At 72.8% G+C, this 115343-nt stretch carries 95 protein-coding genes and 2 pseudogenes (2 of these 97 running past the window's edge); 61 read left to right on the top strand and 36 right to left on the bottom strand.

Translation table 11 applies throughout. From position 1 onward, the window contains the following. The 4 genes in view from ACIG36_RS05940 to glgX are tightly spaced (at most 32 nt apart) and all read left to right on the top strand, a layout consistent with a single transcriptional unit that may run on beyond the window. Positions 1-1516, top strand: partial view of a GMC oxidoreductase gene (locus ACIG36_RS05940; RefSeq protein WP_399922634.1) — the 3' portion only. It extends 299 nt beyond the left edge of the window; the window shows 1516 of its 1815 coding nt (coding positions 300-1815); its start codon lies beyond the left edge, outside the window; its stop codon occupies positions 1514-1516. After that, on the top strand, positions 1517-2644 hold the full coding sequence (locus tag ACIG36_RS05935; protein WP_399922631.1) for a cupin domain-containing protein: 1128 nt from the start codon (positions 1517-1519) through the stop codon (positions 2642-2644). Positions 2645-2653: 9 nt separating this feature from the next. Beyond that, complete coding sequence (locus ACIG36_RS05930; RefSeq protein ID WP_399922628.1) at positions 2654-3907, top strand: hypothetical protein; 1254 nt, start codon at positions 2654-2656, stop codon at positions 3905-3907. Between the two features lie 32 nt (positions 3908-3939). Next, a complete protein-coding gene (gene glgX, locus ACIG36_RS05925; protein ID WP_399922625.1) occupies positions 3940-6012 on the top strand; it encodes a glycogen debranching protein GlgX in 2073 nt (690 codons plus the stop codon). Positions 6013-6043: 31 nt separating this feature from the next. Here the strand turns inward: glgX and ACIG36_RS05920 are convergent, their stop codons facing one another. Continuing rightward, positions 6044-7237, bottom strand: coding sequence for an FAD-dependent monooxygenase (locus tag ACIG36_RS05920; protein WP_399922623.1), 1194 nt, complete (start codon positions 7235-7237; stop codon positions 6044-6046). Further along, positions 7230-14426, bottom strand: a complete 7197-nt coding sequence (locus ACIG36_RS05915) for an amino acid adenylation domain-containing protein (RefSeq protein WP_399922620.1) — start codon at positions 14424-14426, stop codon at positions 7230-7232. The genes ACIG36_RS05920 and ACIG36_RS05915 overlap by 8 nt, the downstream gene beginning before the upstream one ends. 374 nt (positions 14427-14800) lie before the next feature. Here ACIG36_RS05915 and ACIG36_RS05910 point away from each other — a divergent pair, with 374 nt between their 5' ends. Continuing rightward, on the top strand, positions 14801-15616 hold the full coding sequence (locus tag ACIG36_RS05910) for a helix-turn-helix transcriptional regulator (RefSeq protein ID WP_399922618.1): 816 nt from the start codon (positions 14801-14803) through the stop codon (positions 15614-15616). Positions 15617-15753: 137 nt separating this feature from the next. Then, positions 15754-16473 carry a TSUP family transporter gene (locus ACIG36_RS05905; RefSeq protein ID WP_399922615.1) on the top strand — a complete coding sequence of 240 codons (720 nt, stop codon included), beginning with the start codon at positions 15754-15756 and terminating at the stop codon, positions 16471-16473. Between the two features lie 35 nt (positions 16474-16508). Here ACIG36_RS05905 and ACIG36_RS05900 read toward each other — a convergent pair whose 3' ends face one another. Together ACIG36_RS05900 and ACIG36_RS05895 are read right to left on the bottom strand one after the other, a co-directional pair. Further along, the gene (locus ACIG36_RS05900; RefSeq protein ID WP_399922612.1) at positions 16509-18476 is read right to left on the bottom strand and encodes an ATP-binding cassette domain-containing protein; all 1968 of its coding nucleotides are present in this window, start codon (positions 18474-18476) and stop codon (positions 16509-16511) included. A gap of 269 nt (positions 18477-18745) precedes the next feature. Next, positions 18746-19570 (bottom strand): AraC family transcriptional regulator, encoded by an 825-nt coding sequence (locus tag ACIG36_RS05895; RefSeq protein WP_399922610.1) that lies wholly within the window; start codon positions 19568-19570, stop codon positions 18746-18748. Between the two features lie 50 nt (positions 19571-19620). Between ACIG36_RS05895 and ACIG36_RS05890 the strand changes: the two genes are divergently transcribed. The 10 genes from ACIG36_RS05890 (at position 19621) to ACIG36_RS05845 (ending at position 31698) form a co-directional block, all read left to right on the top strand. Next, on the top strand, positions 19621-20052 hold the full coding sequence (locus ACIG36_RS05890; RefSeq protein WP_399922607.1) for a DUF2000 family protein: 432 nt from the start codon (positions 19621-19623) through the stop codon (positions 20050-20052). Between the two features lie 21 nt (positions 20053-20073). Further along, the gene (locus tag ACIG36_RS05885) at positions 20074-21099 is read left to right on the top strand and encodes a DMT family transporter (RefSeq protein WP_399922604.1); all 1026 of its coding nucleotides are present in this window, start codon (positions 20074-20076) and stop codon (positions 21097-21099) included. Between the two features lie 277 nt (positions 21100-21376). Next, entirely contained in the window at positions 21377-23182 is a 1806-nt protein-coding gene (locus ACIG36_RS05880; protein ID WP_399922601.1) for a BTAD domain-containing putative transcriptional regulator, read from the top strand. A gap of 64 nt (positions 23183-23246) precedes the next feature. After that, the gene (locus ACIG36_RS05875; RefSeq protein WP_399922598.1) at positions 23247-24629 is read left to right on the top strand and encodes a cation:proton antiporter; all 1383 of its coding nucleotides are present in this window, start codon (positions 23247-23249) and stop codon (positions 24627-24629) included. Between the two features lie 117 nt (positions 24630-24746). Continuing rightward, positions 24747-26537: a 2-isopropylmalate synthase gene (locus tag ACIG36_RS05870; RefSeq protein ID WP_399922595.1), complete on the top strand. Its 1791-nt coding sequence runs from the start codon at positions 24747-24749 to the stop codon at positions 26535-26537. A gap of 94 nt (positions 26538-26631) precedes the next feature. Continuing rightward, positions 26632-28206, top strand: coding sequence for an amino acid adenylation domain-containing protein (locus ACIG36_RS05865; RefSeq protein WP_399922592.1), 1575 nt, complete (start codon positions 26632-26634; stop codon positions 28204-28206). Between the two features lie 88 nt (positions 28207-28294). Continuing rightward, positions 28295-29248 carry a chlorinating enzyme gene (locus ACIG36_RS05860; protein ID WP_399922590.1) on the top strand — a complete coding sequence of 318 codons (954 nt, stop codon included), beginning with the start codon at positions 28295-28297 and terminating at the stop codon, positions 29246-29248. Positions 29249-29314: 66 nt separating this feature from the next. Then, a complete protein-coding gene (locus ACIG36_RS05855) occupies positions 29315-29542 on the top strand; it encodes a phosphopantetheine-binding protein (RefSeq protein WP_399922587.1) in 228 nt (75 codons plus the stop codon). 135 nt (positions 29543-29677) lie between these two features. Then, positions 29678-30931 (top strand): aminotransferase class I/II-fold pyridoxal phosphate-dependent enzyme, encoded by a 1254-nt coding sequence (locus ACIG36_RS05850; protein WP_399922584.1) that lies wholly within the window; start codon positions 29678-29680, stop codon positions 30929-30931. Then, positions 30928-31698, top strand: a complete 771-nt coding sequence (locus ACIG36_RS05845) for a thioesterase II family protein (RefSeq protein WP_399922582.1) — start codon at positions 30928-30930, stop codon at positions 31696-31698. Before ACIG36_RS05850 ends, ACIG36_RS05845 begins: the two co-directional genes overlap by 4 nt. A gap of 80 nt (positions 31699-31778) precedes the next feature. Here ACIG36_RS05845 and ACIG36_RS05840 read toward each other — a convergent pair whose 3' ends face one another. From ACIG36_RS05840 to leuC, 4 genes and pseudogenes are all read right to left on the bottom strand, one after another. After that, entirely contained in the window at positions 31779-32171 is a 393-nt protein-coding gene (locus ACIG36_RS05840) for a cupin domain-containing protein (RefSeq protein ID WP_399922579.1), read from the bottom strand. A 150-nt stretch (positions 32172-32321) separates the two neighbouring features. Further along, positions 32322-33356 (bottom strand): annotated as a pseudogene (locus ACIG36_RS05835) (3-isopropylmalate dehydrogenase); the annotation flags it as partial. A 15-nt stretch (positions 33357-33371) separates the two neighbouring features. After that, positions 33372-33953, bottom strand: a pseudogene (leuD, locus tag ACIG36_RS05830) (3-isopropylmalate dehydratase small subunit); the annotation flags it as partial. Positions 33954-33959: 6 nt separating this feature from the next. Then, the gene (leuC, locus tag ACIG36_RS05825; RefSeq protein ID WP_399922576.1) at positions 33960-35384 is read right to left on the bottom strand and encodes a 3-isopropylmalate dehydratase large subunit; all 1425 of its coding nucleotides are present in this window, start codon (positions 35382-35384) and stop codon (positions 33960-33962) included. Between the two features lie 262 nt (positions 35385-35646). Between leuC and ACIG36_RS05820 the strand changes: the two genes are divergently transcribed. The 3 genes from ACIG36_RS05820 to ACIG36_RS05810 are packed head-to-tail and all read left to right on the top strand — an operon-like array spanning position 35647 to position 36523. Then, on the top strand, positions 35647-35880 hold the full coding sequence (locus tag ACIG36_RS05820; RefSeq protein ID WP_399922573.1) for a hypothetical protein: 234 nt from the start codon (positions 35647-35649) through the stop codon (positions 35878-35880). A gap of 41 nt (positions 35881-35921) precedes the next feature. Then, positions 35922-36227, top strand: a complete 306-nt coding sequence (locus tag ACIG36_RS05815) for a DUF6247 family protein (protein WP_399923955.1) — start codon at positions 35922-35924, stop codon at positions 36225-36227. After that, entirely contained in the window at positions 36224-36523 is a 300-nt protein-coding gene (locus tag ACIG36_RS05810; protein WP_399922570.1) for a hypothetical protein, read from the top strand. The genes ACIG36_RS05815 and ACIG36_RS05810 overlap by 4 nt, the downstream gene beginning before the upstream one ends. A 45-nt stretch (positions 36524-36568) precedes the next feature. Here ACIG36_RS05810 and ACIG36_RS05805 read toward each other — a convergent pair whose 3' ends face one another. Further along, entirely contained in the window at positions 36569-37597 is a 1029-nt protein-coding gene (locus ACIG36_RS05805) for a hypothetical protein (RefSeq protein ID WP_399922567.1), read from the bottom strand. A 232-nt stretch (positions 37598-37829) separates the two neighbouring features. Here ACIG36_RS05805 and ACIG36_RS05800 point away from each other — a divergent pair, with 232 nt between their 5' ends. The 3 genes from ACIG36_RS05800 (at position 37830) to ACIG36_RS05790 (ending at position 41762) form a co-directional block, all read left to right on the top strand. Then, positions 37830-38879: an FUSC family protein gene (locus ACIG36_RS05800; RefSeq protein WP_399922564.1), complete on the top strand. Its 1050-nt coding sequence runs from the start codon at positions 37830-37832 to the stop codon at positions 38877-38879. Positions 38880-38953: 74 nt separating this feature from the next. Continuing rightward, positions 38954-40009: a hypothetical protein gene (locus ACIG36_RS05795; RefSeq protein ID WP_399922560.1), complete on the top strand. Its 1056-nt coding sequence runs from the start codon at positions 38954-38956 to the stop codon at positions 40007-40009. 571 nt (positions 40010-40580) lie between these two features. Then, on the top strand, positions 40581-41762 hold the full coding sequence (locus ACIG36_RS05790) for a serine hydrolase domain-containing protein (RefSeq protein WP_399922557.1): 1182 nt from the start codon (positions 40581-40583) through the stop codon (positions 41760-41762). 114 nt (positions 41763-41876) lie between these two features. Here ACIG36_RS05790 and ACIG36_RS05785 read toward each other — a convergent pair whose 3' ends face one another. Further along, entirely contained in the window at positions 41877-43211 is a 1335-nt protein-coding gene (locus ACIG36_RS05785) for a phosphatase PAP2 family protein (RefSeq protein ID WP_399923952.1), read from the bottom strand. Between the two features lie 562 nt (positions 43212-43773). Here ACIG36_RS05785 and ACIG36_RS05780 point away from each other — a divergent pair. The 10 genes from ACIG36_RS05780 to ACIG36_RS05735 all read left to right on the top strand — a co-directional run bounded on the left by ACIG36_RS05780 (position 43774) and on the right by ACIG36_RS05735 (position 54319). Then, complete coding sequence (locus ACIG36_RS05780) at positions 43774-44736, top strand: UDP-glucuronic acid decarboxylase family protein (protein WP_399922554.1); 963 nt, start codon at positions 43774-43776, stop codon at positions 44734-44736. A 76-nt stretch (positions 44737-44812) separates the two neighbouring features. Then, positions 44813-46468, top strand: a complete 1656-nt coding sequence (locus tag ACIG36_RS05775; RefSeq protein ID WP_399922551.1) for a carbamoyltransferase — start codon at positions 44813-44815, stop codon at positions 46466-46468. Then, the gene (locus tag ACIG36_RS05770; protein ID WP_399922548.1) at positions 46465-47538 is read left to right on the top strand and encodes a glycosyltransferase family 2 protein; all 1074 of its coding nucleotides are present in this window, start codon (positions 46465-46467) and stop codon (positions 47536-47538) included. The genes ACIG36_RS05775 and ACIG36_RS05770 overlap by 4 nt, the downstream gene beginning before the upstream one ends. Continuing rightward, complete coding sequence (locus ACIG36_RS05765; protein WP_399922546.1) at positions 47535-48095, top strand: D-glycero-alpha-D-manno-heptose-1,7-bisphosphate 7-phosphatase; 561 nt, start codon at positions 47535-47537, stop codon at positions 48093-48095. The genes ACIG36_RS05770 and ACIG36_RS05765 overlap by 4 nt, the downstream gene beginning before the upstream one ends. After that, positions 48092-49123, top strand: a complete 1032-nt coding sequence (locus ACIG36_RS05760; protein WP_399922543.1) for a glycosyltransferase family 9 protein — start codon at positions 48092-48094, stop codon at positions 49121-49123. Before ACIG36_RS05765 ends, ACIG36_RS05760 begins: the two co-directional genes overlap by 4 nt. Then, positions 49120-50082, top strand: a complete 963-nt coding sequence (locus ACIG36_RS05755; RefSeq protein ID WP_399922540.1) for a glycosyltransferase — start codon at positions 49120-49122, stop codon at positions 50080-50082. The genes ACIG36_RS05760 and ACIG36_RS05755 overlap by 4 nt, the downstream gene beginning before the upstream one ends. After that, a complete protein-coding gene (locus ACIG36_RS05750; RefSeq protein ID WP_399922537.1) occupies positions 50079-51299 on the top strand; it encodes a glycosyltransferase in 1221 nt (406 codons plus the stop codon). The genes ACIG36_RS05755 and ACIG36_RS05750 overlap by 4 nt, the downstream gene beginning before the upstream one ends. Then, positions 51296-51901: an SIS domain-containing protein gene (locus ACIG36_RS05745; RefSeq protein WP_399922535.1), complete on the top strand. Its 606-nt coding sequence runs from the start codon at positions 51296-51298 to the stop codon at positions 51899-51901. The genes ACIG36_RS05750 and ACIG36_RS05745 overlap by 4 nt, the downstream gene beginning before the upstream one ends. Next, entirely contained in the window at positions 51894-53327 is a 1434-nt protein-coding gene (gene rfaE2 / locus ACIG36_RS05740; protein WP_399922532.1) for a D-glycero-beta-D-manno-heptose 1-phosphate adenylyltransferase, read from the top strand. The genes ACIG36_RS05745 and rfaE2 overlap by 8 nt, the downstream gene beginning before the upstream one ends. Then, a complete protein-coding gene (locus ACIG36_RS05735) occupies positions 53324-54319 on the top strand; it encodes a glycosyltransferase family 9 protein (RefSeq protein ID WP_399922529.1) in 996 nt (331 codons plus the stop codon). The genes rfaE2 and ACIG36_RS05735 overlap by 4 nt, the downstream gene beginning before the upstream one ends. On the opposite strand, the gene ACIG36_RS05730 is transcribed toward ACIG36_RS05735, so the two are convergent. Together ACIG36_RS05730 and ACIG36_RS05725 are read right to left on the bottom strand one after the other, a co-directional pair. After that, positions 54301-55632 carry an MFS transporter gene (locus ACIG36_RS05730; protein ID WP_399923949.1) on the bottom strand — a complete coding sequence of 444 codons (1332 nt, stop codon included), beginning with the start codon at positions 55630-55632 and terminating at the stop codon, positions 54301-54303. The two genes, ACIG36_RS05735 and ACIG36_RS05730, sit on opposite strands and share 19 nt — an antisense overlap. A 376-nt stretch (positions 55633-56008) precedes the next feature. Beyond that, positions 56009-63628, bottom strand: a complete 7620-nt coding sequence (locus ACIG36_RS05725) for a LamG-like jellyroll fold domain-containing protein (protein WP_399922526.1) — start codon at positions 63626-63628, stop codon at positions 56009-56011. Positions 63629-63896: 268 nt separating this feature from the next. Between ACIG36_RS05725 and ACIG36_RS05720 the strand changes: the two genes are divergently transcribed. The 3 genes from ACIG36_RS05720 (at position 63897) to ACIG36_RS05710 (ending at position 65860) form a co-directional block, all read left to right on the top strand. After that, positions 63897-64454: a hypothetical protein gene (locus ACIG36_RS05720; protein WP_399922523.1), complete on the top strand. Its 558-nt coding sequence runs from the start codon at positions 63897-63899 to the stop codon at positions 64452-64454. Positions 64455-64488: 34 nt separating this feature from the next. Then, positions 64489-65001, top strand: coding sequence for a hypothetical protein (locus ACIG36_RS05715; RefSeq protein WP_399922521.1), 513 nt, complete (start codon positions 64489-64491; stop codon positions 64999-65001). A gap of 169 nt (positions 65002-65170) precedes the next feature. Next, positions 65171-65860 (top strand): HAD family hydrolase, encoded by a 690-nt coding sequence (locus ACIG36_RS05710; RefSeq protein WP_399923946.1) that lies wholly within the window; start codon positions 65171-65173, stop codon positions 65858-65860. A 58-nt stretch (positions 65861-65918) separates the two neighbouring features. Here ACIG36_RS05710 and ACIG36_RS05705 read toward each other — a convergent pair whose 3' ends face one another. Then, entirely contained in the window at positions 65919-66500 is a 582-nt protein-coding gene (locus ACIG36_RS05705) for a hemerythrin domain-containing protein (protein WP_399922518.1), read from the bottom strand. Positions 66501-66718: 218 nt separating this feature from the next. Between ACIG36_RS05705 and ACIG36_RS05700 the strand changes: the two genes are divergently transcribed. From ACIG36_RS05700 to ACIG36_RS05690, 3 genes are all read left to right on the top strand, one after another. Beyond that, entirely contained in the window at positions 66719-67684 is a 966-nt protein-coding gene (locus ACIG36_RS05700) for an SDR family NAD(P)-dependent oxidoreductase (RefSeq protein WP_399922515.1), read from the top strand. A gap of 134 nt (positions 67685-67818) precedes the next feature. After that, entirely contained in the window at positions 67819-69942 is a 2124-nt protein-coding gene (locus ACIG36_RS05695; protein WP_399922512.1) for a catalase, read from the top strand. Positions 69943-69955: 13 nt separating this feature from the next. Beyond that, complete coding sequence (locus ACIG36_RS05690) at positions 69956-70603, top strand: endonuclease (RefSeq protein WP_399922509.1); 648 nt, start codon at positions 69956-69958, stop codon at positions 70601-70603. A gap of 106 nt (positions 70604-70709) precedes the next feature. On the opposite strand, the gene ACIG36_RS05685 is transcribed toward ACIG36_RS05690, so the two are convergent. Beyond that, complete coding sequence (locus tag ACIG36_RS05685; protein ID WP_399922506.1) at positions 70710-70880, bottom strand: hydrophobic protein; 171 nt, start codon at positions 70878-70880, stop codon at positions 70710-70712. A gap of 118 nt (positions 70881-70998) precedes the next feature. Here ACIG36_RS05685 and gvpO point away from each other — a divergent pair, with 118 nt between their 5' ends. Genes gvpO through ACIG36_RS05660 form a run of 5 tightly spaced genes read left to right on the top strand, consistent with a single transcriptional unit; the run spans position 70999 to position 73018 of the window. Beyond that, complete coding sequence (gene gvpO, locus ACIG36_RS05680) at positions 70999-71316, top strand: gas vesicle protein GvpO (RefSeq protein WP_399922503.1); 318 nt, start codon at positions 70999-71001, stop codon at positions 71314-71316. 58 nt (positions 71317-71374) lie between these two features. After that, positions 71375-71785 (top strand): gas vesicle structural protein GvpA, encoded by a 411-nt coding sequence (locus ACIG36_RS05675; RefSeq protein WP_399922500.1) that lies wholly within the window; start codon positions 71375-71377, stop codon positions 71783-71785. Further along, positions 71782-72498 (top strand): GvpL/GvpF family gas vesicle protein, encoded by a 717-nt coding sequence (locus tag ACIG36_RS05670; protein ID WP_399922497.1) that lies wholly within the window; start codon positions 71782-71784, stop codon positions 72496-72498. The genes ACIG36_RS05675 and ACIG36_RS05670 overlap by 4 nt, the downstream gene beginning before the upstream one ends. Beyond that, the gene (locus ACIG36_RS05665) at positions 72495-72731 is read left to right on the top strand and encodes a gas vesicle protein GvpG (protein WP_399922494.1); all 237 of its coding nucleotides are present in this window, start codon (positions 72495-72497) and stop codon (positions 72729-72731) included. Before ACIG36_RS05670 ends, ACIG36_RS05665 begins: the two co-directional genes overlap by 4 nt. Next, positions 72728-73018 carry a gas vesicle protein gene (locus ACIG36_RS05660; RefSeq protein ID WP_399922491.1) on the top strand — a complete coding sequence of 97 codons (291 nt, stop codon included), beginning with the start codon at positions 72728-72730 and terminating at the stop codon, positions 73016-73018. Before ACIG36_RS05665 ends, ACIG36_RS05660 begins: the two co-directional genes overlap by 4 nt. Positions 73019-73124: 106 nt before the next feature. On the opposite strand, the gene ACIG36_RS05655 is transcribed toward ACIG36_RS05660, so the two are convergent. Then, positions 73125-73280 (bottom strand): DUF6131 family protein, encoded by a 156-nt coding sequence (locus ACIG36_RS05655; protein WP_399922488.1) that lies wholly within the window; start codon positions 73278-73280, stop codon positions 73125-73127. 92 nt (positions 73281-73372) lie between these two features. Beyond that, positions 73373-73903, bottom strand: coding sequence for a hypothetical protein (locus tag ACIG36_RS05650; protein WP_399922485.1), 531 nt, complete (start codon positions 73901-73903; stop codon positions 73373-73375). Between the two features lie 57 nt (positions 73904-73960). Here ACIG36_RS05650 and ACIG36_RS05645 point away from each other — a divergent pair, with 57 nt between their 5' ends. From ACIG36_RS05645 to ACIG36_RS05625, 5 genes are all read left to right on the top strand, one after another. Next, positions 73961-74665 carry a response regulator transcription factor gene (locus ACIG36_RS05645; protein WP_399922482.1) on the top strand — a complete coding sequence of 235 codons (705 nt, stop codon included), beginning with the start codon at positions 73961-73963 and terminating at the stop codon, positions 74663-74665. Further along, on the top strand, positions 74662-76065 hold the full coding sequence (locus ACIG36_RS05640) for a sensor histidine kinase (protein ID WP_399922479.1): 1404 nt from the start codon (positions 74662-74664) through the stop codon (positions 76063-76065). The genes ACIG36_RS05645 and ACIG36_RS05640 overlap by 4 nt, the downstream gene beginning before the upstream one ends. A 130-nt stretch (positions 76066-76195) precedes the next feature. Further along, entirely contained in the window at positions 76196-77653 is a 1458-nt protein-coding gene (locus ACIG36_RS05635; RefSeq protein ID WP_399922476.1) for a cellulose binding domain-containing protein, read from the top strand. A gap of 38 nt (positions 77654-77691) precedes the next feature. Further along, entirely contained in the window at positions 77692-78684 is a 993-nt protein-coding gene (locus ACIG36_RS05630; protein ID WP_399922473.1) for a lytic polysaccharide monooxygenase, read from the top strand. Positions 78685-78806: 122 nt separating this feature from the next. Then, a complete protein-coding gene (locus tag ACIG36_RS05625; RefSeq protein ID WP_399922470.1) occupies positions 78807-79325 on the top strand; it encodes an ATP-binding protein in 519 nt (172 codons plus the stop codon). Here ACIG36_RS05625 and ACIG36_RS05620 read toward each other — a convergent pair. The 9 genes from ACIG36_RS05620 to ACIG36_RS05580 all read right to left on the bottom strand — a co-directional run bounded on the left by ACIG36_RS05620 (position 79280) and on the right by ACIG36_RS05580 (position 91405). Beyond that, positions 79280-80665 carry a cytochrome P450 gene (locus ACIG36_RS05620; protein WP_399922467.1) on the bottom strand — a complete coding sequence of 462 codons (1386 nt, stop codon included), beginning with the start codon at positions 80663-80665 and terminating at the stop codon, positions 79280-79282. The two genes, ACIG36_RS05625 and ACIG36_RS05620, sit on opposite strands and share 46 nt — an antisense overlap. Before the next feature lie 41 nt (positions 80666-80706). Next, the gene (locus ACIG36_RS05615) at positions 80707-81732 is read right to left on the bottom strand and encodes a hypothetical protein (RefSeq protein ID WP_399922464.1); all 1026 of its coding nucleotides are present in this window, start codon (positions 81730-81732) and stop codon (positions 80707-80709) included. Between the two features lie 31 nt (positions 81733-81763). Then, a complete protein-coding gene (locus ACIG36_RS05610; RefSeq protein ID WP_399922461.1) occupies positions 81764-82843 on the bottom strand; it encodes a polyprenyl synthetase family protein in 1080 nt (359 codons plus the stop codon). Positions 82844-83054: 211 nt separating this feature from the next. Continuing rightward, entirely contained in the window at positions 83055-85787 is a 2733-nt protein-coding gene (locus tag ACIG36_RS05605; protein WP_399922457.1) for an ATP-binding protein, read from the bottom strand. A gap of 236 nt (positions 85788-86023) precedes the next feature. Beyond that, the gene (locus ACIG36_RS05600) at positions 86024-88207 is read right to left on the bottom strand and encodes a heavy metal translocating P-type ATPase (RefSeq protein ID WP_399922455.1); all 2184 of its coding nucleotides are present in this window, start codon (positions 88205-88207) and stop codon (positions 86024-86026) included. A 2-nt stretch (positions 88208-88209) separates the two neighbouring features. Beyond that, positions 88210-88527: a DUF1490 family protein gene (locus ACIG36_RS05595; protein WP_399922452.1), complete on the bottom strand. Its 318-nt coding sequence runs from the start codon at positions 88525-88527 to the stop codon at positions 88210-88212. A 47-nt stretch (positions 88528-88574) separates the two neighbouring features. Further along, positions 88575-89510 (bottom strand): metal ABC transporter permease, encoded by a 936-nt coding sequence (locus ACIG36_RS05590; RefSeq protein ID WP_399923943.1) that lies wholly within the window; start codon positions 89508-89510, stop codon positions 88575-88577. Positions 89511-89521: 11 nt separating this feature from the next. Next, positions 89522-90442: a metal ABC transporter ATP-binding protein gene (locus ACIG36_RS05585; RefSeq protein WP_399922450.1), complete on the bottom strand. Its 921-nt coding sequence runs from the start codon at positions 90440-90442 to the stop codon at positions 89522-89524. Between the two features lie 24 nt (positions 90443-90466). Next, the gene (locus ACIG36_RS05580; protein ID WP_399922447.1) at positions 90467-91405 is read right to left on the bottom strand and encodes a metal ABC transporter solute-binding protein, Zn/Mn family; all 939 of its coding nucleotides are present in this window, start codon (positions 91403-91405) and stop codon (positions 90467-90469) included. A 215-nt stretch (positions 91406-91620) separates the two neighbouring features. Here ACIG36_RS05580 and ACIG36_RS05575 point away from each other — a divergent pair, with 215 nt between their 5' ends. Continuing rightward, positions 91621-93183 carry an FAD-dependent oxidoreductase gene (locus ACIG36_RS05575; protein ID WP_399922444.1) on the top strand — a complete coding sequence of 521 codons (1563 nt, stop codon included), beginning with the start codon at positions 91621-91623 and terminating at the stop codon, positions 93181-93183. A 16-nt stretch (positions 93184-93199) separates the two neighbouring features. Here ACIG36_RS05575 and ACIG36_RS05570 read toward each other — a convergent pair whose 3' ends face one another. After that, positions 93200-94555, bottom strand: coding sequence for a diacylglycerol/lipid kinase family protein (locus ACIG36_RS05570; protein WP_399922442.1), 1356 nt, complete (start codon positions 94553-94555; stop codon positions 93200-93202). Between the two features lie 113 nt (positions 94556-94668). On the opposite strand from ACIG36_RS05570, the gene ACIG36_RS05565 reads away from it, so the two are divergent. Next, complete coding sequence (locus ACIG36_RS05565) at positions 94669-95544, top strand: universal stress protein (RefSeq protein ID WP_399922439.1); 876 nt, start codon at positions 94669-94671, stop codon at positions 95542-95544. Between the two features lie 82 nt (positions 95545-95626). Here the strand turns inward: ACIG36_RS05565 and ACIG36_RS05560 are convergent, their stop codons facing one another. Further along, positions 95627-97135 carry a M28 family metallopeptidase gene (locus ACIG36_RS05560; RefSeq protein ID WP_399922436.1) on the bottom strand — a complete coding sequence of 503 codons (1509 nt, stop codon included), beginning with the start codon at positions 97133-97135 and terminating at the stop codon, positions 95627-95629. Positions 97136-97369: 234 nt separating this feature from the next. Between ACIG36_RS05560 and ACIG36_RS05555 the strand changes: the two genes are divergently transcribed. The 3 genes from ACIG36_RS05555 to ACIG36_RS05545 all read left to right on the top strand — a co-directional run bounded on the left by ACIG36_RS05555 (position 97370) and on the right by ACIG36_RS05545 (position 100802). Beyond that, a complete protein-coding gene (locus ACIG36_RS05555; protein WP_399923940.1) occupies positions 97370-98017 on the top strand; it encodes a CBS domain-containing protein in 648 nt (215 codons plus the stop codon). Between the two features lie 124 nt (positions 98018-98141). Next, on the top strand, positions 98142-98993 hold the full coding sequence (locus ACIG36_RS05550) for a hypothetical protein (RefSeq protein ID WP_399922433.1): 852 nt from the start codon (positions 98142-98144) through the stop codon (positions 98991-98993). 141 nt (positions 98994-99134) lie between these two features. Continuing rightward, the gene (locus ACIG36_RS05545) at positions 99135-100802 is read left to right on the top strand and encodes a cytochrome bc complex cytochrome b subunit (RefSeq protein WP_399922430.1); all 1668 of its coding nucleotides are present in this window, start codon (positions 99135-99137) and stop codon (positions 100800-100802) included. Positions 100803-100814: 12 nt separating this feature from the next. Here the strand turns inward: ACIG36_RS05545 and ACIG36_RS05540 are convergent, their stop codons facing one another. The 4 genes from ACIG36_RS05540 to ACIG36_RS05525 all read right to left on the bottom strand — a co-directional run bounded on the left by ACIG36_RS05540 (position 100815) and on the right by ACIG36_RS05525 (position 105208). Then, positions 100815-101207, bottom strand: coding sequence for a cytochrome c oxidase subunit 4 (locus tag ACIG36_RS05540; protein WP_399922427.1), 393 nt, complete (start codon positions 101205-101207; stop codon positions 100815-100817). Continuing rightward, positions 101204-102946 (bottom strand): cytochrome c oxidase subunit I, encoded by a 1743-nt coding sequence (gene ctaD / locus ACIG36_RS05535; protein WP_399922424.1) that lies wholly within the window; start codon positions 102944-102946, stop codon positions 101204-101206. Before ctaD ends, ACIG36_RS05540 begins: the two co-directional genes overlap by 4 nt. A gap of 120 nt (positions 102947-103066) precedes the next feature. Beyond that, a complete protein-coding gene (locus ACIG36_RS05530) occupies positions 103067-104524 on the bottom strand; it encodes a bifunctional phosphatase PAP2/diacylglycerol kinase family protein (RefSeq protein ID WP_399922421.1) in 1458 nt (485 codons plus the stop codon). A 39-nt stretch (positions 104525-104563) separates the two neighbouring features. Then, entirely contained in the window at positions 104564-105208 is a 645-nt protein-coding gene (locus tag ACIG36_RS05525; protein ID WP_399922418.1) for a GAF and ANTAR domain-containing protein, read from the bottom strand. A gap of 64 nt (positions 105209-105272) precedes the next feature. On the opposite strand from ACIG36_RS05525, the gene ACIG36_RS05520 reads away from it, so the two are divergent. Further along, entirely contained in the window at positions 105273-106481 is a 1209-nt protein-coding gene (locus ACIG36_RS05520; protein WP_399922415.1) for a PAS domain-containing protein, read from the top strand. Here ACIG36_RS05520 and ACIG36_RS05515 read toward each other — a convergent pair. Together ACIG36_RS05515 and ACIG36_RS05510 are read right to left on the bottom strand one after the other, a co-directional pair. Then, a complete protein-coding gene (locus tag ACIG36_RS05515) occupies positions 106465-107241 on the bottom strand; it encodes a SigB/SigF/SigG family RNA polymerase sigma factor (RefSeq protein ID WP_399922412.1) in 777 nt (258 codons plus the stop codon). The genes ACIG36_RS05520 and ACIG36_RS05515 overlap by 17 nt on opposite strands. Positions 107242-107480: 239 nt before the next feature. Continuing rightward, a complete protein-coding gene (locus tag ACIG36_RS05510) occupies positions 107481-107900 on the bottom strand; it encodes a CBS domain-containing protein (RefSeq protein WP_399922409.1) in 420 nt (139 codons plus the stop codon). A gap of 250 nt (positions 107901-108150) precedes the next feature. On the opposite strand from ACIG36_RS05510, the gene ACIG36_RS05505 reads away from it, so the two are divergent. From ACIG36_RS05505 to ACIG36_RS05485, 5 genes are all read left to right on the top strand, one after another. Beyond that, positions 108151-108327, top strand: coding sequence for a CsbD family protein (locus ACIG36_RS05505; protein ID WP_399922406.1), 177 nt, complete (start codon positions 108151-108153; stop codon positions 108325-108327). Between the two features lie 89 nt (positions 108328-108416). Next, complete coding sequence (locus tag ACIG36_RS05500) at positions 108417-109277, top strand: hypothetical protein (RefSeq protein WP_399922403.1); 861 nt, start codon at positions 108417-108419, stop codon at positions 109275-109277. Between the two features lie 227 nt (positions 109278-109504). Then, the gene (locus ACIG36_RS05495; RefSeq protein ID WP_399922400.1) at positions 109505-110320 is read left to right on the top strand and encodes a GvpL/GvpF family gas vesicle protein; all 816 of its coding nucleotides are present in this window, start codon (positions 109505-109507) and stop codon (positions 110318-110320) included. Further along, entirely contained in the window at positions 110317-110517 is a 201-nt protein-coding gene (locus ACIG36_RS05490; protein WP_399922398.1) for a gas vesicle protein, read from the top strand. Before ACIG36_RS05495 ends, ACIG36_RS05490 begins: the two co-directional genes overlap by 4 nt. Beyond that, positions 110514-110780: a gas vesicle protein K gene (locus ACIG36_RS05485; RefSeq protein ID WP_399922395.1), complete on the top strand. Its 267-nt coding sequence runs from the start codon at positions 110514-110516 to the stop codon at positions 110778-110780. The genes ACIG36_RS05490 and ACIG36_RS05485 overlap by 4 nt, the downstream gene beginning before the upstream one ends. Before the next feature lie 19 nt (positions 110781-110799). On the opposite strand, the gene ACIG36_RS05480 is transcribed toward ACIG36_RS05485, so the two are convergent. After that, a complete protein-coding gene (locus ACIG36_RS05480) occupies positions 110800-111087 on the bottom strand; it encodes a DUF1876 domain-containing protein (RefSeq protein WP_399922392.1) in 288 nt (95 codons plus the stop codon). A gap of 167 nt (positions 111088-111254) precedes the next feature. Here ACIG36_RS05480 and ftsH point away from each other — a divergent pair, with 167 nt between their 5' ends. Both ftsH and ACIG36_RS05470 read left to right on the top strand, forming a co-directional pair. Further along, positions 111255-113192 carry an ATP-dependent zinc metalloprotease FtsH gene (gene ftsH / locus ACIG36_RS05475; protein WP_399922389.1) on the top strand — a complete coding sequence of 646 codons (1938 nt, stop codon included), beginning with the start codon at positions 111255-111257 and terminating at the stop codon, positions 113190-113192. Continuing rightward, complete coding sequence (locus ACIG36_RS05470; RefSeq protein WP_399922386.1) at positions 113189-114115, top strand: hypothetical protein; 927 nt, start codon at positions 113189-113191, stop codon at positions 114113-114115. Before ftsH ends, ACIG36_RS05470 begins: the two co-directional genes overlap by 4 nt. Here ACIG36_RS05470 and ACIG36_RS05465 read toward each other — a convergent pair. Further along, on the bottom strand, positions 114084-114566 hold the full coding sequence (locus ACIG36_RS05465) for a hypothetical protein (RefSeq protein ID WP_399922383.1): 483 nt from the start codon (positions 114564-114566) through the stop codon (positions 114084-114086). The genes ACIG36_RS05470 and ACIG36_RS05465 overlap by 32 nt on opposite strands. Then, on the bottom strand, positions 114566-115343 hold the 3' portion of the coding sequence (locus ACIG36_RS05460; RefSeq protein ID WP_399922380.1) for a caspase domain-containing protein. Its footprint extends 221 nt past the window's final position; only the last 778 of its 999 coding nucleotides appear in the window; the start codon falls outside the window, past its right edge — the gene reads right to left on this strand; the stop codon is at positions 114566-114568. Before ACIG36_RS05460 ends, ACIG36_RS05465 begins: the two co-directional genes overlap by 1 nt.

Here is a 115343-nt window from a genome sequence, read left to right as displayed (position 1 = left end):
CCGCGACAGCGACGGCGCCGACCGGGTGACCATCGAGGGCTACACCGCCCAGGTCGTCGGCGGCGGCACCCAGCTCTACGGCGGGGTCTCGCCCCGCTTCACCCCCGACGACCTGCGTCTGCGCAGCTTCAATGAGGGCCGTGGCGACCTGCGCGGCGATCCCGGTGGCGATGTCCTGCGCGAGGCGAGGGACTGGCCCGTCGACTACGCGGCCCTGGAGCCGTACTACACCCGGGCCGAGGAGCTCGTCGGGATCAACGGCACGTGGGAGGGCCAGGCGAAGACGCCTTCCGCCGACCGCTACCAGCCGCCCCTGGAACCGAACCCCATCAGCGCGTACGCGGCGGCCGGCATGGACGCCCTGGGCATGCGCCGCTACCGCACCCCGCTCGCGGTGATCACCCGCGATCACGCGCACAGCGGCCGTACCGTGCCCAAGGACACGGACAGCATCAAGACGGCCTTCGTCAATCGCTACGGTGACCCGCTGGGGCTCAAGTCGAACACCTGGGTGTCGCTGCTGGCCCCCCTGCGGTCCGCCGCGGGTAGGCAGGGCTTCGACCTGCGGGCCAACTGCACGGTGACCCACCTGGAGGCCGACGGTGCGAAGGTCACCAGGGTCCACTACCGTGACCCGGCGGGCCGGCCCCGGGTGCTGAGCGCGCGGATCGTCGTCGTGGCCTGCTCGGCGATCGAGTCGGTGCGGCTGCTGCAGCTGTCCGCGCAGCAGGACCCGGCCTTCGCACGCAGGATCAACGGCAACGGTCTGCTGGGGGCGTACTTCCTGACGCACTGCTTCGGCGGAGCCCAGTGCGTGGTGCCCACACGGGCCGACAAGTCGCGGACGCTGGACTCCGACTGGGCCACCGACCACTGCGCACGTCCCGAGTGGATCCGGGAGCAGGGCCTGTGGGCGGGCGGCGTCATCTACAACAACACCTCCGACGGCGCCCTGCCGATCTCGCTCGCCCGCACCTGGCACGCGATGGACATGGACAACATCTGGAAGGGCTACCTCTACGACACCTCGCTCGTCGGCGACGGTTTCGAGGACTACCTGGAGGCCGGCTTCGGCCGTCGCCTGTCCGTCGCCTTCATGGCCAACCAGGTGCCCCAGCGTGGCAACCGCATCGAGCTGCACCCCACCGTGAAGGACAAGTGGGGACGCCCGGTCGCGTACATCATCAAGACCTGGCACAGCCACGACCGGTCGCTCATGGACACCCTCGCCGAACAGTGCCGGCGCATCCTCGTCAGCGGCGGCGAGACGCGGGACGTCTCGGCCGGGTCGGTGGGCCACTCGGTGGTGCGGATCGCCAACCACGTCCTCGGCGGGGTCCGGTTCGGTACCGACCCGTCCGATTCCGTCCTCGACCCGGACTGCCGGGCCTGGAACTTCGACAACCTCTACGTCACCGACGGCTCGTTCATGCCGACGTCCGGCAGCGCCAATCCCACGCTGACCATCGAGGCGAACGCGTTCCGCGTCGGCGACGCGCTGCTGGGGAGGGTCTGAATGGACACCCGATTCGACGAGATCTTCACCCACGAGGAGAACGAGATCTTCCGGGTGGTGTTTTTCCCGGACCGCATCTACCACGCCCGCCACCTGAGCGCCACACGCTCCTCCCGCTACCGCTACTACGTCTCCGAGGTGCGCAACAGCGCCGACGGCACCGCCATCAAGGGCGACGTCTTCCTCGGGGGCACCCGGCTGTGCCCGGTGCTGCGCATCGAGTACGCGGGCATCCGGCTCGTGGAGCAGGCCCGGGAGGCCGGGCGGCGGCTCGGGCCGCGCGTCAAGGCATGGATCAAGCTGATCGGAGACGACCCGGCGCACGCGGCCGAAGCGGTGCTCACGCTGCACTGGGACTCGGCCATCGGCGCGTACGCCGCCGAGATCTGGGGCACCCTGGAGCCGTCCCCGGGCGCGGCTCACGACCACCGGGTGCTGCCCCTGATGGGCCGGGACGCGCCCATCACCCGGATCCCGCAGCTGTCACCACTGCTGGGCTCGGTCCGCAGGGTGCAGTTCGCCTTCTCTGAGGAGGGGGTGCTCCACCCGACCGGGCAGCGCTTCGAGCCGCGGTGGGACAACGACTACCTCCGCTCCCACCAGGAACCGCGCACCCAGGAGCCCAGCTCGCCGCAGAACACCGTCCAGGACCTCAACTACCAGCTGGACTTCCAGCGCGGCTACTTCATCCCGGACGCGGCCGACGTCCCGCCGGTCAACTACCGCAACGCCATGACCGACCCGGACAACCCCGAACGCTTCGACGCCAACGTCATCCGGATGCGCTGGCTCCTGCAGCGCGAACTCGGCAGCGAGCTGGTCTTCTTCCACGAGGTGACCATCCCGCCGGGCACCATCGAGGGCACCCACCGCCACATCGGTTCCGAGGAGCTCTACTACGTCGTCTCCGGCCGCGGCATCGCCTACATGGGCGACGGCGACGACCCCGCCACCGACTCCTACCCGCTCGTCGACCGCCAGGTCTTCGGCATCGGCACGGTCAAGTGCCGCGAACTGCCGGTCGAACCGGGCAGCGTCATCTACACCAAGAGCGGCGGGGTGCACGGCATCCGCAACCCCTACGACGAACCCCTGAAGTTCGTCGCCTTCCTCTACCACACCACGTGAGGCGTCCCGATGCCCAAGATCGTGCACAGCGACTCGGTCTTCCGCGTCGACCCGGGCAAGCCCCCGGACTACGACAGCGGCAATCCGCTGCTGAAGCTGCTCGGCCTCGTCGAACTCTCACGGCTCGCCGCCGAGCGCGAGCACTACGACGCCGTCTCCCTGCAGTACCTCTTCCCGCACCGGTGGCTGGAGCTGTACGGCCCGTCCGGCGGGGACGCCGGCCGGCTCGACCCCGAACGGCAGGACACCAAGACCGACTTCCAGAAGCAGAACGTGCGCGACTTCCGCCTCGACGACACCCGGGCCGTACGCGGCTGGGCCGAAGCGGGCCCCTGGCGGGGCCCCTTCCTGCAGCTGAGCTACCGCGGCGGCCCCGACTCCGCCCTGTGGCGGGCGGCGGGACGGCTCGGCGACGCCATCGGCTGCGTCGTCTCCGTACGCGGCGGGCCGCCGGTGACACTGCGGGTGCCCTACGACGAGGAGAGCGACTTCTACACGGTCGAACTGTGGGGCCGCGGCGGCGACGGGCTGCGCGAGACCCTCGGCGAGAAGGGCCGGGCCGCCCTGGACTCCGGTCTGCTCCAGCCCCGCCCGGACCTCGTCCGGGGCGGCGCCGACGACTTCGCCCGCGACCGGCTCACCGAACAGGACCTGCGCACGGTCTCCCCGGACCACGCCGTGCACCCCGTCCTGCCGCTGCACCTCGACGTGCGCTGGACGGCCGAGCCCGACGGCTCCGGCGCCGCGGAACCGGCCGGGGGCACGACGCGGCTCGGCTTCGAGATGCGCGTGCGCGGCTGGGACGCCTACCTGAGCGTGGGAGCGAGCCCCAACCCCCACGGCGGCGTCGGCTTCCTCGAATACCGCACACTCTTCAGCGACTACGGGCGCTGGGCCGGCAGCGGCGACCTCGCCCGCGCCCTGGAGCCGTACAACCTCGACGCCTTCGGCGCCAAGGGCCACCGCAGCGGGGACACCGAGCCCTTCCTCGCCGTGAACTACATGGACCTGCACGTCCTCGACCCGGCCTGCGGCATCGGCCTGCACCGGCACCGTGACAACCAGGAAGTGTTCCTGATGCTCGAGGGCGACGCGCTGATGGTCGTCGGCGACTGGGCCGACTCCGGCACCCGCACCCGCTCCTTCGAGATCCGGCGGCTGCCCGCCGGACACCTCGCCCTGCTCAAGGGCGGCAACCTGCACGGCCTGATGAACCCCGCCGACCAGCGCGCCTCCCTCTTCATGTTCGGCGGCTACGACTGACACCGGGCCGTCCCCCTACGACGGGAGCCGACATGACCGACATCCGGCCGGGTGACCCGTACCGCCTGGGCGCGGCCTGGGACGGGCACGGCACCAACTTCGCCGTCCACTCCTCGGCCGGCGCGTACGGCGGCGAGGTAACGCTGTGTCTGCTGGACGAGGACGGACACGAGCGACGACTGCCCCTGTTCACCGACTGCGACGTCTGGCACGGCTACGTGCCGGGCACCGGGCCCGGACAGCGCTACGGCTTCCGGGCCACGGGCCCCCACGCCCCCGAGCGCGGCCTGCTCTTCTCACCCGGCACCCTGCTCCTGGACCCCTACGCCAAGGTCCTGCGGCCGCTGGGCCCGCGCCGGGCCGCCTGCCTGGTCGCCGACACCGCCTTCGACTGGGGCGACGACCGCCCGCCGGACACCCACTGGTCGCGCACCGTGCTGTACGAGACCCACGTCAAGGGCATCACCGCCACCCACCCCGAGGTGCCGCCCGCACTGCGCGGCACGTACGCGGGCCTGGCCCACCCGGCCGTCACCGGCCACCTCACCGGCCTGGGCGTCACGGCCGTGGAACTGATGCCCGTCCACCACTTCCTCTCCGAGCAGTCGCTGCTCGACCGCGGACTGACCAACTACTGGGGCTACTCCACCATCGGCTTCTTTGCCCCGCACGCCGCCTACAGCGCCTCCGGCGACCGGGGCGAGCAGGTCACCGAGTTCAAACGGATGGTCGCCGCCCTGCACACCGCCGGACTCGAGGTCATCCTCGACGTCGTCTACAACCACAGCGCCGAGGGCGGTCCCGACGACCCCGCCCTGAGCCTGCGCGGCCTGGGCAACGAGGTCTACTACCGGCTGGACCCGGCCGACCCCTCCCGCTACGCCGACACCACCGGCACCCGCAACACCCTCGACGCCGGCCGCCCCGAGGTCATGCGGCTCGTTCTGGACTCCCTGCGGTACTGGGTGACCGAGATGCACGTCGACGGATTCCGCTTCGACCTGGCTGCCGCCCTCGCCCGCCGGTACGGCTCCGTGGACCGCCTCGCCGCCTTCTTCCAGCTGCTCTTCCAGGACCCGGTACTGCGCAGGACCAAGCTCATCGCCGAACCCTGGGACGTCGGCGCCCCCGACAGCTACCAGGCCGGGAACTTCCCGGCCGGCTGGGCCGAATGGAACGACCGCTGCCGCGACACCCTCCGCGACTTCTGGCGCGGCCGGCCCGCTGTCGCCGACCTGGCCCGCAGGATCACCGGCTCGGCCGACCTGTACGCGCCCGGCCGCCGCGGCCCCGACGCCTCCGTCAACTTCGTCACCTGCCACGACGGCAAGACCCTCACCGACCTCGTGACCTACGAGCGCAAGCACAACGACGCCAACGGCGAGAACAACCACGACGGCACGAACGACGACCACGCCGCCAACTACGGCGTCGAGGGCCCCTCCGACGACCCCGCACTCGTCGCCCTGCGTGACCGGCAGCGCCGCAACCTGCTCGCCACCCTCGCCCTGTCCCAGGGCGTCACCATGCTCTGCGGCGGCGACGAACTCGGCCGCACCCAGCTGGGCAACAACAACGCCTACTGCCAGGACAACGCCGTCAGCTGGTACGACTGGAGTTCCGCGCAGGCGCCGTTCGCCGACTTCGTCCGGCGGGCTCTCGCCCTCCAGCGCGACCACCCGGCGCTGCGCCGCCGCTCCTTCCTGACCGGCTCGGGCAGCCCCGCCGACATCGCCTGGTTCGACCGGGACGGCCACCCCATGACCGTCGAACGCTGGCAGGACCCCGGCACCCGCTTCCTCGGCTATCTGCTGTCGGGGAACCGCACCGACCCCCTCACACCCGAGGGCGCACCACAGCGCGACGACGACATCCTGGTCCTGCTCAACGCCGGACCCGACCCGGCCGGCTTCACCGCCCCCGGTCGCCCGGATGCCGTGTACCGCGTCGTCCTGGATACCGCATCGCAGGACGGCGCGCCCGCGGCCGGCGACACGATGAGGACGGGTGACCTCCGTACGGTGCCGGGACGAACGGTGGTGGTGGCGGTGGCACCGGTGGCGGCGCCGGAACCCGAGCGGGCCCCCGGCCTGCCGACACCGTGACCGGGCGTGACTCCGGGGCGCCCGCCGCCCCTCAGGACACCGCCACCGCCCGGTACTCGAGCACCGACAGGTTCTGCTTGTCGAAAACGGACCGCGGTGTGAAGCGGAAGTACAGCTCGCGCAGCCGGGACGGGAGGGGGCCGTCGAGTTGTTCGATGCGGCTGAGGCTGCGGGACGCCTGCACCATGCGGCGGGTGCGGGGGCGGCGGCGGGCCTCGTAGTCGCGTAGGGCGCGCGGCAGGTCGTGGGCGCCGGCCAGGCTCTCGGCGAGGGCCACGGCGTCCTCGATCGCCATCGCGGCGCCCTGGCCGAGCGCGGTCAGCATGGGGTGCGCCGCGTCGCCGAGGAGGGTGACCGGGCCGTAGCCCCAGCGCTCGAGGAACGGGCGGTCCTGGGCCGGCACGGTGACGACCGACTTCTCGGGGGTGGCCTCGATCACCGCCCGCACCTCGTCGGCCCAGCCGTCGAAGGCACGCAGGATCCCCTCCTTGCCGCCCCGCCAGTTCCGGGCGGCGGACGGCGCCATGTTCAGGGTGCCCCACCAGTAGGCGCGCCCCTGGCCGATGTCGGCGAGCCCGAAGCGCTGCCCGGGGGCCCAGTAGTGGGCCGCGAAGCCCTCGGTGAAGCGCGGGTGTGTGAACGGCACCGTCGCCAGCCAGCACACGTACCCCGCCTCGGAGGGCTGCTCCGGGCCGGTCAGCCCGCGGCGGATCGCCGAGTGGAAGCCGTCCGCGCCGATGAGCACGTCCGCCGTGACCCGCCGCCCGTCGGCGAACTGCACCGTGGCCTCGGGCCCGTTCACCTGGAAGCCGGTGACGGTGGAGTCCAGGTGCACGGGGGTGTCGTCGCCGAGCGCCCGGAGCAGCGCCTGCTGCAGGTCGGCCCGGTGGACGGCGTAGTTGGTCGAGCCGAGGCGGTCGGCGAGCTCGCCGAAGCGCATCTCCCTGATCGGCCGGCCCGTGCTGGTGCGGAAGTGCAGGGTGCGGAAGACCCGGCCGTGCTTGTCCAGTTCCGGCGCGAGGTCGATGCCGATCGTGCGCAGCGCGGTGACCGCGTTGCACATGACGGTCAGCGCCGTGCCCGCCGGGCGCAGCTCGCGGGCCCGCTCGTAGACCTCGACGTCCATGCCGACCCTGCGCAGGGTCGCCGCCGCGGTCAGTCCGCCGATGCCCGCGCCGATGATGACGGCCTTGCCCGGCCGGTGATTGCCCACTGTGTCACTCACTCCCGTTCTCCGAAGGGTTGTGTGCCGCGCCCCGGCCGGAGCCGTGCTCCGCCGCCCGTGCCACGTGCGCGGCGACGTCGGCGACGTGGGGCTCCTCCATGAGCACCAGGTGGTCGCCCGGAACGTCGATCACCTCGATGTGGCCGTCGGTCAGTTGCCGCCAGCCGTTCGTGGGGTCCTCGTGCAGGCTGCCGGCCGCGCCGTGCATCGGCTGGAGCACCTCGGGCAGCGGTGCGGTGGCCCGCAGCAGCACCAGGTCCTCGTCGCCGCGCTCGGGGCGGTAGGTCAGCAGGGCGTGCCAGTGCGCCTTGAACATCGCGAAGAGGCGGCGCACCGAGGCCTGGGAGCTGTCCGCGGGCAGGATGCCCGCCGCCACTGCCCGTTCCACGACGAACGCGAACTTGCCGTCGGCGTCGAGGTCCCGCGGGATGGCCTCCAGCGGGGTACGGCCGCCGCGCTCCATCCACAGCAGTTCCCAGAAGAACCATTCCAGCAGTGAGCCGTCGGCCACGTCGGGCCGTTCGCCGGGGGCCATCGCGATCGGGTCGATGAGGATCAGGGAGGCCACGTCCTGGGGGCGGGTCCGGCGCAGTTGGCGGGCCATCTCGAAGGCGATGAACCCGCCGAACGACCAGCCGCCGATGACGTACGGGCCCTCGGGCCGCACGCGCCGGATCGCCTCGAGGTAGCGGGCGGCGATCTCGGGGACGGAGTCGGACGGCTCGACGCCCGGGTGGGTGCCCGCGGCCTGCAGGGCGTACACCGGCTGGTCCTCGGGGAGGTGCTGGGCGAGCCGCAGGTAGCACAGGACGTTGCCGCCCAGCGGGTGGACCAGGAACATCGGTGGCCGGCTGCCGGTCTCCCGGATGGGGACGACCGGGTCGTAGGCCACGCCCGCCTCCCGTTCGCGCAGCCGGGCGGCGAGGCGGGCGACGGTGGGCGTGCCGATCAGGACCGACAGCGGCATGCCGACACCGAAGAGCTTCTCGACGGTCACCACGAGCCGCATCGCGGTCAGCGAGGTGCCGCCGAGCGCGAAGAAGTCGTCGTGGATTCCGATCTCCGGCAGGTGCAGCAGTTCGGCCAGCACTCCGGCCAGCGCGCGCTCGTGCGCGTCGCGCGGTGCCACCCGGCCGGCGTCGGACCGGGAGGCCAGCGCCATGCGGCGCAGCCCGGCGTCGTCGCGCTTCCCGCTGGGGGTCAGGGGCAGTTCGGCCAGCCACTCGAAGTGCGAGGGGACCATGTAGTCGGGCAGCAGGCCGCGCAGCCCGGCACGGAGCTCGTCGACCGGGGCCGAGTCCGCCTCGCCGACCAGGAAGGCCGCGAGGAAGGCGTCGGTGCCGTCGCGGTGCCGGGCGACCACCGCCACGTCGCGGACGCCCGGGTACTCGTCGGCCAGCTTGGTCAGCGCCAGCTCGACCTCGGCCAGTTCGACGCGGAAGCCGCGCACCTTGACCTGGGTGTCCTCCCGGCCGAGCCAGACCAGGTCGCCGCCCGGCAGGGCGCGGGCGAGGTCGCCGGTGCGGTAGAGGAGCTCGCCGGGCTTCCCGAAGGGGTGCGGGACGAAGCGCTCGTCGGTCAGGTCGGGCCGCCCGAGGTAGCCGTGGGCGAGGCTGACACCGCCGACGTACAGGACGCCCATGGCGCCCGGCGGCACGGGGCGCATCTGCGCGTCCAGCAGGTACAGTCCGACGCCGTCCACGGGCTTGCCGATCGGCGGCAGTGCCGGGAACGCGGCCGGATCGCCGGACATGGTGAAGCTCGCGACCACGTGCGTCTCGGTGGGCCCGTACTGGTTCTCCAGCACCGTGCCGGGCACCGCGGCGCAGAAGCGCCGGATCTCCTCGGTGACGCGCAGTTGCTCGCCCGAAGAGACGATCACGCGCAGGGCGGCCGGGCGGATGCCCAGGGCCGCGGACGCCTCGGCGAGCTGCTGCAGCGCCACGTACGGCAGGAAGACGCGCTCCACCGCCTCACGGTCCAGCAGCCGCAACAGGGCGGGCATGTCCTGCCGTTCGCTCTCGCGGATCAGCTGCAGGGTGCCGCCGCCGCACAGCGTGGAGTAGATCTCCTGCAGGGAGACGTCGAAGCTCAGCGGCGCGAACTGCAGCGTCCTGCCGCCGGCCGCCCCGCCGGCCGCGGGGATCTGCCACTGCACCAGGTTGGCCAAGGTCCGGTGCGGAAGGACGACGCCCTTCGGCTCACCGGTGGAGCCGGAGGTGAACAGGACGTACGCGACCGTCTCGCCCGTGATCCGGGGCAGGCTCACCGGCTCGGCGCCGTCCTCGTCCGGCGCCAGCGCGTCGTCGAGCAGCAGCACGTCGGCGCCGGGGAAGAGCGCGGCGTGACGTTCGCGGGCGAGCACCCGGAAGGGCTTCGCCCGGTCGGCCATCAGGGCCAGGCGTTCCGCGGGGTAGGTGACGTCCATCGGGACGCAGGCCGCACCGGCCTTCGCGATGCCCAGTACCGCCGCGACGGTCTCCGGCGAGCGGTCCATCGCCAGGCCGACGGTGACCCCCGGCCCCGCGCCCAGGCGCAGCAGCCGGCGCGCCATCCTGCCGGCCGCCTCGCCCAGCCGCCGGTAGCTCCAGCGCTGGTCCTCGAACGCCAGGGCGACGGCGTCCGGCGTGCGGGCGACCTGTGCATCGAACCGGTCGGTGACGGCGGCCGGCTGCTCGCCGTACGACGCCGGCACCGGCTCCTGGGCGAGGAAGCCGAAGCCCATCCGCTCGTCGGGCCGCTCGACGATCCGCCGCAGCAGCGCCACGTACACCTCGCCGAACTGCTCGGCCTGCGAGCGGGTGAAGACCCGCCCGTCGTGGTCCATGCGCAGCCAGACCCGCTCGTCGGCGGGGTCGACGACGGCGTTCACCAGGAGCTTGAAGTTGGTCTCCTCGTAGGTGCGGAAGTCCGTCAGCTCCACGCCGGTGGACCGCAGCAGCTCGCCGAGGACCCGGGGGTGGACGTAGTTGAAGGCGGTCTCGACCAGGGTGTCGCCGCCGAGGTCCTCCTGGATCGCGCTCAGCGGGTAGTGGCGGTGCGCGTGGGCCTGTTGTTCCTGCCGGTGGGCCTCGTGCACGAGGTCGAGCCAGGTGCGCCCACCCGGGCCGAGGCGGACGGGCGTGGTGCCCAGGAAGAGACCGGTGACCCGCTCCGCGCCCTCGAGCTCGGGACGGCCGTGCGTCACCAGGCCGGTGACCACGTCGTCCGTCCCGCCGTACAGCCGCAGCAGCAGGCAGTGCGCCGTGAACAGCACCGACTTCACGGGCACGGACCGCTCCCGCGCGAAGCGGCGCAGCGCCTCGCCCAGCCCGTCGGGCAGCTCCACCCGGTGCGCGAACACCCCTTCCGGCGAGGGTGGTTCGTAGGGCCGGAAGCCGTCGAACCGCACCGGCTCGGCCCCGGCGAGCCGCTCCCGCCAGAAGTTCCCTGCCGTCCCGGACGCCAGGGCCCGCCGCTCGTCGAGCACATAGTGCGCCGGCGACGGCAGCGGTCCGTCCGGTACGGGGGCGACGGCCTCGCCCGCCTCGTGCAGGAAGTCCTGCAGCAGCTCGCGCACCAGCGTCGCCACGCTCCAGCCGTCGAGGATGGCGTGGTGGAAGCTCAGGACGAGCTCCACCGACTCCGGCAGGGCGTGCGCGCGGAAGAGGTACAGCGGCGGGTTGTCGAGGTCGTAGGGGTGGTGGCGGCGTTCCTCGATGTGCGCCGCGATCCGGGCCCGCGCCTCGGCAGGGTCCACCGCGCGCAGGTCCACGGTCTCCAGGCCGCCCCGCACGCGCGCGTGGACGGTCTGCAGGGGCTCGGAGAGGCCCGCCAGCGCGAAGGCCGAGCGCAGGACCGGGTGCCGCTCGGTCAGCCGGCCGAAGGCCGTGCGCAGCGCCACCTCGTTCCACGGCAGGCGCAGCGAGTAGTGGAAGACGTCGTGGTAGAGGGCGGAGTTCTCGTGCTCGCGGCTGTGGTAGAGCAGCCCCAGCTGCAGCCGCGTCGCCGGATAGGCGTCGGCAAGGCCCGACAGGCGCGCCCGGTCCACCGAGGGCACCAGGGCGAAGGGCTCCAGCGGTGTGTCCTCCCGCGGCCCGGCCGCGGTGCGCACCCGTCCGGCCAGTGCCGCCACCGAGGGGTTGAGCACCAGGTCGGCGAGCGCGAAGTGGATCCCGCGCCGCTCCGCCAGGGCGCGGATGCGCAGCATGAGGATCGAGTCGCCGCCCAGCGCGTAGTAGTTCTGGTGGATCCCCACCCGCTCCACGCCCAGCACCTCGGCCCACACACCGGCCAGCGCCTCCTCGACGGCGTCGCGCGGGGCGTCGTCCCCGGCGGGGGAGAAGGCGGGGGCCGGCAGCCGGCGGCGGTCGGTCTTGCCGTTCGGGGTGAGCGGGAGGGCGTCCAGCCGCTGGAAGAGGGCCGGGATCATGTAGCCGGGCAGCGCCTCGGCCAGGTGGCCGCGCAGCACCGCCTCGTCCAGCTCCTCGTCGGCGGTGTAGTAGCCGACGAGGAAGGCGCCGCGCTCCGCGGAGCGGTGGTCGGTGACGGCCGCGGCGCGGACGCCGGGGCAGCTCGCCAGGCGGTCCTGCACCTCGCCCAGCTCCACGCGGTTGCCGCGGATCTTCACCTGGCCGTCGATCCGGCCCAGGTACTCGATGTCGCCACCGGCGAGGCGGCGCACGAGGTCACCGGTGCGGTACATGCGGCCACCGGGGACGAACGGGTCGCGAACGAACTTCTCCGCCGTCAGCTCCGGCCGGTTCAGGTACCCGCGGGCCACGCCCACGCCGGCGACGCACAGCTCGCCCGGGGCGCCCACCGGCTGCGGGTTGCCGTCACGGTCCAGCACGTAGAGGCGGATGTTGTCGATCGGGCGGCCGATCGGCACCCGCCGCACCGGCTGCGCCGGGTCGGACGGGCAGTCGAAGGAAGTGACGTCGACCGTGGCCTCGGTCGGTCCGTAGAGGTTGACGAGCCGGGGGCCCGCCCCGTCGCCGCCGAACAGCCGGTTGAAGCGGTCCACCAGGCCGGGCGGCAGGGCCTCGCCGCTGCAGAAGACGGCGCGCAGCGAGGCGGCGTCGGCCACGAGGGCGGGGGAGGCCTCCAGGAGGTCCAGGAAGGAGGCGAACATCGACGGCACGAAGTGCGCGACGGTGACCCGGCGGCGGGCGACGGTCCGCAGGATCTCCCGCGGGTCCTTCTCGCCGCCCGGCGGCAGCAGGGCCAGGCCGGCTCCCTCGACGGCCCACCAGAACAGCTCCCACACCGAGACGTCGAAGGAGACCGGGGTCTTCTGCAGCAGGACGTCGTCCGCGCCGAGGGGGTAGCGGCGCTGCATCCAGGCCAGGCGGTTGACCACCGAGTGGTGCTCGACGACCGTGCCCTTGGGCCTGCCCGTGGAGCCGGAGGTGTAGATGACGTAGGCCGGGTCGTGGGAGGTCGCGGCGGGCTCCAGAGGTGCCCCGGAGACCCCGGTCAGGTCCGCCACGTCCAGGACGGGCACGCCGTCCGCCTCCGGCACGGACGCGGCCCCGGCCACCAGGACGGCCTTGGCGCCGCTGTCGGAGATCATGAAGCGGATGCGCTCGGCGGGGTAGTCGGTGGCGATCGGCGTGTAGGCGCCGCCCGACTTCAGGACGCCCAGGATCGCGACCGGCAGCGCCGGGCCGCGCTCCATCAGGACCGCGATCCGGTCCCCGGGCACCACGCCCCGCTCCCGCAGCAGCCGGGCGACCCGGTTGGCCCGTTCGTCGAGCTCGGCGAAGGTCATCGACCGGCCCGTCGCGTCCGTGACGACGGCGACGCGGTCCGGGGTGCGGGCGGCCCGCTCCTCGAAGAGACCGTGCAGGGTGCGGTCGGCGGCGTAGGGGCGGGCCGTGTCGTTGAGGCCGTCCACCAGGTGGTCGCGTTCGGCGGCCGTCAGCATGGAGATCTCGGCGAGCGGGCGGTCCGGGGCGTCGAGGGTGCGCTCGACGAGGGCCTTCACATGGCGGCCCACCGCCTCGACGGGGAAGTCCTCGTCGAAGACGTCGAGGCCGTAGTCCATGTCCACGAGCAGGTCGCCGTCGTCGTCGAGTTCGTTGACGACGACGGCCAGCGCGTCGGTGTCGTGGGCGCGGGCCTGCACCACCGTCTCGTAGGAGAGACCGGGTATCTCCTGCTGGGCGGGCCAGCGCAGGTGGGCGATGGTGACGTCGAACAGGCGGCGCGGGCCGTCGCTGGTGTGCAGCGGCAGGTCGCGCAGCACGTCCCCCAGCGCCAGCCGCTCGCGCGGCTTGAGGGCGCGCGTCGCCGCCCGGATCTCCGACACCAGGCCGGCCATGGAACGCGAGCCGTCCGGGCGCGTGCGCAGGGGGAGAGTGTTGGCGAAGTGACCGACGGTGCGCTTCTGCCGGTCGGTGGGCCGGTTGAGCAGCGGGACGCCGAGGACGACCTCCTCGGCATGCAGCACCCTGGACAGGTGGACGGAGAACGCGGCGGCCACGAAGGCGAAGACCGAGGCGCCGCTCTCGCGGATGCGGTCGGCCAGGGCGCGCTCGATGACGAAGCTGTGGCGGGCGCTGCGCCGGGCGCCACTGGCCTCCTTGCGGGGGAAGAACTCGGGGACGACGTCCGCCATGGAGTCGCGGAAGAACCGCCGGTCCGCCTCGTGCTCCGGCGAGGCCCTGTAGTCGCCCTCCTCCTCGACGAAGTCGGTGTACTGCGGCGCCTGGGCGGTCTCCGGGGGAGTGCCGGTTCGCATGACGTGCGCGTAGTCGGCGCGCACCCGCGTCATGAAGAGGTTGAGGCCCCAGGCGTCGGCGACGATGTGATGGGCCTTGACGTGCGCGTGGACAATCGTGGGCGACTCCAGGAGCAGGGTGAGCTCGCTGGTCGCGCCGCCGCGCAGATCGAAGGGTCGGTCGAAGGACTCGCGTATCCACTGGCGGCGGGCGGCGGCCGGGTCGGCGGCGGTGCTCAGGTCGACCGTACGGACCTCGGGCGCGTCCCCCAGGTACTGGTGCGGCGTGCCGTCGACCTCGTCGAAGCGCAGCCGGAAGGCGTCACTGGCCGCGGCGGCCCGGCGCAGGGCCCCCGCCAGCACGCCGAGGTCGACCGGGCCCCGGAAGCTGTCGTAGATCTGGCAGTTGAACTGGGGGTTCAGCGGGAAATTGGAGTTGGCCGCCCAGACGTCCCGCTGATACGCCGTCAGTGGGGTACGCGCCATGGCATTCACGAAGATGTCCCCTCGCACAAGTCTGCTGATCCGGGGCCGATCCTGACCGTGGACCCGGGGCGCATCCAGAACGTGGGGATCCTGGCATTCGCAGTACTTGGCTGACGGGCCGTGCCGGCGACGGCCCTGCGCCGCCAACAGCCCCGCGCACGCCTTCGATGCGTGCGGCACAGGCCACGGTGACCGGAATGAATCCATGCGGAATTCGGCAATACCCGGCTCCATGCCCGTCAAACTTGATTTTGATCTCAATTCAACTGTCAACTATGTATTAAACTGTCCGTCGATTTCACGCGGAAGCGTCGCGCTTCCCGCATCCTGCGGAAGCACCGGAATCGCATTGCCCGTACGGGGGACGGCAGAAGATGAACGACGCGGCATTAGACAATGAAGTCAGCCGGCACGAACTGGCCAGGTTCCTGCGGGCCCGCCGGGAAAGACTCACACCCGCCGACGTCGGCCTCCCCAACGGATCGCGGCGACGCACCCCCGGACTCCGCCGCGAAGAGGTCGCCGTCCTCGCCGGGCTGAGCCCCACCTGGTACACGCTGCTGGAACAGGGCAGGAACGTCTCCCCGTCGTTCAAGGTTCTGGACGACCTCGCCGGTGCCCTCAACCTCGCCGACCACGAGCGCGAGTACATCCGCCGGCTCGTCCACAGCCGCAGCTTCCCGCAGCGCATCGAGAGGCGGCACGCCCCCACCGAGGCGGCGTTGCAGCAGGTCGCCGACTCGCTCAGCCCGAACCCCGCCTACGTCGCCAACAAGGTGGGCGACATCCTCGGCTGGAACGAGGCCGCCGTGGAGTGGTACACCGACTTCGGGCGCATCCCCGAGAGCCGCAGGAACCTGCTGTGGTGGCTGTTCACCTCCCCCGAGGCCACCGAGCGCCTGCCGGACTGGCGGCGCGACGCCCGCGACCAGGTCGGCAGGCTGCGCGCGGTGGCGGCCGGCTTCCCCGGCCGGAGCTTCGTCAGCGAGACGGTGGACGCCCTCCAGCAGGTCAGCGACGAATTCCGGACCTGGTGGCACGAGTACCGCGTGGTCAATACCGAACCGCAGTTCCGCCGGCTGCGGCATGCGCGACGCGGCACCGTACCCATGCGCCTGATCACCCTCGCCGACGGGCTGCACCCGTCCCTCGAGGTCGTCTACCACGTGCCGCAGCTCCCCGGGCGCTGAGACCGGGGGCGATTCACGCATTCGACAGGCCCGGCCCGCCGCATTCCTCCGGCGCGGGGCCTCCTCACCGTACGCTGAGGCCGCATGAATTCCCGGACCCGGACCCGGACCGCTGATCGCGACGGCGAGGCGTCCCCGTGCTGACCGCCGTACTGGTGGTGGCGGCGACGTTCGCGACCTCGGTGCTGTCGGCCGTCGCCGGATTCGGGGGCGGCGTGCTGCTGCTGTCCGTCTTCATCGCCGTCTTCGGCACCCGGGACGCGGTGGCCATCCTCACCGTCGCTCAACTGGCCAGCTGCGTGGGCCGGGTCTGGTTCAACCGCGCCGAGGTCGACGGCCGCCTCGTACGGACCTTCGCCGTGGGGGCCGTCCCCGCGGCGGCGGCCGGCGCCGTGCTGTTCAGCATCGTCTCCGCGCCCGTCCTCACGCGGGTCATCGGTGGCCTCGTCCTGGTCATGGTCGCCTGGCGCCGCTGGCGCCCCCGAGGCCTCCGGCTCGACGACACCGCCTTCGTCCTCGTCGGTGCCGCCTCAGGATTCGGCTCCGCCCTCACCGGGGCGGCCGGACCCATGGTCGCGCCGTTCCTCCTCGCCCGAGGGCTGGTACGCGGCGCGTACATCGGCACCGAGGCAGCGGCGGCGCTGCTGATGCACCTGGTCAAGCTCGTGGTGTTCGCCGCCGTCGCCGTCCTGACCCCCACCGGCGCGCTGACCGGTCTGGCCCTCGCCCCGGCCTCCGCCGCCGGCGCCTGGGCCGGAAAGAAGATCACCGACCGGCTGCCGACGGCCGCCTTCATCGTCGTCGTCGAACTCGCCCTTGTCGCGGCGGGGCTTCTCCTTCTCATCACCGGGGGTTGACCGAACTCATCACCGGAGGGGGACCATGCGACGGGTCACGTTCTCTGGGTGGGCACTTTGGTCTCGGCGGTCGTCGTGTCGTACTGGGAGGCCTGGAGTTCGTAGAGCTCCCTGTAGTGGCCGTCCGGCACGGCCATCAGTTCCTGGTGTGATCCGGCCTCGACCAGTCGGCCCTGGTTGAGGACGTAGATCACATCCGCGGAGGCGGTGGCCGCGAGCCGGTGTGTGATGAGCAGCACCGATGTGACGCCGTCGTCCGTGAGGCCGTGCAGGGACTGGAACATCTCGATCTCGGCCCTGGGGTCGAGCGCGGCCGTCGGCTCGTCCACGATCACGAGCTCGCGTTCCCGGTAGACGGCGCGTGCGACGCCGACGCGCTGCCACTGGCCACCGGAGAGCTTCACTCCTCGCTCGAAGCCCTTCATGGCGATCGAGTCCCACCCGTCCGGCAGCTCCTCGACGACCGTGCGGACGTCGGCCCTCTCCGCCGCTGCCTCGACGTTCTCCTGGAGCATCGGCTTCGTCCCGTCGCCGATGTGGACGTTGGCCCGTACGGTCATCGGCCACGCCTGGACGTGCTGCGACAGCAGCGCGACCTTGTCGAAGACCGCCTCCCGGTCGGCCTCGTGGATCTCGACCCCGTTGTACGAGACCTTGCCGTCCGTGGGCAGGTACAGCCCCGCCACCAGGGCGGCCAGCGTCGTCTTGCCCGATCCGTTCTCCCCCACCAGGGCCACCACCTTGCCCCTGGGGATCGTCAGCGACACGTCCCGCAGCGCGGCCTTCTTCGCACCCGGGTACCGGAATGTCACCTGCTCGAGGACGACCTCGAGCCCGGTCCCGGTCACCGGGGTGCCCCCGGTGGGAATGGCGTGCTGCCGGCCGAGCTTGACCGACTCGTTCATGTCGGTCAGGTACAGCGACTCCTCGAACATGTAGTTCAGCTGGCTGACGACCGTGTTCAGGTAGCCGGTGGCATTGCGGATCGCGAAGACGGCCGTACCGGCGGCGGCCAGTGGCATGCCGCCTGCGACCAGCAGCCACCACAGCAGCGCGTACGCGAGCACGCGGGCCGTCCCGGACATCGTCGCCGCGACGATCTCGGTCGCGGCCTCGGCGTTGGCCAGGCGCTCCTTCTCCTTCGCAGCTGTGTAGCCCATGTCCTCGGAGGCGTTCACCAGGACGCGTCCGGCCCCGTGGACCCGCAGCTCCGGGGCGGAGTCGGCCCGCGTGATCGGGTACGTGAGCACATCGACCGCCCGCGTGTGGTCGATCCACACATGCCGCGAGGCGTAGGCGCGGCGCATCACGACGACCGCGCCCCACCACCGGGGCGCGGCGATCAGCGCGAGCGCGGCGACGAGGAGCGGGTGGAGGGAGGCGAGGACGACGGCGGCGGCCGTGAGACTCAGCAGGCCGCTGATGACCCACACCGAGTGGGAGAGCATGCGCCGCACCGAGTTGGTGCCGTAGCGGCCCATGGCGAGCTTGCGGTGGATGTCCTTGTCCTCCATCGCCGACATCTCCACCCGCGCCATCATCGCGTGGTAGGTCGTGGTGCAGGACAGCTCGATCTTCGGGTACAGGCGGCCCTCGACCCTCACGATCAGGCAGCCCAGCAGCACCGATCCGCTGGACGCCGCGCCGCCGGCCAGGAGCGCCGGGAGCGCGTCCCACAGCTTGTCGGCCGTCGGGCCGTCGGAGAACAGCGCGACGAGCACCTGATTGATCGACACCAGCAGGAACGCGGTCATGACGCCGGAGGCCAGCTGCGCGCCGAGGAGGACGACCAGGGCGCGGGGGTCCTCGCGCCGGGCGACGCGGGCGATCACGGCGAGCATGGCGGGGAACTGCCGGGCCATCGACCAGAAGCTCATGCGCAGCAGCGGGTCCTCGTACTGGGCCCAGGCCTTGTCGTGGCGCAGGACGCCGCTGAAGAGGAGCTGTTCGCTTGTGGAGATGGGGGGTTGGGTGTTGGTCGTCGGCTTTCGGAGCAACTTCATCGCGCCTCCGGAGGCAGGGACGAAACGACAGCCGCAGGTTCGTGTACGACGCAGGCGCCCGCTCAATGACCGGACCCCCGGCCGGGTGGTGGTGGCCAGGGGTCAGGGGCAGGGGGAGCGCTCCCCTGCACGGACGGCGGGTTCGGACTCGGCGTATCCTTCCGCTTACGGTCCGTGATCACCAGAGGTTGTGGCCCGACAGGAAGCCCGGACGGATCACTACCGTGGCGTTCCGTCGCATCGATCACACGGGATCCGTGTGGCCGGCGTCAGATCTGAGTCGGTGCCAGGTCGCTCTGCGGGCCGCTGCGTGCGTAGCGTCCCGGGCTTGTGCCCAGGCTGCGCTTGAAGTGGCGGTTGAAGTGGGACTGGTCGTAGAAGCCCGCGGAGACGGCCACGAGGCGCGGTGACATGCCGCTCAGGAGGAGTTTGCGGGCCAGATCGACGCGGCGGCCGGTCAGGTATTGATGGGGGCCCATGCCGAACTCCCGGCTGAACACCCGGACCAGGTGCGCGGGGTGGACGTGCAGGGTGTCCGAGGCCTCCTGGAGGCTGATGCCCTCCACGAATCTCGCGTCGAGGAGGTCCCGCAGGCGGTGCGCGATGCCGGCGTCGCGTACGTGGGTACGGTCCTCGACCCGGCGCTGCAGGTGGTCGCGAAGCCGTTCGGACACCAGCGCCAGTCTGCTCTCCGTGTCGAGTTCGTCGCCGGGGTGCTCAAGGGACTCGTGCAGTTGGTGAATGCGTTGGCGCAGCAGCGGGTCCTCCAGGACCGGGCTGTCGACCGCGAGTCCGATGAGGCTGTCCTCCAACTGAGAAGAGTCGAGGTAAACGACCCTTTTGCGGAAACCGGTCGGGGTGACCGAGCGTCCATTATGTGGGACGTGCGGGGGCAGCAGGGTGACCAGCTGATCCAGGGCGCCGTGCTCGTGCCGGTCCAGGTCGTATCTGACCATGCCGTCGTCGACGATCAGCAGCGTCCAGGAGTCATGCGTATGCATGGGATAGACGTGGTCGGTGATGCGGGCATGGAAGACTTCGTCGATTCCCGCCAAGGCGGGACGCCAAGCACGGATCTGCTGATGATCAACCATGCAAAGATCGTACAAGACCTGGTCAGGGGCGTCAGGGTTCAATCCAACATATGGAATCCGTGAACGAGCCCGTTCGTTTTGAGACAAAGATCGCCGTGGTCTTGCGTGACGATCTCCAGGTGTGGCAGCGCCTCAACATGACCGCCTTTCTGGTCAGTGGAATCGGCCGAAAGGTGCCGGAAGTCATCGGCGAGCCGTACTCGGACGCCGACGAGACCGAGTACCTGCCCATGTTCCGGCAACCCGTGCTGGTCTTCGAGGCGAGCAAGGAGGCCCTGACGACCTCGCACCAGCGGGCGGTCGGCCGGGGAGTGCCCCTGTCGGTCTTCACCACCGACCTCTTCACCACCAACAACGACCGGGACAACCGGGCCGCGGTCCGGGCCGTGCACCGCAACGAGCTGGACCTCGTCGGAATGGCCGTGTACGGGCCGCGCAATGTGGTGGACAAAATCATCAAGGGTGCCCGAATGCACCCGTGACGTTCCGTAGGGAATCGTGGCGTGAAAAAAGAAGCGCAACCGCAGAGTGAATCTGCCACCGCGTATCTGTACCTGCTGGCGACCATGGCATTCTTCGGGAGCGCATTCGCCAGTTCCAAGTCGGTTGTCGGGCATATGCCGCATCAGGTCGCCGCGGTTCTCCGATTCGGCGGCGGCGCACTCATCCTGCTCCTTCTGCTCGCATTCATGGGACGGAAGTCGCGGGGTGCCGTACTCACCGGTCGTCAGATCATGCGTGCGGCGGCCGTCGGCCTCATCGGAGTATGCGCGTACAACCTGTTCTTCTTCTGGGGCCTTTCGCTGGCCCCTTCGATCGACGGCAGCATCATCGTTCCGGTGCTGAGTCCGGTCATCACCACGGGAATTCTTCTGGCCCTGGGCCGGGAGAAGGCTTCCCGGGCCCGCATCGGCGGTCTCGCCCTCGGGGTCGCCGGTGCCGTGGTGTTCTTCATCGGCGCGGACGGCGGCGCCGGTTTGACGTCGGGCGGATCCCGGCTGACCGGTGACCTCGTCTACCTTCTCGGCGCGCTGTCCTGGGCGGTCTACAGCATCGCCTCGAAGAAGGTCCTGGTGGGCATGGACCCGCTGCGTGCGACGACCTTCGGCACTCTCGCCGGAGCCCTCGCCCTGCTGGTCTTCGCCGTGCCGTCCTTCTCGGAGGTGGAGTGGTCCGGGCTGCCGTCGGTGACCTGGGCGAACCTCGCCTACCTCGCGACAGGCCCCACCGCCGTGGCCTATCTCTTCTACTACCGGGGCTTGCGCGTGGTCAGCCCGTCGACCGCGACCGTGGTCATGTTCACGGTCCCGGTGTTCGGAGTCACCTGCGCCGTGCTCTTCCTCGGTGAGTCCTTCAGCGGACTGCAGATGGCAGGCGCCGTCGTCATGCTGGCCGGCGCGCTGCTGGCCGTGACACAGGGCCGCCTCAGGCAGCAGGCCGCCCGGCAGGAACCCGAGCAGGCGGCCGAGCCGGCCGAGCCTGCTCGCACCTCGGAGTCCAAGAACCCGGGATCCCTCCACAGAGGCTGATCCGGGCCGTCTTCGAACGAGCGGATCCAACGTTCTCGCATCGCCTCCGGGGGGACGGCGATGCCACCGCTCGGCACCCGTCCAGGGCCCCACCCCGGTCCTGGGCGGGCACTCGCTTCCCCACCCCCATGTGCACTCGGCGTCGCGTGCACGGCAATCGTGCTCATCCGTTTCGGAATGCAAGATCGGGGTTCTCAACTTCATGTCCGAAGTCGAGTTTCGGGTTCTGGGCCCGCTTGAGCTCAAGGTCGGCGGACGCCCGGTACCCCTGCGAGGAATGAAACACCAGATCGTGCTCGGCTCCCTCCTGACCACGGAGAGCCGGCGCACTTCCATCGGGCGCCTGATCGACGCCGTATGGGGGACAGCTCCCCCGAGCACGGCAGGCAAGCAGATCCGCAACGCCGTGTCCGACCTGCGCCATATCCTGGCCCCCAGCGGGGCCGTCATCACTCCCGTCGCCGACGGCTACCAACTCGATATCGGCGAGGCCCTGCTGGACCTCCGGGAGTTCCACCGCCACTTGGCACGGGCCCGCACACATCTGGGTCAGCAGAGGCCGGCCGACGCCATCGCAGAGTTCCGCGCCGCACTGTCCCTGTGGACCGGGCCGATGCTCTCCGGGATCGACAGCGCCGTTCTGCGGGAGCAGATCGTCGGAGTGAACGAGGTCCGGCTGTCGGTCGCCGAGGAATGCATCGACCTCGAACTCGCCCGGGACCGGCACAAGAGCCTCATCAGCGAACTCGCCGCCTGGGTCGCCGAGTACCCGCTGCGCGAGCGCATGGTCGCTCAGTACGTCCTCGCGCTGCACCGCTCGGGCGCCCGTGCCCGTGCCTTCGGCGTCTTCGAGCAGACCCGCCGCCGCCTCGCCGATCAGCTCGGCCTCGGTCCCGGCCCCGAGCTGCTGGAGATACATCAGCTGATGCTGCGCGAGGACGCCGACGCGGCGACGCCCGTCGCGCTCACCCAGCCGGTTCAGGCCACACCGGCCCCCGCCGCCACGGTCCCGGCCGTCGCGGACCAGGCTTCCGCGATGGACAGCCTCCCCTCCGGCATCGGCCACTTCGTGGGCCGGGCCGCCGAGATCAAGGCGCTGCTCTCCGACGGGACACGGCCCGGACCGCAACGGGTGCTGTTCCTCGACGGCATGGGCGGTGTCGGCAAGACCGCCCTCGCGGTCCATGTCGCCCACCGCCTCGCGGACCAGTACCCGGACGGCCGGCTCTTCCTGGACCTGCAGGGCCACACCTGTGACCGGGACCCGCTCAGCCACCGGGCGGCGCTGCGCCGGCTGCTCATGCTCTCCGGATTACAGGAGTCCGAGTTACCCTCCTCGGTCGACGCCCTGATACCGCTGTGGCGCAGCCGTACGTCGGGCCGGCGGATGCTGGTGGTCCTGGACAACGCCGCCGACGCCGAGCAGATAGGCCCCCTGCTGTCGGCGGGCGAAGGCTGCCTGACCCTGGTGACCAGCAGGCGACGGCTGACGATGACCGCGCTGTCCCCCACCCGGGTGCTGTCCCTGGACCCGCTTCCCCGGGAAGAGGGGTACGAGCTGTTCTGCCGGCTGCTCGGTGACCGGCACCCCAAGCCCGGTCCCGGTACGGTCGGCGGCATCCTGGAGCACTGCGGCGATCTGCCGCTGGCCGTCTCCGCGGCCGCGGCGCGCCTGCGCAGGCGGCCTTCGTGGCCGGTGGAGCACCTGGCCGAGCGGCTCGCGGACCCCGTGCTGCGGCTCGGCGAACTGCAGACGGAACACGGCGGCCTGATCGCATGCTTCGATGCCTCGTACCGTCAGCTGAACGCCACGCAGCAGGAGTTGCTGCGCATGCTGGGCGCGGCTGAAGGGGACCGTACGGACGTCGGGGCCGCCGCCGCGCTGGCGGGGATGGCGCCCTTCGCCGTCGAGCAGGTTCTCGAGGAGCTGGTCGACGAACACCTGCTGCTCCAGCCGGAGCCCGGCCGCTACCGGTTGCACCCGCTCGTCAAGATCTACTGCGCGCAACTGTCCGACCCGGACGGCGCGAGCGGGACGGGCCTTTCCCCGTGCCGCGTGCCGGCGCAGCCGCTGGCTGCCTGATCCGCCGCGCTTACCGCCACCCTCACCGTTCCGGGTCTTCCTTCACCCGCGCCTTCCTGCGCCTGTGCCTCCTCCCACCTGCGCGCCTTCCTTACCCGCGCCTTCCTCACCCGCGCCTCCTCTCACCTGCGCCTTCCTCCGGAGTCTTCTCATGACAGGACATACCGTCGCGGACTTCTTTCTCGCGCTCTCGCTCGCCCTGGGCGCCGCCCGTGTCTTCGGGGCACTCGCCCGCCGGGTCGGCCAGCCCGCCGTTGTCGGCGAGATCTGCGCGGGGCTGCTCGCCAGCCCGATGATCATCACCCAGGCAGGGGCCGACGCCGTGCTGACCGCCGAGGTGAAGCCCCTCCTGGGGGCCCTGGCCAACGTGGGCCTGGCCACCTTCATGTTCCTCATCGGCTACGAGATCGACGGTGCCTTCCTGCGCAACCACAGGAAGGCCACGTTGGGTGTGGTCGCCGGCTCCGTCGCCGTGCCCTTGGCCGCGGGCGTGGCGCTCGCGATTCCGCTTGCTCACGAGTATGCCGCCGGCCATCGCACCGGCTTCGTCCTGTTCGTCGGCGTGGCTATGTCGGTCACGGCCTTCCCCGTGCTGGCCCGGATCCTCGCTGACCGCGGCCTGAGCACCCATCCGGTCGGCAACCTCACTCTGGCCGCGGCGGCCGTGGGGGATCTGGTCGCCTGGATCTGCCTGGCGGCCGTCGTGGCCTACGCCGGAGCCGCGGGCCAGTGGCGGATGGCGCTGGTGCCGGTCTATCTGTTCGCCATGCTCGTCGTGGTCCGGCCGCTGCTGGGCGTGGTGGTCGAGCGGGCCCGGCGGCGGGAAGCGGGTGCCGAGCGGCTGGTGCCCGTCCTGATCGTGGGCCTGATGCTGTCGTGTGCCGCCACGGAGTGGCTCGGGATCCATTTCATCTTCGGCGCGTTCGCGTTCGGTGCGGTCATGCCGCGTAACGCCCTGGGCGGGATACGCACGCAGATCATGCGGCACATGGAGCAAATGGGCCATGTTCTGCTCCCGCTGTACTTCGTGCTGGCCGGCACCAAGGTCGACCTGTCCGCCTTCGACGTCACCACCCTTCTGACGCTGGCGGCCGTGATCGGTGTGGCTGTGCTCTCGAAGGCGGGCGGCGCCTATGCCGGTGCCCGGCTCTCCGGGCTGCCTCATACCGTGGCCCTGCCGGCTGCCGTGCTGATGAACACCCGGGGGCTCACCGAGATCGTCATCGTGGCGGTGGCACTGGAGATGGGTCTTGTCAACCAGAGCTTCTATTCCATGATGGTCGTGATGGCAGTCGTGACGACCGCCATTACCGGGCCGCTCCTGAAACTTTGCGGCGTGTTGCCACAGGAGCAGCCGCTCCGCAGGCCGGACGTTCCGGATCTCCCCGACCTCCCTGACGTCGAGCATGCGGCTGCCCTGCCGGAAACCACAGTGAAGACCGGATGAGGCGGGTCTGAGGACCGGCTGGGGATGTATCGAGGACGACTCCTCATAAGTTGTCGACATCCCCGGACGAGACATTCGGCTCATCGTCTGCTGCACCGTATTCAAGGGAGGCATGAAATGACTGAGGCGCCGCCGTCACCCCCCGTCGTGTCGCGACTCAACACCCCCGGCGGCCCGCGCCACGCGGACCAGCAGTGGTGGAATGCGCAGCGCGGTTCGGCCATGCCGTTCCAGCGGTACGAGAGGTCGGGAAGCCGGCTTCCGCACGAGCTGACGGACCGTGGCTGGCCCTCGAAGTCGCTGGTGAGGGCGCCGCTGTGGGCCTCGGTCGACCTGCGCGACGGCAACCAGGCGCTCAGCAGCCCCATGGACATCGAGCGCAAGAGCCGGATGTTCGACCTGCTGGTGCGCATGGGGTTCAAGGACATCGAGGTCGGATATCCGTCGGCCAGCGACACGGACTTCTCCTTTCTCCGCACGCTGATCGAGCAGGACCGGATTCCCGATGACGTGACCATATCCGTGTTCACACCGGCCAAGCCGGAATTGATCGACCGGACCTTCGAGGCCATCGAGGGTGCGGACCGGGCCATGGTCCATCTGTGCAATGCGACCGCATGCCTGTGGCGTGAGGTCGTCTTCGGAATGAGCGCGGACGAAGTCCAGCGGATGGCACTCCATTCGGCGGAGCACATCGTCCGCCGGGCCGATGCCGTCAAGGACACGCGGCTGCGCTTCGAGTACTCGCCGGAGACGTTCAACGTGACGGAGCCCGAATTCGTGCTCCAGGTGTCGAATTCCATCACCGCGCTGTGGGACGCGAGCCCGGACCGCCCGGTGACGCTGAACCTGCCGACGACCGTGGAGACCGACTCGCCGAACGTCTTCGCCGACCAGGTCGAGTGGATGCACCGCAATCTCGACCGCCGTGACGCGGTGATCCTGTCCGTGCACCCGCACAACGACCGGGGAACGGCGGTGGCCTCCGCGGAGCTGGCCGTCATGGCCGGCGCCGACCGCGTCGAGGGCACCCTCTTCGGCAACGGCGAGCGCACCGGCAACGTCTGCCTGGCCACGCTGGCGCTCAATCTGTTCAGCCAGGGTGTGGATCCTCAGCTGGACTTCTCCGACATCGACGAGATCCGCAGCACGGTCGAGTTCGCCAACCAGCTACCGGTGCCGCCGCGTTACCCGTACGGCGGGGACCTTGTGTACACCGCCTTCTCCGGAACCCACCAGGACGCCATCGCCAAGGGCCTGGCCGCGATCGAGCGCCGGGCCGCCGAGTCCGGCGTCCCCACCACCGAGGTGCCGTGGGACGTGCCGTACCTGCCGATCGATCCCAAGGACGTGGGGCGGACGTACGAGTCGGTCGTCCGCGTCAACAGCCAGTCGGGCAAGGGCGGCGTCGCCCACGTGCTCAAGAGCGCGTACGGTCTGGACCTGCCCCGCGGCATGCGGGTGGAACTGGCCCGGAAGGTGCAGCAGGTCGCTGACGGCGACGGAGTGGAGCTCACCTCGCGGGAGCTGCGGGCCATCTTCGCCCGGACGTACCTCGACTTCGAACGGCCCGCGCTGCTGCTCAAGGAATTCCGGCTGAACCGGGACGAGGACACGGCGACCGTGGAAGCGCTGGTGGTCCACGGCGACGGCCGCGAGGAGCGGCTGACGGGCTCCGGCGCCGACGCGGCCGCCGCGTACGCCCACGCCCTGGCTGCCACCGGCCTCGCGGTCGGCATCTCCGAGATCAGCGGGCACACGCTCCGCGACGGTCTCGGCACGCAGTACGCCGCCTACGCCGAGATCACCCTGGACGGCGCGACCTGGTACGGCGCCGCGCTCGCCGGTGACGAGGACAGCGCCCGGCTCGGCGCGGTCACCTCCGCCGTCAACCGCGCCCAGGCCTGACCGGCGAGCTCGCCACCGCCGTCGCCTGACGGCCCACCCACGCTTCCCCGCACACCGGCCCCGGAATCCCGGGCACTGGAGAGGAACGGACCCGATGTCCCTGACAGGCAAGCGCCTCGCGCTGCCGGAAGACCTGCTCGTCCACCGGGTCTTCGAGACCCACGCCCGGCAGTATCCCGAGCGGACCGCGCTGACCTGCGGCGCCGAGCGGCTGACCTTCGCCGAGCTCAACGCGCGGGCCAACCGGTTCTCCCACCACCTCATCGCCCTCGGAGCGGGCCGCGGCTCCGTCATCGGAGTCTGCCTGGACCGTACGCCGGACCTCCTGGTCGCGATCCTCGGCACCCTCAAGGCCGGCGCCGCCTACGTGCCGCTGGACCCCACGTACCCCGCCGAGCGCCTGCGGCTCATGGTCTCCCAGCTCGACGCCATCAAGCTGAACGTGGCCGCGGCCGAGACCCGTGACCTGATCGCCGGGGCCCCGGGCGAGCTGATCCTCATCGACGAGCTGTCCGGGCACCTCGACGCCCAGCCGGCCACCGACCCGGTCGTCGACCTCTCCAACGACGATCTGTGCTACGTCGTGTTCACCTCCGGCTCCACCGGCACGCCCAAGGCCACCGCCGTACGGCACGAGGGCTGGTACAACCTGCTGGAGTGGCTGCGCGTCGAGTACGGGCTGGACGCAACGGCCGGCGGGCTCACGGTCAGCTCCTTCGGCTTCGACATCAGTCAACGCGGCCTGATGGCACCGCTGTTCAGCGGCGCCCCCCTCCACCTGCTGCCCAGCCGCGTCTTCGACCCCGGCATGGCCTACCGCCTGATCGAGACGCACGGCGTCCGCCAACTGCACTGCGCACCGAGCACCCTGTACGTGCTGATCGACCACGAGCGGGCCCTCGGGACCGACGCCCTGACCCGGGTCGGCCACGTCTTCATCGGCGGGGAACCGCTCACCGTCTCCCGCGTCGAGGAGTGGGCGGCCCAGGAGGGCAACTCCTGTGTCCTGCTGCACCAGTACGGGGTGGCCGAGTGCACGGACGTGGCGACCTCGCACGTGCTCGGTGACTACGCCCGCTACCGCGGCGCGGCGACGCCGGTGGGCGAACCGGTGTACAACACCGAGATCCGCCTGCTCGACGACGACCTGAACGAGGTGCCGGACGGCGAGACCGGCGAGATCTGCATCTCGGGCATCAGCGTCAGCGCCGGCTACCTCAATGCCTCCGCCGCCGACACCCGTCGGTTCACCGAACTGGCCACCCCGGACGGCCCGGTCCGGCTCTACCGGACCGGCGACCGCGGCTACGCCACCCCCGCCGGGGAGCTGGTGGTGGTCGGCCGGGTCGACGCCCAGGTCAAGATCCGCGGCATGCGGATGGACCTCGGTGACGTCGAGCACGGCGTCCGCTCCCACCCCCTCGTCGACGACGCCGTGGTCCTGGCCCTGCCGGACGACGCGGGGGAACTGAGCCTGGTGGGCTTCGTCCTGCCCGCCGACGGAGCCCTCGACACCGGAACCCTCGACACCCGGGTGCTCTACCGCGACCTGCTGAAGACCCTGCCCCGCAACATGGTCCCGCAGGAGTTCACGGTCCTCGACACCTTCCCCCTGAACCCGAACGGGAAGACGGACCGCCGGGCGCTGGCCGCCCTGGCCCGCGGCTGACCCGCGCGGCCCGCCGGGCTCCCGGCGGGCGATTCCCGGCCTTCTCCGTTCCCACCCACAATCCATTCGAGCAAAGGAACAGCTCCGCATGAGCATCGACCAGCAGCGCCCGACCCCGTCCGCGCAGATCTCCCGCAACGCCGTCGTCCCCGACGACATCAAGGCGGACATCGAGCAGTTCGGCATCGACGGGTTCACCGGCCCCATCAAGCTGTACGAGCCGGAGGAGGCCGCGGCCCTCATCCGTGAGATCCGCATCAACAACCAGGACTCCTCGCGCGCCCTGTACAAGAACAGCGTCAACTACGACCGGCACTTCGACATCCCGGAGCTCAGCCGGCACATCACCCACCCGACGATCGTCAAGTACCTCACCGCGATCCTCGGCCCGGACGTCCTGAACTGGCGGACCGAGTGGTTCCCGAAGTTCCCCGGTGCCAAGGCCACCGAATGGCACCAGGTGCGCGACTACAGCTACGCCAACGGCAAGCCGCAGCTCCTGCCGACCGAGTCGGAGTGGAACGCGTACATCGACATCACCGTCTGGACCACCTTCACGCCCGCCACCAAGGACACGGCGTGCATGAAGTTCGTCCGCGGCTCGCAGCGTGACTGGATCTTCGACGAGCACAAGGCCACCCAGGCCGGCCGCAGCACGGACTACGACGTCGCCCACGCCGACACCGGCTTCTTCGGCTACGACTTCGCCGACTTCAAGATCGACCCGAACTGGCAGCCGCGTCCCGAGGACGTCGTGGAGCTGGAGATGAAGCCGGGCGAGGCCGTCATCTTCACCGCCTCCTGCGTGCACGGCTCCACCCCGAACAACACCGAGCGCGAGACCCGCTTCGCGATCGCCAGCCGGTACGTCCCCACGCACGTGCGGGTCTACCCGGACCAGGACTCCTTCAGCGCCCACGGCGCCACGTTCGACCTCGCCGAGTACGGCAGCGTCCTCGTGGCGGGCGAGAACCGTTACGACCACAACCGGATCCGCACCGAGAACAGCCACGGCACCCCGTTCGGCCGGCCCGCGAGCTGACGCCGTCCTCCCCATCGGAGCCGACCCCGCCCTCCCCATCGGACCACCGCAAAGGAACGCAGAACGATGATCGCATCGAAGATCCACGCCATTTGGAGCCGTGAGCTCAAGCTCGAGGAGTTCTCCGACACGGACGACTTCTTCAGCCTCGGCGGCCACTCGCTGATCATGACCAGGATCCAGCGGGAGATCCTCACCGAGCTCGGCATCGAGGTCCCGATGGACCAGCTCTTCCGCAAGTCCACGGTCGCCGAGATCGCGGAGCACATCGAAACGGCCCTCTCGGCCGCCTGATCGCCCGGCCGGTACGGCCGGCCCCTCGCGGCGCCGCCGGGGACAGGGCCTCCGCCCGTCCCCGGCGCGCCGCCGTGTCATCTCCCACCACTACAGGAAGAGCCCTCAGTGCAGCTATCGAGTCGGGGCCGGCAGATGTCCCGTCTGTCGGGCATCCGCAGCATCATGGAGGACATCGCCGCCGCCGGCCGGGACACGAACGGCGGCGAATGGCTCAACCTCAGCCCAGGCAACCCTTCCCTCATCCCCGAGGTCGTCGCCGCCTGGCACCGGCTCGTCCAGGAGACCCTGGACGACCGGTTCGTCGAGTCCAGCACCCGCTACGGCCCCTCCCGCGGCACGAATGCCCTCGTCGAAGCCGTCGTCGAATACTTCAACATCACCTACGGCTGGTCGATCGGACCCGAGAACGTCGTCGTGGGCCCCGGCAGCCAGATGCTGTCCTTCATCCTCACCACCCTCCACACCGGCCCGGACGCGGACGACGTGCTGCGGCCACTGGTCCTGCCGCGGCTTCCCGACTACACCGGCTACCAGGGACTGGGCCTGGACGCGGGCGGCGTCGCCGGCATCGAGCCACTGATCGTCGACGACGGCCCGCACTCCTTCCACTACGCCGTGGACACTGAAGCCCTGGCCCGGCAACAGCACATGGGCATGATGCTGCTCTCCCACCCGGCCAACCCGACCGGAAGCAGCATCGAGGCCGCCGAACTCAAGGCACTGATCGGGACCGCCGAGGCGCACGACGTACCACTGGTGGTCGACCACGCGTACGGGGAGCCCTTCCCCGGGGTCGTGCAGACGCGGCTCGCCCCCGTCCTGCACCCGCACGTGATCAACCTCTTCACCCTGTCGAAGGCCGGTCTGCCCGGTGAGCGGATCGCCTTCGCGATCGGTCCGGCAGAGCTGATCGACCCGGTGGTGTCCTTCATCGCCAACTCGACGCTGCACGCGCCGCAGCTGCTCCAGAACGTCGTCGCCCGCGCGCTGAGCACCCGCCACATCGACGTGCTCACCACCCGGTACATCAAGCCCTACTACAAGGCCAAGCGGGCCATGGCCGAGGAACTGCTCACCGAGGCCCTGCCGGACTCCCTGGACTGGCGGCTGCACTCCAGCGACGGCGGCATGTTCTGCTGGCTGACGATCGATCACGACTGGTTCGACGACCTGAAGCTGTACGAGTTGCTCAGGCGCAAGCGGATGTTCATCGTCCCGGGCCGTCACTTCTTCGTCGAGCCGTTGGACACGCCCTTCCTGCGCACACACGGCAGGCGCTGCGTCCGGCTGAGCCTGAGTCCCGACGAATGGGTGGTCGCCGAGGGCATCAACCGGCTCGGCGAGGCACTGGAAGAGCTGCGCGCGAGCGCGGGGAGCGGGGAGTGAGTTCCGTGGACAAGTGGCTGCGCCGCCACGCTACGAAGGGCCCCGTCACCAGCCGGCTGGTCTGCCTGCCGCACGCGGGCGGCACCGCCGGCTCCTTCGCCGGCTGGGCCGGCCGGCTGCCGGCCGGAGTGGAGCTGATCGCTGTGCAGTACCCGGGCCGGCAGGACCGGCTCGCCGAGGAGCCGATCCGGGACATGAGCGAGATGGCCGACCGGGTGGCCGACGCCCTGCGGCCGCTGCTGGACGTCCCGATGACGCTCTTCGGGCACAGCATGGGCACGGGACTGGCGTACGAGGTGGCCGGTCGCCTGGAGCGCGAGGAGGGGTTCGTGATGGACCACATCTTCGTCTCCGCGCGTCCCGCACCGCACCGGATCGACGGGGAGCACCGGCACCGGCTGAGCGACGAGGACCTGGTCGCGGCGATGCGCCGGCTGGGCGGACCGGACGCGGCCGTGTACGACGTCAAGGACCTGCTGCCCCTGATCCTGCCGCCGCTGCGGGCCGACCTGGCGCTGCTGGACCGCTACCGGCCCGACCGGCTGATGCCGCTGCGGGCGCCGCTGTCGGTGTTCGGCGGGGCGGCAGACGACACGTGCTCGGCGGAGGAACTGGGGGCCTGGACGGAGGCCACCGCGGCCGATGTCCGGGTACGGACCTTCCCCGGCGGCCACCACTATCTGCGGGAGTGCGAGGACGAGGTGGTCGCAGCCGTCCGCGCGGAAATCCTGGCCGCGGGGCAGCGCCGGAGGGATCCGGCCGCCTAGTCCGCGGTGCGGGTGCGGAAATGCCGGGCCTTCGGGATCTCCCGAAGGCCCGGCATTCGCATGCAGGGAATCCGACCGGCTCAGCCGAGGTGGTGCCCCGTCGTCGCGTCGACATAATCCGGGATTTCCTCGTGGGTGTCCCCGACGGTCAGTGTCCCGGTCGGCTCGACCATGAGGATGTGGGACTCCTCGTCGGACACGGGCTTGTGCTCGGTGCCGCGCGGTACCACGTACACATCGCCCTGGTGGAGCGTCACCGCGCGCTCCTTGCCGTCCTCGCGCAGATGGATCACCAGCCGGCCGGCCACGACGATGAACAACTCGTCGGTGTCCTCGTGGGAATGCCACAGGTATTCTCCGTGGAACTTCGCGACGCGGACGTCGTAATCATTGAACTGGGCGACGATGCGCGGGCTCCACAGCTCGCTGAAGGTGTCGAGCGTCTTCTGAAGATTCACTGGTTCGATCGTCATGATCTTATGTGCCCGGTTTCCTGGAGTCGGTTCGGCAAGCGGAAAACTGGCCGATGAGAGGTGGATGTGGATCGGGAAACGCGCGTGCCGCCCCGGCAGTCGGACGGCCGGTGCGGCACGCGCGGTAAGACTGGTTCGGCGGGGCCGGGGCTACTTGGCGGCCCGCACCGCGAGGGCGTCGCCGATTTCCTCGGTGGTCCGGAAGGTGCCGTCGCGTTCGGCCAGGTCGGCCGCGACGGCCGTCTCGATGCGGGCGGCTTCGTCCTCGTGGCCGAGGTGGCGCAGGAGGAGGGCGACGGAGAGGATCGTGGCGGTGGGGTCGGCTTTTCCGGTGCCGGCGATGTCGGGTGCGGAGCCGTGGACGGGCTCGAACATGGAGGGGAACGTGCCGTCGGGGTTGATGTTGCCGGAGGCGGCGAGTCCGATGCCGCCGGTGACGGCGGCGGCGAGGTCGGTGAGGATGTCGCCGAAGAGGTTGTCGGTGACGATCACGTCGAAGCGGGCGGGGTCGGTGACGAGGAAGATCGTCGCGGCGTCGACGTGCAGGTAGTCCGTGGTGACCTCGGGGTATTCCTGGCCGACCCGGTCGAAGGTGTTCTTCCACAGGTGACCGGCGTGCACGAGGACGTTGTTCTTGTGGACCAGGGTGAGCTTCCTGCGGGGGCGGGCCTGGGCGCGCTCGTAGGCGTCGCGGACCACGCGCTCCACGCCGTAGGCGGTGTTGACGCTCACCTCGGTGGCGATCTCGGCGGGGGTGCCGGTGCGCAGCGAGCCGCCGTTGCCGACATAGGGGCCCTCGGTGCCCTCGCGGACGACGACGAAGTCGATGTCCGGGCGCCCGGCGAGCGGGGTGGCCGTGTTCGGGAAGAGCTTGGAGGGGCGCAGGTTGACGTAGTGGTCGAAGGCGAACCGCAGCTTGAGCAGCAGGCCCCGCTCGAGCACCCCGGACGGCACGGACGGATCCCCGACCGCGCCCAGCAGGATCGCATCGTGCTGCTTGAGGGAGTCCAGTTCCTCGTCCGGGAGGGTCTCACCGGTGCGGTGCCATCGCTGTGCGCCGAGGTCGTATTCCGTGGTCTCCAGTTTCACATCCTGAGGCAGGACCGCGGTGAGGACCTTGAGGCCCTGAGCCACGACCTCCCGGCCGATGCCGTCACCGGGGATCACCGCGAGGTCGAGGACACGGGGCTCGGGCCGGGTCGTGCGGGGCTTGAAGGCGGGCCGGGAGCTTTCGTACGCGGCGATGTCGGCTTCGTTCCGAAGGGTGAGGGAGATGTCGTCCAGGCCCTCGAGCAGGCGTCGGCGGGCGTTCTCGTCGAGGTCGAACCGGGCCTCGATCCCCGCCGCGCGGACCTGCCGGGCGACGAGGTCGACGGTGATCTCGGCGGTGGGGTCGTTCTCGGTCAGCTCCCACAGCGCCTCGACGGTCTCCTGCGGCAGGACCACGGTGAGCAGCCCGTTCTTCAGCGAGTTGCCGCGGAAGATGTCGGCGTATCGGGAGGAGACGACGGCCTTGAAGCCGTAGTTCTGCAGCGCCCAGACCGCGTGCTCGCGGGAGGAGCCGGTGCCGAAGTCGGGGCCGGCCACCAGGACGGTGGCGCCCTGGCGCTCCGGGCGGTTGAGCACGAAGTCGGGGTCCTTGCGCCAGGCCTCGAAGAGCCCGTCCTCGAAGCCGTCGCGGGTGATCCTCTTCAGCCAGTGGGCGGGGATGATCTGGTCGGTGTCGACGTTGCCGCGGCGCAGGGGGACGGCCCGGCCGGTGTGCGTGGTGAAGGCTTCCATGGGTGATCAGACTCCGGCGGGCGTGAGGACGTCGGTCAGGTCGGCGGGCGAGGCCAGGTGGCCGAGGAGCGCGGTGGCGGCGGCCACCTGCGGGGAGACGAGGTGGGTGCGGCCGCCCTTGCCCTGCCTGCCCTCGAAGTTGCGGTTGGAGGTCGACGCGGAGCGTTCACCGGGGGCCAGCTGGTCGGGGTTCATGCCCAGGCACATGGAACAGCCGGCATGCCGCCACTCGGCGCCGGCGTCCGTGAACACCTTGTCCAGCCCCTCCTCGACAGCCTGCAGAGCGACCCGGACGGAGCCGGGGACGACCAGCATCCGGACGCCGTCGGCGATTGTGCGGCCCTGGAGGACCTGGGCGACGGCGCGCAGGTCCTCGATGCGGCCGTTGGTGCAGGACCCCACGAAGACCGTGTCGACCTGGATGGAACGCAGCGGCTGCCCGGCCGTCAACCCCATGTATTCCAGGGCCTTTTCGGCGGCCAGGCGCTCGGAGGCGTCCTCGTACGAGGCGGGGTCGGGCACCGCCGAGGACAGGGGCGCGCCCTGGCCGGGGTTGGTGCCCCAGGTGACGAACGGGGACAGCTCGCCGGCGTCGATGACGACCTCGGCGTCGAAGACCGCGTCCGCATCGGTGCGCAGCGTCTTCCAGTACGCGACGGCGGCGTCCCAGTCCGCACCCACCGGGGCGTGGTCGCGGCCCTTGAGGTAGTCGAAGGTGGTCCGGTCGGGGGCGATCAGGCCCGCTCGGGCACCGGCCTCGATGGACATGTTGCAGATGGTCATACGGGCCTCCATCGAGAGCTTCTCGATGGCGTCGCCGCGGTACTCCAGGATGTAGCCCTGGCCGCCGCCGGTGCCGATCCTGGCGATGATCGCCAGGATCAGGTCCTTGGCGGTGACACCCTCGGCCAGTTCGCCGGTGACCGTGATGGCCATGGTCTTGGGGCGGTCCAGCGGCAGCGTCTGGGTGGCCAGTACGTGCTCGACCTGGCTGGTGCCGATGCCGAACGCCAGCGCACCGAAGGCGCCGTGGGTGGAGGTGTGGCTGTCGCCGCAGACGACGGTGGTGCCCGGCTGGGTCAGGCCCAGCTGCGGTCCCACCACGTGGACGACGCCCTGCTCGACGTCGCCCAGGGAGTGCAGCCGGACGCCGAACTCGGCGCAGTTCGCGCGCAGCGTCTCCAGCTGAGCCCGGGAGACCGGGTCCGCGATCGGCTTGTCGATGTCGAGGGTGGGCGTGTTGTGGTCCTCGGTGGCGATGGTCAGGTCCAGCCGGCGGACCGGGCGCCCGGCCTTGCGCAGGCCGTCGAAGGCCTGCGGGCTGGTCACCTCGTGCAGCAGATGCAGATCGATGAAGAGCAGGTCGGGCTCGCCCTCGGCGCGCTGGACGACATGATCGTCCCAGATCTTCTCCGCGAGTGTCCTACCCATCGCTTTCCCTCCGGCCACTGGTCGTTCGTCTCACCCGGCCGACGCTAGGCGGCGGACTCCCCGCCCCGTCCTTGATCGGTCCTCAGCGGCATCCCGACCGTGATCGGGGCCGCGCTGTCCAGGCCGGGGGCGCGCATGCGTGTCCGTCGTCCGGGCGAGTGCGGTGCGGCCGCCCTCGAGGCGGCGCGACCGGCGGTCCGTCTCCGCCTGGTTCCGAAGATGAAAACGCAGAAAAGTGCGGATCCTGATACGATTCGGGGCCATGATCAGGAAGAAGGGTGAGGACCTCGCCCTCGACGCCGTGACCTCGGCGCGCCACGCATGGAAGAAGGCCGAGGCCGAGTTCCATGCTGCAATCGTCCGCGCGTTCGAGGCCAAGCCTGTTCATGGCCGCAAGGCCGAGATCGCGGGCGCCGCCGGCTTCTCCGACTCCCGCGTCCGTCAGATCCTCAACGACGCCGCCAAGACTGGACAGGACAAGGGGCAGGCCGCGTGAGCGCCCACTCCGCCACACAGCGACCGGCCGGCGTTCCGCCGATGCCCGAACGCAACCCGAAGGCGCTCCGGGAAGCGATCGCCTCCCACGCGCCGCAGCTTCTGGCCGACTTCGACCGGCACTGGAAGCGGGACATCGCCGACACCTACGACCTGACACCCGTGCCGGCGTTCATGGCCCGCTGGTGGACCGAGTACGCCCTCGCCCGCAACCCGAAGCTGGATGCCCAGGTGAGCGACCTCGAGGACCGCGCCGCCGAAGCGAGCGACACCGCTGAGGCCCGCGCCCTCCTCGAACAGGCCGCACACCTGCGCCGGGAAGCCGGCCGCGCGGAGCCCGGTCAGTGACCGATGGATTCATGGGCCCGCCCTGGCAGATCGACTACGTCGAATCCGCCCGCACGTACCGGGACTCACTGCCCGAAGAGGCGAGGAACAGGTTCCGGGACGCTCTGATCGACATCCTCACCGCCAAGGACCCCTACCGGCCGGGGGAGCATGTCCCGGTCGAGCCCGCCAGGTCCACCCGCTTCCGCGGCCCCCACGTCCTCGGCTTCGACGGTGGCCGGGGGTGGGCCCGCTTCGTCTTCGTCCGACGCACCGCAGACCCGCAGATCGTCATCGAAGAACTCTTCTGGCAATGAACCGGGCTTCCCGCCTCGCGCCCGTGCTGCGTGGGAGCCTGAGCGCTACGCCGGGCAGTTGGCGACCGTGCCGCCCGCGCGGTTGTCGGTGCGGCAGACGTTGTCGCCAGGGCCGCCGTCGACGGTCCCGTACTCGCCGACGGCAACTGCCGTGCTTTCCGGTCCCTGGATGACGTCATCGTCGTCGTCCCCGGAGACCGTGACGTATGCGGCCTGCCCGACGGACGGCACCTCGATGAGGTCGGCTCCGGCGCCCCCACGGATGTAGACGGGGCGTGCCTCGGAGTCGTTGCCGATCGCGCCGGTGCGGATGACGTCGTCGCCTTCGTTGCCGTCGACAGTGACAGGGGTGGGCAGGCGGGACGACAGGCGGGAGGTCCTGTCCACCGTGATGTCGTCCTCGCCGGGGCCGCCGCGGAGCGGGCCGCCGAGTTCCCCGACCGTGACGGTGTCGTCGCCGGTTCCGCCGTCGAGCCTGCTCGACTTGTCCACCGCGGTGACGCGGAAGGAGGCGAGGCGGAGGGTGTCGTCTCCGTCGCCGCCTTCGATGCTGGTGCTGTACACGGCGCCGGTGGTGATCTCGTCGGCTCCGGCGGCACCGTTGATGTGTCCCAGGGACGACACGTCGCCGGTGGTGATGGTGTCGTTGCCCGCGCCGCCGTGGATGGTGCCCTGGACGCTCCACTTGTCCTTGTCGGTCACGCTGATCTCGTCGTCGCCGTCACCACCGTCGATGAATCCACGGATGTTGCCTCCGCTGCCGCCGGCGAGGATCCTGTCGACGACGATGACGTCGTCCCCGCCGAGGCCGTTGACCACGCCGTACAGGTGGCCGCTGACGGCGTCGCCGCCCCTGACCTCGATGATGTCCGCCTTGTCGGTGCCGTTGAGGGGCCCGTCGTAGGAACGGAGCCCCTCCGTGCACACGATACGGACGCCACCGGTCGGCAGGTCGCTGCTGGTGCAGCCGGGCGGGAGGGCCGGTGCCACGGCGGCCGCGGCCGGGGCCGCGGGCGTGGCTGTGAGCACGAGACCCACGACGAGCGCGCCGACGGCGGTATGTCTGAAGGGCATGGCTGTTCCCTCCTGAAGGCCTGAATATGCCAGAAGTGCGAGCAAACAGCGTTCCCATGAGGGCCGGACTTCACAAGCGGGAAATCGGCCCGGCTGGAATCCAGCACCCCGAAAGTTGAGCCGACGAGCGTGATGCAGAGGTGTCGTCCGCACGGGTAGCGGACGAAACCGCCGGGGTCCTCTACGGTCGGCGAGGGGGTGATCCCGGATCGCGGCCGGAGGAGAGACGCAGATGCCCGTACCCGACGCCGATGCCGGCTCTGTGGGGTGGGGTGGGCGGCTGCGGCGGGTGTGGCGGGAGCTGTGGCGCCCCACCGGCCGGGCCGATCCCGCTGCGGGCATCGTTGCCGGTTTCGCGCTGCTGGTACCGCTGCTCGCGGCGGTCTGGGCCGGGCACCCGGCGGTGGGCGCATCGATGGCGCTGTCGGTCGCGCTGGTGGCATTGCCCCTGCCTGCCACGGCGGGCGGGGGCGAGCGCGTACGGATCCTGCTGGCCCGCACCGTCTGCCTGACCGGCGCCGGGATCTACGTCTGGCTGATCGGCCCGCATACCTGGCTGCTGGCCGCCGGGGTGACCGTCGCGGCGGCCACCGGGGCCCTCGCACCCCGGATCGGCACCATCGCCCCGCTGGCGGTGCTGATGGTCGGCATCACCGGCAGCGGCGCCTCGCCGGCCGTGCCCGGCCTGGAACAGCTTGCGGGCGGCCTGTTGGCCTCGGCACTGCTCCTGCCCCGTTGGGGCCGCCCGCGCCCCGACACGCCCGCCCCGACAGCCGTGCCCGCCCGGCCGCGGTGGCGGCACGCCGCCCGCCTGGCCGTGCTCGTCGGCGCCGTCGCCAGCCTCCTGACCCTCAGCGGCCACCTGGGGGGCGAGATGCACTGGCTGGTCACCTCCGTTCTGCTCACCGCTCAGCCCACCCCCGAAGCCACCCGCACCAAAGGCACCAAACGGGTCCTCGGCAACACCATCGGCGGCATCGCCACCGCCCTGATCCTGCTCGCCGAGCCCGGCCTCACCGCCGTCGCCGTCATCGTCGGCCTTGCCGGTGCCGCCGCCTATTGCTGGCGCCCCGCCAACTACCTCTACTGGGCCCTGGCCGCGCCGATCCTGTTGCTGCTCCTCGGCGACTACGACCGGCCGGTCCCCTGGTACGCCGCCGCCGTCCGCGTAGGCCTCAACATCCTCGGCGGCGCGCTCGCCCTGACTGCCGCCCGCTGGCTATGGCCCACTCGCCCACGGAGGACGGCCCCGCCGACACAGGGCGGAACTCGCCGGCCATGACGCCGGGCCCGCCGCGCGGTGAATTTTTTGCTGTTCGCTTGTGAGTCGGGCGTTGTTCCGGTCTGTTGTCGTGTATGACGACGGGCCAGGTTCTTCCGCCCTTTGGCAAGCCCCGCCGCCGGCAGCGGCCGCTGCTCGGCTGCGTCCTGCGGCTTGTGGGCATGGTCAGCACTCTCTGGGGAGTCCTCTTCTTCCTGCCGGCAGCCGTCCGGCTCAAGACCGTCTTCATCCCTGTGCCGGACGGCGAGCCCTTGTGGCGAAAGCTCCTGGTCGTCGTGGGCTGCGGGATCTGGGGTGCGATGGCGCTGCTGTTGGGCATGCGGATGCGGCGTCGTGGGCGGCGCCACCATGTCCGGGTGGTCAGGACGCTGGAGGAGGCCAAGCGGGAACCGTACGTTCTGTATCTGCGGCCCTTTGCCGAGGACGCCACCGGCCGGCTGATGCCGCATGCGTTCAGCCGCTGGCAGGGGGTGGGCGGCAGCCTCGTCAACGGCAGCTCGCTCACACTGGAAGAAGGCGTGTGCAGGATCTTCCGTGGATTCGGCCGGCCGCTCGCCGTCGGAGAGCCCGACGAGGCGCTCCCCCCGACCGGATCCCGCCGCCTCTACCTGCCGTTGCACGACTGGCAGCCCACGGTCACATCGCTGATCGCGGACGCCCGACTGGTCCTCCTCGTGGCCGGCACCAGCCGGGGCACCCTGTGGGAACTGGCCGAGGTGATCCGACTGAGACGCCCGGAGAGCGTTCTGGTCCTGCTCTATGGCGACCAGGAGACCTACGACGAGTTCCGCGCCGCCGCCGAGCAGGAACTGGAAATGCGTGCCAGGGAACTGCGACAGGTGCACGGCCCCGGCTGGCAGCCGCCCCGCTTCCCACCCTTCCCCGGCTTTCGGCAACCGGGCAAGCTGACGTGGGTGCCGCGTATGCGGGCCGTCATCCATTTCCGCGCCGACTGGACGCCTGAAGTCCTGCTCCTGGACCCGACCGCTGTGCGCGCATGGACGCACGAAGGACGCCTCCGCAAGATGAGCCGCACCCAGATGGTCCCGCTGATGACACAGTTGAACGAGAACCTCGGAACGGACACCACGAGCCGAGCACGACTGGGCCCTCTGCCCCTGGACCCATAGTGAGAGCCCTCATTTCGACGGGCGGACGGCCAGGACGTGCCCTCCCACCCCGACCTCGGCGGTCGCGCCCGCCGGAACCGTCACGCCCCAGCCGAGGAACAGCTTGCGGTACACCTCCCCGAGCAGGGTGCCGGGCCCGACCGGCGAAGGCCCTGCGGCGCGGGCGCGACCGTGAGCGCGCCCGCCGGCCCCACCGTGCCTGCCGCCGGCGACGCGGCCGTCATCAGTCCGGCTGCCGCCCCGCCGAGCGCCGTTGCCCCCGCCAGGATGCCGCGTCGCGTCACTTCTGCCATGGTCCGCTCCCGTCGTCACGTCACCGGATGCGCGGGTGCATCCCGCCCTGCCTCGATCCTCGGGGGGACGGGTGCGGCCGGGCATCGTCCGTGATGACCAACTGCCCTGTACATCCAACGGTGTAGGGATCACGTCCCACAGGAGGTTGCGGAGGCCGGTGAGGTTTCGGGAGGTTGGGAGATCATCCGCCTGAACGGGACCCTCTCAACCACCCCGGCCCTGTCCGCGGTCCTGGTACACAGGCGGCCTTCCCGCAAGCGACTGTGAGGAGTACGGAATGGCTTTACGGAAAAGCATGAAGGCCGGCGTGGTGGGTACCGTGCTGGCCGCGATGATGGCCGGCGCCTTCGTGGTGCCCGCCCGGGCGGCATCGGACACGGCGGCATCGGACACGGCTCCCGCGGGCGCCGGCCACCGGGCCACGCAGCGCGCGATGGACGCGGCCGTGAAGGCGGGCACCCCCGGTGTCACGGCCCAGGCGCGTGACACCGGCGGCGTCTGGGCGTCGGCGTCGGGCGTGGGCGACCTGACATCGGGTGCGCCGCGCGGCAAGAACGACAAGTTCCGCGTCGGCAGCATCACCAAGACGTTCGTCGCGACCGTCCTGCTCCAGATGGAGGCGGAGGGGAAGCTCAGCCTCGACGACACCGTGGAGCGCCGACTGCCCGGCCTGGTGCGGGGCAACGGCAACGACGGCCGCAGGATCACCGTCCGGCAGCTGCTCAACCACACCAGCGGCCTGTTCGACTACCTGGACGACGAGGAGTACAGCAGGACGTACCTGGAGGGCGACGGCTACCTCCGGCACCGCTACGACACCCTGCCGCCGGAGAAGCACGTGAAGGTGGCGCTCTCCCACAAGCCCCTGTTCGATCCCGGTGACAGGCACTCGTACTCCAACACCAACTACATCCTGGCGGGCCTGATCGTCGAGAAGGCCGGCGGGAGGTCGTACGAGGACGAGGTCCGCGACCGCATCATCACTCCACTGGGGCTGAAGAACACCTCGAACCCCGGCAACAGCATCCACCTGCCCCGGCCCAGCAGCCGCGGCTACTCCAAGCTGTTCAGGTCGGCACCCGACCGGATCGACGACGTCACCGAAATGAACGGGTCGCAGGGCTGGGCCGACGGCGACATCATCTCCACGGCGGGCGACCTGAACCGGTTCTACAGCGCCCTGCTGGGAGGCAAGCTGTTGCCGCCGAAGCAGCTGAAGGCGATGAAGACCACCGTCGCCGTCCCCGGCTCCTCGGGCATGTCCTACGGGCTCGGCCTCGCACGGATCGGGACGAGCTGCGGCACCACGCTCTGGGGCCACAGCGGAGGCATGACCGGGTGGCTCTCCATGGCCGTGACCACCGCGGACGGCCGTCACCAGCTCGCTTACAACTACAACGGCGACTGGGACAGGACGTCCATGGTCAAGATCATCGAAGCCGAGTACTGCGGCACGTGACGCTGAGGGGCCCCGGCCGGCCTCCGGTCCTCGCGCCCGGCCGGCCCCGTTCCCCGCGCCTGGTTGATCACCTTCCGCCAGGCGTCCCCGGCCGGGGACGCCTGGCCGGATCACTCACACCAGTTCGGGTTGCGGTTGCGGCTGTCGCGCCGGCGCGGCCTTCGGCTCCCAGCGTCTGGTGGTCCGTACGTAGCCGTAGATCACCGAGCCCATCGCCAGAATGAGAAGCGGTCCGAACACCCATGGATGCCTGGCCATCTCCATCGGCAGACAGCGGTACGAGAGCAGGAGCGCGGCGAAGACCGTCGCACCGTAGGCGACCAGCTGGATTCCCGACCGGTCCCAGCCGCGGTCGAGCGAGCGCAGCCCTGCCTCGATCGTGAGCGTGAACACCACGCCGGCGACGAGATCCACGCCGTAGTGGTAGCCGAAGCCCAGCGTCGCGCCGAGCGTGGCGGCCAGCCAGAACGTGCCCGCCCAGCGCAGAACGCGGGGGCCCTTGCGGGAGTGAATGAAGATCGCGACTGCCCAGGCCGTGTGCAGGCTGGGCATGCAGTTGCGAGGGGTGATCCCGTCGTAGAGCACCGGGTGCGGGGGGTCGATCGGCGGCGGTGTGTGCGGCCACAGGTCGGCCACCGCCCACTGCAGGCCGCCGGTGCCGGAGGTGCCCGGCCCGTAGGCGAAGATCGGCCCGACCACCGGGAAGATCATGTAGATGCCCGGCCCGAGGAGGCCGATCACCAGAAACGTGCGCACCAGGTGGTGGCGCGGGAAGCGGCGCTCGGACGCGACGTTGCGCAGCTGGTACAGCGCGACGGCGACCGCGGCCACCGCGAGCTGGGCGTAGACGACGTCGAGAAGATGGGTGCCGATCGGGGCGGTGGCCCTGAGGATCCGGCCTGCCAGCCACGACGGGTTGCCCAGCGCGTGGTCGGCGGTGGCCACGTACTGGTCGAGCACCATCGGGCGGGTCTTCGCCGTGATGAGCAGCCAGGTGTCGCCGGCCTTGCGGCCGACCACCAGCAGCATCCCCAGCCCGACGCCCTTCAGCATCAGGGCCCGTTCCCGGCCGGTGCGGCGCGTGACGGCGAAGACCGCACAGCCCAGAATCACCCACATCGCGCCATTGCCGAAGGAATGACCCTCGGGCACCTTGGCGTCGGCCGCCCACCGCACCAGCGCGAAGACGGCGTCGATGCCGATCGCGGCGCCGGCCGCGATGAACCGTTGCCGCCAGGTGAGCACCACCATCATCAACGCCAGTCCGCCGTACAGCGGCCCCGGCTTGGTGGGGAGTATCACCGCTTCCGCCAGGGTGGTCATCGGCCCCGGTTCGCCGCTGTGGCGACGCGCGGCGATCTCCAGCGCGATGAAGAACCCGAGGGCCGGCGCAGCCGCCGTGGCCCACAGGATCGCCCGTGGTCGACGCCACGCGGCTGACTTAATTATTCCGTTTATTCGCGACAACGCCCGCGATGGTATGAGGGATATCAATTATTTGACCGATTTGTTAGATGTTGATGATGTTCGTCCGAGAGGTCGCTCTTCGCGCTGGATAGCGTGGTTTTCCGGTGAAGGACGGGCAATGGGGGTGCTCGTCCAGAGTCCGATCATGCCATCGGGGTGGTGCGGGAGGTTTCGCCGGTCACGGGTGGCACCATCCGCCAGTCGAGAGGTCACCTTGTGCCGGTGCCGGTGCCGGTGCCGGTGCCGGTCGTCGACGCCCCGGAAGCCGGACACCCCCGGCCGGACCGGTTCGAGTGGAGGCTTCGCCGGACCTGTGCAACGCTGCTGTTTGAGTCGTTTCGACTACGGGTGGTCATGGTGAGGTCCGCGACCGACGGACACCGGCCGGCAGAGACCGGCGCACCCCACCCTCCGCATTCATAGAGGCAGCCGTCCGCAGAGGCAGCCGTCCGCGGACGTCCCGGCACCCGGGCCCGGAGTCCCCGCCTGCCCGCCGGCGAAAGGCCCGCCCCCGCCAAGCCCGCCCCCGCAAAGGAGTGTGATCATGGACGAACGACGCTGGAAGCGTGCGGTGGTCACCGGAGGGGCCGGGTTCGTCGGATCCCACCTGTGCGAACGCCTGCTGGCCGAGGGCTGCGAGGTGTGCTGCGTCGACAACCTCGCCACGGGCTCGGAGGCCAACGTCGCGCACCTGCGCGACCATCCCGGCTTCAGCCTGCTGCGGGCCGACGTCTCCCGCCCGGAGACCCTGGCCGGCATACCCGGGCGGGTCGGCCTGGTGCTCCACCTGGCGTGCCCGGCCTCGCCCGCCGACTACCTGCGGCTGCCGATCGAGACGCTGGACGTGGGCAGCAGCGGCACCCGCGCCGCCCTCGAGCTGGCCCACCGCGACGACGCGCGCTTCCTCCTGGCCTCGACCTCGGAGGTGTACGGCGATCCCACGGAACACCCCCAGCGCGAGGAGTACTGGGGCAACGTCAACCCCATCGGCCCGCGCAGCGTCTACGACGAGTCCAAGCGGTTCGCCGAAGCGCTCGTCACCGCCTACCGGCGCGCCCTCGGCACCGACACCTCGATCGTCCGCATCTTCAACACCTACGGCCCCCGCATGCGCGCCGGTGACGGACGCGCGGTGCCCACGTTCATCCGGCAGGCCCTGGACGGCGAGCCCCTGACGGTCGCCGGCGACGGCAGCCAGACCCGGTCGCTGACCTACATCGACGACACGGTCGACGGGATCGTGGCACTCGCCGCCAGCGGGCGCCCCGGCCCGGTGAACATCGGCGGCGGCGAGGAGACGACGATGCTCGACCTCGCCCGGCACATCGTCGACCTGACGGGCTCGGCGTCCGTCATCCGCTTCGTCGACCGGCCCGCAGACGACCCCGCCAGGCGCCGCCCCGACACCACCAAGGCCCACCGCGAACTGGGCTGGCAGCCACGGGTCGGCCGCGAGGAAGGCCTCAAGCGGACCGTGGAGTGGTTCGCCCGGTCCGCCCCCGTCTGAGCCGCCCGGTCCGCCCCTACGCCCCTACCTGAGTCGCCCGGTCCGCCCCGACCGGCCGGCAGACACGGAGCACGGCATGCGCATCCTCGGTATCAACGCCCTCTTCCACGACCCGGCGGCCGCGCTGGTCGTCGACGGGCGGATCGTCGCGGCCGCGGAGGAGGAGCGGTTCTCCCGGCGGAAGCACGGCAAGCGCCCCGTACCGTTCGCGGCCTGGGAACTGCCGCGCCTGTCCGCCGCCTGGTGCCTGGAGCACGCCGGGCTCACCCCCGCCGACCTGGACGCCGTCGCCTACTCCTACGACCCGGCGCTCGCCCGCCCCGCGTCCGCCATGGGCCTCGACGACCCCTGGGACCACCTGCGCCAGACCTACGCCCGCGAGGCGCCCGGCTTCCTGGCGGAGGCGCTGCCCGGACTCGACCCCGCCACCGTGCGGTTCGTCCCCCACCACGTCGCGCACGCGGCGTCCGCGGGCCTGGCCGCCCCGCACCCCGACAGTGCCGTGCTGGTGCTCGACGGGCGCGGCGAGTGCGCCTCCCACCTGGCGGGCCGGTACACCGGCGGCGTGCTGGACGTCCTCGCCACGCAGGTGCTGCCGCAGTCGCTGGGCCTGGTCTACGAGGAGCTGACGGAGCATCTGGGGTTCCTGCGCAGCAGCGACGAGTACAAGGTGATGGCGCTGGCGGCGTACGGCAAACCACGGTTCCTGCCGGAGCTGCGGGAGCACCTGTACGCCACGGGAGACGGCGGCTTCCACGCGCACGCGGTGCCCTGGGCGGCGCTGACCGCGCCGCGCGAGCCCGGACAGGAGTGGACGCAGGACCACGCCGACCTCGCCTCGAGCACCCAGGCGTGCCTGGAGGAACTGCTGCTGGACCTGGTGCGGTGGCTGCACGGCCGGACCGGCGCCGAGTCCCTGGCCATGGCCGGGGGAGTGGCCCTCAACTGCGTGGCCAACTCGAGGATCGCCCTCGAGGGCCCGTTCCGCCGCGTATGGGTGCAGCCGGCCGCCGGCGACGCGGGCACCGCACTCGGCGCGGCACTGCACCTGGCCGCGGGCCACGGTGCGCAGGCCGCCCCGATGGAGGGCGCCGACCTGGGCCGGGGCTGGTCGGACGAGGAACTGCGCCACTGGCTCGAACAGGCGCGGGTGCCCTACGAGCGGCCCACGGACATCGCCGTGGCCGTGGCCGAGGAACTGGCCCGCGACGGCATCGTCGCCTGGTTCCAGGGCCGCGCCGAGTACGGCCCCAGGGCGCTGGGCCACCGGTCGCTGCTGGCCCACCCCGGGCGGGCGGAGAACCTGGAGCGGCTCAACCACGTCAAGGGACGCGAGGAGTTCCGCCCGGTGGCGCCGATGGTCCTCGCCGACCGGGCGGCCGACATCTTCGAAGGCCCGCTGCCCAGCCCGTACATGCTCTTCGTGCACGGCGTCGCCCGCACCTGGCGCGAGCGGATCCCGGCCGTCGTGCACGTCGACGGCACCGCCCGGATCCAGACCGTCGACCCGGACCGGGAGCCGTTGGTGGCCCGGATGCTGGCCGCGTTCGAGCAGCGCACCGGGCTGCCCGTCGTCGTCAACACCAGCCTCAACACGGCCGGCCGGCCGATGGTCGACGACCCGAGGGACGCCCTGGAGTGCTTCGGCTCCGCCCCCGTCGACCTGCTGGCCATCGGCCCGTACGCGGTCCGCCGCGGCCGGGCGTACGCCGGCGGCGAGGAGGCGCCGTGAACACCGCCGACCCCCTGGCCTACGCGGTCGTCATCCCCACCGTCGGCCGCCCCTGCCTCGCCGACTGCCTTACGGCACTGGCCGCGGCGACCGGTCCGGCGCCGGCCGAGGTGGTCGTCGTCGACGACCGCCCCGCCTCCCGCCGGCCGCGTCCGCCACTGCCGCTGGAGGCGCTCGGCGAACTGCGCGCACGGGCCCGGACGTTGAGCACCGGCGGACGGGGGCCGGCCGCCGCCCGCAACGCCGGCTGGCACACGGCCGGCGCACCGTGGGTCGTCTTCCTCGACGACGACGTACGGGTCGGCCCGGCGTGGCGCGCCGAGCTGGCCGGTGACCTCGCCGCCCTCGCCCCCGAGGCGGGCGGCGTGCAGGGCGTCATCGAGGTGCCGCTGCCGGACGGGCGACCGCCCACGGACTGGGAGCGCAATACCGCCGGGCTGGCCGGCGCCCGCTGGGCGACCGCCGACATGGCCTACCGGCGGGCCGCCCTGGCGGACGCCGGCGGCTTCGACGAACGCTTCCCCCGGGCCTTCCGCGAGGACGCCGACCTGGCGTTGCGGGTCCTGGCCGCCGGCTGGCGACTGGAGCGCGGCACGCGCACCACCCGGCACCCCGTGCGGCCGGCCGACCGCTGGGTGTCGCTGCGCACCCAGGCGGGCAACGCCGACGACGCGCTCATGGTGCGCCTGCACGGCCGCGACTGGTGGCACCGGGCCGGCGCCCCGCGGGGCCGGCTGCGCGGCCACGCCGCGATCACCGCCGCCGGGGCCGCGGCGGTCGTCCTGGCCGCCACCGGCCACCGGGGCGCCGGCGCCCTCGCCGCCCTCGGCTGGGCGCTGGGCACCGCCGAGTTCGCACGGGCCCGCATCGCCCCCGGCCCGCGTACCCGGCCGGAGGTCACGACGATGCTCGCCACCAGCGTCGCCATCCCGCCGCTGGCCGTCTGCCACCGGCTGCGCGGCACCTGGCGGCACCGCGGCGCCCGGCCGCTGCCCGGCGCCTTCGCCCCGCCGGACGTGGTACCGGTCGCCGTGCACGCCGTCCTGCGGCAAGGAGGGCCGGTGACATGAACCGTGGCCGGGCGCCCGCCGCCGTGCTGTTCGACCGGGACGGCACGCTGGTCGAGGACGTCCCCTACAACGGCGACCCGCGCCGCGTGGTGCCCGTCGCCGGCGCCCGCACCGCGCTGGCCCTGCTGCGCCGGCACGGCGTGCGCACGGGCGTGGTCACCAACCAGTCGGGCGTGGCCCGCGGCCTGCTGACGATGGACCAGGTGCGCGGGGTCAACGCGCGCGTGGAGCGCCTGCTCGGCCCGTTCGACGTGTGGGCGGTGTGCCCGCACGGGCCGGACGACGGCTGCCCCTGCCGCAAGCCCGCCCCGGGCCTGGTCCTGGCCGCCGCCCGCGAGCTGGGGCTCGCCCCCGGCCGGTGCGCGGTGGTCGGCGACATCGGCAGCGACATGGCCGCGGCCGCGGCCGCAGGAGCCGCGGGCGTGCTCGTGCCGACCGCGGTGACGCGGCCCGAGGAGGTGGCCCGCGCCCCGCACACCGCACCCGACCTGCCCGGCGCGGTCCGCGCCCTGCTCGGCGCGGAGCTCCGCCTCCCGGACGGGGGCGGTGTGCGATGAGGGCCCTGGTGGCACGCCTCGACAGCTTCGGCGACGTCCTGCTCGCCGGGCCGGCCGTCCGCGCGGTGGCCGCGCGCGCCACGCGCACGGCCCTGCTGTGCGGGCCGCGGGGCGCCCCGGCGGCCCGGATGCTCCCCGGGGTCGACGACGTGATCGTCTGGGACGCGCCGTGGGTCGGCTTCGAGCCGCCGCCCGTCGACCGCGCCGACGTGGCCGCCTTCGTCGAGCGCGTCGCCGGATGGGCACCGGACACGGCCCTGGTGCTCACCTCCTTCCACCAGAGCCCCCTGCCCCTGGCGCTGCTGCTGCGGATGGCCGGCGTGCCGCGCCTGGCCGCCGACAGCGCCGACTACGCCGGCGCGCTGCTGGACGTACGCCACCGCCGGGCACCGCGCCGGCACGAGGTGGGGGCGGCGCTCGACCTGGCGCGGGCGGCGGGCTTCCCGCTGCCGGAGGACGACGACGGGCGCCTGGCCGTGCGCGAGCCGCCCGCGCCCGGAGGGCCGGTGGGCGAGCCGGGCTATGTGGTGGTGCACCCCGGTGCGGCGGTCCCCGCCCGGCGGTGGGGCCACGAGCGCTGCGCGGCGGCCGTCCGCCTCCTGACGCGGGCCGGCTACCGGGTGGTGGTCACCGGTGGCCCGGACGAACGGGAGCTGACGGCCGCCGTCGCCGGCCGCTCCGCCCTCGACCTCGGCGGCCGCACCGGCCCCGCCGAACTGGCCGGGGTGCTCGCGCGGGCCGCCGCCGTCGTGGTCGGCAACACCGGCCCCGCCCACCTGGCCGCCGCGGTGGGCACACCCGTGGTGTCGCTGTTCGCACCCGTGGTGCCCGCCGAGCGGTGGGCACCGTACGGGGTGCCGCACGTGCTGCTCGGCGACGAACGGGCGCCCTGCGCGGGCAGCCGCGCCCGCGTCTGCCCGGTCCCCGGGCACCCCTGCCTGAACGGGGTGCCCGCCGAGGACGTGCTGGCCGCCGTCGAGAAGCTCACCGGCCGGACCCCCGGCCTCGACCTCCCCGGAGCGCCATGAGGATCCTGCTGTGGCACGTGCACGGCTCGTGGACGACGGCGTTCGTCCAGGGCCCGCACACCTACGTGGTGCCCGTGACACCGGACCGGGGGCCCGACGGGCTGGGCCGCGCCGCCACCTTCGACTGGCCGTCCTGTGTGGTCGAACTCCCCCCGGAGCGGCTGCGGGAGGCCGGCGTCGACCTGGTCGTCCTCCAGCGTCCCCACGAGGCGGAGCTGGCCCGGCGATGGCTCGGCCGGCGCCCCGGCACCGACGTGCCCGCCGTCTACCTCGAACACAACGCCCCTGGCGGGCCCGTCCCCGACACACGGCACCCCGCCGCGGATCACCCCGGGCTGACCGTCGTGCACGTCACGCACTTCAACCGGCTGATGTGGGACTGCGGTTCCACGCCCACCACCGTCATCGAACACGGCATCGTCGACCCGGGCCCGCTGTGGACCGGCCGGCTGCCCAGGGCCGCGGTGGTCGTCAACGAGCCGCTGCGGCGCGGCCGCACCACCGGCACCGACCTGCTGCCCTACTTCAGCGGCGCCGCGCCGCTGGACGTCTTCGGGATGGGCACCGACGGCCTGGCCGCCCGGCTGGGCCTGCCGGCCGAGCGCTGCCTGACGAGGGAGCTCGTCCAGGGCGCGCTGCACCGGGAGATGGCCGAGCGCCGCGTCTACCTGCACCCGGTGCGATGGACGTCCCTGGGCCTGTCCCTGCTGGAGGCCATGCACCTGGGCATGCCGGTCGTCGCCCTGGCCACCACCGAGGTGGCCGAGGCCGTACCGGCGCGCGCCGGGGTGGTCTCCAACCGGCTCGACGTCCTGCACGACGCCGTCCGCGGCTTCCTGGCCGACCCCGCCCGCGCCCGCGAGACGGGCCGCGCGGCGCGCGCCGCCGCCCTCGCCCGCTACGGGCTGCAGCGGTTCCTGGACGACTGGGAGTGCCTGATCAAGGAGGTGACGCGATGAGGATCGCGATGGTGTCCGAGCACGCGAGCCCGCTGGCCGCGCTCGGCGGCCCCGACGCGGGCGGCCAGAACGTCTACGTCGCCCGCCTGGCGGAACTGCTCGCGGCCCGCGGCCACGACGTGACCGTCTACACCCGCAGGGACGACGCCGCCCTGCCCGACCGGGTGCCGCTGTCCGCCGGGACGGTCGTCGAGCACGTACGGGCCGGACCCGAGCGCATACTGCCCAAGGACGAACTCCTCGCCCACATGCCGCGCTTCGGCGAACACCTCGCGCGGGCCTGGCGTGACGAGCGCCCCGACGTGGTGCACGCCCACTTCTGGATGTCCGGCATGGCCGCCCTGCAGGGCGCCCGCGGCCTGGACCTGCCCGTCGTGCAGACCTACCACGCCCTGGGCACCGTCAAGCGCCGCCACCAGGGACCGGCCGACACCAGCCCCGCCGAACGCCCCGCCCTGGAACGGCGGATCGGGGCGTCCTGCGCCCGGGTGCTGGCCACCTGCTCCGACGAGGTCCGCGAACTGGGCCGCATGGGCATCGGGCCGGACCACTGCTCGGTGGTGCCCTGCGGCGTGGACACCGAGCACTTCGCGGCCCGCGGCCGCATAGCCCTCACCCCGGGGCGCCGGGCCCGCCACCGGCTGCTGGCGGTGGGACGCCTCGTCCCCCGCAAGGGCGTCGACCTCGCCCTGCGGGCGCTGCGCGCCGTCCCCGACGCCGAACTGGTGGTGGCCGGCGGGCCGCCCGCCGACGGGCTCGCCAAGGATCCCGAGGCGATGCGCCTGCTCGGTCTGGCACGCCAGTTGCGCGTCGCCGACCGGCTGGTCCTGCTCGGCTGCGTCCCCCACGAGGACATGCCCGCACTGCTGCGCAGCGCCGACGTGGTGCTGTGCACGCCGGTGTACGAGCCGTTCGGCATCGTGCCGCTGGAGGCCATGGCCTGCGGCATCCCCGTGGTGGCCACCGACGTCGGCGGGCACCGCGACACCGTCGTGGACGGCGAGACCGGGCTGCTGGTCCCACCGGGCCTGCCCGCCCCGCTCGCCGAGGCGGTGCGCGGCCTGCTCGCCGCACCCGGACGGCTGCGGTCCTACGGCCGGGCCGGGCGTGAGCGTGCCGTCACCCGCTTCACCTGGGAGAAGGTGGCGGACGGCGTCGAGCGCGTCTACCACCGGGCCGCCGACCACCGCCCCGTACCGTCAGGAGCCCCGCGATGACCGTCACGCGCACCACGCAGGCCGTCCCCGCCGCGGGCGGCGACCACTGCGGCCGGCTGCTGGCCGCACTCGAACGGTTCCGCGAGGAGAAGGCGGCCACCGCGCAGCGGTGGGGAACGCGCCTGGCGGTCGCCCTCTCCTCGGGGGGCCGGCTGCTCGCCGCCGGCAACGGCGGCAGCGCCGCCCAGGCCCAGCACCTGACCGCCGAACTCGTCGGCCGCTACCGCGAGGACCGGGCGCCGTACTCCGCGCTGGCCCTGCACACGGACACCTCCAGCTGCACCGCCATCGTCAACGACTACGGCGCGGACGAGCTGTTCGCCCGTCAGGTACGGGCGCACGCCCGGCCCGGGGACGTCCTCGTGCTGCTGTCGACGAGCGGGGCCAGCCCCAACCTGCTGCGGGCGGCCGCGGCCGGCCGCGCGGCGGCCATGGAGGTGTGGTCCCTGACCGGGCCCGCCCCCAACCCGCTGGCCGAGGCGGGCGACGACCGGCTGTGCGTGGAGGCCGCCACCACCGCCACGGTCCAGGAACTGCACTTGGTGGCGGTGCACATGATGTGCGACGCCTTCGACGCGGCGCTCGGGGGCGGCCATGGGTGAGGGCACACCGCTGCTGGTGGTCGGTGACGCGCTGCTCGACCGGGACCTGGTCGGCACGGCGGAACGACTCGCGCCGGACGCGCCGGTGCCGGTGCTCGACGGCTGCCAGGAACTGCTGCGGCCCGGCGGCGCGGCACTGGCCGCCTGCCTGGCCGCACGGGCGGGCCGGGCCGTCACGCTCGTCGCCCCGCTGGGCACGGACACGGCGAGCCGGCAGGTACGGGCGCTGCTCGAACCCCTGGTGACGGTGGTCCCGCTGCCCCTGGACGGGGCACTGGCGGAGAAGACCCGGGTGATGGCGGGAGGACGGCCGGTGGTGCGGCTGGACCGGGGCGACGGCCGGGCGGCCGGCGCCACCGGCCGGGCCCGCGAGGTCCTGGCGCAGGCGCCCGTCGTGCTGGTGGCCGACTACGCCAGGGGCGCCGCCGACGTGCTGCGCGCAGAGCTCGCCGCGCTCGCCCCGGGCACGGCGCTGGTGTGGGATCCGCACCCGCGCGGCCGCCCGCCCGTGCCCGGGGCCCGGCTGGTGACGCCCACGGGCGAGGAGGCCCGCTGCTTCGCGGGCGCCGCCGCGCCGGAAGGTGACGGGCTCGGCGCGGTGGCCCGCACGGCGGCGGAGCTGACGCGGCGCTGGCGGGCGGCGGGCGTGGCGGTGACCCTGGGCCGCCGCGGCGCCCTGCTCCACCAGGGCGAGGGGCCCATGCTCGTACCCGCCACCGCACAGCACAGCGGCGACGCCTGCGGCGCCGGGGACTGCTTCGCCGCCACGGCGGCCGGACTCCTCGGCGACGGCGCCCTGCCGGTGGAGGCGGTACAGGGGGCGGTGGCGGCGGCCACCCGCTACGTCGCCGAGGGCGGCGCCCGGACCGTCACCACCGGCCCGTCCTCGGCGGCCATCCCGGCCGGCGCCCCGGAGGAGGACGCCCTGCGGCTGGCGCGGCGGGTCCGGGCGGCGGGCGGCACGGTCGTCGCCGCGGGCGGCTGCTTCGACCTGCTGCACGCCGGCCACGTCAGCCTGCTCCAGCAGGCCCGGGGCATCGGCGACTGCCTGATCGTGTGCCTGAACTCCGACGCCTCCGTCCGCCGGCGCAAGGGCGCCGGGCGGCCGTTCAACCACCTGGCGGACCGGGTCCGGGTGCTGCGGGCCCTGCAGTGCGTCGACGCCGTCGCCGTCTTCGACGAGGACACACCCGAACGGCTGCTGTCCCGGCTGCGCCCGCACATCTGGGTCAAGGGCGGCGACTACGCGGTGGAGCAGCTGCCGGAGGCCGCGCAGCTCGCGGGCTGGGGCGGCCAGGCCGTGCTGCTGCCCTACCTCGACGGCCGTTCCAGCACCCTGCTGGCCACGCGTGCGGCGGACAGTCTCGCCGTCGCGCGGCGGACCACCGCCCCGGCCGACGCCGGCGCCGCCACGGGACGGCGATGACGACGGCCGGCCCCGACCGGCCCCGGCTGCTGGTGCTGCGCGCGCTCGGCCTGGGCGACCTGCTCACCGGGGTGCCCGCCCTGCGCGCGCTGCGCAGGGCGTTCCCGGACCACGAGCTGGTGCTGGCCGCGCCCGCCGACCTCGAGGCCGCCGCCGCGGCCTCGGGCGCCGTCGACACCCTGCTGCCCGCCGCCGCGCCCGGACGGGCCGTACCGGCCGCCCTTGCGTGGCGGGGCCCGCCGCCGAGCGTCGCGGTGGACCTGCACGGCAACGGCCCGCCGAGCCACCGGCTGCTGTCCGGCCTGCGCCCCGGCCGGCTGCTGGCCTTCGCCCACCCCGAAACCCCCGAGGTGACCGGCCCCCGCTGGGCGGCGCGGGAGCATGAGCGGGAGCGCTGGTGCCGGCTGCTGCGCGCCTACGGCATCCCGGCCGACGCCTCGGACCTGGCCCTGCCCCGGCCCGCCACACCGTCACCCGCCCCGGCCGCCGTCGTCCTGCACCCAGGCGCGGCCGCCCCCGCGCGCCGCTGGCCCGCCGAGCGTTACGCCGCCGTGGCCCGGTACCTGCTGGGGCGGGGACAGCGGGTGGCGGTGACCGGCGGGCCGGGCGAGGACGCCCTGGTGGCGGCCGTCGCCGTGCCGGGCACCGAGGCGTTTGCCGGGGGCCTGCCCTTCGAGGAGCTGTCGGCCCTGGTGGCCGGGGCGGCGGCCGTGGTGAGCGGCGACACGGGCATCGCCCACCTGGCCGTCGCCCTGGGCACCCCCAGCGTCACCCTCTTCGGCCCCGTGGCCCCCGCCCTGTGGGGCCCACCGCCGTCCCCCCGCCACACGGCGCTGTGGCATCCCGGGCCGCCGGGCGACCCGCACGGCCGCCGCCCCGACCCCTTGCTGCTGCGCATCCGCCCGGAGGAGGTCCTGCGGGCCCTCGCCCGCCAGGAGGCTTTGACTACCACCCGTCGTCCGACCGCTTCCGGTCAGGCCGCGGTCCCGTAGGCCGGAACCGGTTCCGGCACCGGAAGGGCGGCGGGGCGGCCGCCGGCGCGGCGGCGCCGCTCGGCCAGGGCGCCCGCGCCGATCACACCGGCGATGACGGCACCGCCGAGAACCAGCGCGCCCCGCTCGCCCGCGCCCTGGACCAGCAGGCCCAGCAGCGGCGGCCCGGCCAGGCCCCAGGCGGTGCTCACGCTGCGCCACACGCCCAGGACCCGGCCGCGCATATGGGCCGGCGGGTCCGTCTGCAGGACGGTGGTGGTCGCCGTGTCGGACACCGACTCCACGATGGCCATGGGGATGACCATGACCAGCAGCATCAGCAGCACCGGGCTCAGACCGGCCACGAGCTGCAGCAGGCCGCCGGCCGCGGCCAGCAGCGCCACCAGGCGCACGGTCGGCTTCCGCAGCCGCCCGGCGAGCACGGCGCCCACGATGCCGCCGGCCGCCAGCAGCGCGGAGACCAGGCCGTACGCCCCGGCGCCGCCGTCCAGCGGGCCGGTGACCAGGGTGGCCAGGGTGAGCTGGTAGTTGCGGCCCAGGACGGCGCTGACCGCGGCGATCACGGCGAGGGCGACGAGGCTGCGGCGGCTGAGGAAGAACGCCAGGCCGCCGCTGCCCCGCTCGGCCTTCGCGCCGCGCGGCCGGGCCGCCGCCGCGGCGGCCTCGGCGCGGGCGTGCGGCTGCAGGCGCAGGAAGGGGATGACGGCCGTCACGAAGAGGAAGGAGACACCGTTGACGGCGTAGGCGCCGGCGGTGCCGATGGTGGCGATGCCCACCGCCGCGAGGGCGGTACCGGCGAGCCGGCCGACGCTGTGCACCACGGAGCCCAGGGCGATCGCCGAGGGAACGTCCTTCTCCGGGACCAGGTCGTTGCCGAGCAGGGCCGTCGCCGGCCCGTCGACGGTGGCGATCAGACCGGTGATGCCCGCCAGGACCATCAGCAGCGGCACGTTCAGCATGTCGAAGGCCACCAGCGCGGCGGTGGCGAAGGCCACCATGGCCAGCAGCGCCTGGCTGACGGCGGCGGTGAGCTTGCGCGGCAGCCGGTCGACCACGGCACCGCCCAGCAGACCGAACAGCAGACCGGGCGCGGCCTGCACGGACAGCGACAGACCGGTGGTCGCGGCCGAGCCGGTCAGCTGCAGGACGAGCAGGTTCTGCACGGTCAGCTGCATCCACGTGCCGAGGTTCGACACCAGGTTGGCGGCCGACCACCAGCGCATGCTGCGGCTGCGCAGGCAGCGCCACGGCGAACGATCACCGGCGGCCGTAGCCGTGTCCCGGCGGGCGAGGAGACCGCGCACGACCCGCACGGGGAACGCGGGGCCGGCGGCAGCGGAGGAAGCGGGCTGGGCAGGGGCGGCGGAGGAAGGGCGCAAGGGTCCGTCCGGTCGTCGGGGAAACGGCGGTCCGGCACGTCACGCCGCCGGACGGGCCGGGACGTCGAAAACCCCGCCGCGTGGATCACCGCGGGCGGGGGCCGGGAGGACGCCGTGGCACGGCGCTCCCCAGGGGGATCGCTCCGACGTCCCCGACATCGTCACAAGCGCTTCCCGGCGTTGAGAAGTTCACCGGCTGTGCGGTCGGTCACCCCGCCCCGAGGAGCCCTTGCCGCGCCGGGGCGGCAAGGGCTCCGGGGTGCCGCGCGTCACACGGCGGGCGGCCGCCCGGGGCCGCCCGCCGTGGCCGTCAGCCCTCGACCCCGTAGTACTGGGCGAGGAAGCGGGTCACCTCCTCGGCATGCGGGCGCAGCTCCGGCAGGTGCGTGGCCAGCGCACCGCTCACGGCCGCGGACAGCTCGGGCAGACCGGTGGCCGCGCCCTTGACGTACGGGTCGAGGCGCCGGACGAGCTCGTAGTTGCTCTCCACGTCCAGCTGGCGCATCGCACGCTCCAGCGGCGCGGCGTCGGCGGTCGCGACCGGCGGCAGCAGGCGGCTGACGAACGTCACCCGGTGCATGACCCGCCAGCACGGCGGCTTCCGGTCGGACTGGCGCGCCTGACGCAGCGCGGCCGCGTTGGGGTCGGTGCCGTTCTCCAGCCAGGCCGGGTCGACGACCTTGTGGAAGAAGGTGTCGAAGTGCTCGGTGTCCTCCCCGAGGTAGAAGCTGAGGAACCGGTACGCGTCGACCTTGCCCGGCGCGTTGACCGGCTTGCCGTCGGCGTCGAAGACCGGCTTGCGGTTGGCGTCGTACTGCTGGACGTTGCCGGACGGCGCACACGTGACGTTCAGGCCGAAGGAACGGGTGGCCTGCTTGCCGCGCGCCCGCGTGACGGTCATGCCGCCGCCGACCGACGCGTCCAGCTGCGCGTTGACGCCGACCCCCATGACGTCGAACGACGTGCCGACGGACGCGCCCACCGAGCCGGACAGCGAGTACGAGCCGGACGTGGTCTCGCTCACCGCGTCGGCGGTCTCCGTCGTCTCGGCGAAGAACCCGCCGTCCGCCGTCCAGACGTAGGTGTTGACCAGGTCCCGGCGGGAGAAGCCGTCGCCGGTGGCGTTGCCCGTCGTGTCACGGCCCTTGCCGGGCGCGGTGTCGCCGCCGATCGCGCCGCCGAGGACGCGGCCCGCGCGCTCGGCCGTGGGGTCGGGGGTGTGGGTCTCGGTGGAGACCGTCTCGTAGTAGCTGCGCAGCCGCTGCTGCTCGCGCTGGATGCGGCGCTTGATGGCATAGGCCTCGCGCGGCTTGTAGTAGCTGTACTCGCCGTGCTCACGGGCCGATGTGTAGTCGGGGTCGAGGACCCTGCCGCGCTCGTCGAAGCCGACCGTGCCGTCGAGCGTCCCCTGCTTGGTGTAGCGCGGGTTGAGCGGGAAGGGGACGACGTTCCAGTCCTTGGGGACGTCCGGGTTGGGCTGGATGCGGTAGGCGACCAGGGCCCCGCTGTGCGCCAGGCGCAGCGCGAAGACGTCGGCGGTCTGCGACTGCACGACGGCGAAGCCGGTGTTGACGGGCACATAGCGGCGGCCGAGCGCGGGGTTGAGGGGCCTCAGCGGGTCCTCCCAGCTGCCCGACAGGTCGACCTTCATCGCACGGGAGGTGTTCTCGCCCTGCGAGACGGAGGTCTCGTCGGCCCAGCTGTTGGAGAACTCCAGGCTGCCGCGCACGCCCACCGACACCTTCGCCTTCGCCATCGACTTGGCGACGCCGAAGCCCAGCGGGGCGGCGATCATCCACATGTCGACGTCGACCTCGTTCGACAGCGCGAAGTCGAACGCCGCGTCCACGCTGCGCTCCTTGGCCGAGGACAGCGAGTGGACGACCTCCTCGGCCTCCCTGAATTCCACGGAGGCGATCCCGTCGTAGGTGGCCCGGTCGGGGTCGATCGTGTTGGGCGTGAGGTTCTCCGAGGGCACGGGAGGCGCGCCCTCGACGTAACCGATGAGCTGCGGGTCGAACTGCACCTGGCTGACCCACTGGCTGATCAGGTCGCCCACCTTGTAGCCGGTGACCAGGTGCCAGCGCCCGTCGCGCAGGTACCCGTACGCCCGCTTCAGCACACCGAACGCCTCGCCCTTGACCGTGTACTGCATGTCCGCGTACTCGGCGACGGCCGGCGCGCCCGTGACCGTCTCGTGGAAGGGCGTGCGCATCGCGGCCAGGGCCGAGCGGACCTGGGCGGTGTCGCTGGAGACGGGCGCGGTGGACAGGACGGTGGCGGGGCGGCGGGGAGCCGTGGCCGGCGTGAGGTCGTTGCCGCGCAGGCCCTCGTCGCGCACGACATCCGCGGCCTCGTCGGTGGAGGCCCGGTCGAAGGACCAGTAGGCGATCAGGTCCTCCTTCTCGCCCCTGAGCCGCGTGAAGAGGTTGTCGAGCACCTGCTCCTGCGTGCGGGCGGTGCGCCAGAGGCGGACCTCTTCGAGGATGCCGTGGAAGGGCTGGGTGACCTGGCCGTCCACGAGCCGGGCGCCGAGGGAGAGCTGGGCGTCGCCGTAGCCGGCGAAGTCCGGGGACGCCAGCGGCTCGCAGGCCAGCGAGACGCCGTTGCGGTAGATCCGGAAGACGCTGCCGCGCGGGTCGGGGTTGCGGGTCCAGCGGGCGCCGCGCAGCCGGGCCGGGTGCGAGCCGGTGGTGTCGGCCGCGGTGTTGCCGGCGTTCTCCTCGAACCGCCATTGCGCGGTCAGGCCGCGGTCGCGGGCGGAGACGGGCGTCCCGAGCTGCGCCGCGTCCCGCGCGAGGCTCCACAGCCGGACCTCGGCGACGACACCGGTGAGGAAGTGGGTCTCCAGGCCCTCGCGGGCCCGGCCGATGTCGAGCGTGCCGGTGTTGCCCTTGGCGCCGGGCCCCTCGTAGCGGGCCGAGCCGGCTTCGCGGCCGTCGATGAAGAAGCGGATGTCCTGCCATTCCTGGACATCGACGGACTCCACGAGCTCGACGGTCTGCTTGACGGGCTTGCCGTCGGCGCCCGCCGCGGTGATCTCCTTGCTGCCCTTGCGCTCCTGCATCGACCGGCCGCTCTTGCGGACGACGGCGAGGCGGTGGAACGTCCCGGCGCCCACGGCCTCGGCGGAGGTGAAGCGCACCGGCTTGCCGTCCGGCTCCTCGAAGCCGAACTCCAGCTTCCCGTCGGGCAGGACGAGCAGCCGGTACGGGACGCTGCCGCCGGAGCCGTCGGCGGTACGGCCCTTGGAGAGCAGGCCCTGGGCCGTGCCGAGGGCGTCGACGCGGCAGAAGACCTCGAGGGTGAGGTCGCCGGGGATGTCGAGGGCGTCGTTGTCGGGTGCCTCGAGGTACGCGCCGCCCGAGAGCTCGACGGCCCAGGACTGCTCGTAGGCGGCCGCGAGGTGGGCCCACTCGTGCGGCGCGAAGGAGGCGCGGGTGGCCACCAGCCGGTCACCGGCCCCGGCGACGATGCGGTACGACGTGTCCGCGGCCGACGTGAGCTCGGCGGGCGCGGTCGTGGTGGTGACACCGTCGCGCAGGTAGACGTGCCGGTTCTGGCCGGAGCGGTCCAGGACGCCGGGCTTGCCGCCCACCTGGGCCGGCGGGTCGCCGCAGGGCCAGTAGCCCATCAGGCCGGGTTCCTGGCCGGTCAGACGTACGTTCTTGCGGTCCCGGATCTCCGCCGCGGTGCGGGCGGTGTCCCAGAGCCGGACCTCGTCCATCTCCACGGCGGCGTAGTCGGGCACCCAGCCGGCGAAGGAGCTGCCGAAGCTGAAGAGGCCCTCTCCCTGGTACGTGCCCGAGGCGACGCGCCGGTCCTCGGCGATGCCGTCCCGGTAGATCACCTGTTCCCGGGTGGTCGCGTCGAAGACGCAGGCCCAGTGGTGCCAGCCCGGGAGGTCCTGGCCGTGGGTGGTGCTGAGGTCGTCACCGTAGAAGGCGAAGGTGAAGGTGCTGTTCTCGCGCCAGCCGATGTGCAGGGCGCCCCTTGTGGTGGCGTGCGACGTGCCGTGGCCGACGACGTACTGCGCCTTGCCGTCCCATTCCTTCGTGCGCCGCGCCCAGAACTCCACCGTGAAGGACTGCCCCGCGAGGCTGAAGCCGTTCTCGGTCATGGCCACGCCGCTCGTGCCGTCGAAGGCCAGGGCGGGCACGGCGGTGGCGGTCGGGGCGAGCAGCCCCAGCGTGTAGGGGACCTCGCCGGTGCCGGTGTGCACGATCCGCGCCGCGCCCGACACCGCCTCGGGGTTGACCCAGGCCTCCAGGGTCAGGTCGCGGGTCACCGCCACCCGGTCCAGCCCCTCCTGCGGCAGGGTGAGGATGTTCTCCCGCCCGTCGAAGGAGTACGCCCGGCCCGGCTGGTCCGCGCGCCAGCGGCAGCCGTGCCCGGCGACGAGGTCCGAGACCTCACCGAGCGGGACCTCCCGGGCCGTGCCCGGGTCGGCCAGCACCAGCCGGGAGCCCGCGGAGAGCGGGACGCCGGGGCGGTTGGAGGAGGCGCGGCGGTGGTCGTAACGCAGCCGCTGGACCGCTTCGCCCGGCTGCGGCTCGGGGCCGCCCTCGCCGGCGTCCAGCCGGAGCGAGGCGGCTCCCGTCGCGTGGGCGACCTCCGTGAGGTAGAGGTGGCCGCCGACCGTGACGGGGGTACCGGCGGGCAGGGCGGCGGAGAGGGGTTCGGCGAGCCGGAGGACACCGCCGACGACGTCGCCCGCCTTGCCGCCGGACAGCAGTCTCGTGGTCGCGTCGAACGACTTCACCGCGCCGACCGTGACGGGCTCCTCGGGTGTCCCGTTGACGATCGCGGCGAAGTCGGCGGCCTGGCGCGGCAGCCGCTGCCAGGTCTCGCGCTCCTCGCCACGCTCGATGGTCACGTCGCACAGGCCGGGGCCGTCGCCTTGCGTGACCCGGATGGTGACCGAGCCCAGGCCGGTGCCGGAGTCCCGGGCGGTGAAGGTGACGGCCTGGCCGTCGTCGGCCGTCAGGCGGCGGGAGGAGCGTACGACCGTGGTGTCGTAGTAGGTGGCGAAGAACTGCCCGTTGGTGCCCCGGAAGTACAGCACGACGTTTCCGGTGGCGCTGTCCAGCAGGTACGGCCGGTCGGCCGAGCGGGCGAAGGCCAGCAGGGCGCCGGAGGTGCTCAGTCCGGTGCGGTCGAGGGAGAGCTGGGGCATGGGCAGCGCGATGTCGTCGGCGCCCTTGAGGCCGCCCGTGAGGCGGGCGAGCTCGTCGCGCCTGGCCGTCAGCTCGGCCTGGTCGGCCTCGATCTCGCGGCGGCGCCGCTCCAGCAGCCCACGCTGGGGGCGGAGCTCGGCGAGCTGGGCGTCGAGCGCCTCCACGCGCTGGGCGGCGTCGCGGATGTCGGAGTGCCCGAGGTCGTGCCTGCGGACCCGTTCGAAGGCGAGCAGCGCTTCGCCGGACTCGGTGACTATGGCGGAGTCGTACTGGACGACGCGGTCGCCGAGCCGGTCGGGGGCGCAGACCGCCTTGTCGCTCTTCCGGTTGACCAGGGTGCTGTAGCCGTCGGCGCTGTCGTGGATGACGAAGAGACTGTTCCCGGCGCCGGGCTCCCGCTTGTAGACGATGAGTTCACCGTCGTTGTCCATGCTCGCACCGGAGACGTTCATGTCCTTGCCGGTGTGGAGGTTGAGCACGTGGTAGGGGGTCGCCCCGCTCCAGGAGGGCGGGTACTGGAGGGTCCAGAGCACCGACTTCGCGTCCTTGTCGGCGGTCCGGATCAGCGGCGGATAGTCCCCCTGTCCCTGCCCGTCGCCCTTCACGGCGAGGTACTGCGGCTTGCCGTCCCGGGTGTTCTTCAGACGCAGCCGGAACGCCCAGCCGCTGAGGTCCTGCGACCGCTGGTAGTACAACTCGCGCTGGCGCTCCAGCTCCGGCACGTCGGCGGTCTGCCGGGCGAGCTCGGCGGCCTCGGTCTCCTTGGCCGTGATGTCCCGGACCAGTTCGCGGATCCGGGCGTCCAGCTCGCTGATGGTCTCGACGTCGGAGCTGCCCTCCGGCGCGGCGAGCACCGGCAGCGCCAGCTCGTCGGGAACCTGGGCGAGGCGCCCGTCGCGCCCGACGCCGAAGTCGACGGTGGCGACGTACGCCTCCTCGGTCTCCGCGCCGGTCTTCGGGTCGGGGCCGGAGGTGGCGTACGACAGGAGCACGCGGGCCTGGCGCTTGGCGGGCTTCGGCTCCTGGCCGTAGCCGACGGCGGTGTCCTCCTGCTGGTGGTACAGCACGGCGGACAGCCCGGAGACGACGCTGCGGCCGGCCACGGAGAAGCTGTCGCGGCGCACGCCCGGGTGGTCGCCGATCGGCGCCTCGGACGTCACCCAGCGCGGGCCGCCGATGAGTTCGCCGTGCCGGGCGTGGTCGGTCTGGTCGTGCAGACGGGTGCCGGCTCCCTCGTCGAAGCGGTAGTAGGCGACGAGGCCGGGGTCGTTGCCGATGAGGCGGACGCCCTTGTCGCGCTCGATCTCGTCGGCGGTGCGGGCGCGGTCCCAGACGCGCACCTCGTCGAGCTCGGCGCGGGCGCCCTGGGCGAGGGCGCGGCCCAGCAGCAGGGCGCCGGTGCCGGTGTAGCCGGCGTCCGTGGTGCGGCTGCCGGCCAGCACGCCGTCGCGGTAGACGGTCTGGCGGCGGGCGGCGTGCTCGTGGACGCAGGCCCAGTGGTGCCAGGCGGTGTCCTCGGTGCGCACCTCGGCGTTGAGGTCCTCGGCGTAGAAGGCGAAGGTGAAGCGGTTGTCCTCGCGGAAGCCGATGTGCAGGGACTTGTGCGGGCTGCCCGCCTCGTCGCCGTGGCCGACGAGGAACTCCTGGCGGCCGTGCGCGGTGCGCCGCGCCCAGAACTCGACGGTGAAGTCGCGCCCGGCGAGCTCGGGCCCCTCGGCGACGCGCACATGGGCGTCGCCCTCGCCGAAGGCCAGCGCCGTCTCGGCGTGTCCTTCCGTGCTGACGACGGGGATCAGCGGCTGCCCGGTGAACGGGCAGGTGCCGGGGCCGGGTTCGTGGACGGCGTCGCGGTGGGAGGGGTCGGGGCTGGTCCAGGCCTGGGTGCCCTGGAGGTTGAACAGCCCGTCGCGGCCCTGCTCGACGTTGAACGAGTCGATGCGGCCGGTGGCGTCGTTGTGCGCGAAGACCTGCCAGCGCTGCCGGCCGTGGACGGCGGTGGGCACGAGGAGGGCGGCGAAGCGTCCGCCGGAGAGGTTGCGGACGAACGACAGTTCCTGGGTGGGCTCGTGGAAGGGGCGGCCCTCCATGTCCGTCGTGCCCAGGCTGTCCTTGGCCGAGTCGGGGCGGGTCCGGTGGCGGCTGCGGCGGTAGCGGGTCTCCAGGACGGGCTTGAGCTCGCCGCCGACGAGCAGGTACCGGTCGAACAGGAGGGTGTCCGCCACCAGCGGCACCTTGGCGCCCGACGCGTCCATGACGTAGTCCGCGCGGTCGGGGTCGCCGGAGGACGCGCCGCCGGACAGCTTGTGGACGGCGTCGGGGTCGCCGGCGGCGACGGACTGGCGCAGCACCACGACGTGGGTGCCGTCGGACAGCGCGTGGAACGGGGCGAGGGCGGTGAGCCTGGCCGTCGTGGAGAGGAAGGGGTCCACCTCGTCGTCGTCCAGCCGCTCGCCGGCCGCCGCCTCCACCCGGCCGCCGCTCTTGACGACCGGCAGCGCGGTGGCGCCGACGGCGGCGAATCCCACGTCCGTGATCTCGGAGGGGAAGCGGAGCGGGAGCGGGTTCTCCGACCAGTAGGCGGCGTCCAGCTCGCCCTTGGACTCGTCGTGGCGCGAGAGGTCCAGGACGCTGTAGACGAGGCGCCGCCGGTCGTCCATGGCTAACGCGATCGTGGTGCCCTGGTGGCGCACGGTGGTGGTGTGGACGTAGGCGCGGTCGCTGTAGACCTTGAGCACATGCTGTTCGGCGGACAAGAAGTCTCTCCCGGAGCGCTCGTCGAAGAGCGGATGAAGTGGACGGCCGGGGGCAGGAGCGCCCCGGGGCCGCGCGCCGCTCCCCCGTCGCGAGCGCGAAGATCAACCATTACCGGGGGGTAACCGGCCGTCAAGGGAAGATCCCGCCACTGTGCGGGATCGGTGACTCGCCGCGATTCACCGCCCGCATAGAACAAAAGTTCCTTCGAGTGGCGCGCCAGGATACTCTGAAAGGTGCAAATCCGACATTTCTAGGGGGTTCGGTTCCATGTCAACAGGCACTCTTCTGGCGATCATCCTCCCCCTGGTGGCGGTGGCGATCGCCCTCGCGGCGGGCACCTATCTCGTCACCCGCCGCCGGCGGCTGCGCGAGCGCTTCGGTCCGGAGTACGAACGGACGGTGGAGAAGAGCGACAGCCGGCTGGCGGCCGAGCGGGAGATGCGCGAACGCGAGAAGCGGCACGACGAACTGGACATCAAGCCACTGGACGCGGGCGCCAGGGACCGCTACTCCCGCGAATGGTCCGGAGTCCAGGGCGAATTCGTGGACCGGCCCGAGGACGCCGTGCAGGACGCCGACCTGCTGGTGACCTCGCTGATGCACGACCGCGGCTACCCGACCGAGGGCTTCGAACAGCGGCTGAAGGACCTCTCGGTGGAACACGGCCGCACCCTCGAGCACTACCGCAGCGCACACGAGATCAACAAGCTCAGCATGAGGCACGAGGCGACCACCGAGCAGCTGCGCGGGGCCATGGTGCACTACCGCGCGCTGTTCGACGAGCTGCTCTCCGACGGGGGCCGGGCCCGGCACGCCCGCGCCTGACCGCCGATGCGGACACGGAGGAGACATGCAGGACATGCGACGCGAAGACATACCGGAACCGGAGGAAGGCGGCCTGTCCACCGAGGACCTGGCGCGGACCAGCGGCGAGGAGACCGGCGGCACGACCGGGGACACCGCGGAATTCCCCGGGACGCCCACCTACCCGGGCGAGAGCACCGAGGAGACCGGGAGCACCGAGGAGACCGAGGGCACGGAGGACACCACCGAGAGCACGGAGGGTACTGCCGAGGGCGCGCCCGCGCAGGACGAGGAGGAGGCGCCCCAGTTGCTGAGCGCGGACGACGAGGAAGGCTTCCGGACGCGCTGGCAGGAGATCCAGAACAGGTTCGTCGACGACCCCCGCGAGGCGGTGAGTTCGGCCGACACGCTGGTCGCGGAGGTCATGCGCACCCTGGCGTCGACGTTCTCGCAGCGCAAGGAGGACCTGGAGAGCCAGTGGAACCTGGGGGAGGAGGTGGACACCGAGGACCTGCGCATGGCACTGCGCCACTACCGCTCGTTCTTCAACCGCCTGCTGACGACGTGAGGTTTCGGCCCGCCCGTCGCCGTACGCGTGCGGCCGGATGGAGTACCGGCGGCGGGCGCCCGCCCGGAGCCTGTGCCAGCGTGGGCGGGAAAGCGGGACATCGTGAAATCGCGAAGGAGACGAGCGCTCCTGACCCCCTGAGGCGGACACCGTGACGGCCTACGACGACATGACCACCGCGGCCAGCTCCCCGCATCCCAAAGCGGCCGTCTTCGACGTGGACGGCACGCTGGTCGACACCAACTACCTGCACGCCGTGGCCTGGTGGGAGGCCTTCCACCAGGCCGGCCACCGGGTCGCGATGACCGACATCCACCACACCGTGGGAATGCCCTCCGGCCGGCTGATGGACCGGCTGCTCGGCGAGGACCGCGACCGCGAACGGGACGAGGCCATCAGCGCCGCCCACAAGGCCGTCTACGCCACCTGGTTCGAGCGCCTCTCACCCCTCGAGGGCGCCGCCGCGCTGCTGCGCGCCCTCGCCGACCGGGACTGGCGGATCGTCCTGGCCACGTCCGCCCAGGGCCCCGAACTCCAGGCGCTGCGCCGGGCGCTCGACGCCGACGACGCGATCCGGGCCTCCCTCAGCGCGGACGACGTCGAGGCCGGCAAGCCCGACCCCGACCCCGTGCTCCAGGCGCTCGAGCTGGCGGACGTGCCGCCGCACCGGGCCCTGTTCGTCGGCGACACCGTCTGGGACGTCGAGGCCGCCCGCAGGGCCGGCCTCGACTGCGTCGCCCTGCTGTCCGGCGGCATCGGCCGGGCCGAGCTCGAGGGCGCCGGAGCGGTCGCCGTCTACCGGGACCCGGCCGCGCTCCTCGCGGACCTGGACGGCAGCCCGTTCGCCCGCCTGGAGTGAGCCGCTCGGGGAACCGCTCAGGTCAGCCGCACGGGCCGGGCGCCGGTCCCGTGACCGGTCAGCCGGCCCGGAACACCTTGCGCACGGCGTCGCGGGTGCGGTCCGCCACCGCGGCCGCGGGGCCCAGGACCACGTTCTTCGCCACGGTCTCCGTCCCCGGGTGCGGACGGGTCGGGGCGACCGCCTCCGCGGCCCGTACCGCCTTCGCCAGCAGCTGCAGCGTCGCGGGGTCGCCGGACTCCCGCAGGCGGGTGAACTCGCGCCGCTCCTCCGCCTCGGCGTGGGCGAGCACCGACTCGCGCAGCGCGGTGAACTCCTCGACGAACCCGGGGTCGTCCACGTCCAGGTGCTCGAGCCGCTTGAGCGCGCTCTTGGCCGCCGCCTCCTCCTTGAGCCGGTCGTCCACCACCGGCCCGCCGCCCTCGACGGCCCGCCTGGCGTACGGGTGGACGATCTCCTCCTCCGCCGTCTCGTGCACCGCGAGCAGATGCACCAGGAGCCGGAAGCAGTGCTCGCGTTCCGCGCCGGTGTGCGCGAGGACCTCGTCCAGGAGGTCGCGGATCCGCTCGTGCTGCTGCCGCAGCAGCACCACCACGTCATTGCTCCCGGGCCGTTGTCCTGCCGTGTCCGAGGGCGTCATGCCCAATCCTCCTCACACGTCGTTTCCACACGTCGTTTCCACGCATCGTTCTCGGAACATCGATCTCGAACGGTCTGTGCGGGTACCCCGCGCGGGCCGGAGCGACACCGCGCCCGCCGCGGCCGGCCCCGACCGGGCCTGCCACCAGCGGCGATCCCCGCCGAGCGGCGGCGGCCGCCGCGGCGGGTGACACTGGCGGAACGCAAGGAGGTGGTTCCGTGACCCGCTCGTCCCACGACCGCCTGGCAGGCCGCGCGGCACTCGTCACCGGCTCCTCCCGGGGGCTGGGCCTGTTGATCGCCCGGGAACTCGCCCGCCGGGGGTGCTCGGTACTGCTGTGCGCCCGCGACGAGGAGGAGCTCGCCGTGGCCGGGACGATGCTCCGCGACCAGGGCGCCGACGTCGCCCTGCTGGCCTGCGACGTCACCGACAAGCACGCCCCGCAGCGGCTCGTCACCGCCGCCCACGACGCCTTCGGCCGCCTGGACGTCCTGGTCAACAACGCCGGGACCGTCCAGGTGGGCCCGCTGTCCGCCATGACCGAGGCCGACTTCCGCGACGCCATGGAAACCATGTACTTCGCCCCCCTGCGCCTGGTCATGGCCGCGGTGCCGGCCCTGCGCGAGCGCGGCGGCGGCCGGATCGTGAACATCAGCTCCGTCGGCGGCCGCATCGCCGCCCCGCACCTGCTGCCGTACGTGGGCGCCAAGTTCGCCGCCGCCGGGCTGTCCGAAGGCCTGCGCGCCGAGCTGGCGGCCGAGGACATCAGCGTGACGACGGTCCTGCCCGGCCTGATGCGCACCGGCTCCCACACCGCCGCGCGCTTCAGCGGCCGGCCCGCCAAGGAGTACGCCTGGTTCGCCGCCGTGGCGGGCCTGCCCGTGCTCTCCATGGACGCGGAGCGGGCCGCCCGAGCCATCGTCCGGGCCGCCGAGCACCGCCGCCCCGAGCTGGTGCTCACACCCCTGGCCAAGGCCGCCGTCCGGCTGCACGGGGTGGCCCCGGCCACCACCACCCGCCTCCTGCTGACCCCGGTCGCCCGGCTGCTGCCCGCCGCCGGCGAGGCGCCCCGCCGCAACGTGCCCGGCCGCGTCGCCGCCCGGGGAGTCCACTCGGCGGCGCTGCACCGCCTCACCCGGCTCAACGACCGCGCGGCCCGCCGCTTCAACCAGCAGCTCACCTGAGCGCGCCCGCCGCCGCCCCCGGTCGGCGGTTTCGGGTTGCCCGCCCGGGGAACGCGGGTGAGCCTGAGGGCGAGCGGCGCCGTGCCGGGGCCCCTCCCTCTCCCGACGAACCCCATGCGGAAGGAAGTGCGCGCGTGTCCGCCCACCACGAGTCAGCACAGCGGGGAACCCCCGGACCGCAGGACGCCAAGGACGAGCAGCTGGAACGGTTCCGTGCCGCCCCCGCCTCCGACGCCCTCACCACGGACCAGGGCGTCCGCGTCGACGACACCGACAACGCGCTGCGCGCCGGAACCCGCGGCCCGACGCTGCTCGAGGACTTCCACAACCGCGAGAAGATCACCCACTTCGACCACGAGCGCATCCCCGAGCGCGTCGTCCACGCCCGCGGCGCGGGCGCCTACGGCTACTTCGAGGCCTACGAGTCGCTGAGCGAGTACACCTGCGCCGACTTCCTCGCCGAGGCGGGCCGCCGCACACCCGTCTTCGTGCGCTTCTCCACCGTCCAGGGCCCGCGCGGCTCGGCCGACACGGTGCGCGACGTGCGCGGGTTCGCCACCAAGTTCTACACCCGCGAGGGGAACTACGACCTGGTCGGCAACAACATGCCGGTGTTCTTCATCCAGGACGCGATCAAGTTCCCCGATTTCGTGCACGCGGTCAAGATGGAACCGGACAACGAGATGCCCACCGGCGGTTCCGCCCACGACTCCTTCTGGGACTTCGCCTCCCTGCAGCCGGAGACCACCCACATGCTGATGTGGCTGATGTCCGACCGGGCCATCCCGCGCAGCTTCCGGATGATGCAGGGCTTCGGGGTGCACACCTTCCGCTTCGTCACAGCCGAGGGCCGCGGCACCTTCGTGAAGTTCCACTGGAAGCCGAAGCTGGGTGTGCACTCCCTGGTCTGGGACGAGGCACAGATCGCCGCCGGCCGGGATCCCGACTTCAACCGACGGGACCTGTGGGAGGCCATCGAGGCCGGCGAGTACCCCGAATGGGAGCTGGGCGTGCAACTGGTCCCCGAGGAGGACGAGTTCTCCTTCGACTTCGACCTGCTCGACGCCACGAAGATCATTCCCGAGGAGCAGGTGCCGCTGCGACCGATCGGCAGGCTCGTCCTCGACCGCAATCCGCAGAACTTCTTCGCCGAGACCGAGCAGGTCGCCTTCCACACGGCGAACGTCGTCCCCGGCATCGACTTCACCAACGACCCGCTGCTGCAGGGCCGCAACTTCTCCTACCTCGACACGCAGCTGATCCGCCTGGGCGGCCCCAACTTCAGCCAGCTGCCCGTCAACCGGCCCGTCGCCGACGTCCACCACAACCACCGCGACGGCTTCGGGCAGCAGGTCATCCACCCCGGCACCAACTACTTCCCCAACTCGCTCGGCGGCGGCTGCCCGGCCCACGCCGGTTCCGGCGGCGGCCCGGGGGTGTTCCGGCACTACGCGGAGCGCGTCGACGGGGAGAAGATCCGGGTGCGCAGCGAGAGCTTCCAGGACCACTACAGCCAGGCCGCGCTGTTCTGGAACAGCATGTCGGACTGGGAGCGGCGGCACCTGATGGAGGCGTTCCGCTTCGAGCTCGGCAAGGTCGGGTCCAGGGAGGTGCGCGAGCGCATGGTGGGCAACCTCGCCAACGTCAACGGTGACCTCGCCGCCATGGTCGCCGACGGCATCGGCGTGGCGGCCCCGCAGCCGGTCGCCGGCGTCCCCACGGCCGCCTCGCCCGCCCTCAGCCAGGAGAACCTGCTCGGCGAGGGCATCCGCACCCGCAAGGTCGCGGTGCTGGCCGCCGAGGGCACCGACGCCGGGCAGGTGATGGCCGTGCGCGAGCGGCTGGCCGCCGAGGGCGCGATCGCGGAGGTGCTGGCGGCCAAGGACGGCAGCGTCCGGGGCGCCGACGGCGGCGCCCTCGAGGTGGATCGCGCGCTGCCCACCATGGGCTCCGTCCTCTACGACGCGGTGCTGGTCGCGGACGGCAAGGAGGCGGTGACCCTGCTGGCGGCCGACCCGGCGGCCGTGCGGTTCGTGGAGGAGGCCTACCGCCACGGCAAACCCCTGGCCGCCCTCGGCGAGGGCACCCGGCTGCTGACCGAGGCCAAGGTCCCCGAGGAGATCGTGCTGAGCGACGAGGCGGTCGGCCACGGCATCCTGACCAGCAACGGCACCGCCTCGGCGGAGGACGTCGCCGAGGCGCTCGCGGGTGCCCTGGCGCGGCACCGCTTCCCCCGCCGCCCCGGCCTGCTCAACTGACCGGGCGACCGTCATGGCGGCCACCGCGGGAGACCGGGAGACGGTACGGAAGCTGCTCCGGGAGCACGGGCGCACGTACGCCGAGGAGGCCGGCATCCGGCTGCGGGACACCCCGCAGCCGCTGTACCGGCTCCTGGTGCTGTCCTGCCTGCTCAGCGCCCGCATCCGGGCCTCCGTCGCGGTGGCCGCCGCCCGCAGCCTGGCGGACGCGGGCATGACGACCCCGCGCCGGATGGCGGACGCCACCTGGCAGCAGCGGGTGGACGCGCTGGGGGAGGGCGGCTACCGCCGCTACGACGAGCGCACCGCCACCCAGCTGGGCGACGGCGCCCAGTTGCTGCTCGACCACTACGGCGGCGACGTGCGGCGCATGCGGGAGAAGGCGGACGGCGACGTGGACCGGCTGCGGGAGGTGCTGCGGGAGGTGCCGGGGCTGGGCCCGGCGGGCGCCGGGATCTTCCTCCGGGAGGCCCAGGGAGTCTGGAGCGAGGCCTATCCCTGCTTCGACGGCAAGGCCCTCGACGGCGCCCGGCGCCTGGGTCTGCCCACCGACCCCGGGAAGCTCGCGTCGCTGGCCGGGCGCGCGGAGGCCCCCGCACTGGCGGCGGCGCTGGTCCGGGCCGCCCTGGACAAGGAGGTTGCCGACGACGTGCGCGACTGAGGGCCGGGGCGGGTCGGAGGAACGCGGCGGGGTGGAGGAAAGGGCCGCCGGGCTTGTGCCCGGCGGCCCTCGGTGTGACGGCGGACGGAGTCCGCGACGGGCCGCCTCACCATCGGTACCAGCGGCCCCGGCCCCCGCTGCCGTCGACGGACCGCATGACGAAGCCGAGCAGCCAGATCGCGAGGACGACCACCGCGACCCACCACAGAACCTTGACGGCGAATCCCGCCCCGAAAAGGATCAGGGCGAGCAGCAGAACAAGAAGCAGTGGAACCATGGGATATCAACCTCCGGTGAATCGGGTTCCCGGTAAATTCCCTTTGAATCCGGACGTTTGAGAACCCGTCGGTGCGGTAGGTGAACAACAAGGCCCCAAAGACCGATACCGAGGCCCCATGTCAGATCCCGAGAAAACCCGGAAAACCGAGAGAACATCCCCGGAGGCCGGAAAGCCGGCCCTTACGGCACCTCAGGTCCTGCGCACGGCCCACGAACAGTTCGCGGAACTGACCGGGCTGTGCCCGGAAGGCATCTCCCGCTTCGAACAGGCCGAGCACGGCTGGGAGTTGGAGGTCGAAGTGGTGGAGGTCGCCCGCGTCCCCGAGACGATGAGCGTGATCGCGCTCTACCAGGTGACCCTCGACCCCGACGGCCTGCTCACCGGCTACCGCCGCGTGCGGCGCTACGAGCGCGGCAGGACCGGCCCCCGCTGAGAGCCGCCGCGCGGGCCGGGCGGACCGGCCGCCGGGGACGAGGGGAAGCTGTACCGAAATGAGCGTTGTCCCTGTGGAGCGGGGCGGAGGCGCAGGCGGCACCAGCGGCCTGTACGACGTCCTGGAACTCGTCCTCGACCGCGGGCTGGTGATCGACGCGTTCGTGCGCGTCTCGCTGGTCGGCATCGAGATCCTGAAGATCGACGTGCGCGTCGTGGTCGCCAGCGTCGACACCTATCTGCGCTTCGCCGAGGCGTGCAACCGCCTCGACCTGGAAGCCGGCCCGCACAAGAGCCCCGGACTGCCCGACGTGGTGGGCCGGATGACCGAGAGCGGGGCCCGCGGCAGGACCAGGGGTGCCCTGTCCGGAGCCGCCCAGACCGTGCACGACGCGGTCCGGCAGGCGCGCGGCAAGGAACCCGGGAACGGCAGCCGCCTCGCCGCCTCCCGCAATGAGGAGGAACAGTGAGCACCTACGTCTACGGCATCGCGCGTCCCGGCCGCGCCACGCTGCCCGAAGACCTCACGGGCATCGGCGACCCGCCGCTGCCCGTCCGCCTGATCGTCCACGACGACCTGGTGGCCGTGGTCAGCGACTGCCCCGGACAACTGCGGCCCAAGCGCCGCGACCTGCTGGCCCACCAGCACGTGGTGACCGAGACCGGCCGGCGCGCCCCCGTGCTGCCCATGCGCTTCGGCAGCGTCTCCGACAGCGACGACGACGTGCGCGGCGTCCTCACCGAGCACGCCGACCGCTACCGTGAGCAGCTGGCGAAGCTCGCCGGCCGCGTCGAGTACAACGTCAAGGCCGTCCACCGCGAGGACGCCGTCCTGCACCTGGTGCTCGCCGAGAACACCGGGCTGCGCACGCTCGCCGCGGCCAACCGGGCCGAGGGCGGCGGCTCCTACGAACAGCGGCTGCGCTTCGGTGAGCTGGTCGCCCAGGAGGTGCGCGAGCGCGAGGGCCACGACGCCGAGCTGGTGCGCGAGACGCTGGCACCACTGGGCGAACGGGAGCGCACGGGGCCGGAGAGCTCCGGCTGCTTCCTGAACGTTTCCTACCTCATCGAGGAGTCCGCGGCCCGCCGCCTCCTCGACGAGGCCCGCAGGCTCGAGAAGGACCACCCCCACCTCGAACTGACCGTGTACGGTCCGCTGCCGCCCTACAGCTTCGTCGAATGATCGGCTTCGTCTGCTGGGTGCTGCGCCTGCTGCTGGAGGAGGCGGAGCGGATCCACTACGACCCGGCCGTGGTGCGCGGCGAACTCAAGGCCCTGGAGGAGCGGAGGGCCGCGGGCGGCATCGACGAGGAGGAGTTCGACCGGTGCGAGGACGCCCTCCTGGACCGCCTCGAGCGTTCCCGCGGGCCGGCCGACGGCAGCAGGCCGACCGACGACGGCGGGGCGGCGACATGACCGAGCGGAGGGAGCCGGTCCGGCGGGGCGACGACTGCCCGGCCGACCTCGCCGACATTCTTGAAAGGGTGCTCGACAAGGGCATCGTCATCGCGGGCGACATCCGCGTCGACCTGCTCGACATCGAACTGCTGACGATCCGGCTGCGGCTGCTCGTCGTGTCCGTGGACAAGGCGAAGGAGATGGGAATCGACTGGTGGGAGAGCGACCCCACGCTTTCTTCGCGTGCACGCGCATCCGCCCTGGAATCCTCCCGTGGAATCGGAGAGAAGGGCGCGGGCGAATAGTCATAGGTGTTCGCCACGCGCCGCGTCATTCCCGCCGCGCGCGCTTTTCCGGTGGGCCGTCCGGGCCCTTCGGGCTACTGTCCGGTATTGCCGTCCCGTCGCCTGCCTACCAGTAGTGCCGGCGCCCGCCGACCGCGTGCCCGACGGCGCCCAGGAGCCACAGGACCAGGCCGATGATCACCAGGATGAGACCGATGGTCCACAGGATGGAGATGCCGGTCAGGAAGCCGATGATGAGGAGAATGACTCCGAGGACGATCATGGTGTCCTCCGGTTCGGTGATGTTCCCCTCCTTCCACTATCTTCCCGGGCCGGGCCCCGCGCCAGCCGCCGTCACCGCCCCGGTCCCCGGGGTCAGCTCTCCACCGTCCGGACCTGCGGCGGATGGCCGTTCCAGGTGACGAACACCGAGGTGGTCCGCGTGCCGGCCACGAAGTCCACCCGGATCCAGGCGCTCTGTTTCCACACCCGCATCCGCCACCCCTCGTCCGGCGTCGCCGAGACGAGCGCGGCCGAGCTCTCGCCGAGATCGAAGACCGCTCGCCCGCCCCGGACCGGATAGCTCTTCACCGCGCCCGCGCCCGAGGACGCCCCGGCCTCGCGTTCCGCCGATTCCCCCGCCCCGGCTCCGGCCTCCGGCGCGGGCGTGGAGCGGTCGGGGGTACGCGTCGCGGACGGTGGCGTGACGGCCGGGGGCGAGGCGGACCGCGGGGCTTCCGGTGGGTCGGTCGAGGAGGCCGCCTCACCGATCTCCGGCGCCGCGCCGCCGGAGATCGGCAGCGCCCTCGGCGGCTCGTAGGCCGTGCCCGCCAGCACCGTGCGCACCCCGTACCAGGACACCGCCATGGCCGCCGCCGTCGTCAGTACCCATGCCAGGGCACGCATGATTCCTCGCCTCACCTGGCTCATGGTGCCTCACCCGTATGGCGTACGGTGCCGCCCATGGCAAGACTGCTCGTGGTCGAGGACGACCCGTTCGTGCGCTCCGCCCTCATCCGGCAGCTGACCGAGGCCTCGCACACCGTACGCAGCGTCGGCACCGCGCTCGAGGCGTTACGCGAAGTGGCCCAGGTCGGCTTCGACCTCGTCATCCTCGACCTGGGACTGCCCGATCTCGACGGGACCCAGGCGCTGAAGATGCTGCGCGGCATCACCGACGTACCGGTCATCGTGGCCACCGCGCGCGACGACGAAGCGGAGATCATCCGGCTGCTCACCGACGGCGCCGACGACTACCTGGTCAAGCCGTTCTCCGTCGCGCACCTGAGCGCCCGCATGGCCGCCGTCCTGCGCCGCGCCGGCCGGGGCGGCGCACCGGGCGAGACGGCGCCCTCCGGCGCGCTGCGGGTCGGCGGGCTGTCCGTCGACCCGTTGCGCAGGCTGGCGGAACTGGACGGCGCCGTCCTGGACCTGACCCGGCGTGAGTTCGACCTGCTCGCCTACCTCGCCGGACGCCCCGGTGTCGTCGTCCCGCGCAGGGAACTCCTCGCCGAGGTCTGGCAGCAGTCCTACGGCGACGACCAGACCATCGACGTGCACCTGTCGTGGCTGCGCCGCAAGCTGGGCGAGACCGCCGCACGGCCGCGCTATCTGCACACCGTCCGCGGGGTCGGGGTGAAGCTGGAGCCACCGGCGGAGGCCGCATGAGATGGGCACTGGTCCGTGTCTCACTGGCCGTCACGGTGATGGTGGTGCTGGCCTTCGCCGTGCCGCTCGGGCTGGTGGTCAGGGAACTTGCCCGGGACCGGGCCTTCGCCGACGCCGAACGCCAGGCGGCCCAGATCCGCCCCGCCCTCGCCATCACCACCGACCGCGACCAACTGGAACGGGCGGTCGCCAGCTCACAGGCCGGCGGCGACGGGCGGATGGCCGTCCACGTACCCGGCGACGGCAGCCGGCGGCCGGGCACGGGCGCCGCCACGCGCGAGGCGTACGACATCGGCCGGCGCCGGGCCGACACGCGCGACGTGGAGACGGCCCGCCGCGGCCGCTCCACCGTCACCTCCGTGCCCGGCGGCTACGCCCTGCTGCAGCCGACGGCCCTGAGCACCGGCGAGTTCGCGGTCGTCGAGGTCTACGTGCCGCACCGCGCGGTCGTCAACGGCGTCACCACCTCGTGGGTGATCCTCGCCGGAGTGGGCCTGGGACTGATCGCCGGCTCCCTCGTCACGGCGGACCGCCTCGGCCTGCGCCTGGTGCGCCCGGCGGAACGCCTCGCGCGGGCCGCCGCCGACCTCGGCGAGGGAAAGCTGGGCGTGCGCGTGCGCGAGGACGGCCCGGCGGAACTGCGCGCCGCCGCCGTCGCGTTCAACTCCATGGCCGACAAGATCGTGCGGCTGCTCTCCAACGAACGCGAGCTCGCCGCCGATCTGTCGCACCGGCTGCGCACCCCGCTCACCGTCCTCCGCCTCAACACCGCCTCGCTCGGCGACGGCCCCGCCGCCGACCAGACCCGCGCCGCCGTCGCGCAGCTGGAACGCGAGGTCGACCAGCTGATCCGCGCCGCCCGTGAGCAGGGCGAGCACAAGGAACGGCCCACCCTCGGCTGCGACGCCTGCGAAGTGATCCGCGAGCGGATGGACTTCTGGTCCGCGCTCGCCGAGGACGAGGGACGGACCGTACGGCTGGCGGGCGTCGGCGAGGCCGTGCGCGTCCCCGTCGCCCGTCCCGAACTCGTCGCCGCGCTCGACGCGATGCTCGGCAACGTCTTCCGCCACACCCCCGAGGGCACCGCCTTCGCGGTGGACGTCCACCACAGCGAGGAGGCCGTGATCGTGCTCGTCTCCGACGCCGGTCCCGGCATCGCCGACCCGGACGCCGCGCTGCGCCGCGGCCACGGCGCCGGCGGCCCCGGCTCCACGGGGCTCGGCCTGGACATCGTGCGCCGGGTCGCGGAATCCACCGGAGGCGACGTGCGGATCGGGCGCTCGGTGCTCGGCGGCACGGAGGTCCGGGTGTGGCTCGCGCTGCACGGGGGCGGCGGGCCGCGAGACGGCGGGCGGCGCCGCCGCCGGATACGGCGCGCCCGCGCGGGGCGGGTTCTTTAACGGTCGTCCATGTGTTCCTTAAGCCCGCCATAAATAGCGGGTCCGGGCCCGCGATTGATCGATTGGTCCGATTCGTTCTCGCTAGCGTGCTGCCACGTCACCCCCCACCCTCACGACAGGCAGGTACGCGATGGGTTCCTCCGCACACCGCCGGCGCATGAGCCGCAAGGCGAAGCTGATCGGCGTCGGCATCGCCGTGACGCTCGCGACGGGCGCGGCGTTCACGCTCACCGGTACGGCCAGTGCCGCGTCGGTCGGTGCGACCTTCTCCCGGACCAGTTCCTGGGCGGGCGGCTACACCGGGCAGTTCGTGGTCACCAACGGCACGGACAAGGAACTGCCGGGCTGGACGCTGACGTTCGAGCTGCCGCAAGGCACGAAGGTCACCTCCCTGTGGAACGGCAAGCACACGGTCAGCGGCCGGACCGTCACCGTCGAACCGGAGAGCTGGAACCGGACCGTCGCCCCCGGCCAATCCGTGACCGTCGGATTCGTCGCCACCGGGGACGGAACGGCCGGCGCCCCGGTCGCCTGCCGGATCGGCAACGGCAAGTGTTCGGCGGACGATTCCCCCGCCCCACGGCCCACCGCCCCGACGCTCAAGCCGACGTCCAAGCCCACCGCCGGGCCGACGTCCGGGCCCACGCGGCCGCAGCCCGAGCCGACCGCGACCTCACCCGCCCCGGGCGGCAGGAACGCCGCCTTCTCCCCGTACGTCGACACCCTCCTCCACCCCGCCTACGACCTCCTGGGCACCGCCGAGAAGACCGGCGTCAAGAACTTCACCCTGGCCTTCGTCACCTCCGGCGGCGGCTGCACCCCCAAGTGGGGCGGCTCGACCGAACTCGACAGCAACCCCGTGGCCCGGCAGATCGGCCCGCTGCGCCGGGCGGGCGGCGACGTACGGGTCTCCTTCGGCGGCGCCGCCGGTTCCGAACTTGCGCTCGCCTGCTCCTCCGCCACCGAACTCGCTGCCGCGTACGGCAAGGTCGTGGACGCCTACGAGCTCACCCAGGTCGACTTCGACATCGAGGGGAGCGCACTGCCCGACAAGGCTGCCAACACCCGCCGTGCCCAGGCCATCGCCCTGCTCCAGAAGAAGCACCCCGGCCTCGACGTGTCCTTCACCCTGCCGGTGATGCCCACGGGCCTCACCCAGGACGGCGTCGACCTGGTCGCGAACGCCAGGAAGAACGGCGTGTCCATATCCACGGTCAACATCATGGCGATGGACTACGGATCGTCCTTCACCGGGGACATGGGGCAGTACGCGATCGACGCGGCCACCGCCACGCAGGCCCAGATCAAGGGCGTGCTCGGACTGGGCGACAAGGCCGCGTGGAAGGCCGTCGCGGTCACCCCGATGATCGGTGTCAACGACGTGGCCACCGAGGTCTTCACGGTCGACGACGCCACCCAGCTGGTGAGGTTCGCCCGTTCCAAGGGGATCGGCCGGCTGTCGATGTGGTCCGCCACGCGTGACAAGCAGTGCCCGGGTGGCGCCCAGAACTCCGCTTCCGCGACCTGCAGCTCGATCCGGCAGGACGAGCTCGCCTTCACCAAGGCGTTCGCCGCCCGCCAGGGCTGAGCCGCGCCGCACCCCCCACCCACGAAGGAGAACCCCCCATGCACATCCGCCGCACCACCGCACGCGTCGCCGCCCGGCTCTCCGTACTCGGTGTCGCACCCCTCGCCCTCACCGCGCTGACCGCCGCACCGGCCGGGGCGCACGGATCCTTGACGGACCCGGTCAGCCGGGTGTCCGCCTGCTTCGCGGAAGGACCGGAACACCCGCGCTCGGCGGCCTGCAAGGCGATGGTCGCGGCCGGCGGCACCCAGCCGCTCTACGACTGGAACGAGGTCAACATCGGTGACGCCGCCGGGCGCCACCGCCGGATCATCCCGGACGGCAAGCTGTGCAGCGCCGGGCGCGCCAAGTACAAGGGTCTGGACCTGCCGCGCGCCGACTGGCCGGGGTCGAAACTGGCCCCGGGCAAGCACACCTTCCGGTACCGGGCGACCGCCCCGCACCGCGGCACGTTCGAGCTGTACATCACGAAGCCCGGCTACGACCCGAGGAAGCCGCTGAAGTGGGCGGACCTGGAGGCGAAGCCATTCGCCAAGGTCACCGACCCCACGCTGAGGCAGGGAAGCTACGTCTTCGACGGCACCGTCCCCAAGCGGTCCGGCCGGCACCTGGTCTACAGCGTCTGGCAGCGCTCGGACAGCCCCGAGGCCTTCTACACCTGCTCCGACGTGGACTTCGGCGGAAAGGCACCGGCGACCCGGACACTGGCGGCCGCTCCCGCCGCGTCGGCCCCCAGCGACGAGCAGATCGCGGAGCAGGCCGCCAGGTCGACCGTCGACCACGGCGGCCACGGGGGTGACGGGCCCGGCGAGGGAGCGCACAGCGAGCGCGGGCACGTCAAGGACGGGCACGAACCCCACTCCGCGGCGCGGGCCGCCAACGCCCCGGCCGCCCAGGGCGGCCACCTCGCCGAGACCGGCGGCGACAGCCGCACCACCATGCTGGCCGTCACCGGCGCCGGGGTCCTGGCGGTCGGTTGCGCCACGTTGTTCCTGGCCGCACGACGGCGCTCCGCCCGGAACCGCGGCTGACACCGGCCCGCCCCGGCCCCCGACCCTGGCGCTCGCCCGGCCTTTGACACCCTCTAGAATTGAAGAGTTCTTCAATTCATGAGTTGCTGTGATGTCAGGACCGGCCGGGGCGGAGGTCTGAGGTGGGCGGGTACGAGTGGAATCGCGGGCGCACGCCGTCGGTGGCGTGCGGGAGTGAGGGCTCACCCGTCTGGCGGCGCATACTGACGGTGCCCCTCGTCCCCGAAGCCGTGCGGCAGGCGAGGTGCGACACCGCCATGGCGCTGTCGGAGTACGCCATCCCCACCAACAGCGCCTTCGCCGGCGCCGTCCTGCTGGTGGTGAGCGAGCTGGTCGCCAACGCCGTGCGCCATGCCGCGGCGCGTTCCGTCACGGCCGACGTGACCATCGCGGTGGGTGCCGGGCAGCTCGTCATCGGCGTCGCGGACCAGGACCCTTGCCTTCCCGACCTGTCCCCGGGAGCGGTCGGCGGCGGTCTGCGGACCGTGGCCGACCTCGCCGCCGCCTACGGGGGCACGCTCGGCGTGGAACCCGCCGTGCACGGTTGCGGCAAGGCGGTCGTGGCCCGCTTCCATGTCCCGGACGACCGGGGGCCCTACGGCGGGTTCACCGGCAGACGCGTCGGCTCCCGGGCGTTCTGACCCCGCGGTACCGCGATCATCCGCAGGCCGGCCGGCCGGGGGATGCTCACGGACCGTACCTCGCGCGGAGCCTCCTCCCGCACGGGACGCAGCCGCCAGCGCGCCGCGACCGTCGCCAGCACGACGGCCATCCCGGTCCGGGCGAAGGCGTCGCCCAGGCACTTGCGGTTGCCCTCGCCGAAGGGGATGAAGGCCCCCCGGGGCAGCGACGCGGCGCGCCCGGCCGCCGCCCAGCGGTCGGGGTCGAAGCGGTGCGGGTCGGGATACAGCCGGGGGTCGCGGTGCAGGGCGTAGACGCTGAAGGCGACCTCGCTGCCCTCGGCGAGGTGTACGCCCCCGAGCTCCACCGCCGTCGTGGCCCTGCGCATCGACAGCGGGATCGCGTGCAGGCGCAGCACCTCGTGCAGCACCGCGCCCGTGTACGCGAGACGGGACGGATCGAGGAGGTGCGCCGGGCCGGCGCCGACGGCCTCGCTCACCTCCTCGTGCAGCCGCCGGTCGGCCTCGGGGGCGCGGCCCAGTTCGAAGAAAGCCCAGGACAGCGCCGCCGAGGTGGTCTCGGCGGCGGCCACGGTGATGGTGACGAGTTCGTCGCGGACCTGTTCCGGGCTCATGGCCTCGCCGCTCTCCTCGTCGCGCGCCGCCAGCAGCAGCGACAGGAGGTCGCCGTGGTCGGCGCCCGCCGCCCGGTACCTGGCGATGACGTTGTCGAACTCCCGGCGGAGCCGGGCGGCCGCGGCGTCGAACCGGCGGTTGACGGGGATGGGCAGCGGGTCGAGCGCCTTGGGCAGCACGGCCCGGGTGACGGCGTCGCGCATGATGACCGGCAGCGAGCGCCGCATCTCCTCGACCGCCGGCCGTCCCATGGGGGAGGAGAACATCGCCTCGGCGAAGGCGGCCATCACCAGTTCCGTGACGGCCGCGTCCAGCTCGACGACCTGCCCCGGGCGCCACGCCTCCGTCAGGGCGCGTGCGTGGCGTTCCATGGCCGCGGCATGACCGGTGCGCGCTGCGCGGCCGAAGGCGGGCCGGATCAGGCGGCGTTGGCGGCGGTGCAGTTCACCGTCGGACGTGGCGAGGCCGTTGCCGAACAGCTGCCGCACCCGGTCGGCGTGCCGCCCCCTGTCGAAGCAGCGTGCCTGGATGACCAGGACCTCGCGGATCAGCTGGGGGGAGGTGACGAAGTACACCGGCCGGACGCCCAGGTCCACCCGGACGATGTCCCCCACGGTGTGCAGCGACTCCAGGAACCGCAGGGGGCGCCGGCACAACGCCGGTGTGTGGCCGAGCAGGGGAACGCGTCCCGGCGCGGCGGGCACCGACCGGAGGGTGTCGCTCACGTGAAGTCCTCGTCCGTGGGTGTCGACGGTCTCCATGGGTGTCAACGGGCGATGAGGTCGTCGAAGGTGCCCTTGATCCTGGGGAGGTCCAGGTCGTAGCGGCGGGTCTCGCCGATCCACAGCAGGTCCGCGAAGGCGTACGCCCGCAGGTCGGTGGCGAGGCGGAGCGCCTCGACGGCCGCCTCCGGGGGCAGCTCCAGCGACCGGGCGAGGCGGGGGAGCTGCTCCTGGATGTCCAGGAGTACCCGTTGACGGCGTTCGGCCCGGTCCAGGACCCGGTCCACCGCCTCGGCCAGGGTGCATCCCTCGCTCGCGGCGATGACCCGCACCATATTGCAGGTCTGGCCGTCGGCGATGTCCTTCTCCAGGCCGTAGACATCGTTGTGCCAGGCCAGAATGTCGGCGAAACACAGCGTCAGTTCACGGAAGAGCAGGCTGTCGCGCAGCGCGTCGGGAATACGGATGCGCGAGACGATCTCCAGGACGTCCACCTGGAAGAGCATCGCGATGGTGTTGCGGCGCATGGTGATAAAGGTGGCCGCGTCGGGTACGCGTCCTGTCGCGTGATAGCGGTTCTGCAGGACGATGGCCTGCATATAGTCCATGAAATGGCCGGTGATGCGCTGCAGCCGGCGCCCGGAAAGCCCGGCGGTGAGCCGGGGCCAGAGGTCGGCGAAGCCCGCGATCACCGGATTGTCCGCCGGTGGCCCGCCGTCCCCTCCCGTGCCCGTCACAATGGCCCGCATGGCGCACAGGACGCGGTGCACCCGCTCTTCCCGCTCACCCCAGTCGTAGTTGTCGTACTGGTCGTCGGCCAGGGACCCCCAGCAGAACCACTGGATTCCCAGGACCAATTGCTCCAGCTCCACCGTGGGCGTCGCGATTCCGTGATACATGCCGAATTTGAAGGAACGCAGATGCCGTTCCTGCGTCTCGTTGCTCAGGAATCCGAGTTTCCACAGCCAGGCGACCACCTTGTCCTCGGCCTCTTCGGCGGCCGGGTTGACGGAGGGCCGCGGCGGTTCGTAGAAGCCGTCGACGAGTACGGACAGATCGATCATCGGCATGGGATCGCCTCCTGAGTTCCGGCCGGGGGCATCATGAGGTGCGCTCCGTCATCGCGTGCGCGAGCCGGCGCAGCGTCGCGGTGACGGCGGGCGGAAAGGGCGCGCGGTCCAGGGCCCGCAGGGCCTCACCACGCCGCCTCGCGATCATCGCTTCCACGTCCCGGCGCGCCCGGGTGTCCTCGAGGACGCCCCGGACGGCGGCGGCCCGGTGCTCGTCCAGGGCGGGGCTGCCCACCCACGCGTCGAGGACGCCCCGTTGCGCGGGCGTGGCCCGCACGGCGGCGAGGGACATCAGGACCGTGTGCTTGCCCTCGCGCAGGTCGTCGATGGTGGGCTTGCCGGTCGTCGCGCTGTCGCCGAACACGCCGAGGAGGTCGTCCCGGAGCTGGAAGGCCTCGCCGAGCGGGAGCGCGTAGGCGGTGCAGGCGTCCATGACCGGTGCGCCGGAGCCCGCGAGCGCGGCACCCAGGTGCAGGGGCCGCTCGAAGGTGTACTTGGCCGTCTTGAACCGGATGGTCGTCAGGGCCGTCTCGAGTCCGCCGTCGAGCCCGCCGGTGAAGAGCAGGTCGAGGTACTGGCCGAGCATGACCTCGGTGCGCATGGTGTGCAGCACGGGCAGCACGGCGCCCGACTGGACGGCTGTGAGCCCGGCCGTCTGGAACATCTCGTCCGACCAGGACAGGGCCAGGTCGCCCAGCAGGATGCCCGCGTTTGCGCCGAATGCGCGGCTGTTGCCGCGATGGGCGCGGTCGCCGTGCAGAACGGCGAGGGCGCGGTGCGCGCTCGGGCGCCCGCGGCGGGTTTCGCTGCCGTCCATGACGTCGTCGTGGATGAGGGCGAAGGCGTGGAAGAGTTCCAGGGAAGCCGCCACGCGCAGCACCGGTGCCGGATCTCCTTTGCCATGGGCGGCGTGCCATCCGCATATGCACATCAGCGGCCGGATCCGTTTGCCTCCGGCGAACAGCAGGCCGCGCAGGGTGGTGACGAGGTCGGTGATATGAGGGGAAACCGGCGACCTTATCTGCTCGGCGAAGAACTCCTCCAGAACGGCCTCCACCGCGAGGCGGATCCTGTGCAGGTCCAATGCCTCCTCTGCGGTGAGCACGGACATGGCCAACCCCCCTATGCCCGAGTACCGGAATGACTCATTCAGGAAAGGGCACGGCCCTTTCCTCATTCACATGAACGCAATCGAGGCTTGCCCATTTAATCGTTAAAACAAACCGGGCCGCCTGCCCTGCTCACACGCGCTTTCGGGCGCGCTGTGACGCTCCAGAGGGCGCGCACCTCAGGCGCGCGCCCCCATTTCCTCGGTGTTCAATTCACAGCCGGCGCGGCCGCAGGCCCGCCTCGGCCAATTCCGTGCGAGCCTTGGCCATGACGGCGTCGGCGCCGCATGTGGTCGCGACCTCGAGACCGCGGTACAGGTTCTCCGCCGCCTGCGTCAGGCGACCCGTCCGTCGCAGCGCCGCTCCGAGGTCGACGAGGGCGCACGCGAGTTCGTACGTCGACGGCGACTTCTCCAGGTGGCCGACCGCCCGCTGGAGCAGTTCGGTGCGCTCGGGCTCCGCGTGAACGCGGGCCGCCACGTACAGGGCCTGGCCCATGGCCGAGTCCGTGCCGAAGCGTTCGGCGCGCGACACCGCCTCGTTCGCCAGCTCCCGCGCGCGAGCCGTGTCCGTGGACCGGTGGGTGAGCGCCAGGTGGAGCTGCCAGGGGCACCAGGCGGGGTTGAGCATGCCCCGCGCGTCGAGACTCTCGCCCACCGCCTCCAGCTCCCGTGCGGCTCCCTCGTGGTCGCCCTGGGCCAGCAGCAACTCGCCCACGACCGCTTGGGCGTTCGGGATGGTCACCGCCGTGGGGAAGGGTGCCGCGAACTCGTAACGCGCCGCCAGTTCCTGGGCGGCCTCCACCTGGCCGCGGGCCAGCAGGATCTCGATCAGAGTGCCGAGCGCGTACCACTGCGCGGGTGTGCGGGGACCGACCGGGTCGGCGGCCCGCAGCCCGGCGCGCGCGAAGTCCTCCGCGTCCGTCAGCCGGCCGCAGCGGAACCGGAAGTACGCCAGCAGGGTGTAGCCGAACGACAGGTGGGCGCCACGCCAGGCCTTGCCCTCGAACTCGGCGATGCCCTCGGCGAAGAGTTCCTCGGCCCGGTCGGGACGGTCGCAGTACATGAAGGTGAGTGCCAGCAGCGCGGGGATCTCGTAGCCCCAGTGCTCGTCGGTCCAGCTGAGGCCCGAGCCCAGGGCCCGCTCCGCGTGCTCCAGCGCGACGGCGGCCGGCTCGCCGCGCACCACGGCGTCCCAGGCCCGCAGCCCCAGGGCATAGCGCTCGGTCAGGTCACGGCCCGTCAGCCGCTGGGCGAGCTGGGCCAGCAGGCGCGAGCGTGCCGGGCCGTCGTCCTCCTTCGTGGTGAAGACGGCCCGCAGGAAGTGCTCGGTGTGCATCCGCAGCTTCACGCGCGGGTCCGTGGTCGCCCGTGCCTCCTCCGCCAGCACCTTGGCCGCCTCCGGAACCTGGTCGAAGTGCGCCAGGGACCGCGCCAGCCGGATGACGGCGCCGACCCGCATCTCCGGGTCGAGGCTGGGTTCGTCCAGCGCGGCCCGCAAGTGGTTGATAGCGACCACCGGGTCGCGGAGGAGCGCGGGGCTGCCCAGCTCGTACAGCACCGATGCCTTCATCTCCGGCGGCGGAGGCTCGCGCAGCGCCCGGTCCAGACAGCGGCGGGCGGCGTCGGGCGCGCCCGTGCGCAGGTACTCCCGGGCGGCCTCCTGCAGGTGCCCGGCCACCCAGTCGTCCTCCTCCGGGTGGGTCTCCAGCAAGTGCCGGGCGGCCGCCGCCGACCCCTTGCCGGACTCGATGAGCTCCCACGCGGTCTTGCCGTGCAGGGCCACCCGCACGGCGGCGGGGATCGCGCCGTAGACCGCCGTCGCGATCAGCGGGTGGTCGAACTCCAGCGTCTCCTCGCCCCGCACGATGTGCGCGGCCCGCAGCTCGTCCAGCGCCTGACCGGCCTCCGCCGGCCCCAGCCCCGCCACGCAGGCGGCCAGCCCGGCCGAGGCCTCGGTGCCCAGCACGGCCACGGCCCAGGCCAGCCGGGTGACCGACGAGCCCAGCCGGTCGAGCCGGTCCAGCACGCCCACACCGGACATGGCGCCCGCCACCCCGTGCAGCTGCGTGGCGTTGTCGCCCGTCGGGGTGATGCCCCGCTCGCGGATCGCGGCGGACAGCCCGACCGTCTCGAAGGGGTTACCACCGGTGATCTTCCACACCTCGGCGCCGAACTTCTCCTCGACGTCCGTGCCGAGCTCGCGTGCCACCAGGTCGGTGACCGCGGCCGCGCTCAGCGGCGGCAGCTCCATCGGCCGCACCCGGCGGCTGAGCATCTCGCCGAACGCCCGCGGGATGTCGGGCACTTCGTCCGGCCGGTAGGCGACGATCGCCAGGACCGGAAGCTCCTCGATCCGCGCGGTGAAGGACGCCAGCCAGGTCAGCGACTCCGCGTCCGCCCAGTGGGCGTCGTCCAGGACGAGGACCAGGGCGCCGCGCGAGACGGCCACGTTGGTGACCACCCAGTCCAGGCCGTCCCGCACACCCTGCGGGTCCGGCGCCGCGGCCTCGGCGGCCGGGCACAGGCCCAGGACGGGACCGACGATGCCGTACCAGTCGCCCAGCACCGCGCGGCGGTCGGCCTCGGAGTACGAGGCCATGAGCGGCTGGAACAGCTGCCGCAGCACGTGGAAGGCGGAACTCTGCTCGTTCTCGCCGCCACGGGCCCACAGCGTCGTGCACTCCCGGCCGTCGGCGGCCAGCCGCCGGACCTCGGCCAGCAGGGTGGTCTTGCCGGAGCCCGCCGGGCCCGTGAAGGAGAGCAGCCCGCCGCGCGGGGCGCGCCGCTCCTCCTCCCCGTCCGGGCGCCGCCCGGTCAGGTGGTCCAACGCCGTCCGCACCGAAGCCCGTTGGGCGTCGCGCTCCAGGGCCTCCGGGGGTTTCTCCCCGGCCTCCGAGCGCGCCCGGGGAATTCCCGCCGACCGCGTGCCGACCCGACCTGTCACTGTGCCTCCCGTGAATCGCTGCGCCGCGCACACCGCCGCTCCGCGCGGCGGAACAGCGGGAGCGGATCGGCCCCCTCGGGACACCGGCGGTACGGCTCGCGGCAATGGCGTAGCGTATGCCCGCCCGCCGGGACCCCGGAGCGTTTCGGCTTTTCCGCAAGCCCGTTGCCCTGATGTGATGGCCTGAAGTTGCGATCACGCCTGACGCTGCGGTATCGCGGCGGCCGGTGCGTTTGTCACCGTACGCGGTGCTCCTCGAACGGCGCCGCGCGCCGGGCGTCGGGGGAGACCGGCGGCAGGTGGGGCGTGTGGTTGACCAGGCGGGCGGAGTTGCCGACGACGGCGATGCTGCTCGTGTTGTGGAGCAGCGCTGCCAGGACCGGGTTCATGGTGCCGCCCGCGCCGGCGAGCAGCCCGACGAGGTTGACGCCGATGGCGAGCCCGTAGTTCTGCCGCACCACCCGCAGCGTGTGCCGGCTGAGTTCGACGACGGCGGCGACCTGGCGCAGGTCGTTGCCGGCCAGCGCGATGTCGGCGGTCTCCAGGGCCACGTGGGAGGAGTGTTCGCCCATGGCGATGCCGACGTCGGCCAGGGCGAGGGCGGGAGCGTCGTTGGTGCCGTCGCCGACCATCGCCACCGTGTAGCCCTCCGCCCGCAGGTCGCGGATCAGCTGGAGCTTGCCCTCCGGCAGGGCGTGCGCGTGCACCTCGGTGATGCCCAGCGCGTCGGCCACCACCTGCGCGGTCTCCGGCGCGTCGCCGGTGAGCAGGATCAGGCGCGCCACGCCGAGTTCGCGCAGCTGGCCGATGACGGTCTCGGCGCCGTCGCGCACGGCGTCGGACACCCCGAGCATGCCGATGAGGTCGTCGTCCCGCGCCAGGCAGATGACGGTCTCGCCGCCGCCGCGCAGCCGTTCGGTCCACCCCCGCGCGTTCTCCGTCAGCTCCAGGCCGTGCCGGCGCAGCAGGGCGGGGCTGCCGACCAGCAGGCGCGAACCGTCGAGTTCGGCCCGCATGCCCATGCCGAGGACGACCTCGCACGCCTGGTGGATGGGGATGTGCAGGTGCTCCTCCTCTGTGCGGGCCACGATGGCCTGGGCGAGGGGGTGCAGGGCGTGCAGTTCACCGGAGGCGGCCAGGCTCAGCACCTCGTCGGCGGTGAACCTGTCGCTGAGCGTGACCACGCTGGTGACCAGCGGCTTGCCGAAGGTGAGGGTGCCGGTCTTGTCGAAGACGACGGCGGTGACCCGCCCGATGCCCTCCAGGTGGGTGCCGCCCTTGATGAGGGTGCCGCGGCGGGCGCCGTTGCCGATGGCGGCGCTGATGGCGGTCGGGGTGGCCAGCCCGGCGGCGCACGGGCAGGCGATGAGCAGCATCGTCATCGCGCGCCGGGCGTCACGGGTGACGGCGTAGGTCAGCGCGGACAGCGCGAACGAGACGGGCACGAACCGCCGGGTGAAGCGGGTCGCCACGGTCTGGATGGGCGCCCGGTCGGTCTGGGCCTCCTCCACCCGGCTGATGATGCGCCCCACGGTGGTGTCCCGGCCCACCGAGGTGGCGCGCACGACGAGCGAGCCGGAGGAGACGATGGTGCCGGCGTAGACGTGGGAGCCGACGCGGGCGTACACGGGCAGCGCCTCGCCCGTGATGGCCGCCTGGTCCACCAGGGCCTCCCCGGAGACGGTGTGGCCGTCCACCGGGATGCGGTGGTGCTCGTACACGGCGACGTCGTCGCCCGGCTCGACGTCCGCGAGCGCCACCTCGACCTCCACGCCGTCCCTGACCAGCCACACGCGCTCCTCGCCGACGGTCAGCAGCTCCTGGATGGCGCGCCGGGTGCGGCGCAGGGTGAGGGACTGCAGGAACTCGCCGATGTTCAGCAGCCACAGGACGGTCAGGGCGACCACGTTCTCGCGCAGCACCAGGGAGATGACCGTCGCCGCCGTCACCAGCGTGTCCGTGCCCGGCGAACCGCGGCCCCGCAGCGTTCGCAGGGCGCCGCGGAAGAACGGCAGGCCGGTGAAAACCGTGACCGTGGCGGCGAATCCGGAGGAACCGAAGGACATCCGCGGCCGGCGCAGCAGGCGGCGCAGCGCGATGAGCGCGAGGACCGCCCCGCCGACGACCAGGCGGGCGAGCTCGCCGGTGGGGGAGTCGGGCAGCGAACGCGTGGCCCTGACCGGCGCCGAGGCGGGCGGGGGCTCCTCCAGCGCGGCCACCAGGCGGTCGGTGTCGAGCCGGTCGGGCGCCATCCAGATGACGACGCTGCCGGTGCGCGGGAAGACGCGCAGCGCGCGGAACCCCTCGATTCCGGCCAGCCGTTCGTCCACCTGCCCGGCACTGGCGGGGCGCGTGCGCAGCCAGGGAACGGTCAGCCGGGCGCGGCCGGCGGCCACGGAACGTACGACCACAGTGGTCATGATCAGTGCTCGTGACCGTGGTCGTGGTCGTGGTCCTCGGCGGCGACGGCGGACGGCGGCGGTGCCTCCTCGCCCAGCGTGGTCCGGGCCTCGGCGAGTACGTCACCGGCCTTGAGCCGGGCCTCCTCGGCGGCCGAGGCGAGCCACCGGCCGGCGACGATGCCGCCGGCGATGCTTCCGACGAGCGCCTTCCTGGCCGCGGGCCTGGCTTCCGGGAGCCGTTTGGCGGCCTCCTGGAGGATCAGGCCGCCCACCACGCCGGAGACCGCGTAGTGCGCGAGCCGGCCGGCCGCTGCGCCGGCGAGAGCTGCGGGATGCATGAAGCCCTCCTTCCGTGCCTGCCGGAGGGGCTCGAGTGGGCCTCCCTTCAAGTGTGCGCCCGTTCGGGGTACGCGGGCGACCGGGCACCGCGGGAAATCCGGCGGCCGCCCACCAGGCGGCAGCCGAGGTAGATCAGGAAGGAGATCGTGGTGACGAAGGGGCTGATGGGCACGGTGCTGCCCAGGGCGAGCAGGATCCCACCCTCCATCGACACCAGCGCGAAGACGACGCTGAGCAGCGGCAGCCGCACCGGGGACGCCGTCACCCGGGCCGCGGCGGCCGCCGGGGTGACCAGCAGCGAGAGCACCAGCAGGGCCCCGACGATCTGGACGCACAGCGCCACGGCCAGGCCCAGGACCAGCATGAACGCCGTGGACAGGGCCCGTACGGGCACGCCCCGGGCGGCGGCCACCTCCGGGTCGGCGCTGGCGAAGGTCAGGGGCCGCCACATGACAGCCAGGGCCGCCAGCACCACGGCGGACGTGCCGAGGAGCCAGGCCGTCTGCGGGGTGGCGACGGCGATGATCTGGCCGGTCAGGATGCCGAACTTGTTCGCCGCCCGGCCCTTGTAGAGGGACAGGAACAGCACGCCCAGGCCGAGGCCGAAGGGCATGATGATGCCGATGACCGAGTTGCGGTCGCGGGCCCGCACCCCCAGCAGCCCGATCGCCCCCGCCGCCAGCAGCGAGCCCGCGATGGAACCGGCAACGATGTTCAGCCCCAGGAACAGGGCGACCGAGGCCCCGGCGAAGGACAGCTCGCTGATGCCGTGCACCGCGAACGGCAGGTCACGCATGATGACGAACACTCCGGCCAGCCCCCCGACCAGGCCGAGCAGCGCCCCGGCGAGCAGGGAGCTCTGCGCGAGCGCGAGCAGCTCGCCGTAGTGGTCGAAGCCGAAGATCTGCTCCAGCGGACCGGGATCCCCCTCGGCGCCGGCGAGCACCCGGCCGGCGGAGCGGGCGGCGGCGGAGGCGTTCATGGCGGAGGCGGTCACGGCGGCGGTCCGCCGTCCGGCGGGCCCGCGTTGCCGTCACCGTTCCCGTTGTCGTTGTCGCCACCGTGGTTGTGCGCGGGCCCGTCGTCCGGGGCGCCCACCACGACGATCCGGTCGCGCACCCGCAGCACGTCGACGCGCGTCCCGTACAGATGCGACAGGGTGGCCGAGGTCATCACCTCGTCCGGCGGGCCGACCCGATGTCCGCCCCTGGCCAGGTACAGCACCCGGTCCACCATGCCCAGCACCGGGTTGATCTCATGGGTGACGAAGACGACGGCCGTCCCGGCGGACCGGCGCCGCCGGTCCACCAGTTCGGTCACCGACCGCTGGTGGTGCGGGTCGAGGGAGAGCAACGGCTCGTCGCACAGCAGGAGCCGCGGGTCGGCGGCGAGCGCCTGGGCGATGCGGACGCACTGCAGCTCGCCCCCGGAGAGCCGGCCCAGCGGCATGTCCGCGTACGGCGCCGCCCCGACCATCGTCAGCAGCTCCTCCACCCGGCGCCGGGACGCGGGCGAGGGCAGCGGTCCCCACCGGTGGCCGTCCAGGCCCAGCCGCACCAGGTCGCGGGCCCGCAGCCCGGTGGGCACGGTGGGCGCCTTGTGCTGCGGCACGTAACCGATGCGCCTGCCGCCGTCGCGGGGAGCCCCGCCCAGAACGGTCAGGGAGCCCGCGGTGAGTTGCCGCCGGCCCAGCAGGACCCGCAGCAGGCTGGTCTTGCCGGACCCGTTCGGGCCGAGCACCGCGAGGAACTCCCCGGGCCGCACATCGAGATCCAGGTCGTGCCACAGCACCCGCTCGCCGTAGGCCAGCGTGGCGCCGCGCAGGCTGACCACAGGCGCGTCCGGCCCCTCGCCCTGCGGGGCGGCGGACGACCGGAGGGCGGACGGTGCGGCGGGCCTGGGGCGGCGCCTCATACGCGGTACCTCATGCGTGGTGTCTCATGCGTCCAGCGCCTTCCTCAGCGCGTCGATGACGGACCGCATCCAGCCGATGTAGTCCTGGCCGCGTGGCAGCGTCTCGGTCACCGGCACCACCGGGATCCCGTTCTCCTCGGCGGCCCGCCTGACCTTCTCCGTCTGGGGGCCGGACGTCTGCTGGTTGACGACCAGTGCCTCGACCTGGCGGCCGGTGAACAGGCCGAGCGTCTGCCGCAGGACGGCGGCGGAGACCTCGTTGCCCTCCTCGACCGCCGCGCCGAACTCCGCGGGCGTGCGGTCGCGCAGCCCGCAGGCCTCGATCAGGTAGCGCGGTACCGGCTCGGTGACGGCGACGGCGGCACCCGGATGGTCCGCCTTGATCCGTGCCTCCTCCGCCTCCAGAGGCCGGAGCCTGCCGTTGAACTCCTCGGCGTTGCGCCGGTAGTAGCCGGCGTTCGCGGGCGCCGCCCCGGCCAGGGCGTCGGCGACGCGGGTGGCCAGCCGGCCGGCCGTGGGCAGGTCGTACCAGACGTGTTCGTTGAGTTCCCCGCCCGCCGGGGCGGTCCGTCCCGCGACCTCGACGGCGTTGACGACCACGGCCGAGGAGTTGCCGGAGCTCCGCAGCATCCTGCCGATGAAGTCGTCGTAGCCGCCACCGTTCTCGACGACGACCCGTGCCCTGGACAGCGCCAGCTGGTGGCGGGTACCGGCCTCGAACGAGTGCGGGTCCTGGGCCGGGTCGGTGATGACGGAGGTGACGTCCACCCGGTCGCCACCGACCTGCCGCACGATGTCCCCGTACACACTTGTGGAGGCCACCACCCGCACGGCGGACGCGGGCCCGGGGCTCGTCGTGCCGTCGCCGGAACCCGGCCCGCCGCCACAGCCGGTGAGCGGCACCAGCGCGAGCAGGGCGAGAAGGGCGAGGAGCGCCGGGCCGCGCGCGGAGGAGATCCGCATGCGCCTCCTCCTGGAGCAGAGGGAACCGGAACGGTCAGCGCCGCGCGCTCAGCACTGGGGCCGACGACCGTGGTTGGCCGCGTGCTTGCGACGCGACTTCTTCTTGCGGCGGCGCTTCGAGGACATGACGACTCCTCTCCCGAAGAGATGTTCCTGACGCATATTTCCTGATGCATGCCTGATTCACACCATTTCACAGGGGTACCCGGTCCGCCATGTCACGACCTGACGGACCCGGCGCCCCGCCACCCCCCGGCGTCGCCGAGTCCTACTGGATGGCCACCGCGCCCGCCGCGCCCCGCGCCGCCGCCCTGACCTCGGACATCGAGGTGGACGTCGCCGTCGTCGGCGCCGGCATGGCCGGGCTGAGCACCGCGTGGGAACTGATCGAGGCGGGCCGCTCGGTGGCCGTCCTCGAGGCCGACCGCCTCGCCGCCGGCGTCAGCGGGTACACCACCGCCAAGCTGTCCGCGCTGCACACCCTCGTCTACGACAGGCTGCGCCGGACCCGGGGAGCCGAGGGGGCCCGGCTCTACGCGCTCTCCCAGCGCGAAGCGGTCGAACGGGTCGCCGAGGTCGCCGCCGCGCTGCGCGCCGACTGCGACCTCGAACGGCTGCCCGCCGTCACCTACACCACCGATCCCGCACAGCGCGAGCGCCTGCGCGCGGAGGCCGAGGCCGCCCGGGAGGCGGGCCTGGCGGCCTCGTACACCGAGGAGACCGGGCTGCCCTTCCCCGTCGCGGGCGCCGTACGCGCCGAGGACCAGGCCCAGTTCCACCCCCGCCGGTACCTGCTCGCCCTCGCCGAGGACATACGGGAGCGCGGCGGCCTCCTGTACGAACGCACCCGGGTCACGGGCCTGAGCGAGGGCACACCGTGCCGGCTGACGACCGAGAACGGCTCCGTCGTCACCGCGCGGGACGTCATCGTCGCCACGCACTACCCCGTCTTCGACCGGGCACTGCTGTTCACCCGTCTCTCACCGCGCCGCGAACTGGCGGTGGCCGCCGTGATCCCGGCCGGGGACGACCCCGGCGGGATGTACATCACCGAGGAGGACCGCACCCGTTCGGTGCGCACCGCCCCGTACGACGAGGGACGCCGACTGATCATCGTCACCGGCGAGAAGTTCACCCCCGGTGCCGGAGAGGTCGCCGAACGCTTCGCCCGGCTCGCCGCATGGACCACCGGGCACTTCCCCCGCGCGGAGTTCGCCCACCACTGGGCGGCCCAGGACAACGACTCCACCGACACCGTGCCGCTCGTCGGGCCCTTCCACCCGGGCGCCGCCCACACCTACGTCGCCACCGGCTTCGGCGGCTGGGGCATGAGCGGGGGCGCCATGGCCGGCCGGCTGCTGACCGAACTCATCACCGGCCGGGGCGCCCCCTCCTGGGCCGGGCTCTACGACCCGCGGCGCCTGTGGAGCACGGTGCGCGAGGCCCCCGCCTTCCTCAAGCACCAGGCGGCCGTCGGACGCCACTTCGTGGGCGACCGGCTGCGCACGACGCACACGGACGCTGTCGCCGACATCCCGCCCGGCGGCGGTGCCGTCGTCCGCGTGGGCGGCAGGCGGTGCGCGGTCCACCGGGCGGAGGACGGGACCGTGCACGCCCTGTCCGCGATCTGCACGCACATGGGCTGCCTGGTGGCGTTCAACGCGGCCGAGCGGACCTGGGAGTGCCCGTGCCACGGTTCCCGGTTCGCCGTCGACGGCACGGTCCTCCAGGGCCCCGCGACCCGGCCCCTGGAGGTCCGCGAGCTCCCGGGGGAGTGACATCCGGCCCGCTGAACTAGGGCCGGTGCACCCGCCGGTACCACCGCTCCGGCAGGGCCAGTTCGCACAGCCGGGGCCAGTCCAGCCGCGGCCTGGAGCGGGGCACACCCGGACGGTCGCGCGGCACGCGCACCCGTAGCGCGCCGGGCTCGATCACACAGCGCACCGGCGGCCGCAGGGTCAGCGCCTCCCCGTCGACCCCCACCCGCACCTCGGGCCCGTCGGCGTCGACGACGACCTCACGGCCCGTCAGCACCGTCAGCCCCGGCGCACGGCGGCCCCGCAGCAGCGCGGCCGCCTGCGCCGCGCTGTCCACCTTCACGCCCAGCATCCCCAGCCGCCCGGCGTCCAGCCGCTCCCGCCGGCCCAGCCCGGCGCGGTCGCCCACCCCGTAGCAGTTGTTGCTCACCAGCACCGCCTGCGGGGCGTCGACCGTCACGTCCCCGCAGCGCACCACCAGCCGGGGCAGGTGGTGCCCGGCCAGTACGCCGGGCAGCAGCCGCAGGATGGTGCGGACCTTGTCGTCGCGGTACGCGGGGCTCTGCACCACCGCCGCGTACGCGCCGAACGACGCGTTGTTGACGAAGGCGCGCCCGGCCACGCGGCCGAGGTCCACGCGGAGCTCGACCCCGTCCTCGAGGGCCCCCAGGCACGCCGCGGGGTCGCGCCGGTCGAGCCCCAGGTCCATGGCGAAGTGATTGCGCGTCCCGGACGGGACGACCAGGAACGGCACCCCGCACTCGGCCGCCACCCCGGCGACCAGCGCCTGGGTGCCGTCGCCGCCCGCCACCCCCAGCAGGTCCGCCCCGCGGGCGACGGCCCGCCGCGCGAGCGCGGCGACGTCCTGCCGGCGGTCGTGGTCGAGCAGCACCACCTCGGCGCCCAGCGCCTCCGCCCGCTCCTTCAGCCGGAACCTGACCGCCTTTCCGCCGCCGGAGCGCGGATTGACGATGATGAACGGCCGCCGGGGCGGCGCGGTGCGGTCCTCGCGCGGAGCGTGCGGCACGGTGTCCGCACGCAGCGCGGACCGGCCCGCGACGACCGCCACACCCCACAGCGCCCCGCAGAGGAGGACGAGCCACAGCAGCCCGGCGGCCGCGTAGAGCGCGACCACCGCGACCGGCGCCGCCCCGGTCAGCACGGCCCCGGACACCCTGGCCGGGCCCCGGCGGGTCAGCGCCCACCACAGGCCGGCCGCCGAACAGGCGGCCCCGGCCAGCCCGGCGGCCACCAGCGCCACGCTTCTGAACCCCGCCACCCCCAGCAGGAGCAACACCCCCGCCCCGGCCGCCGTGACCGTGACCCGCGCCGCCCTGACCTGCGCCACGCCGCCCCGCGCGCCGCCGCCCCCGAACCCGACACCGCCGTTCATGCGCCCTCCCCGGCCCCACGGCCATTGTTCACCCGGCCGGGGCCCGGTTGCGACGGAGCACGGTCGGGGTGAGCATGGGCCGTACTGCCACTGGGAGGCCCTCGGGAGGCCCCGTGTCCGGCACGATCACCGTGGGCGTGGACGGAAGCGACCAAAGCCTGGCCGCCGCGCACTGGGCGGCGGACGAGGCACAGTGCCGCGGCGCGGCGCTGAGTCTGGTGCACGCCTGGGCCTGGCGGCCGCTCGACCTGCCCGTCGAGGCGGACGCCGAGACGCAGCAGCGCTGGGCGTACGGCCTGCTGCGGGCGGCGGAGGAACAGGTGGCCGCGAGCCACCCCGGCCTCGCGCTCTCCACCCGGCTGCTGCCGGACGACACGGTTCCGGCGCTGGTCGCCGAAGGGGCGCGCACCGACCTGCTCGTCCTCGGCTCGAGCGGCCACGGCGCGCTCGTCGGATACCTCGTCGGCTCGGTCGCCCTGCATGTGCTGCGGCAGGCCACCGGCCCGGTCGTCCTCGTGCGCGGCCCCCGCGAAGCCACCCCCACCACCACTTCGTCCGGCGAGGTGGTGGTGGGGGTCCAGGAGACGGGGGAGGCGGGTGACCTGGTCCTGGGGTTCGCGTTCGCGGCCGCGGCGGCGCGCGGTGCTCCGCTGCGGGCCGTACGGGCCTGGACGCTGCCACCGGTCTTCGCCTGGAGCCCCGGTTCCCTGAAACTGGCCGACGAAGCCGGTGGGCTGGAGCCGCTGGAGAAGAGGCGGCTGACCGACGCCCTGCGGCCGTGGCGGCGGGAGTACCCCGGGGTGGAGGTCACCGAACACGTCGAAATGGGCAGCGCCGCCCAGGTCCTGCTGTCCGCCGGCACGGACGCCGCCCTGCTGGTCGTCGGACGCCGCGCGGCGGGCGCCCACGGCATCCAGCGCATCGGTCACGTCACCCACGCGGCCCTGCACCACGCCCGCTGCCCCGTGGCCGTCGTCCCGCACCCGTAGCTCGGGCGGACGGCCGGACCGGACCCCGGCACGCGTCCGGCCCCGCCCCCGTCGCCGGGAGCGGGGCCGGACGCGCGGTCACTCAGCCCTTGGCGGGCTCGTCGAGCGAGCGCAGGTCGTGCGCGTAGATGCCGACCGAGTGGGCGATGACGTCCACGTTGAGGTCGAAGACCTTGCGGTCGATGTTCGACAGGGTGTCGCCGGCGCCGTGGTAGTTCTTGTCGTAGGCCACGCCCGCCGTGCCGCCGAACCGGGCGGCCTGCTCCTTGGTCTTGATGCCCTCGGCACCGGTGAACGTGCCGCCCGCAGGGATGCCGGCCTTGATGAACGGACCGTAGTCGGAGCGGCCGTCGAAGTCGGTGCCCTCGTGCGGGGCGCCCTTGCGGTCCAGGAAGCCGTTGATCAGACGCTCGATCTGGGCGGAACCCTTCGGGCCCGGACCCTCGCCCTTGTTGTCCGAGTTGTCGCCGTCATAGACGAACTGCACCGGGTTGGGGGAGCCGATCATGTCGAAGTTCAGGTACAGGGCGATCTGCTTGCGCTGCTTCTCGCTCAGCTGCGCGACATAGTGCTTCGAGCCCAGCAGGCCCAGCTCCTCCGCGGACCACCAGGCGAACCGCACCTTGTTGGTGGGCTGCTGGCCGGGCTTGCGGGTCTCCTTGGCGAGCTTGAGGGCGACCTCGAGCAGGCCGGCCGAGCCGGAGCCGTTGTCGTTGATGCCCGGCCCCTCGGGGACCGAGTCCAGGTGGCTGCCGAGTGCGACGACGCGGTCGGCGTTGCCGCCCTTGGTCTCGGCGATGACGTTGCGCGTCTGCCGCTTGATCGCCTCGGTGCTCACGTCCAGCGAGACGGTCACCTCGCCCTTGGCGAGCGCGGCGGCCAGCGCCTCGCCGTCCGCCAGGGAGATGCCGCCGGCCGGGATGTGCGCGTTGGCCGGCTCCTCGACGCCGCCGTGGACCGGCGTGGTGCCCGAGTGGTTGTAGAGGATGAGGCCGGCCGCGCCCGCCTTGGCCGCGATCTCCTCCTTCTGCTGGAACGAGCAGCTGCCGCGCTTGACGAGCGCGATCCTGCCCTTGAAGTCGCCGGAGGCGTAGTCGTCGAGCCCGCAGCCGGGGGTGTCGTCCACCCGGGCGGCGGCCAGCCGGGCCTTGAGCCCGCCCTCGGGCGAGGTCTTGCTGAACTCGTAGGCGGCGACCTTGATCTCGCGCGGGTCGGGGGAGACGACGGTCAGCTTCTCGCGCAGCGTCTTGGACTCGTAGAAGTCGAAGTTCTGGTACGAGACGTCGTAACCGGCCTTCTTCAGCAGCCGGTAGACGTACTCGGTGGACGCCTTGTGGCCGGGGGTGCCGGCGGCGCGGTTGCCGCCGTTGTCGTCGGCGATGTCCTGCAGCGCCTCGAGGTGGCGGTGGGCGCTCTTGCCGGAGGACTCCTTGACCAGCTTCTTGGCGAGGCGTTCGGCCTGTCTCTGCTGGCGGTCGGAGGGCGAGGGCGTCGCGTCGGCGGGGGCGGCCGTGGCGGCGAACAGCACGGGGGTGGCAACGGCGGTCGTGACGAGAGCCGATATCGCCCGGCGGCGGAGATGCACGCGCATGACGTCCTTTCGGATCGGTGGCCACTTGTGGAGGTGGCGTGAAGTGAACGCGGTCGGACTGGACAGTAACCGAGAGGGCGCAGGTCGCGGCAGGGGTTTTGCACCTGCCGATACAAGATCGCCACAGTGCGGTCATCGGCCGGTCCCTGCGCCGGAGCCGGTTCCGGGCGCCGTAGATTTGACGCGACGTCATTCGCGGCGTCGTGAACCGTCGGCCGAAAGACGTGAGACATGTTGCAGCACAGAAGCGTCGGTGACCTGATGACCCGTTCGGTCGTCCGCGTCCAGCGCGGCACTCTCTTCACCGAGATCGTGCACGTGCTCCACGAGCACGACATCACGGCGGTCCCGGTGGTGGACGACGAGGACCGGCCGGTGGGGGTGGTCTCCGAGGCGGACCTGCTCGCGAAGGCGTCGAAGCAGCCCGACCCGCTGGACGCGCGGGCCCTGGCCAAGCACGAGGCGACCACGGCCGAGGGACTGATGACCAGCCCGGCCGTCTGCGCCCGGCCGGACTGGAGCGTGGTGGAGGCGGCGCGGGCGATGGAGGAGCACCGGGTCAAGCGGCTGCCGGTCGTGGACGGGACGGGACGGCTGGTGGGCCTCGTCAGCCGGGGCGACCTCCTGCGGGTCTTCCTGCGCACCGACCGCGCCATCCGGGAGGAGATCATCGAGGACGTCCTCGTGCGCACCCTGGGCGAGCGTCCGTCGGCCGTCGGCGTGGAGGTCAACCACGGCCAGGTCAGGCTCAGCGGCTCGGTGCGGCGCAGGAGCCAGCTGCCGGTGCTGCTGCAGCTGTGCCGGAGCGTGGACGGCGTGGTGAGCGTCGAGGAGCACCTGGAGGCGGAGACCGACGACACCGGCCCGTCGGGCACGCCCTGATCCACCGGCGCCACAGGGTCCGACCGGACCCGGGCTCAGGATTCGACACCGGACCAGGCCCTGCGCACGATGGAAGAGGGAAGCAGGGGGGACACTCCCGACGACCGGCGGGGGCCGAAGCCCCATGAACTACGCCATCAGACATCCCAGGGGAAAGGCCGTTCCCGGCGGCGGCCCGCGGTTCGTCCGCATCCGGCGCCGGCTCGTCCACGGCGCCGACACCGCCGGGCGGCTCCTGCGGAGGATACGGGTACGCCTCGCCGCCCGTACCAGGGTGGCCCCCGCCCGGCGCTGGACGCGCAAGTGGTCGGCGGCGACCAATCTGCAGCGCCTTTCCTTCCTCTGCGTCCCGGTCGTCGCGGCCTGGGTCGGGTCGGCGGTCTACGCGATCGTCAGCCAGGACAAGTCCGGGCTCGAGCGGTGGTGCGAGAAGTCGAGCACCGGCTGCACCATCACCTATGGATTCCTGGCCCCCTTCCTGAGCCTGGGCCTGGCGACATGCCTCTTCCTGGCCGTGCAGTACCTCTCGGTGCGGCGTCCGCTGAGCAGGGCCGCCCGGAAGAACCCGCGCAGCCTCGTGCCGACGGCCGGACCGACGACGCAGGAGCTGGAGACCCGCCTGGAGCACACCAGCCGGTCCGTGCTGCCGCCCTGCCTGGTCAAGGACCGCAAGCCCCTGCACCCCGGGCGGACCGTGGGCATGGCCGAGGACGCCCCGCCCGGCAGCGCCTGCCTGCGCGACTGCCCCTTCCAGCTGTGCCCCTACCCCGCCATGGGCGAGCAGCCGCGGGCCGAACTGCGGGAGACGTTCTGCAGACAGCAACAGGCACTGCTGCGCCCGTACCGCCCGCTGGGGTTCCTCAACCCGCTGTCCTGGCTGCGGCGCAGGAAGGCGCCGTGGCAGGGCATGACCGGTGACGAACTCCGGCGCTTCTGGGAGGACATGGCCGTCCGCTCGCGGACCCCCTCCTGCTGACGTGCCACCGTGTCCCCCGGGCGTCCGCCAGGAGGGTGACAGCCGCCCCGTGAGCAAGCCGGATACGGCGGTGGCGAGCACGCCCGTGTTGGACTCCCTGCGATGACCCGGTGGAACTCGGCTCGGCAGGGAGCGTGGTCAATGCTGTTCCGGGAGCGCAGGGAGCGGGCCGGACGGAAGGCCCGAGCGGCGGCCGAGGCCGGATTCCGGGCGCTGGACCGGCGCTTCCCGGCGGCCGAGGCGGCCGGGGCCCTGCTGCGCAAGGCCTTCCCCGACCACTGGTCCTACCTGCTCGGGGAGCTCGCCCTCTACAGCCTGGTGGTGCTCGTCCTCACCGGCTGCTACCTGGTGCTGTTCTTCGACGCGAGCATGGTCGAGACCGTCTACCACGGATCGTACGAGCCGCTGCGGGGCCTGCGGATGACGCAGGCGTACGCCTCCACGCTGGACATCAGCTTCGACGTGCGCGGCGGACTGCTCATCCGCCAGGTGCACCACTGGGCGGCGCTGGTCTTCGTCGCCGCCGTCGGCGTCCATATGCTGCGGATCTTCTTCACCGGCGCCTTCCGCAGGCCCCGCGAGCTGAACTGGGCCGTCGGCGTGACGCTCTTCCTCCTCGCCCTGTTCGAGGGCTTCTGCGGCTACTCGCTGCCCGACGACCTGCTCTCGGGCACCGGACTGCGTACCGCCCACAGCATCGTGATGTCCGTCCCCGTCGTCGGCACCTATCTGAGCTTCTTCATCTGGAACGGACCGTTCCCCGGGACGGACCTCATCCCCCGCCTCTACATCGTGCACGTGATGTTCGTCCCCGGCGTCCTGCTCGCGCTCGTCGCCCTGCACCTTTTCCTGGTGGTCTACCTCAAGCACACCCACTGGAGCGCCCGGGGGCGGACCAACCGCAACGCGGTGGGCATGCCGATGTTCCCGCAGTTCACCACGAAGTCCGCGGGCCTGTTCATGATGGTCTTCGGCGCGCTCACCGCCCTGGCGGGCCTCGCCCAGATCAACCCGGTGTGGAACTACGGCCCCTACCGTGCCGACCAGGTCGCCACCGGGGCCCAGCCGGACTGGTACGTGGGCTTCCTCGAGGGCGCCCTGCGCCTGATGCCGGCCTGGGAGAACGTCGTCGCCGGGCACACCCTGATGTGGAGCGTCCTGCTGCCCACGGTGGTGCTGCCGGGCCTGTTGTTCATGCTGTTGTACGCCTACCCGCTGTTCGAGAAGTGGGTGACGGGCGACGCCACGGAGCACCACCTGTGCGACCGGCCCCGCGACCGGCCCACCCGGACGGGACTGGGCGTGGCCGCCGTCGTCTTCTACGGCCTCCTGCTGCTGGCCGGCGGCAACGACGTCATCGCCTTCACCTTCCGGCTGTCGGTCAACGGCCTGACCTGGGTGCTGCGGGTCCTGGTCGTGCTCGGCCCGGTGCTGGCCTTCCTGGTCACCAAGCGGCTGTGCCTGGCCCTGCAGGCGCGCGACCGGCGGCGGCTGACCGAGGGGGAGGAGAGCGGCGAGGTCGGGCAGGACGCCTCCGGCGGCCTCGGCGAGGGCCATCAGCCGCTGACCGCGGGCGAGGGCTACCGGCTGATGGTCCGCGAGGTCCCCAGGCCGCTGCCGGCCCAGGAGGGCCCGGCCACCCGCCGCTACCGGCTGCGGGCGGCCCTGAGCTCCTGGTACTACCGCGACCGGGTGGAGATGCCCGCCACGGCCGAGCAGCGCGAGCAGATCGCCGGCCGGCTCGCCGGGCCCGCCACCGAGGCGGAGCCCGTCACCGGCGCGGAGGCGGCCACGAAGGCGGAGGAGTGAGCACGGGCCGCCTCACCCCTCCCGTTCGGCGAACTCGAAGACCATCCCCAGCACACCGGCCAGCAGCACGCCCACCCCGCCCAGGAACAGCCACAGCCCGTACACCACCCCCACGGCCATCAGCGCGAACCCGGCAGCGGCGAGCACCGGGTAGGCGCTGCTCGGCGGGAAGAAGTCCAGCGGCCCCGCCCGGTCCGCCACCACCGAGTCGGGGCGGTCCTCCGGCCGCGCGCCCCGGCGGCGGTAGTTCATGGCGCAGAAGAACGACACCAGCGAGGCCATGCCGAAGGCCACCGTCAGGGCCGCCGTCCCGGCCGGCTCCAGGTCCGACCACCAGGCGTAGCCGGCGTCGGTGACGAGGAAGAAGCCGGCGACGCCGGCGAACAGCAGCGCCTCGGTCCTCATGACAGGCCCTCCTCGTGGGGGTCGGGGGTGGGCCGTCGCCGCTCCCGGCCGGGCAGCGGGCGTGGTGCGGCCTCGGGGTGGTGCAGGTCGAAGGCGGGGGAGTCGGACCGCACCTGGGGCAGGGCGACGAAGTTGTGGCGGGGCGGCGGGCAGGACGTCGCCCACTCCAGCGACCGGCCGAAGCCCCAGGGGTCGTCGGTGTCCACCGTCGGCGCCTGGCGCGCGGTGAGCCACACGTTGTACAGGAACGGCAGGGTGGACAGCCCGAGCAGGAACGAGCCGATGGAGGAAACGGTGTTCAGCAGGGTGAAGCCGTCGGCGGCCAGGTAGTCGGCGTAGCGCCGCGGCATGCCGCTCTCGCCCAGCCAGTGCTGGACGAGGAAGGTGATCTGGAAGCCCGCGAACAGGGTGAAGAAGTGCACCTTGCCCAGCCGCTCGTCCAGCATGCGTCCGGTCCACTTGGGCCACCAGAAGTAGAAGCCGCCGAACATCGCGAAGACGACGGTGCCGAACAGCACATAGTGCAGGTGGGCGACGACGAAGTAGGTGTCGGTGACGTGGAAGTCCAGCGGCGGGGAGGCGATCAGCACCCCGCTGAGGCCGCCCAGCAGGAAGGTGACGAGGAATCCGGTGGCCCACAGCATCGGGGTCTCGAACGAGAGGCTGCCCTTCCACATCGTGCCGATCCAGTTGAAGAACTTCACCCCCGTGGGGACGGCGATCAGGAAGGACAGCAGCGAGAAGAAGGGCAGCAGCACCCCGCCGGTGGCGAACATGTGATGGGCCCAGACGCTGGCCGACAGCATCGTGATGGCGATGGTCGCGCCGATCATCCCGAAGTAGCCGAAGAGGGGCTTGCGGCTGAAGACGGGGACGATCTCGGTGATGACGCCGAAGAACGGCAGGGCGACGATGTAGACCTCGGGATGGCCGAAGAACCAGAACAGGTGCTGCCACAGCAGAGCCCCGCCGTTGGCCGCGTCGAAGATGTGGGCGTTGAACTTGCGGTCCGCCTCCAGCGCCAGCAGCGCCGCCGTCAGCACCGGGAAGGCGAGCAGGGCGAGGATGGAGGTGAAGAGGATGTTCCAGGTGAAGATGGGCATCCGGAACATCGTCATCCCCGGGGCGCGCAGGGTCACGATGGTGGCGATGAAGTTCACCGACCCCAAGGTGGTGCTCACCCCCGCGACCACCAGCCCCATCGCCCACAGGTCACCGCCGGCGCCGGGCGTGCGGACCGCGCTGTTCAGGGGCGCGTAGGCGAACCAGCCGAACGAGGCGGCGCCGTCGGGGGTGAGGAATCCGCCGACCACGGTGAGGCCGCCGAAGAGGAACAGCCAGTACGACAGGGCGTTCAGACGCGGGAAGGCCACGTCGGGGGCGCCGATCTGCAGCGGCATGACGGCGTTGGCGAAGCCCGCGAACATGGGCGTGGCGAACAGCAGCATCATCACGGTGCCGTGGATGGTGACCAGCTGGTTGTACTGGTCGGCGCTGACGATCTGCAGGCCCGGCCGGGCCAGTTCGGCGCGCATCACCATCGCCAGCAGACCGCCCAGCAGGAAGAAGCCGAAGGCGGTCACCATGTACATGTTGCCGATGACCTTGTGATCGGTGGTCGTCAGATAGTTCAGCAGCCTGTTGCCCGGCGTGAGCGGACGGTCGTGCGCGCGCCCGGCCGTCCGCGCCTGGCCGCGTCGGTCCGCCCGCTGGTCCGCCTGCTGGTCCGCCTGCGGCATGCGCCTCTCCCTCGCCGTCGGGTTCACGGCGCGATCGCCGGTTCGCCCGCGTTGTTCTTCCCCCTCGGGCACCGGGTGCCGCAGCGCTGCCGCCGGATGGAGTACCGGGGCGGCCGCCGGCTACGGAATGCGGGAGCGGTAGACGACCAGCGCCGCGTCCTCCTTCTCCAGCACCAGCGCGCGCGGCGCCGGGGCCACCTCCCCGTCGTAGGCCAGGTGGGTGCCCGGCGGGATGCCCTCCACCGACAGCCGCCGCACCCGCGCCGCCTTGAGCACCGGGGAATGCCGCAACGCCCCCGACAGGGCCGCCGCCAGCAGACGGGTACGGGCCAGCCGGCCGCCCAGCAGCATCCGCACGTCCAGCACCCCGTCCGCGAGGTCCTCGCGGCGCACCGGGGCCGCCACCGGCCCCCGGTAGGCGCAGTTGCCGGCGAACAGCGCCCACAGCCACCGCTCGCGCCCGTCGATCCGCAGCCGGACCGGACGCGCGGTGCGCAGCACGTGCACGGCGGCCACCATCCCGGCGGGCCAGGCGCCGATCCGCGGGGCCCACCGCTCGCGCACCCGCACCAGGTCCGGATAGGCCCCGATGCTGAAGGTGTTGAGGAAGCGGCCCCCGCCGAAGCGCACCAGGTCCACGGCCACCGCCTCGCCGGCCTCGACGGCACGGGCGGTGTCGGCGACGGACCCGATGCCCAGGTCCTGCGCGAAGTGGTTGTACGTGCCGCCCGGCAGCACCGCCAGCGGCACCCCGTGCCGGACGGCCGCGGCCGCCGCCGCGTTGACGGTGCCGTCCCCGCCGAAGCAGCCCAGCGCGCCGCCCAGCGCGGCGGCGCGCGCGGCGGCCGTCTCCAGCGCGGCGGACAGCGGCTCGTCGGGGCCGCGGTCCCGCACCTCGGTGTCCGGCAGCTCCGCGCGGATGCGCGGCACCGGATCGGCGGCGGCCGGAACACGCGGCCCCGAGCCGGTGTTGGCGACGACGACCAGGCCCCGCCCGCCGGGCAGGGCCGGCGCCGTCGCCCGCGGCCGGGCCGCGGGCACGGGACGGTACCGGGCCGGGGCCAGCCCGCGGACGGCGTAGGCCGCGCCCACCCCCAGCAGCGCGCCCGCCAGCACGTCCCCCGGATAGTGCACCCCGGTGTAGACGCGGGAGAAGCACACGGACACCGCGAGCGGGGCCAGGGCCAGGCCCCAGGCCGGGTTCTCCAGCGCCACGCCCGTGGCGAAGGCCGCGGCCGAGGCCGAATGGCCGGAGGGGAAGGAGGTGGTCAGCGGCTGGCGGGCCAGCCGCCGGATGACGGGCACCGCGTCCAGCACCGGCCGGACGCGCCGCACCGACCGCTTGCCCAGGGTGTTCACCGTCGCCGAGGCGACCGCCAGCGACGCCATCCCGCGCAGCGCGGCGCGCCGCGCGGGCCGCCCGCCCAGCAGGGCGGCGCCCGTGGCCACACCGAACCACAGCATCCCGTGGTCGGCCCCGCGCGACAGCCTCGGCAGCACCCGGTCACCCCCCGGCCAGTGACGCGTGGCCACCAGCTGGAAGAGGTGCCGGTCCCAGGAGCTCAGCTCGGTCCGCATGCGCGACGGGTACCCGCGTGGGCGGCGCGCAAGCGGCCGTCAGCCCGTCCGTCCGGTCCGCGGCAGCACCGCACCCCGGGTCGCGACGACCGCACGGGCCAGATCGGCCAGCTTGCGGTTGGTGTGCTGCGAGGCGCGGCGCAGCACCGCGAACGCGGCGTCGGCGTCGCAGCCCATCAGGTGCATCAGGATGCCGCAGGCCTGGTCGACCACCGGGCGCGAGCGCAGCGCCGTGTCCAGCTCGTCGACGGTGGCCAGGACCTGGCGGTAGCGGCGGTCCCGCACGATCGAGTCGGCGAGCAGCCCGCCCAGGAGCACCGGCGGCCCCTGCGCGGCCCCCTCCAGCCCGCCGGGCCGCAGATGGTAGAGGGTGACCGTCACCTCGACGCCGTCGCGGTGGAAGGGGAACGTGGCGCTGGCCCGGATGCCCGTGTCCAGCGCGCTGGCCCGGTAGCCCGGCCACCGGCTGTCGTGCAGCAGGTCGCCGGCGTGCACCGGTGTCCCGGTGCGCAGGGCCGTGGGGATCGGTCCGTCGTCGTCCCGCAGTTGCACCCGGACCAGTTCCGCCAGATCGGGGTGGGTGGCCGCGGTGGGCGGCTCGGCAGTGCCGTCCCAGACCGTGGTGGTGGCGCCGCAACTGCCCGGCACCAGCCGGGGGAGCAGCTCGTTGAGCATGCCTTCCATGAGGGGCGCCTGCCCGGCGGAGGGCCGGGGAAACGGCAGGGGCGCGGGGCACTATGGTGACGTCATGGCCGTGGGTGACCGGGACGAACTCGGCGAGGAGTTACGGGACTTCAGGGACCGGGTCAGGGAGCTGGAAGGCCTGCGCGGCCTGCCCCCGGACCGGCAGCCGCCGGTGCTGGAGGCCGCCCTGATCGAACTGCGCTACGCGGCCGACGCGCTGTGGCCGCACTACGAGGACCTGGCGCGCCGCACCGGAGCGGGCGCCGGTACCGCCCGCCGCGAGGAGCAACTGCTGCGCGCGCTCTTCCAGCGGCTGCCCCTGCCCGTCGCCCTGCTCGACCACGACGGCACGGTACGCCGGCTCAACCAGGAGGCCGCGCGCCTGCTCGGGGTCGGCGCGGGCTACGCCGCCGGCCGCTCCCTCGCGTCCTTCCTCCAGCCGCCCGACCGGGCGGCCCTGCGCACCCAGACGGCGGCCGTCGCCCGCGGGGACGGCGACCGCGGCACCACGGTGCGACTGCTGACGGCGGACCACGGCGAGGGCGGGCGGTGGCAGCTGACGCTGGTCGCGCTGCGCCCGCCGGGGGAGACGCGCAACGCCGTCCTGGCCGTCTTCCAGGCCCCCGGCCACCACGGCCCGGTACCCCCACCGCCCCGGGCCGGCGCCGGGGCGGCCGGTGACACGGGCGACCGGCTGTCGGCGGCCATGCGGGAGGCGATGCTGCTGGACATGGCCGACGAGGCCACGACCGCCCTGCTGACGGCCCGTTCCGGCAGCCCGACGGAGGTCCTGGAGGCGCTCGCCGGGGCGCTGCGGGGGACGGCCGCCGACTGGGCGGTCGCCGATCTGGTGGAGGACTCCGGAACCCTGCGCCGCTGTGTGGTGGCGGCGCCCGAGGGGGCCCGCCGCGACGGCACGGCCGCCGCCGTCCGGGCCCAGGACCCGGCCGGGTGCCCGGTGGTCGTCGAGGCCGCGGCGGGAGGCGTGGTCACCGTCCAGGTACGGCCCGAGGACGCCGGCCGCTTCGGCCGGGACGCCGAGGGCAACACGCTGATCAGCCGGGCCGGGGTGGTCTCGCTCGTCTGCCTGCCGGTGCGGCGCGGGGCCGGCTCGCCGGAATCCCGGGTGGCCGCGGTGCTGACGCTCCTGCGCACCGGAGCGGGGGGCGCGGGCGGGCGCGGGCCGTTCTCCATGTCGGAGGCGGGTGTGCTGGAACGCGTCGCCCGGCACACGGGTCTGGTGCTCGGCGGGCGGCTCAGGCGTCCGCGGTGACCTCCTCGCGCAGCCGTGCGCAGCAGCGGCTGAGCAGGCGGGAGACGTGCATCTGGGACACGCCCATGACGTCGGCGATCTGCCGCTGCGTCATGTCGCGGAAGAAGCGCAGGTAGAGGATCTCCCGCTCGCGGCGGGGCAGCTCCCGCAGCCGCGGGCCGACCGCCACCCGGTCCACCACCAGGTCGAGCCCCGGGTCCGGGCCGCCCAGCGAGTCGGCCGGCGCCCGGCCGTCGCCGCCACGGGACTCGGCGTCCAGCGAGAGCGTGGAGTAGCTGTCCATGGCCGCCAGGCCGGTGCGCACCTCCTCCTCGGTGAGCGCGGCCCGCTCGGCGATCTCGGCGACCGTCGGTCCCCGGCCGTCCAGGGACTGCGGCAGCTCGTTGCGGGCGCGGCGGACGCGGTTGCGCAGGTCCTGCACCCGGCGGGGCACGTGCACGCCCCACATGTGGTCGCGGAAGTGCCGCTTGATCTCACCGACGACGGTGGGCACGGCGAAGCCGGCGAAGGCCGTCCCGCGGTCGGGATCGTAGCGGTGCACGGCCTTGACCAGGCCCAGGGCGGCCACCTGGTGCAGGTCCTCGGCGGACTCGCCGCGGTTGCGGAACTGCGTGGCCAGACGGTCGGCCATCGGCAGCCAGGCGGTGACGACCCGCCGGCACAGCTCGTCCCGCTCGGGCCCGCGGGGGAGGCGGGAGATGCGGCGGAACGCGTCCGCGGTGTCGGGGGCGTCGTCGTGGGGATGGGGGGATTGGCGCATGGCAGTGACACGTCTCCTCGGGGGATCGGGGTCTCCCGGGCCGGCGGTCGCCGCGCACGGATGCCGGGGCGGCGCCGCGCGGCCAGGGCAGGTCGGTCCTGCTGTCGCGGCGTGCCTCCGGTCCGAAGCACAAGAGTGCGAATGCCCCGCCCCCGGCCGCCCAAACTCCGCCCCGCACGGCCGGTGCTCATGACGGTGCGCCCGCCGGCCGGCGGGCGCACCGGGGGTCACCGCGGGGCTCAGACGTCGGGCTCCGCGCGGCTGATGTCGGACAGCGCCGAGCCGGGATCCCGCTCACGGGCGAGGTCCCCCAGGCTCACCAGGCCCACGGGCCGCCCGTCCGCCACCACCGGCAGCCGTCGCACGGCGTGCCGCCGCATCAGGGCGGCGGCCTGCCCGGCCGGTTCGTCCGGGCCGATCACGACCGGGTCCGGCGTGCACACGGAACCGGCGCTCAGCGAGAGCGGGTCCGCCCCGTCCGCGACCGCGCGGACGGTGATGTCCCGGTCCGTGATCACACCCACCACCGTGTCGCCGCTCGCCACCACGACGTCGCCGATGTCCTGGTCCCGCATCAGCTGCGCGACCTCGGCCAGCGACGCCTCCGGCCACACCGTGACGACGCCGGCGGTCATCACGTCCTTGACCAGCTGTGCCATCGTTGCTCGCACCTCCTCCTGGGGTCCGGTCCGCACCGGGTACCCCGGGCCGCCGCACCGACACCGGCCCGCGCCCCGCCCCGCTCACCCAGCCGGGACGGCCCGTCACCTTGAGTGCGCCGGCCGGCGACGACGTGCGCGGACGCGACGGGGGCGGGAGACTGGTGACCGAGGGGGAAACCGTCATGGGGGTGACAGGAGCATCTCTTTCACTCTGCGAAATCCTCTCTTCGAAAGGCAGTGCTGAGGCATGGGTGCCAAGGACAAGGCCAAGGCGAAGGCCGAGCAGGCCAAGGGCCGGCTCAAGGAGACGACGGGCAAGGTCACCGGTGACCGGCGGATGGAGGCCGAGGGCCGCGTCGAGAAGACCAAGGGGCATCTCCATGACGCGGTGGAGAAGGCCCGCAGGAACGTCAAGAGGAAGTAGCACCGGCAGCCACGCGCGAACGGTACGGCAGCGGCCCGCTCACCAGGCCGCTGCCGTACGCTGTGCGGCACCCGCGGACGGGAAATCCCATGGACCTGGAAAGCGCCGCCGGTGAACTCTTCCGGCTGCGGCCGGAGGAATTCACCGCGGCCCGCGACCGGCTGGTGTCCGAGGCCCGCCGCGCGGGCGACGCCGAGCTGGCCCGGCGCCTGAAGGCGCTGCGTCGCCCCACCCTGGCGGCCTGGGTGAGCAATCTCCTGGTACGGGAGCGGCCGGAGGAGGCCCAGGCGCTGATCGGCCTCGGCCAGGGCCTGCGCGACGCCCACCGCGATCTCGACGGCGGGCAGTTGCGCGAGCTGAGCCGCCGGCGGCGGGCCCTGGTGGCCTCGATGTCCGAGCAGGCCCGCCGGCTCGCCGGGGCGGCGGGGCACCTGGTGAGCGACGACGTGCGGCGGGAGGTCGAGGAGACCCTGCACGCGGTCCTGGCGGACGAGGACGCGGCCACGGAATGGGCCACGGGGCGGCTGACCAGGCCACTGGCCCCCGTGACCGGTTTCCCGGGCGTTTTTCCCGATGCGGCCGACCGCCTCGCGGCCCCGCCCGCCCCCTCCCCGGCCGCCCGCGAGCGCGGCACCCCGGCACGCGTCACCGACCTGGCCGCCGAGCGCGAACGCCGCCGGGCGCGGGAGGCCGAGAAGCAGGCGCGCGTCCACGAGGAGGAGGCCCGGCGGGCCCGCCGCGAGGCGGAGCGGACGGAACAGGCCGAGGAGGCGGCCCGGCGGCGGCTGGACCAGCTGACCGCCGAACTCGGCAAGGCCGAGGAACGCCGGAGTGCCGCCGAGGAGCGCGTCCGCGAGGTCCAAGGGCGCGTCCGGGAGGCCGAACGCGCCTGGCGCGCGGCCCGCCGCGCGGCCGAGGCGGCCGCCGCGGAAGCCGACCGCCGCGGCTGACCGGCGGCGTTTTCCGGGGGACATCCGCAATTCTTCTTCCCGGCAATGGGTTTGGAACCCTGCAATTGCGGTAGGCGGAACAACAAGGCACCCCGGAAAGGGGACCGGCCCGGCGCGAGTGCGGCTCCGCGCTTTCCTTCACGCGTGCGCGGAAATGAATTGCTCGCCGAGAACACCGAGTCGAAGGAACGCGTCGCCGAACCGGCGGAACGGCAGGAGTGATCCCGGTGCACGAGAAGGAACCGCGTTATCTGTACGCCTACGCCGTCACCCGGGAATCCGACACCGTGGACCGGGCCCTGCGGAACGTGACGGGCGTCGCCGGCGAACCCGTGTCCGTCGTACGGCACCTGGGCCTGATGGCCCTGACCGGGCCGGTACCGGCGGCCGACCACGAGGAACGGGCGCTGGCCGCCCGCCTGGAGGACCTGGAGTGGCTGGAGACGACCGCCCGTGCCCACCAGAGGGTCGTCGCCGCGGCCGCCGAGGCGGCCCCTTGCGTCCTGCCGCTGCGCCTGGCCACGGTCTTCCGCGACGAGAGAGGCGTACGCGCGATGCTGGACGACCGGCTCGACAGCCTCCGCGCGGCCCTGGACCGGCTCGACGGCCGCACCGAGTGGGGCGTCAAGGTCTACGCCCACGAGCCGGCCCCGGCCCCCACCGGCACACCCCGCGCGGCGGCCGTGTCCGGTCGTGACTACCTGCGCCGCCGCGCGGCCGAACGGCACACGGCACAGCAGGAGACGCGGCGGGTGGACGCGACCGCGCGCGGCATCCACACCGCGCTCGCCGTCCTCGCGCAGGAGACCCGCCTCCACCCACCCCAGAACCCCCGACTCTCCCGCCACCCGGACCGCAACGTCCTCAACGCCGCCTACCTCGTGCGACGCGAGGACGCCCCGTCCTTCACCTCGGCCGTCGCCGGACTCGCCGAGCTCGCCCCCGGTGACGGCATGCGCGTGGAACTGACCGGACCGTGGGCCCCCTACTCCTTCGCCGGTCAGGACGACACCGCCCAGGACGCCGGCCCGGAGCCGTCATGAACGGCGAGGTCCCGCTCCCGGCGGCGCGGGGCACCCTCGTCGACCTGCTCGACCGGCTGCTCGCGGGCGGCGTCGTCGTCACCGGCGACATTGTCCTGCGGATCGCCGACGTCGACCTCGTCCGCGTCGACCTGCACGCGATCATCAGCTCGGTGGCCGCCGGGCCCCCCGCACCCACGAAGGAGCCGCAGGCGTGACCGCGCGCGTGGAACTGGACCAGGACACCGTCGAGCGGGACCTCGCCCGGCTGGTGCTGACCGTCGTGGAACTGCTGCGGCAGCTGATGGAGCGGCAGGCGCTGCGCCGCGTCGAGCTGGGCGACCTCACCGAGGAGCAGGAGGAACGGATCGGCCTGACCCTCATGGCGCTCGCGGACCGCATGGAGGACCTGTGCGCCCGCCACGGCCTGCGCCCCGAGGACCTCAACCTCGACCTCGGACCGCTCGGCACACTCCTGTGACCGCGCTCCTACTGGCCGCCTACAGCGACCACCCGTACGGCGTCGACGTCCGCGGCTCCGGCCCGGCGCCCCTGGCCTCCACGTCGTGCTCCGCGGTCTGCAGGAGCCGGTCGCCGAGGTCACGCAGGGCACGGCCCGCCGCGAACTCGTCGCCGATCTCCGGCACGTCCCGGTCGCCGGGCGCGCACCGCGCGGTGCCCGTGCCGGTGAAGGCGGCGGCCCCGGTGTCCAGCTCCACCCGTGCCGTGGTTCTCCCGCCGTCCTCGGAAAGGTGAACCCGGACGTTCCACTCGGTTGTGTGCGTCATGGCGCGCTCCTCACCGATCGGTCGTGCTCATCTCCATTGAATACCTGTGCGCCACGGGCGGCCGGGTGCGACTGTTGAGGTGAGGCGAATCGGCCACCGACCGTACGATCGGTGACCCATAGCGACGAACCGGTGACCGACTCGGCCCCAGGAAGTGGGGAACGGCCGTGATCACACGCATCCGACTGCCGCACCGGCACCTCACACCGCCCGCCCGGCCCAAGCCGCCGGGCGAACCGTCCCGGCCGCCGTCCGGCCCCACGCCGCCGCCCGCCTGGCGCCGGTGGGTCCTGCCCGCCGTACTGGCCATGTTCGTGCTCGTCCTGCTGCTGGCACGCGGGATGTCCGCGAAAGCGCCCGACCGCTTCTCCTACAGCGACTTCGTCGGCAAGGTGGGGGCCGGCCAGGTGCAGACCGTCGACATCAGCGACAAGGGCCTGGTCAGCGGCACCCTCAAGAACGGCACCAAGTTCACCACCAGCATCCCGACGGCCCTGGGCGACACCGGCCTCGAGCAGCAGCTGCGGGACCGGCAGGTCCAGATCACCGCCTCCCAGAGCACCGCCAGCGTCTGGCCCTCGCTCCTGGTGGCGTTCCTGCCCCTGCTGCTCCTGATCGGCTTCTTCCTGTGGGGCGCCCGCCGCGCGGCCGGCTCCCTGACCGGCGGCGTCAGCGCCATCGGCAGGTCCCGGGCCAAGATCATCGAGGCCGAGCGGCCCACCACCGGCTTCCCCGACATCGCCGGCTACGACGGGGTCAAGCAGGAGGTCAGCGAGGTCGTCGACTTCCTGCGCAACCCCGACCGCTACGCCCGCGCGGGCGCCAAGGGGCCACGCGGCGTCATCATGGTCGGGCCGCCCGGCACCGGCAAGACGCTCTTCGCCCGCGCCGTGGCCGGCGAGGCGGACGCGCCGTTCCTGTCGGTGACCGGCTCCGGCTTCGTCGAGATGTTCGTCGGCGTCGGCGCCTCCCGGGTCCGCGACCTCTTCGACGAGGCCCGCAAGCGCGCCCCCTCGATCATCTTCATCGACGGGATCGACGCCGTCGGCGGCAGGCGCGGCGGCGGCACCCGGCTCGGCGGCAACGACGAGCGTGAGCAGACGCTCAACCAGCTCCTCGCCGAGATGGACGGCTTCGACCAGAGCAGCGGCATCGTCGTCCTCGCCGCGACCAACCGGCCCGACGCCCTCGACCCCGCCCTCCTGCGCCCCGGCCGCTTCGACCGCCAGGTCACCATCCCCCTGCCCAACCAGGCCGAACGCGCCGCCATCCTCGCCGTCCACGCCCGCGGCAAGACCCTCGCCCCGGACGTCGTGCTGGACAACGTCGCCCGCGCCACGCCCGGCTTCTCCGGCGCCGACCTGGCCAACCTCGTCAACGAGGCCGCCATCAACGCCGTCCGCGAGGACCGCGCCACCCTCACCGCCCAGGACCTGGACGCGGCCAGGGACCGCGTCCTGCTCGGGCGGCGCGAGACGTCCAACGCCCTGCTGCCCGACGAACGCCGCTCCGTCGCGGTGCACGAGTCCGGGCACGCCCTCGTCGCCGCCCTGTGCGAACACGCCGACCCCGTCGCCAAGGTCACCATCCTGCCCGCCGGCGTGTCCCTCGGCGTCACCGAGCAACTGCCCGAGGCCGAGCGGCACCTGTACACCGAGGCCTACCTCACCGACCTGCTCGCCGTCCGGCTGGGCGGCCGCGCGGCGGAACTGACCGTCTTCGGCCAGGGCTCCACCGGCGCCGCCAACGACCTGGCCGGCGCCACCGTGATCGCCACCCGCATGGTCCGGGAGTTCGGCCTCTCGCCGGCGCTGGGCCCGGTCGGCTACGCCGCCTCGGTCCAGCAGTTCCTGGGCGAGGGCGGCGAGGACCTGACCCGGCAGCCGTACTCCGAGCGCACCCAGCGCATCGTCGACCAGGAGGTCTCCCGGCTCGTGCGCACCGCCGAGGAACGCGCCCTGGCCCTGCTGCGCGAGCACCGGCCGGCCCTCGACCGGCTCGCGGAGCTGCTGGTGGTGCGGGAGACGGTCGACGGGGCGGTGGTGCTGGAGGTACTGCGCCAGGAGGATCCGCCGGACGGTGAAGGGGGAACACTGACCGGGTGAAGTGGCGACTGCGCAGGTTCGTACGGGAGACCGGACTGCTACTGGCGATCATCACCTTCATCGTGCTGTGCATGGGGTACCTGGGCGGCGAGCGGGCTCTCCAGGCGGCGCTCGGCGGGGTGCCGGGCGGGATCCTCGCGTTCGCCCTCGTCCTCAGCGCGGGGAGCGGCCTGCGGTGGTGGCTGCGCTACCCGCGACTCCGGCGGACGCTGGACTGCGCCGAGCACATCGGCCGGATCACCGCCTCGCCCCTGCCCTACTGCCTGCTGCTGCGGACCTTCGGCGGCGACGGCAGCGTCCTGCTGCCCACCCGCCCCTGGGCGGGCCTGTGGTCGCCCGCACTGACCATCGAACAGGTGATCGCGCGGGCGTTGGGGCGTGAGCGTGCCAGGAGGACCTGCACCCTGGTCGACGCGGGGGTGCGCCACTCGCCCCCCGGGCCGGTGTACCTGCGGGCCTCGAACGACGACTGGGAAGGACACATCGCCACGCTCATGGACCACGCCGACCGCATCGTCGTGCTCCTCGCCCCGGGACGCGAGATGCGCCGGTCGCTCGACTGGGAGATCGACGAGATCCGCAGGAGGGGGCTCCAGGACCGCGTCACGATCGTCCTGCCGCCCTGCGGCCGGAAGCGGAAGTACTACGCCTCCCACCGGCTGGCGCGCCGAGAGGCCGAGCGGATCGTGGCGAAGCTGGGGCTCGCCTTCCCCGAGCCGCCGCCGGACGTGCGGGAGCTCACCCGCCGGGCGGTATCCATCCGGGTCCTGGCGGGGCGGGACGAGAACAACCGCCCGGCACACGGGCTGGCGGTGGGCTCGGTGGAGCTCGGCGGACGCCGGATCATCGGCGCCGCCGTCTACGACCGGGTCCTCGCCTGGGAGCCGCGGCTCAACGCCGCCGCGCCCCCGGCGGCCAGATGACGTGGACCTCGACGCCGCACTCCCTGGCGTACGCGACGACGTCCGCCGTGCCGCCCAGGCCGGCGGCGCCGTTGCCGTCCCAGACGGCCAGCAGCAGGTCGCAGCGGTCGACGACCTCCTGCCCGGCCGCCATGTAGGCGTCCTCGCCCGGCGCGTCGAAGGGCAGCGTCACCGTCTCGGTGGCCAGCCGCAGCAGCGCGGACCAGCTCTCGCGCGCCCGGTCCGAGGCGAAGCTCGTCGCGTAGCCCTCGCTGGGCAGGACCGCGTGCAGCCGGCCCCCGGCGGCCAGTACCGCGAACGCGAACAGCTGGTCCGCGCCCTCGGCGAGGCAGCTCAGCCCCACCAGCTCCTCCTCGCCCGGCACCCGGGCGATCCGCTCGGCCACCGCACGTGCCACGGCACGGTGGGTGCCGGGCGTCAGATTCTGGTGGCCGGTGCATCCGACGCGCATCACAGCACCCCTTTCTTGGCAAGGTTCCAGAAATAGCGTCCCAGCGGGGTCAGATAGACCTCGCCGCTTTCCATGGCCACCCAGTAGTGGTCCCGGCGGCCGTCCGTGGTGACGAGGTTGGCGTTGCGCAACCGGCCCAGGTAGTCGAACTGCTGCTGCTCGGGCGTGCCGAGGTGACCCGGCGGCAGCGGACGGCCCTCGCCCTCGTGGGCCGGGCTCAGCCGCAGTCTGCTGCCGGGCAGCGGGAAGTGCTCCGGCAGCCGGCGCAGCAGCCCCCGGTCGATCCACGGCGGCCCGACGCGCAGGATCACCGGATCGGTGAGATGCGTCTTGAGTACCGGCCGCTGCTGCCAGGCGTCGAAAGCCGCGCTGACGTGGCCGTAGAGGCTCAGCGCGGTGATGTTGCCGAGGTGGTCGGTGGCTCCGCCGTCGAGGCCGTCCAGCAGGATCCGGGTGAACGCCCCGTGCCCGTCGGCCTCCGCCGAGACCTCCGTCGCCCGGCTGGAGGCCATCACGGTGACGTTCTCCCGCAGCAGGCTCTTGCTCAGCCGGAAGTTCTCGGCGACGGCCGCCGCCTGCTGGCCGGGGACGTTGCCCAACGCGCCGCTGAAGCAGCAGTCGAGCAGCAGGGTGACGCTGCGCGCGGGCGAGTCGTTGGCGAGGGTGATCAGGTCGTTCATGGATACCCCCGGGCTGTGCTCGGTCGCGTCCTGGGTCACCAGGTCCGCCCCCCAGGGCGTCTGGGCACCGTGGCCGGCGAAGAAGAACAGCAGGTCG

The sequence above is a fragment of the Streptomyces sp. NPDC053048 genome (assembly GCF_044547045.1).
GTDB lineage: Bacteria > Actinomycetota > Actinomycetes > Streptomycetales > Streptomycetaceae > Streptomyces.
The sequence above is the reverse complement of the archived record's forward strand: the minus strand, read 5'-3'. Positions and strand labels throughout refer to the sequence as shown.

Coding starts and splice junctions, on each gene's coding strand:
- ACIG36_RS05935 (WP_399922631.1), top strand. CDS start 1,517: ATGGACACCCGATTCGACGAGATCTTCACCCACGAGGAGAACGAGATC.
- ACIG36_RS05930 (WP_399922628.1), top strand. CDS start 2,654: ATGCCCAAGATCGTGCACAGCGACTCGGTCTTCCGCGTCGACCCGGGC.
- glgX (WP_399922625.1), top strand. CDS start 3,940: ATGACCGACATCCGGCCGGGTGACCCGTACCGCCTGGGCGCGGCCTGG.
- ACIG36_RS05915 (WP_399922620.1), bottom strand. CDS start 14,426: ATGGCGCGTACCCCACTGACGGCGTATCAGCGGGACGTCTGGGCGGCC.
- ACIG36_RS05910 (WP_399922618.1), top strand. CDS start 14,801: ATGAACGACGCGGCATTAGACAATGAAGTCAGCCGGCACGAACTGGCC.
- ACIG36_RS05900 (WP_399922612.1), bottom strand. CDS start 18,476: ATGAAGTTGCTCCGAAAGCCGACGACCAACACCCAACCCCCCATCTCC.
- ACIG36_RS05895 (WP_399922610.1), bottom strand. CDS start 19,570: ATGGTTGATCATCAGCAGATCCGTGCTTGGCGTCCCGCCTTGGCGGGA.
- ACIG36_RS05890 (WP_399922607.1), top strand. CDS start 19,621: ATGGAATCCGTGAACGAGCCCGTTCGTTTTGAGACAAAGATCGCCGTG.
- ACIG36_RS05880 (WP_399922601.1), top strand. CDS start 21,377: ATGAAACACCAGATCGTGCTCGGCTCCCTCCTGACCACGGAGAGCCGG.
- ACIG36_RS05870 (WP_399922595.1), top strand. CDS start 24,747: ATGACTGAGGCGCCGCCGTCACCCCCCGTCGTGTCGCGACTCAACACC.
- ACIG36_RS05865 (WP_399922592.1), top strand. CDS start 26,632: ATGTCCCTGACAGGCAAGCGCCTCGCGCTGCCGGAAGACCTGCTCGTC.
- ACIG36_RS05860 (WP_399922590.1), top strand. CDS start 28,295: ATGAGCATCGACCAGCAGCGCCCGACCCCGTCCGCGCAGATCTCCCGC.
- ACIG36_RS05855 (WP_399922587.1), top strand. CDS start 29,315: ATGATCGCATCGAAGATCCACGCCATTTGGAGCCGTGAGCTCAAGCTC.
- ACIG36_RS05850 (WP_399922584.1), top strand. CDS start 29,678: ATGTCCCGTCTGTCGGGCATCCGCAGCATCATGGAGGACATCGCCGCC.
- ACIG36_RS05840 (WP_399922579.1), bottom strand. CDS start 32,171: ATGACGATCGAACCAGTGAATCTTCAGAAGACGCTCGACACCTTCAGC.
- leuC (WP_399922576.1), bottom strand. CDS start 35,384: ATGGGTAGGACACTCGCGGAGAAGATCTGGGACGATCATGTCGTCCAG.
- ACIG36_RS05820 (WP_399922573.1), top strand. CDS start 35,647: ATGATCAGGAAGAAGGGTGAGGACCTCGCCCTCGACGCCGTGACCTCG.
- ACIG36_RS05815 (WP_399923955.1), top strand. CDS start 35,922: ATGCCCGAACGCAACCCGAAGGCGCTCCGGGAAGCGATCGCCTCCCAC.
- ACIG36_RS05805 (WP_399922567.1), bottom strand. CDS start 37,597: ATGCCCTTCAGACATACCGCCGTCGGCGCGCTCGTCGTGGGTCTCGTG.
- ACIG36_RS05800 (WP_399922564.1), top strand. CDS start 37,830: ATGCCCGTACCCGACGCCGATGCCGGCTCTGTGGGGTGGGGTGGGCGG.
- ACIG36_RS05795 (WP_399922560.1), top strand. CDS start 38,954: ATGACGACGGGCCAGGTTCTTCCGCCCTTTGGCAAGCCCCGCCGCCGG.
- ACIG36_RS05790 (WP_399922557.1), top strand. CDS start 40,581: ATGGCTTTACGGAAAAGCATGAAGGCCGGCGTGGTGGGTACCGTGCTG.
- ACIG36_RS05780 (WP_399922554.1), top strand. CDS start 43,774: ATGGACGAACGACGCTGGAAGCGTGCGGTGGTCACCGGAGGGGCCGGG.
- ACIG36_RS05775 (WP_399922551.1), top strand. CDS start 44,813: ATGCGCATCCTCGGTATCAACGCCCTCTTCCACGACCCGGCGGCCGCG.
- ACIG36_RS05765 (WP_399922546.1), top strand. CDS start 47,535: ATGAACCGTGGCCGGGCGCCCGCCGCCGTGCTGTTCGACCGGGACGGC.
- ACIG36_RS05760 (WP_399922543.1), top strand. CDS start 48,092: ATGAGGGCCCTGGTGGCACGCCTCGACAGCTTCGGCGACGTCCTGCTC.
- ACIG36_RS05755 (WP_399922540.1), top strand. CDS start 49,120: ATGAGGATCCTGCTGTGGCACGTGCACGGCTCGTGGACGACGGCGTTC.
- ACIG36_RS05750 (WP_399922537.1), top strand. CDS start 50,079: ATGAGGATCGCGATGGTGTCCGAGCACGCGAGCCCGCTGGCCGCGCTC.
- ACIG36_RS05745 (WP_399922535.1), top strand. CDS start 51,296: ATGACCGTCACGCGCACCACGCAGGCCGTCCCCGCCGCGGGCGGCGAC.
- rfaE2 (WP_399922532.1), top strand. CDS start 51,894: ATGGGTGAGGGCACACCGCTGCTGGTGGTCGGTGACGCGCTGCTCGAC.
- ACIG36_RS05735 (WP_399922529.1), top strand. CDS start 53,324: ATGACGACGGCCGGCCCCGACCGGCCCCGGCTGCTGGTGCTGCGCGCG.
- ACIG36_RS05720 (WP_399922523.1), top strand. CDS start 63,897: ATGTCAACAGGCACTCTTCTGGCGATCATCCTCCCCCTGGTGGCGGTG.
- ACIG36_RS05715 (WP_399922521.1), top strand. CDS start 64,489: ATGCGACGCGAAGACATACCGGAACCGGAGGAAGGCGGCCTGTCCACC.
- ACIG36_RS05710 (WP_399923946.1), top strand. CDS start 65,171: ATGACCACCGCGGCCAGCTCCCCGCATCCCAAAGCGGCCGTCTTCGAC.
- ACIG36_RS05705 (WP_399922518.1), bottom strand. CDS start 66,500: ATGACGCCCTCGGACACGGCAGGACAACGGCCCGGGAGCAATGACGTG.
- ACIG36_RS05690 (WP_399922509.1), top strand. CDS start 69,956: ATGGCGGCCACCGCGGGAGACCGGGAGACGGTACGGAAGCTGCTCCGG.
- ACIG36_RS05685 (WP_399922506.1), bottom strand. CDS start 70,880: ATGGTTCCACTGCTTCTTGTTCTGCTGCTCGCCCTGATCCTTTTCGGG.
- gvpO (WP_399922503.1), top strand. CDS start 70,999: ATGTCAGATCCCGAGAAAACCCGGAAAACCGAGAGAACATCCCCGGAG.
- ACIG36_RS05675 (WP_399922500.1), top strand. CDS start 71,375: ATGAGCGTTGTCCCTGTGGAGCGGGGCGGAGGCGCAGGCGGCACCAGC.
- ACIG36_RS05665 (WP_399922494.1), top strand. CDS start 72,495: ATGATCGGCTTCGTCTGCTGGGTGCTGCGCCTGCTGCTGGAGGAGGCG.
- ACIG36_RS05660 (WP_399922491.1), top strand. CDS start 72,728: ATGACCGAGCGGAGGGAGCCGGTCCGGCGGGGCGACGACTGCCCGGCC.
- ACIG36_RS05655 (WP_399922488.1), bottom strand. CDS start 73,280: ATGATCGTCCTCGGAGTCATTCTCCTCATCATCGGCTTCCTGACCGGC.
- ACIG36_RS05650 (WP_399922485.1), bottom strand. CDS start 73,903: ATGCGTGCCCTGGCATGGGTACTGACGACGGCGGCGGCCATGGCGGTG.
- ACIG36_RS05645 (WP_399922482.1), top strand. CDS start 73,961: ATGGCAAGACTGCTCGTGGTCGAGGACGACCCGTTCGTGCGCTCCGCC.
- ACIG36_RS05640 (WP_399922479.1), top strand. CDS start 74,662: ATGAGATGGGCACTGGTCCGTGTCTCACTGGCCGTCACGGTGATGGTG.
- ACIG36_RS05635 (WP_399922476.1), top strand. CDS start 76,196: ATGGGTTCCTCCGCACACCGCCGGCGCATGAGCCGCAAGGCGAAGCTG.
- ACIG36_RS05630 (WP_399922473.1), top strand. CDS start 77,692: ATGCACATCCGCCGCACCACCGCACGCGTCGCCGCCCGGCTCTCCGTA.
- ACIG36_RS05615 (WP_399922464.1), bottom strand. CDS start 81,732: ATGCCGATGATCGATCTGTCCGTACTCGTCGACGGCTTCTACGAACCG.
- ACIG36_RS05610 (WP_399922461.1), bottom strand. CDS start 82,843: ATGTCCGTGCTCACCGCAGAGGAGGCATTGGACCTGCACAGGATCCGC.
- ACIG36_RS05600 (WP_399922455.1), bottom strand. CDS start 88,207: ATGACCACTGTGGTCGTACGTTCCGTGGCCGCCGGCCGCGCCCGGCTG.
- ACIG36_RS05595 (WP_399922452.1), bottom strand. CDS start 88,527: ATGCATCCCGCAGCTCTCGCCGGCGCAGCGGCCGGCCGGCTCGCGCAC.
- ACIG36_RS05590 (WP_399923943.1), bottom strand. CDS start 89,510: ATGAACGCCTCCGCCGCCGCCCGCTCCGCCGGCCGGGTGCTCGCCGGC.
- ACIG36_RS05585 (WP_399922450.1), bottom strand. CDS start 90,442: ATGAGGCGCCGCCCCAGGCCCGCCGCACCGTCCGCCCTCCGGTCGTCC.
- ACIG36_RS05580 (WP_399922447.1), bottom strand. CDS start 91,405: ATGCGGATCTCCTCCGCGCGCGGCCCGGCGCTCCTCGCCCTTCTCGCC.
- ACIG36_RS05575 (WP_399922444.1), top strand. CDS start 91,621: ATGTCACGACCTGACGGACCCGGCGCCCCGCCACCCCCCGGCGTCGCC.
- ACIG36_RS05570 (WP_399922442.1), bottom strand. CDS start 94,555: ATGAACGGCGGTGTCGGGTTCGGGGGCGGCGGCGCGCGGGGCGGCGTG.
- ACIG36_RS05560 (WP_399922436.1), bottom strand. CDS start 97,135: ATGCGCGTGCATCTCCGCCGCCGGGCGATATCGGCTCTCGTCACGACC.
- ACIG36_RS05550 (WP_399922433.1), top strand. CDS start 98,142: ATGAACTACGCCATCAGACATCCCAGGGGAAAGGCCGTTCCCGGCGGC.
- ACIG36_RS05545 (WP_399922430.1), top strand. CDS start 99,135: ATGCTGTTCCGGGAGCGCAGGGAGCGGGCCGGACGGAAGGCCCGAGCG.
- ACIG36_RS05540 (WP_399922427.1), bottom strand. CDS start 101,207: ATGAGGACCGAGGCGCTGCTGTTCGCCGGCGTCGCCGGCTTCTTCCTC.
- ctaD (WP_399922424.1), bottom strand. CDS start 102,946: ATGCCGCAGGCGGACCAGCAGGCGGACCAGCGGGCGGACCGACGCGGC.
- ACIG36_RS05530 (WP_399922421.1), bottom strand. CDS start 104,524: ATGCGGACCGAGCTGAGCTCCTGGGACCGGCACCTCTTCCAGCTGGTG.
- ACIG36_RS05525 (WP_399922418.1), bottom strand. CDS start 105,208: ATGGAAGGCATGCTCAACGAGCTGCTCCCCCGGCTGGTGCCGGGCAGT.
- ACIG36_RS05520 (WP_399922415.1), top strand. CDS start 105,273: ATGGCCGTGGGTGACCGGGACGAACTCGGCGAGGAGTTACGGGACTTC.
- ACIG36_RS05515 (WP_399922412.1), bottom strand. CDS start 107,241: ATGCGCCAATCCCCCCATCCCCACGACGACGCCCCCGACACCGCGGAC.
- ACIG36_RS05510 (WP_399922409.1), bottom strand. CDS start 107,900: ATGGCACAGCTGGTCAAGGACGTGATGACCGCCGGCGTCGTCACGGTG.
- ACIG36_RS05505 (WP_399922406.1), top strand. CDS start 108,151: ATGGGTGCCAAGGACAAGGCCAAGGCGAAGGCCGAGCAGGCCAAGGGC.
- ACIG36_RS05500 (WP_399922403.1), top strand. CDS start 108,417: ATGGACCTGGAAAGCGCCGCCGGTGAACTCTTCCGGCTGCGGCCGGAG.
- ACIG36_RS05490 (WP_399922398.1), top strand. CDS start 110,317: ATGAACGGCGAGGTCCCGCTCCCGGCGGCGCGGGGCACCCTCGTCGAC.
- ACIG36_RS05480 (WP_399922392.1), bottom strand. CDS start 111,087: ATGACGCACACAACCGAGTGGAACGTCCGGGTTCACCTTTCCGAGGAC.
- ACIG36_RS05465 (WP_399922383.1), bottom strand. CDS start 114,566: ATGCGCGTCGGATGCACCGGCCACCAGAATCTGACGCCCGGCACCCAC.